Source organism: Gordonia sp. 135 (genome assembly GCF_009720185.1).
GTDB classification, from domain to species: Bacteria; Actinomycetota; Actinomycetes; order Mycobacteriales; family Mycobacteriaceae; genus Gordonia; species Gordonia alkanivorans.
In genome coordinates this window covers 1,093,774-1,209,116 of record NZ_CP046257.1, presented here as the reverse complement: position 1 = coordinate 1,209,116, position 115,343 = coordinate 1,093,774, and the positions used below count along the sequence as shown (strand labels likewise).

The window sequence follows — 115,343 nt, the reverse complement described above, 5'->3', positions numbered from 1 at the left end:
GGCGATGAACGACTGCTTCGACGACCCGGCCTCCGCCAACCGCTTGGCGAGTTCGAGGCCGAACATGAGGTTGGCCATCTTGGAGTCCCCGTAGGCCTGCCAGCGGCGATAGCGGCGCTTCTCCCAGTTGAGGTCGTCGAGCGCGATGTTCCCGATCTGGTGCACGCCCGACGACACGGTGACGACGCGGTCGGTGATCTTCGGCAGCAGCAACGCGGTGAGCGCGAAGTGGCCGAGATGGTTGGTGCCGATCTGCATCTCGAAGCCGTCGGCGGTGCGTCGCAGCGGTACGGCCATCAGTCCGGCGTTGTTGATGAGGACGTCGGCGCCGGTGAAACTCGACGCGAACGAGCGAACCGACGCGAGATCCGCGAGGTCGAGTTGGGCAACGGTCGCGTTGGGTCCCAGTTTCGACGCCACGGCGTCGGCCTTGGCGGTGTTGCGGCACGCCAGGATGACGTTGGCGCCGGCACCGACGAGCGCTTTCGCCGTCTCGGCACCGAGGCCGCTGTTCGCGCCGGTCACCACGAAGGTGCGACCCGTCTGATCCGGAATGTTCGCTGACGTCCAACCGTTCATCGCAGCCCCCAGGGATGGTGTGTCGGTCCGACGTCCTCGCCGCGACCCTGCGGCCCACGCTATTGACGACCCCGGACGGCGTCAACGATTCGTCTCGGGCAGCCGACTTCGGTGGCGCGGTCCTCAGCCGCCGAAGAACGTCGTGAGCCGCAGCGGGCTGGCGCCGACGATGCGTCGGGCCGGGCGTAGCAGTTCGGCGATCAGGTTGCGCGACGACCCGAGCCGTTCGACGAGGTCGGACGGGGCGTAGAACTCGGTCGGGGCCGACCGGCCGCGCATGATGCGGCTGCCGAGGAGTTCCCATTCGTCGGCCTCGGCGCCGGCGGAGTCGATCGCGGCGCCGCTGGCGAGGGCGGGGACGCGACCGGTCTTGGCCATGTCGGACAGTCGGGCGCATTCGTTGACCGGGTCGCCGATGACGGTGTACTCGTAGCGCCGTTCGGCGCCGATGTTGCCGGCGAAGACCTCACCGAAGGAGACGCCGATCCCCCACCGGATGTCGAGGCTCTTGGCGAGCCGGTCGGCGAGGTCGCGGGCGGCGGCGAGCGCGTGTCCGGCCGGGTCGTCGAGTTCGACGGGCGCCCCGAAGACGGCCAGCGCGGCGTCGCCCTCGAACTTGTTGACGAAGCCGGAATGCTGGTCGACGACGTCGAAGACGATGCTGAAGAACGCGTTGAGGAGTTCGGCGACGTCGTCGGGACTCCGGTCCTGGGACAGTCGCGTGGAGCCGACGATGTCGACGAACAGCACACCCACCTCGGTGTTGGTGCCGTGCATGCCGACGCCGTCGGAGAGGGCGAGGTCGGCGACGGTGTCGCCGACGTGCCGGGCGAAGATCTCACGCATGCGGTCACGTTCGGCGAGTCCTTGCACCATCACGTTGAAACCGTGTTGCAGCACACCGAGTTCCGACGAGTCATAGACGGGGACGCGGGCGTTGAAGTCGCCGTGGTCGACGCGGTGGACGGCACGACGCATCTCGGTCAGCGGATCGGTGATGGCCTGCCCGACCAGGACGATCACGCGTGCGCCGGCGGCGAGTCCGACGACGGTGAGAATGACGGTGGTCCAATCGACCGCGCCGTAGACGTCGGGCAGCATCCCGGTGAAACGACCGGCGTTCACGGTCAGCAGGCCGATCATCGGCACCGCCGAACTCACCGCCCACACCGCGAGCAGGCGGATGCGGACGCCGTTCATCACGTGGTTGGCCGGGAAGTCCTCGAGGACCACGATCGCCAGCGGGCGGGCGGCGCGTTCGACGAACAGATAGGTCAGACACGCGCTCGACAGACCGGCCAGCGTGAACGCCACCGCGACACCGGCGACGGTCGCGACGCTCAAGTCGTCGGCGACGAAGACGTAGAACAACGCCGCGCTGCACCAGGCGCCCACGGTGACGAGGAGCTCGAAGGCGGGCAGGCGTTGCACGGCACGTCGTCGGGCATGGTCGGCGGGTCGGCAGCTGACGAACCAGTCCAGCTGGGGCCGGAAGACGAGCAGGCCGAGCAGCAGATTCACCAGGATGCCGGTGACGATCGCGCCGACGACGGCCGGGAAGTTGGGGGCGCCGAGGGTCTCGGCGAAGGTGAGCTGGCCGCCGTTGAACGCGAGCTGCACGAGCAGGAAGGTCTCGACACCGACCAGCGCGTTGCTGGCGACGACAGCGGTCATCGCCGTGACGGTCGCGTGGCGGGCGATCCGGTTCCGCATGTCCGGGCCGACTCGCGCCCACGCCCTCGGGCTCGGCACCGTGGGCAGGCCCCACAGCATCCCGGCGGTGCGGCGTCTCAATCGCATCCACGGCACGACACGGCGGGTGCGACGCCTGCGTCCCATGGGCCTCTCCTGCCTGAAGGCGATACCCGCAGACTACCGAACCGGTTGTTACCGAGGACACGTCGAAAGTCCCTGTACCGGCGGCACCGCTCTCTGGATCAGGAGCGGCGTCGGAAGAACACGACCGGCGCGTGGTCCGATCGAGCGAATTCCGCCCCACAACTCCGTTTCCACACCGCCTCTGAGCTGGGCCGATGTTTCAATAGCTCGTCCGGATCGGAAGGAGCGCCCACATGCGTCGGTTCGCCGTCGTCCTCATCGCTGTCGCCTTGTCGGTGTCGGCGTGTTCGCTGTTCTCATCGCCCGACGACGACACCTCACCACGTCTCGAGTCCGGGCCGGTGACGGAACAGACCGTCGATGTCGCGCCCGACACCACGACCGAGGTCGCGGTCTCCGACAACTGGGCCATCTCGATCCCCCCGGGCGCAGCAACGCCGGGTTCGTCGTTCACCGTCCGGCCGGCCGAACAGTCGACTGCTGCCGGCAAGTCGGTGACCCCCGTCGCGGGCGCGGATCTGACGCTGTCGTCGGGGCAGCCGGTGGCCCCGCTGACCTTCCGGTACGAGTTGGACGAACCGCTGCCGGAGGGCACCGACCTGTATCTCGTCGGGAAGGAGGCCGATGCGCCGGGTTCGGCAGCTCCCGCCACCCCGATCGCTGCTGCGATCGATGGCGACCGCCGGGTCGCCACCGCCCAGGTGCCGCATCTGAGCACCTGGGAGTGGTTGGCGGTGGAGGCCAATCATTTCGTGACGTCGACGCTGGGATTGCGGGGCGGCGCACCACAATGCCCGACGCAGCCACGACCCGGATGGTTGGACGAAGCGGTGTTCCTCGACAGCAAGGAAGCGCCGATGCGCGTCTGCACAGGCGCTGATCCTGCGGACAAGAACATCGCGGTGGTGAAGATCCGTAACAACCGCGGGATCGCCATGATCGTCACCGCTCCGGTGACTCCGCGGTGGGCGCACCTCGATGTGTTCTCCGGTCAGCCGACGAATGTGGCTGCGGAGATCGAGAGCGCCACCATCTCGATGCTGGGAGTTCCGACGAGCGTTCGGTCCAGGACGTGGGTTCTGCCACCCGGCGGCGGCGTCGACATCGGTTTCACCGCGAGTTCACTACCTGTGATATCGAAGATCACCGCAACCGCGACCGTGTCCACGGTCCTCTACGGCGTCCTCTGGACTCAGCTCGGAGACCTGGTCGACGACCCGTTGACCCTGAGCGCGATGGAACTCGGCTTCATGGCCGCCTGTTTCGGCCAAGCGGTGGACTCGGGCCTCGCCGGAATGTCGGACTCGCAGGTCAGGGCCGCGGCGACCAGCATGACAGCGGTCGGCATGTGCTTGGCGCAGAAGGCGCCCGATGTGGTCGGGGAGATCGCCGGACATCTGTCGGAGCAGGCGTTCGAACAAATGCAGAACCGCAAGATCGCCGAGAAGGTGGGCCGAACCTACGCTCGCTACCTGCCGCTGCTCAACACGGTGACCACCGGACTCGTCGTCGCCGATGCGGTAGCGAGCGTCAACCTCGGTGCCGGGGCATGGGAGATCAGCCTGTTCAAGAAGATCGATCCGGAGTATTCGCTGAACGCCGCGTGCGGCCGCATCGACGATCGTCGCACAGTCGATCACCCTTCGCTGGGCACGGTCACCATCGGGTTGCGGCGCGGGGAGAACAGTCTTGCCGGAGAGGGGTGCATCGTCGCGGTGGACTCCAAGGGCAAACGGCTTCTCGTGCAGACCGTTTCGGTGTACGGCAACGCACTCGACTTCGCCGACCCCGCCACGGATACGACCGAGAACGTTTTCATCACGTACAACCCGGGCCGGTACGACGGCGTGATCACGCTTGTCCCCACTGCCACCGGGTATGCAGACATCGGTTGGGAGAAGGGCGGGTTGGCGTACCAGAGCACAACGCACGCCTACTACTTCGCCGAGGTCGTGGGTCCTGGTAGCGACGGCCGCTATGCGATAAAGACCTTCGACAACAACTGCGAACCGGACTGCGCCGGCGGCACTGTCACCACCAAGATCCTTCGCTGGAACGGCCAGCGCTACGTCTAGGAGCGCACACCAGACCGGCACCCACGCGGGGGATGCGCAGGTGCCGGTCGGTGAACCGTCCGGACTCTGGGGTGTCGAGTCCGGTCGGAGGGTATGCGGGAGATCAGGCCTGCAGAGCCTCGATCTCGAGCGTGATGGTGATCTTGTCGCCGACGACGACGCCGCCACCCTCGAGCGGCATCTCGATGTCGATGCCGAAGTCCTTGCGGTTGATGACGGTCTTCGCGTCGAATCCGGCGACCGCGCCCTGGCCCATGCCCGGGCTGGTGCCGTTGTACTCGAGCTCGAGGCTGACCGGCTTGGTGACGCCCTTGAGGGTGAAGTCGCCGTCGAGGACGTAGTCGTCACCGTTCTGGCGGACGCCGGTGGAGACGAAGGTGGCCTTGGGGAACTGCTCGGCGTCGAAGAAGTCGGCCGACTTGATGTGGCCGTCGCGCTGCTCGTTCTTGGTGTTTATGGAGGTCACGTCGATCTCGGCCTGCACGGCGGGGGTGCCGTCCTCGGTGACTGTGATGGTGCCGGAGAAGTTGTCGAAGGTGCCGCGCACCTTGCTGACCATGAGGTGCTTGACGGAGAAGCCGACGGCCGAGTGAACGGTGTCGATGGTCCAGGTGCCGGCGGGGATCGGTGCCTTGACGGTGGTGGCTGCGGTCATGATTGCGTCCTTCCAGACGAGGTCGAGGTGGTCTCGGATTCTCGTGGGTCTTCGCGACCCATCGATACTGTAAACGGACCGCGGTCCGGATTCATTCCCCGGAACAGACTTTCCCGTGTGATCCGCACCACAGACCCCGATGGGCCCTCAGTGGAGGACCCCACCCCACCGACCTGTGGAGTTCACCGGGACCGGCCTTTCGGTCAGCCTCGCCCGATGATGAGCGCGGCCACCACGAAGGCGATCACGACGAGCGAGATCGCGCAGCCCAGCAACACCTGCTTGCGCGTGGACATCGGCGCGTAAGGATCGTTGTACTCGTAGCGGTACACGATCGCAGCCGGTTCGATCGCCGGCTGCCGCGGCGTCGACGCCGGGGCCGCAGCCCGATGAGGTGAGCGACCTCCGGCCGACGAATCCGCCGCCGACTCCGACGAATTGGCATTGTTCACACCGGTAATCATGCCCAACCGGCGAGTGACCTGCCAGACAAATCAGTGTCATTTGTTCGATGGAAATCCATGTCGCAGAGCATATCTGAGAACATCGAAGTTTAGATGGGACGATCGTACAGGTCGGTCAAACGACCCGAATCGTGCCTATTTCCAGGCGAAGACGGGCTGCTCGAACTCGTCGACCCGGGTGTGGCGATCCCGCAGTACGACCTCGGCGAACTGGTAGATCACCGCCGCTGTCGGCGCATGCACCAGCGAGTCGACGATGGGCAGCTGGATCACCGGACGTTCCGACTGCGGGATCGTCAGGAACCGCGGCGCCACCGCCAGCTCCTCGAAGGTCACGAAGAACAGCTGCGACACCTCGGCCGGATTCGGGGTCGGTTCCTGAAAGTCCTCCGCCCAGCAGACGATCGGGGTGATCACGAAGCCCGACCGGGTCGGATAGTCGTCGAGCGTCCCCAGCACCGAACGGGGAGACAGTTGCACACCGAGCTCTTCGTCGAGCTCCCGCAGCCCCGCGGTGATGTGGTCCTCGCCCGGATCGAGCCGACCACCGGGAAGGGCGAATTGCGCCGCGTGGCGTCGCATGGTGGGTGGTCGTTTGCACAACCAGATGCCCTGTCGTCCGTCCTTCTCCGCCACCGCCAGCACGACGGCCGCGGCCGCCGCTCCGGGAACGTCGACCGTCCGGTGCTCGAACCGTTCGACGCGTTCGGCCGCCACTGCCCGCTCAAGGTGAGTCACACCCTCAGTTGATCATGTCTGCCGTTCGACGCCGTGACGGCCTGGCCGAGGTGGTAGCTGACCACGCTCAGCGCGAACAGCCCGATCGCGAGGTTCAGCAGGGCGCCGAAACCTTCCATCGCGAAGTCGACGAGAGCGTTGCTGAGAAGGAACACCAGCGACGCGATGCGCAGTGTCCGCAGCGGCCACAGCCCGGCGGTCCCCCGCCGGCGGGCGAGCATGGCGGGCAACGCCAGTGCCAGCGTCGCGATCGCGCTCAGGAACAGGATCCAGGTGGCGATGCGGTTGTCGGCGAGCTCGATGTAGATGTCGAGGTCGTCGAAACGGTCCTTGGTGAACACGAAGCTGAGTGCTCCGACGACGACACCGGCGGCCGAGGCCACCACGAGGAACCATCCCACGATCGGCACCCAGCGCGGGCTGCGCAGGAAGTCCGGGATGAGGCGCACGGCCCGGTCCCGCAGGATCATCAGCCGGTCGGGGGTGTCCTTGCTCGATTCCAGCAGGGCCCGCACATTCGCGATGGTGCGGGCATCGAAGCCGTCATCACCGGCGGCGACGAGGAAGTCCTCGGCCTGTCGTCGTCGACGGTCCGGCAGCCCGTGCGCCACGCCGTCGGCGGCGATCGACGCCGCGTTGGCGAGCGCTTCGGCGCCGGTCGGCGGGGTGAAGTCCCGCACGATGCGGCTGATCAGCAACACCACCACGACGAGCACGTACATGATCTCGGCGGACGGCCCGTAGAAGTAGTCGTTGTCGCGGGTGACGAACTTGCCCACCTCGTCGAGGAACAGACCGAAACCGATGCCGCCCACCACCACGGCGCTCACCCGCGCGGTGGCTCCCAGGAACAGCCAGCCGGTGACGAGCGCCAGCATCATCAGCGCACCGCCCCACAGGGCGTGGGCGATGTGGAGGGTGCCGCCACCGACCTGGGGGTAGCCGGTCAGTTGCAGGTACAGCCGGGTGATGAGGATCGTGGCGATCGCGATGATGAGGAACCACTCGACGGCCGCGGTCCCGTAGGTGCTCCGGACGATCACCGAGGTGGCGCGATTTCTCATGGGGAGAGTATTACGGGTCGACGACCCTCTACCGCGGCAATCACCGCGAGCGGCACGAAACAGACGACACCGCACCGCGATGAGCCGACTCTCTCGGGGGCTCGTCGTGGTGCGGGTCGTCGATCTCTCAGGCCTCGAACAGGTCCGGGTCGGGGTCGCGCCCGCCGGCCGGGCTGCCGATGCCCCGGACACCGACACCGGTGTCCCCAGAGGCAGTCACGACCGAGTCAGGAAGCGCCTCGTCGTCCGATACCACGTGCCCGACCCGACGATTCGGCCGACCGGATCGACTCGGGCGTCACCGGCGACGGCCGCGAATCCGCTGTGGGCGTGCCGATCTCGTCCGCCGACCGCGCACGGCGGCGCGGGTGGTCGGCAACCACAGCACGCACCGCAGTTCTCCGGGGGACTCCCCCGGCGGGAACCGCGCGCCCTCCGCATGCGTCTCAGTGTGGACAGACCGCCCACCCACGACGGGTAAGGAGGGATCCCCATCCCCGCAGACCTGACCCCCAGCCGGCCCCGATGAGCGTCACCAAGTACCGGACGGCCGCGGGAGCACCGCGCTGGCGGGTGACCTGGCGGCTGCCCGACGGGCGCAGCCGCAGCAAGGTGTTCGGCACGCTGCGCGAGGCCCGGGCCTTCGAGGCCGAGGCGATCACCGCGCGCACCCGGGGCGTGGTGTTCGACCCGCGGCGCGGCGACGCGGTCACCGTCGCGTCGGTCTATGCGTCGTGGCTGGCCACCCGCCAGGATGTGACGCCCAAATCCCGGCGCGGCTTCGAGGACAACTGGCGGCTGCACGTGCAACCGGAGTTCGGGGCGTGGCCGGTGACCAAGGTCGACCGCGAGTCCATCCAGACGTGGGTGAACGCGATGGACTGCTCGCCGCGGACCAAACGCTGGCGGCACTCGCTGCTGCGGATGATCCTGGCCCACGCCGTCGCCGACGGTCTGCTGCTGAAGAACCCGGCCGAGCGCACGGTGTTCCCGCCGCTGGATCTGGCCGAGCACCTCTACCTCACCCACGCCGAGGTCGACGAGCTGGCCAGACGCTGCGGCCCGCAGGGCGACATCGTGCGCATCCTCGCCTACACGGGGCTGCGCTGGGGTGAGCTGACCGGACTGAACGTCGCCGACGTGGACCTGGCGCGCCGGCGGATCTCGGTCCGCCGCTCGATGACCCAGGTCGGCGGCACGCTGATGACCGGAAAACCCAAGAGCCGGGCCGGGATTCGCACGGTGCCGCTCCCCCGGTCGCTGGTCGCGGTGCTGGCGGCCCGCGTCGAGGGCCGGGCCCGCACCGCGCCCGCGGTCACCTCACCCAAAGGGGCGCGGCTGAGCCGGGAGAACTGGGTGCGCGCGGTGCGGTGGCGGGAGCAGGTCACCGCGCTGGGCTATCCGACGCTGCGGGTGCACGATCTGCGTCACACCTATGCGAGTCTGGCCCGCGCCGCCGGCGCGGATCTGCGGCTGCTGCAGGTGGCGATGGGGCATGCGTCGATCACGGTGACCGCCCACACCTACGCGGACCTGTTCGACGGGGAGCTCGACGCAGTGGCCGCGGCACTCGATGCGCGCCCCACCGGGATCGACTAGACCCGGCAGAGTCGGGATCGAACCGACGACCTTCCGCTGTTCCGAGGACGCGGATCGTCCTCGCCGAACACGAAGCTGCAAACGGCGAACTATCCGCGGGCTGCCACGACCTTCTTGGCTGCCTCGAGCAGGGGCTCCGCCGCGCGGCCCATCTTCGTCAACTCCGCGGCGGTGAGGTCCTGATGTGTGTAGGCCGCTTTGTTCTTCCGGCTCAGGAGGGTGTTCAGGTGCCGTTCGGATCCGCTGTCTGCCCGCTTGAGCAGGGCGACGGCCTCGCTGTGGTTACCGGTGTTGGAGTGCACGCCGAGCCGCGCGCAGCAGATGACGTCCGAGGCTGCGATACCCGCATCCACGTAGAGGTCCCCGGCAGCGTTGGGCATCTCCCGTCCGAGATGGTCGGCGGCATCGAGAAACTCGGTCGCCTTGGACATGCGCCCGGCGGCGACCGCGGCGTCACATTTGCGCTGCCCCGCCATCACGAGCTCCTCGCCGGGCGCAGTTGCGCGGTGAACCAGGCCCGTGTCCCCGCAACGGTGAGGCCCTGGGTCGACACGTCGCCGAGCAGCGGCTCGCCGGCGGCGACCGCGGCGCGCAACTCGTCCTCGGTGTACTCGACGATCCGGCCGTCGTTGCCGGTCCACGCGGTGATCAGTCGAGCGAGTCCGGTGACCCGCTGGTCCCACGCGTCGTCCTCGGAATCGGTTGCGCGCACCAGGAACACGTCGATGTCGCTGTCGGGCCTCATCCGCCCCGTCGCCGCCGACCCGAACACCGCGGCGTACCGCAGTGCGGTCTCCCACTCGGTGAAGTGCTCTTCGAGGCGCTGCAGGAAGGTGGAGTTCAGCCGGGAGAGCGCCATGATCGGCGGGGCCGCGAGATGCTCGGTGTTGAGGCGGTAGGTGTGCGTCCGACCTACTTCATCGTGCAGCACCACGCCCTGTGCACTGAGCCGGTTGAGGACCTTGCGGATGCCTTCCCCTGATGCGCTGCCGAGGATGCGCTGGACCTGGCTGATCGTGAATGTGAGGTCGGCGGCCGCCAGCACCGCGAGCACGTCGCCGTCGAGGGTCGGTGTCACCGTCGCGAACGGCTTGTTGAGCTGCATGGCGCACCCCTCTCCAACGAAAGTTGGAGTAACACAACTATAGTTGGAGAACGGCTGGAGGACGACGCGCTCGCCCCTGCGCGGACTGCGCATCAGCAGCGCCCGCCGGTAAGACGGCGACCGACGCACCGCGGGCGGGACAGACTGATCACCGTGAACCCACGACGACGGACAGGCCCCGTCGACCGCCCTCGACGCCCGACTGCTCGAGATTGAGTCGGGCCCCTGACACCGGGCCACTGACACCAGACCCCCTCCGACCACCAAAAAAACCTCCCGGATGAACCGGGAGGTTTTCATGGTGGCCAGAGTCGGGATCGAACCGACGACCTTCCGCTTTTCAGGCGGACGCTCGTACCAACTGAGCTACCTGGCCCTAAGAGAACCGGCGCATCCGGTAGAACCGAATGCGCCGGTCATCTCTGGCGACCCTGACGGGACTCGAACCCGCGACCTCCGCCGTGACAGGGCGGCGCGCTAACCAACTGCGCCACAGGGCCTTGTTTAATTGTGCTGTCCGACCCTCGTTGCCGAGTGCCGTCCAGGCGTACCCCCTACGGGATTCGAACCCGCGCTACCGCCTTGAAAGGGCGGCGTCCTAGGCCGCTAGACGAAGGGGGCCGGTCTCGCTTCTCCGCTGGGAGCTCGCATAGCTTATGACAGGTTTCGAGCAAACCACAAATCGTGTGGTCAGAGGCCTAAAACGGCCATTTTTGATGCATCTGCGCAGGGCACGTGGAGACCCCCGTTCGGATCGTCGCGAGTAGCCGCATGAGCGACGTCCCGGGAGCTGGCTGAGAACGGAGCGCACTCACCCGCGCACACGAGTAGGCCGCCGGCGCAGAGCGGCACGTGCACGTGCGCGACACACGTGTAGGCCCCCGCTCGGGCTGCTGGGGGAAGCTGTAAACTCGTCGACGCCCCGGCGCACCGGGGTACGCCCCTATAGCTCAGTTGGTAGAGCTACGGACTTTTAATCCGCAGGTCCCAGGTTCGAGCCCTGGTGGGGGCACCTAGCAGTACGGCACCGGCAGGTTTTTGTCTTTGCGACCTCAAACATCCTTTATAGGCGCCGGCTTTCACGACGCACTACGGCGCACGGACCGTCCTCACCATTTGTCCATGGCCATGAGAAAGTCCCCACTGGTGGCCAGGTCGAGGTCCCCGCTGGTGGCCAGATAAAAGTCCCCACCCTGTGTTCGTCGTGTCGACCCGGAACTGAGGGCCCAGGCGATGACGGTGAAGGTGCCAACCGATCACCATCACCGCCTGGGAGTTCCATTGAAGTCTGCGAAGGACCGTATGGACATCATTTCTGCTTACCGAGAACTCGGAAGCTATCGCGCCGCCGCCGAGGTGTGCGGCACCACCCACAAGACCGTCAAGCGTGTGGTCGACCGGTTCGAGGCCGACGATCAACCACCAGATCGCAAGGTACGGGCCCGCAACTACGACACCGTTGCCGAGCTGGTCGCTGAGCGAGTCGAGCGGTCGCGCGGCCGGATCACCGCGAAACGTCTGCTATCAGTAGCGCGAGCGGCGGGTTATGCAGGCTCGGCCCGCAACTTCCGTCGTCTCGTCGCTCAGGAGAAAACACAGTGGCGCCGTGACCATCATCGTGGGCGTCGCCCGGCAGTGTGGGCTCCGGGTGACTACCTGGTCATCGATTGGGCCGTGATCGGCGGGCTACACATGTTCTGCGCGGTGTTGGCGTTCTCACGCTGGCGGTTCGTTCGGTTCGCCACCAACGAAACATCCACCACCACACTCGGATTCATCGCCGAGGCGTTGGAAGAGATCGGTGGAGTACCCAACAAGGTACTCGCTGATCGGATGGGCTGCCTCAAAGGTGGGGTCGTCGCCAACGTCGTCGTACCGACCCCCACGTATGTGCGGTTTGCCACCCACTACGGGTTCGCCCCGGACTTCTGTCACGGCGCCGATCCGGAATCGAAAGGGATCGTGGAAAACCTGTGCGGGTACGCGCAGTCGGATCTGGCGCAACCGTTGTGGACCGAAGCCAAGATCGCCGCTGGTCGCGACGACGTACAGCTGGATGTGCACGCAGCGAACCGGGCCGCGCGGGACTGGTGTGTCGAGGTCAACACCCGACGCCACAGCGACACACTGTGCGTGCCTGCTGAGCAACTCGATGTGGAACGAGAAGTGCTGTCGAAGTTGCCATCTCTGCGGGCCCAAGTCGGTCCACCGCCGGTCACCCGTAAGGTCGATCGCCTCTCGTGTATCCGGTACGCCTCGGCCCGCTACTCGGTACCCAACCGGCTCATCGGCACCACCGTGACCCTCATCCAGGACGGTGAGCGGCTCCTGATCGCCGAACCCGCCTCCGGTGAGATGGTTGCCGAACATCTGCTGGCCGCACCCGGAGAGGTCGTCCTCAACGACGACCACTACGGGGGGCCACGCACACCGCCCAGTCGTGCACCACGACCCAAAACTGCGGTGGAGAAACAGTTCTGCGCTCTCGGTGAGGTTGCTGAGCAGTTCCTGGTCGGTGCCGCGGCGATCGGCAACACCCGCCTGGGCGGTGAACTCGATGACATCCTCGGACTCGTCACCTCCCACGGCCATCAACAGGTGCTCACCGCTCTGACCAGGGCGGTGGCGTTCCGACGGTTCAAGGCCGCCGATGTGCGTTCGATCCTCGATGCCGGAGCCGGCACCCCCAACCCGCGACCGGCCGGCACAGCACTGCTCGGGCATCTGCCTACCGCGCCCACCCGCTCGCTGGATGCCTACAAGCTCGGCGCCGGCGACAAGGAGGTGTCATGACCACCACAACATCGACATCAGTTGCACCCCAAACAGTGCCGCCACTACCGGCCGACCTCGACCACGCGCTACGCCGATTGAAACTGGCCTCGATCCGCCGCACCGCACCCGAGGTGCTGCTCACCGCGAAAACTCAGCGGTGGACACCCGAAGAAGTACTGCGGACCCTGGTGGAAGCCGAGATCGCCGCTCGTGATGCCTCCAACATCCGCAACCGGCTCAAAGCTGCCGGGTTCCCGCTCACCAAAACCCTGGAATCGTTCGACGTGGCCGCATCGTCCATCCCGGCCAACACCTTCGAATACCTGTCCTCGCTGGAATGGGTTCGGGCCCAACACAACCTGGCCTTGATCGGCCCAGCCGGGACTGGCAAGAGTCACACCCTGATCGGGTTGGGGATCGCCGCAGTGCACGCCGGACACAAAGTGCGGTACTTCACCGCCGCCGACCTCGTGGAGACCCTGTATCGCGGGCTGGCCGACAACACCGTCGGTAAAACCATCGACACCATGCTGCGCCAAGATCTGCTCATCCTCGACGAGATCGGATTCGCCCCGCTCGACGACACCGGCACCCAACTGCTATTCAGGCTCGTCGCCGGCGCCTACGAACGCCGCTCTCTCGCGATCGCCAGTCACTGGCCCTTCGAACAATGGGGACGCTTCCTGCCCGAACACACCACCGCCGCCAGCATCCTCGACCGACTCCTGCACCACGCCACCATCGTCATCACCGACGGCGACTCCTACCGCATGACACACCGAACGGAGGTACCACCCACCTATAACATCCCGCACAGGGTGGGGACTTTTACCTGGCCACCAGCGGGGACATCAAACTGGCCGTTGACAACCATTCGACACCCCGCTCGTCGCCACCGACGGGAGACCGTCGGGGGCGGATCGTTGCGGTCGACCTTGATGACCGTGATGTTGAAGATCGGGCGCCCAGCACGCCCCTGTGTACACGAACCGTCTGCGAATTCGGCCGCAACCTTTGCCGCAGAAGCGTTGCCACCCGCGATCACAACGTATGGATGAGCCAACTGTAACGTTGGGCAAGGCCCTTAGAACCACAAAAGATCGCTAGTCAGAAGCCTGCGAATCGCTGATCCCCAGTGGCAGGTCCCCGATAACCGGTCCAGTCGGTCCTAGAGCCAGTTCTTACTTGCGGTCGGTCAGTCGATCTCGCAGCCCACGGGGTGGTGCTGGTGGGTGCATCGGGCAGCGTACTCGGCCGGGGTCTTGTAGCCCAGCGCTGAGTGGCGGTGTCGGTGGTTGTGGTCGTCTTTGAAGTCTTCGATGACCACGCGGGCCTCCAACAGGGTGGGCCAGCAGTTGCGGTTCAAACACTCGTCGCGCAACCGGTTGTTGAACGACTCGATGAACCCGTTGTTCCACGGCGTGCCAGGCGGAATGTAGGAGATCCCCACCGACCCTGCACAGAACGTCTGGAGGGCCTCAGAGATGAACTCAGGGCCGTTGTCCATGCGCAGCACCTTCGGTGGGCCACCCCAGATCGCGAAGGTCTTCTTCAACTCCTCGATCAACCGGTCGGCGGCGATCGAGCGATCCACAATGTTGAGCAGCGACATCCGGGTGTGTTCATCGACCATGGACGCGATCTTGATCTTGTGTCCGTCGACAGTGGAGTCGAACTGAAAGTCCAATGCCCACACCACTTTCGGTGCGTCCGCGGTGACAATCGGCACCGACGACTGGCCGGCCCGTTTACGCCGCGGCGCCCGGCGCACCTGCAATCCTTCTTCCTTCCACAGCCGGTGGACCTTCTTCTTGTTCACGGTGTCGCCTTTGTCGAAACGCAGCCAGGCCCACGCCCGACGGAACCCGTGGCGTGGGTTCTGACGGGCGTAGGTTCGTAGCTGCTGGCGCAGGCCAGCATCCGGGTCAGCCGGGGTGTGCGCTTGCGGCAGTTGACGATACGCTGAACGTAGCAAGCCCAACAACCTTGCACGCCTTGCGTTCTGACATGTTCATCACGTCTTTGAGCATGTCGATGGCGGCGCGTTTGGCGGTTGGGCTCAGAATTTTCCCTTGGCGATCTCCCGTAGCGCGTCCTTCTCCAACTCGGCATCGGCGAGCAGCCGCTTGAGCCGGCCGTTCTGCTCACGCAGCTCCTTGAGCTCCTTGGCCGCGTCACCGTCCATGCCGCCGTACTGGCGGCGCCAGTTGTACAACGTCGCTGCCGACACCTCGAGGTCGGCGGCGATCTCCTCGCCGGCCTTGCCCTGCGCCGCCAACTCGTCAGCCCGGCGCAACTTGCGCACAATGTCCTCTGCCGAGTGGCGCTTGCGTCCTGCCATGATCCTCATCGTCCCTTCTCTGCCCTCAACAGGGCAATCAGGACTCTAAAACAGACCGGACCGGTTCACGGGGGACACGCCACCAGGACGCCACAATTATATTCTCGTCAGCTCGACAAGACTGAATAGCGCATGACCGCCGACCCGCGAAATTATCTCGTCGCGACGGAGTCAGCGGACCACTGCTCACGTACACAACCACGCAAAACAGTAGACACTTAGCGGTCATATTAGGCGGGCACCGGTTTCAAGGGGCGAGTACAGAACCGCCGATTCGGGGTCGCAATTTCGACTCAAAACTCACAGATCAGCGGGGCCTGCGCTAGCTGTACGGGCCTGGTGCACGGATAGGTGACAGGGTTAGTCACGCGGCCTGAGGGGCCTCGTGGTTGATGATGGTCTCGAATTCAATGGGGGTCAATCTGCCGAGGCGGTCCTGTCGTCTGCGGCGGTGGTAGGTCCGTTCGATCCAGTGCACGATGGCGGCCCGGAGCTCGTCTCTGGTGGCCCAGGATCGACGGTCGAGGACGTTGTTCTGTAGCAGCGAGAAGAAGCTCTCCATCGCCGCGTTGTCACCACACGCACCGACCCTGCCCATCGACCCGAGCATGCCGTGCCGGGTGATGGCCTTCTGCATCTTCTTCGAACGAAATTGAGACCCTCTATCGCTGTGCAGAACGCAGCCGGCCACGTCCCCTCGCCTGGCGACAGCGCTGTTCAGGGCGGCCACGGCCAGGCGGGACTTCATTCTCGAGTCGATCGAGTACCCGACGATCCGGCCCGAGTAGACGTCCTTGATCGCGCACAGGTACAGCTTGCCCTCGGCCGTCCAGTGCTCGGTGATGTCGGTCAGCCACAGCTCGTTGGGGCCGGGCGCGGTGAAGTCTCTCTTGACGAGATCGTCGTGTACAGGCGGGCCGGCCTTGCGGTGCTTGCCGCGGCCTCTCTTGCTGATGGTGCTGGTCCAGCCGCCGGCGGAGCAGATCCGCCACGCCGTCCGCCGGCACATCTTCTCGCCTGCGGCTTCGGCCTCGTCGGCGAGGTAGCGGTAGCCGAACTCCGGGTCTTCGCGGTGGGCGTCGAACAGGGCGTTGGCCCGGTACGCCTCGGCGAGCTCGGCGTCGGTGATCGGGTTCTTGCGCCACCGGTAGTAGGGCTGGCGAGCGATCTTGAGTACCCGACACGCCACCGTGACGGGGATGCCGTCAGCGGCCAGCTCACTCACGAGCGGGTACCACCTTTTCCCGGCAGATTCGCTTGGGACAGGTACGCCGCCGCCCGGCGTAAGACCTCGTTCTCCTGTTCAAGCAGGCGCACACGCCGCTTGGCCTCGCGCAGCTCACGCGATTCGGCCGACGTGGTGCCGGGCTTGATCCCGGCCTCCACGTCGGCCTTGCGGATCCACTTGTTCAGGGTCATCGGGTGGATACCGAAGTCGGCAGCGATCTGTTCGAGAGTCACACCGTCTTCACGGTTCTGGGCGACGCGGACAACGTCGTCGCGGAACTCCTGGGGATAGGGCTTGGGCACAGCTGGCATCCTTCCAGGCCGCCCGGCAGGGCAAGCCAGATCAGATGTCACCTACTCGTGCACCAGCCCCTACCGACCTGAGGTTGGGTACGAGACCGGCTGGTGGGTGGCCTCAGAGGGCGGTATGACCGCGGTGGTGATTGTAGCAGCGATCGACCATCCCGGGCCGTGTTCACGGTAGCGGGAGGCCCACCGCCGGCCGCTCGTCAGGGCGACCTGAGATCGCTCAGCGACGCGGTGGATCGACCAGCCGTCGTGGACGGCACATGAGCAAGACGTAGGCGACCGAGTTCGGTCAGTGGCGTTACGGTAGGACACGAAGACCTTCGAGATGAGCGGTGCGTTTCCTAGGTAGTTCGCACTTCACTTGGAGGTCTTCTTCACGTCATCCCGCCACGCCGTACCTAACGTCCGTGGTGAGTACAACTAGCCCGGTAAGGCCCACTACATGCTCTTGGACCCGATCCAACCAGCAGAAACGGGACGGGGTGCCAGTTCCGCATCAGCGTCGATGGGCCCGGAATTCGATCGAGAACTCCCTTCTCGCTCGCCCGGCCTAGGCCGAACGGAACCACCGCAGTTAAGCACGGCAACCGAACCGGACGATCTGCAGCTGACAGCGCCGAACGACAGCGCTGTACGCCGCGTATACCCGTCACTCCCCGTTGCAGTGCTTGCGATCAATTCGCAGTGCTTGTAGACACACCGGCGGCCCGAAGTATCTCCAACAGCTGTTACCAACTTTTCTACTGCTACCAACAAGATGGGCTGCGGGTGGATGACTCCATCGTCGTCCTCGGGGCGATGACCGGAAGCGGCACAGCCGCTCATCCAGCATCAGAGGCAGCACGCGGGCGCTGATTTGGACAGTACACAAGCGAAAACAACTCGTCGCGAATTTAACGATCGTGGCGAACGATCGCGCCCTCACCAAAACAATCGCCATATCACGGTAAAGCCAGGAAAGATACGGCTTTCATTAGTACGACCTCGAACGAGGTCCTACTCCCCTAGATAGCACCTCCAACAGGTCACCTTGCCAGCAATTCCTACATGTCCAGGTCCCGTACAGCACGGCGCACCATAATCGACGAAAGGAGTCACACTGTCCGGCTCAGACCTTCGGCATCAGCGCCATACGTACCGTACGGTGTCGAAGACGCGTAATAACCCATCTGTGCAAAATCAACGCAATTCAGCACTGCGCCCAAGACCTTTGCGTTTCCGGCAGCCAACTCTGAAACCGCACTGGTCACGTCAGTGACAGTACTAACGGATGATCTAGCGACGTAAAGCACACCATCCACCCAACGCGATAGCACTACAGCGTCCGTCACAGGAAGAACGGGTGAAGTGTCAACTAGAACGTAGTCGTAAGTTTCGCGCGTGACTTGAAGTAATTGACCAAACCGATCAGAAGCCAGAAACTCTGAAGGATTCGGAGGAAGTTCACCGGTAGCGAGAACATCGACACTTCCCGTCAACGCTTGCGCAGCATCGGCAAATGGCAACTCGCCACGGAGCACACCACTCAGCCCGACTGCATTCGAGATACCAAGCGCGCCGGCGATTGATGGTTTCCGCAGATCAGCGTCGATCAGGAGAACACGCCGCCCGTCCTCCGCCAGTACGGCAGCCAGATTCATCGACGTTACAGTCTTGCCCTCGTCTGGCCGAGCGCTTGTGATCATGAATACGGTAGGCGGCTTATCCATCGAGAGAAAAGAAAGGTTTGTACGCAGCTTCCGGTAGGCCTCACCAATAGGTGACGCGCCAGCTCCAAAATCAACTACACCACCCTCGACGACTTGCGAGTCACGCGGAATCAATCCCAGCACAGGAACATTCAACGCCTCGGAGAGATCAGTTGAAGACCGGATCTTGGAGTCGAAACGCGTACGAACAGCAACTAACAAGCAACCGACGATCGATCCAGCCAACAAAGCAATCAACAGGTTTCTGGTGATACTTGGGGCGACAGGTTCGGAGTTCGGCGAAGCAGGAGTCACCACCGTCAGCTTCGCCAGGGGCATCCCGCCGTCCTCGGGAGTCTCCAACTGAGCAACGCTCCTGGTCATCGCATCGGCGACTGCATTCGCTAACGTCGTAGATTCAACAGGCGAGGTGGTCCGAGCAACGACCGACAGGATCACCGTTTGCGGTGACGTATCAGCCGACACTGCATTACGAGCCTCATCCAGCGACAGTGTCAGTCCCGAGCTCTGAAGCGCCGATGTCAAAACGGCGTCCGAGCTAACCAACCGCGCATATGACGCGACCCTCTGCTGAGATGCCAATGATCCCTGGTAGGCGTTCTGGGCTGTGTCCTCTGTAGCGGACGTCACATACAGCGTCGCGACCGACTCGTACCGCGGCTGTTGTAGCAATCCGATGCTAACAGCACAAACCCCTGCGATCGCCGCTATGCAGACTATTACATACCAACTTCTACGAAAAGCGGCAAAGAGCCGCTTTATCGATTTCACGTTCTCAGAACCAGGCGGCTCCAATTCAAACTCCATTCGAAACAATCCTCCGTCTCAGCTTGACTGTAGCGCCATCCCACGCAACAAAATGCACCTTGTCCTCCTATTCCCGCGCCTCGGGAGCACTGCCCCGCGAAAACAACCCACCGTCACGAGCAACTGCGAACAGAAACCTCGCCGTGCCGAAGGTGTAGCGGCGCCATAGTCGCTGCGGCTCCGCCGCCAGTCGATATAACCATTCAACTCCTGTTCCCCTCAAAAACGAGGGCGCTTCTTTAACAGAACCAGAAAGAAAATCGAACGCAGCACCCACGCCGGCACACGGAAGATTTACCCGACGCGACAGAACATCGGTAAAGAAGTCCTGCTTCGGCGTACCCAAAGCCACCCACACGAGCGAGGCACCTGATGACTTAATGCGCTGTTCACATTCGTCAATGAGACTTTCGCTCACCGGACCGAAAGGCGGAGAGAATGCGCCAGCCACGCGCACGCCCGGGAAATCGCGCTCAATCACCCGGAGCATTTCTTTAAGAGACTCATCCGAACTGCCAATGAAGAAATGCGATACGCAGGCGACATCAACTGAATCATGAAGTGTTTGAACGAAAGTACTCGGCCCACGGGTACAGCCGAATCCGTGTAGGCCCGACTTACGACGACCCAACCAGGCGACAGGAACCCCGTCAGCGAAATTCCATCCACTCTCTTTTAAGATCTCCATGTAGTCAGGATCCTGCGATGCGCATGCGACTGAGTAGGCATTTACGAAACGCACACTGACGGCAAGCCGCTGTGTCGACGCGTCGAGCAGGAGACGCGACGCGTCTCGGTGTCCGCCACACGGAATAATCGGGACGGATCCCACTTCGATCGGCGATTCAGTGATCACTTGCCCCCCTTACTAGTCAATGAAAGGTCAACGTTTAGAGCGCCCGAAGACGGGCCGTACCTAAGGGAACGTTCGCGCAACCACATCCGCACTGTCGACGGAGCAGCCTGGAACAGAAATACCGCAGCAGCCGTCGCGAACACGACACCAGTCGCCCCGAAAGGGCCCGCGACATAGACACCTAACAACACGGCTGACGTCGCAGCCAGGATTGCACAAACCGCCTGAAACCTCATACCCGCTAAATCGGTCAAGTACATCCCCGGAACGACCTGCGCAGATTGCGCCACGAGGAGAGCTCCTACACCTAGACCAAGACTCAAAGGGGGATCAACGGAATGGCCACTAACAACCCTAGAGACCAACGGGAGCACAAACACGAGCGCAATGCAGCCCGCGCTTCCTAGTGCGACCATGATCCCGACAAGCTTAGTGAAGCTAACCTGCGAGACCCCTCCAGTGGACGCACGGCCTCTCCGCCCAGCGAACATCGGCCATAATGCAAATCCTGCCGAGCCAAGTATCGAAACCGCCGGCAGATACAACTGCATTGCAATCGAATAAGACGCAAGCTGATAATCGTCGCACAAGTGCGAAATTATTAGGCGACCGGACTGGAAGAGGATTGCCAGGAAACAGCTAACACACAACATGTAGGCACCCAAAGAGAGAACACCTCGAGCACGCCTTCGACGGTCGATAAGATCAGCGAAACGTAGGTCAATAGAACTCCACGCTAATCGAAGCATCACGAGACTCGAAACTAGAACCCCGACTGCTGCGGCGACCGCCATAAAAGCACTAGGCAGTCCAGCGACCGATACAACTACCACAACCAAGAGAGTCACAACCGAAGTGATCGCACCCGCGAACACAACGTAATGATTTTTTCCAATACCGATCAAGATTCGCTGGCCCACCCCAAGCGGGACAGAGATTGCGAAAATGACTACAGCTAGAACTATCGCACCCTCAATGCCGGACGGAGTCGGAGGCTCTTCCGAAAAGCCAAACAAGCGAGACCACGACACGAATACCGAGACGAGAATGGCCGCGACGACTAGAAGGCTAGCGGAGAGAACAAGGAGTCTTACAGTGGAGGCTAGCAAGTCTCGGCGATCATCAGGACCGCGCCCATCCGAATATGCGTTAATTACCCCTGCGCCTAAACCTAGGTCCGCGAATGGGAGCAGAAGAGCAATTGCGAGAACGACCGATATGGCAGCATAACTATCAATGCCGCCGTAATCTATGGCCACAGCAGTCGTTGCAAGACTGCATACTCCCGAGATCGGAAGGACCAAAACTCGTGCACCTGCGCTCCGCATCAGTTCGAAAACTACGTTGGCCATAATATGACCTAGCTCGGATTCGCAAAGAACTGATGAGAGCTTGAACCCGCTCTTCGAGATGAGTCGACTTCCATCGAACGAAGAATGGATTCGAAACTACGGCGAACAGCGTCGACCGTGAACTGCTCAAAGAACCGCGATTCCCGGTTAATACTGAGGCGAGATGCAGCAATCACGCCCTCCGCGAACTCTTCAGGGGTACGTCCGTTCACTAAGAACCCCGTAATGCCGTGTGCGATAGCGTCCGAGACACCCATCGCTTGCCTACACGCCACGACAGGAATACCCCGCCGACCTGCTTCGATGAGAACATTACCGAACCCCTCAAACTCCGACGTCAACGCAAGTACTGCGGAATGTCCAACCTCTACATCCCACCAAGCATCTACCCAACCGTGCGAGCGATAGTCGATGCGAAGTTCCGCAAGAGAATCCGTAACCTCCGCAAGAAGTGGACCAGTACCAAACAGCTCAACTTGCGACAACAACCCCCGCCTCGACAGATGCGTAGCCACTTCCACAAACAAATCTGGAGATTTCTGCGGCACGAATCTCCCAGAGAAGATCAAAGAGATTCTCGGGTCTTCATCCAATACAGGTTCCGACGATCTTTGAGCTTCACCACCGCTATCCGGCTGGACGACATTCGGAACAATTACAACTTTATTAGGCGGCAACCCGAAAAGCGCTCCGGCTTCGCCGGCCACAGCGCTCGATACGGCGATTAATATATCGGCTGTTCGGTAAAGTCGCTTAGCGAGTAGAACCTGGGCCCGAAACAATGCTGAGCGACGGCGCGATAGCGGGGTCAACAGGTTATGCTCCGAGATTACCGTCCGCGGTCGCCTGCTCCGATCTATGGTCAATGCGACAAGGAGCATCAAAATGTTTGTGTACGTCAACAACGAAACGATAACATCAGGCTTCTCACGAATAAGGAGACTACGGAGAGCACGAACTCTTCCGAGGTGAGACCCCCCCTTAGTTCCGATGGATAGGCCGACAGCGCTGGACGCTTCGTGCGTGAACACAGTTTCGACTTGATACCCAGCCTGCGTAAGGGCACTGGACCACAGCGGTGCGAGCGCTTCCGCCCCGCCGCCCGAACTACCGGGGGCCAGAACGAGAATCCGTCCACTAGGATTGGCGACTTCCATCCGCTTATGGCACACGACTAAACTTCTTTCGAGTTACCTCAATCAAGCTAGGAACAGCAATGTCCGCCGAGCGTGTACGAACAGAGTCGCAACAATACTCATCGTGGACAGGATTGCTCAGAAACTCGAGAACCTTCGCGCCTATCTCTTCGCTATCCCGGCCAGAAACGCGCAGACCATTAGAACCATCGAGGATCCTGTCAGGATCGGCTTCCGAGGTTGCAATAACCGTCAAACCAGTCGCGAGCGCCTCTGCAACCACTCGCGGGGAGCCCTCGAAGTGGGACAGCAGCAACATTGTGTGAGCCCGCTGCATCTCGTGAGCAACCTCAGACCTTGGTACCGCACCTGCCAACACCACACGATCGGACAAACCCTCCTCCCGAACGCGACGTTCAACTGAGTCGCGGAGCGACCCTTCGCCAACCATGAGCAACGTCACGTCGGGACGGCGTCTCGCCACGACAGCGAACGCTGAAACTACCAACAGGGGGTCCTTCTGCGATTCGAGACGGCCTACGAACAGCAATTTGTGCCCCTCCGAGGGGGATGTTCGAATCCGTGAGGGCGTAAAGACGGTGCTGTCGTACCAGGTTACAGCGGGGATTACGTTTCCGCTGAGCGCCAGCAATCGTTGGTAGTCAGTCGCGGTGAACGCGACAACCGAACTCGCGCTGCGTAAACTGACCCGCTCTAGGGCGAAGTAGAATCGACGAAGTTTTCGCCAGACCGACTCCGACGCGTCCGAAGTCAGGCCACGAGCATCGTTGTGAACAAACTGGCAAAATGGCCTATTTCGGAATAGTACGGCGACCACAGCACCGATCTCGATGCGGTGCACTTGAGCCGGCATATTCGGTAATCGGCGCCGATATCTGGCGAGACCGAGTGCAAGTCGAAATGAGTGCGGAACCTTCAGGCTTCGCGTGCTAACCGTACGATCAATACGTGCGACGGGAAAGAAGCATATCTTTCGTCCTGCGAGGGGAAAGACATGCCAAGTTCCTAAAGCCATTGTTGTACTGCGGGTCACCCCAACGATGAGAATATTTTCATTCCCAAACTTCACCAGATCGTGTATACACGTGTCGGTTCCACCTGGGACAAGATTCTCGGGGTCGATCTGATCAATAACTAAACGGCTAGTGGTCGGATCAAGTTCTTCGATCTCCATGCCCTCGGCAGATATCATTCCGTCTCCTCGAGAGATATCTCGTCCCGAGCCCAGCCATATTGGATAGCGAGACCTTCATTCAGACTGACCGACGGTTCCCAACCCAGCACTGTCCTAGCGCGCTCACTCGAACCGCCCGTTCTAGTGACATCCCCTGTCGCGAAATCCGTATAATCAATATCAACGTTCCGCCCGCTAATCTCCGATAGAGTAGCTAGAACCTGATTAATTGAAACGCTTGACCCGCCGCTGATATTAAGAACGGTTCCGGGAGAAACATCGTTCACTAAGCTTAGTACATTCGCAGCGACGACATCACTGACGAAGGTGAAGTCTCGAACTTGGGTTCCATCCCCGTAAACCGCGATGGGCCGGCCCTGAAGATGAGCTGTACAAAATCGTGTGAATGCCATATCGGGGCGCTGCCTCGGTCCATAAACCGTGAAATAACGAAGCGAAACCGTAGGAAGTCGGAAATTTGCGGCGTACAAGGAGCACAAGTTCTCAGCCGCCAACTTTGTTACACCATACGGACTACGAGGTCGCGGAATGGTCGATTCATCAGTAGGATAGCTCTCCGCGTCACCGTATACGGATGACGACGAGGCGAAAACGAACCTCTCAAGCAGCGGAAGCGTCTTCGAAAATTCGAGCAGGCGCTGAGTAACAGCGATGTTCCGGTCGATGTGAAGCGAGAATTCAGTACCCCAGGAGCTTCTAACCCCTGGTTGACCAGCCTGATGAAATATCGCCCTCGTTGTCGACGGGATGACCGACCCAAGATCGGTAGTAAGCAGATCTGCGGCCACGAGTTGCAAATGATCGCCCTCAACCTCGTGCAGCGAACGCTGGTTGCGCCGTTTAGTAGACTCGCTGTAGTACTCGTTGTATGAGTCAACCGCGATAATCTTGTCATCCGGAAAGCGACGCAACAACTCTTCGACTAGATGGCTACCTACGAACCCAGCGGCGCCGGTTACAACAATCTCACCCATTTAATACCTCTCTATGCGCACCCATGGTTTCGACATCGTCGATCCCGGTAGCGTGGGAGCCCAATCTAACTAGTGGCGACCAGGGACTGCAACGCGAGTAATTATTGACCTCATTGTCCACAATGTGGCAATTAAGCTCGTTACCATGAAGTCAATGGTCGATGAACCAGCAACAAATCGGTTATTAGCGGCCCTCATTCGGCGGTACAAAAATTCACGTTTGAGATATGTTGTGTCCTCGTGAACCCCCCCGATCTCGAAGTCGCTGATGTACCGAACCCAAGAAGCTGGTGAACTGTGCAGATTGGCTCGAATTGCAAACTCTTGATCGCCGGCGTGGCCGAAATCCGAAGAGTAGCCACCTACCTCTTTGAACAGCTGCGCAGACACATACATCGACTGATGGGGAACAAACTGGAATCCAAGTTCAAGCTTTCGGGCATTGAACGGCATCTGCGATTCGCCGCGGATAACGACGCCATCCGCGTTCTTGTACCGAATCGAGCCGTAGCCCCATTCCCACTCTCCGCCTTGCCATTGTTGAGCAACAAACGACAAGTCGTCATCAGATGTAAATGTGTCGGCGGAGTTCATGAAGACTAAAATATCGCCCGTTGCTCGAGCAGCTCCCTTATTCATTGCGTCAAAGATTCCTGAATCGGGCTCGGATGACCAGGACACGCTGTGACGATAAGAGTAGGATTGGAGGAACTCTAGAGTTCCGTCGGAGGAATTACCATCCACTATTACGTGCTCGACCGAAGGATAGTATTCCAGCTGCCGCTCGACACTTTCTACCGTCCGTCTCAAACCTTTGAGGTCGTTTAGACAGACCGTCACTACTGAGACCTTCGGCGCCGCCCGGCGGAACGATCTGCGCTCCGAAACCTCGTTAGTCATACTTCCATCCGTCCTTGGGATACCAATCAGGCATAACCTGTCGAGAACCGCGCTCGGCGATAACTCTGGCAGGGCTACCCGCAACAGTGCTTCCTGCCGGCACGTCGCGATTCACAACCGAGTTTGCACCAATGACAGCCTCGTCACCAATCTGAATGTCGCCATAAATCACCGCCCCCGGCCCGATGTACACACGCGCGCCAATTGTGGGCGGACGCTCATACTCTCGAGCCCCAATATTCGTTGCCGAATGTAAGCGGCATAGCGCGCCGACCCGGGCTCGTGAATTCACGATTATTGAACCGTAGTGAGCGATTGACAACCCCTCTGCGAACACGCCTGGTGGTATCTGTATCCCAGTCCGGAGGGATTGCCGCCTGAGCGCTATCGAGTACGGCGACCTGGCGAGTAATGCGCTCTTGCCATCGATTGCTTGTCCTAATTCTACGAACCTCAGAAACCGCTGATAGAAGAGCGGCGGGTTATAGTAAGCTAAGGTCATCCTCCATCGCGTCTCGCCATGAGCGGCTAAATCAGCTTTGAGTGCGGTTTCCAAGGACTGCATTTGCAAAGGGGTCGCGCTGCTGAGGAGGCGATAGGCCAGCCGAATATGTTGCGGTATTTCAAGATTATCACTCACACTTCAACCTCTGTACATAGTCGGCACATGGCAATCCATCAGATTCGAGGCATTATCCAACGATTCCGGTGTCCCTCTACTGCCTTTCCGCGCAGCCTTCGCAACCAATGGGACGCTCGACGACTTTCTACTATTGAGCGCTAGTAGTACAAGGAAGAGAGCAAAACCCAACGTAAGATGCGTATTGGCGTTCATCGGCGAGAATAGCGTGTCCCACAGCGCGAGGGTGATCATATAGAACGTCAAGCCGGGCACCGGGGATCTGCGCGCGCAGACATTGGTGATGCCACCGAGTAGCTTGAATCCGGCCCACAACCAAAACGGGATAGCCAGTAATCCCGCGAACAGGATGGCGGAGAACGCCTGCGAATGGGCCTTGTACCCAAGAGTCGAGGCCTCTAATCCTCCGGTCAGATACACTACCTCGCTTCGCTCGGTGGGTCCGGTAAATGATTCTACAAACGTTAGAGCTCGACCCGACTGCTCAATATCAATCGCGCTGTACGAACCAATTCCCGTTGGAAGATTGGACCCTGCGAGATACGCAGTCATTGGCAATTCTTTTCTGATGGAAAGGAGGAAACTTGCATCATTCGCGTTGTCTCGAATCTGCTGCGCTTGCGCGCGCTCCCCTAGAGCACCAGATATTGCGACCGCCGGGTAAAAGAGGTACATCGCAGCGGTAAGTCCCGCCAATAGGAGCAGAATCCCTGAGCGACCTTGCAGTCTGGAACCGAGCAGGATAACGACAATTGCAGCCAGTATGAACAATGCCGTCTGAAAGCGATTGTCGTATATTCTCGACACGATCGCGAGCGTCGCGAAAATCGCAGCTATCGCGTACCGCGGGAGCCTCATTCGGTACCCGGCCGCAACAGCAATTATCGCGATTGGGACACATAATCCGTACTTCCATGGATTACTAGTGCTAAGCACTCCGGTTGACAGCTTTAGAAGCAGCCATCCCGTGCCAAACGCTATAGCCACCAGATCTGTCGCGATCCGCTTAATTGCAACGAGGTAAAAGAGTCCCGAGGCAGTTAGCGCTATCGTCGGACCAACGTAGACGAGAAAAGTAACGTAGTACTGCTCATGAACGAAGTTGCTGTAAGCCTGTCCAACTGACCAGATGGTGCATGTGGCCCACAGCATCAGAAATCCGGTATACCCACTCAACGCCGAAATGATGAGAGGCGCTGCAAGCGCGATCGAAATTGTTAGCGCGGAAACCGAGCCTGCGCCAGCGAGAGGCACAGCGCCTAGAATGGTCAGACCGGCCAGGTACGGCCAGTCGCTGAAAGCGCGTCCCTTAGACCTCTGTACCTTCGCTGCGCACATTTCCGAGACCATCGGCTTGGTCCTTCCTGACCGCGTTCGCCCGCCTGGCGTAGTTCCCCGGCGTCATCTTCAGGCTGTTTTGCATAAGGCTGCTACTCCGATCGCCGCTCCTACGATGTTGGTCCCCCGACGTCTCCGATTCAGGGAGCGTTGTTCGAAACCATTCGACCGTCTGCCGAATCCCGTCCTCAAGTCCGATCGTCGCTTTCCAACCGGACTGTGTAAGCCGTGAAACATCAAGTACTTTGCGTGGAGTACCATCGGGTTTAGAAGTATCCCACTGAGTTTCTCCAGTGAATCCGACGACTCTGGCCACGATTTCCGCGATCTGTTTTAGAGTCGCGTCCTCTCCGGTACCGACATTTATATGACTCGGATCATCGTACGTCTCGAGAAGATGGAGACAGGCAGACGCAAGGTCATCCACATGCATAAGTTCTCTCCGCGGTGACCCGCTCCCCCAGTTTGTAACCACCGGAAGACCCTCAGCCACCGCGTTTGCATAACGCTGAATTAGCGCCGGGAGAACATGCGAATGCGTTGGTGAGAAGTTATCTCCTGGCCCATACAGGTTGGTCGGCATTGCCGATATCCAAGGCAGCCCGTACTGTTTCCGGACGGATTGAACGTTAATTATTCCTGCAATCTTTGCGATCGCGTATGCATCATTAGTCGGTTCTAGGGGTCCTGTGAGTAGCGAGTCTTCACGAATCGGCTGTTCAGCAAACTTTGGATATATACAGGAAGATCCGAGGAAGAGTAGTCTCGGAACCTCCACGCTGGCGGCCGCGTCCAATAGATTGCTCTGAATTTGAAGATTTTGCGACAGAAAATCGACCGGATAATTGTTATTAGCCTGAATTCCGCCAACTTTAGCCGCTGCCACTACAACAACCTTCGGGCGCACTTCCTGGAAAAACCGAAATACTTGGTCGCGATTTGTCAGATCTAGTTCATTTCTATTCCTGCCATGAAGTTGGGTAAAACCCTCGGCCTCGAACAACCGCCAGATTGCAGAGCCAACGAGTCCGCGGTGTCCGGCGACGTACGTAGCGACATTCCTATCGAGCGGTCCGACTGCAAAATCTTCGCTTATCATCCACTAGTCCTTCATCTAAACCCAGTAGTTAAGAACGGGACGATCTACCCACGGCTTGCCTTCGCTCTCGAGTGCCGCGATGTCCGCGTCAACCATGATTCTGGCTAGATCCATAGCGTTGACGGTGGCTTCCCAGCCCAGCGCCCGGCGCGCTCTAGTCGCGTCACCTACGAGCGCATCGACTTCCGTGGGGCGGAGGTACCGCTCGTCGAACTTAACGTGCGCTTCCCAGTCGAGTCCGGCGTGATCGAAGGCTGTAATGAGGAAGTCCCGAACTGTGTGTCTTTCACCCGTGGCTAGAACGTAATCGTCAGGTGCGTCAGCTTGAAGCATCCGCCACATTCCTTCTACGTACTCAGGCGCATATCCCCAGTCTCGGACGGCATCCAAGTTCCCCATGTACAAATACTGTTCGACGCCTGCCTTAATTCGGGCTGCGGCGCGAGTTATCTTGCGCGTTACAAACGTTTCGCCGCGGCGTGGTGATTCGTGATTGAACAAGATTCCATTCACGGCGAACATGCCGTATGCCTCACGATAGTTTTTCGTGATCCAGTAGGAATAGACTTTTGCGGCTCCGTAAGGCGAACGTGGATAGAATACGGTTTCCTCATTCTGAGGAGGCGGTGAAGCTCCGAACATCTCCGAGCTTGACGCTTGATAGAACCTGCAATCGACCCCTGCGAGACGAACCGCCTCAAGTAGGCGGATTGAGCCCACACCGGTAGTGTCGGCCGTGTGTTCGGGTTCGTCAAAACTCACGCGAACGTGCGATTGAGCGGCAAGATTGTATACTTCGTCCGGGTTGATTGAAGCTACAAGAGTAACGAGTCTAGCTCCGTCGCTTAAGTCACCGTAGTGGAGGAACAGCCGCGCGTCCGTCTCGTGCGGGTCCACGTAAAGATGATTGATTCGAGACGTGTTAAAAGTCGATGACCGGCGGATAAGCCCGTGAACCTCGTATCCCTTCGACAGTAGAAGTTCCGCGAGGTAGGACCCGTCTTGCCCGGTAATACCAGTAATTAGAGCTTTCTTCATTTCTCTCCAGTTTTCGTCTTCTCTGGCTTTCGTACGTGCGTAGTCACGCTCTGTAGCTCCAACCAGCGGTGATCCATTCGCTTTTCGGAAGACACAGTCGACCGTCGATAACGTTTCTGTGTCTGACCACTGTTCCGAGTTGTTCCGGATCGATATCCCGGAATTCTGGCCATTCGGTAAGTACTAGGACGACGTCCGCTTTCTGGCATGCTTCCGAGGCAGAGGTTGCGTAGTCCAACGTCGGGAAGAGTAGGCGCGAGTTGTTCATCGCCTTCGGGTCGTAAACGGTTACAGACGCCCCTTGCAGTTGGATCTGACCCGCGACGTTAAGTGCGGGTGAGTCCCTGACGTCATCAGACTCAGGTTTGAAAGCAGCGCCGAGAATGGCGATCCGCCTCCCAAGAAGAGTCCCACCGCACACATCCTTGGTCAGTTCGACCATTCGGGTGCGACGTCGCATATTGACGTTGTCTACCTCGCGCAGAAAGGTAAGAGCCTCGGCAGCTCCTAGCTCGCCAGCACGTGCCATAAAAGCGCGGATGTCCTTTGGCAAGCACCCGCCGCCGAAGCCAAGTCCCGCGTTCAGAAACTTCCGCCCAATTCTCGCGTCGTATCCGATCGCGTCCGCGATTGCTGTGACGTCTGCGCCGGCGGCGTCGCACACCTCGGCGATTGCGTTGATGAACGATATCTTGGTTGCCAAGAACGCATTCGCTGAAGTCTTCACTAGTTCAGCAGTCGCAGGATCGGTGACGATCATCGGGGTCTCCGCTTCCAAAACAGAGGCATAGATTTCACGACAGAGAGCCTCTGCTTGTCCGCCTGGGAAAGCGCCGATGACGATTCGGTCAGGGTGGAGGGTGTCCTGCACCGCAAATCCCTCTCGGAGGAATTCGGGATTCCACGCGACCTCGACTTGGACGTCCTTGGCAAGTTCGTCCACACGCTCCGATAGGCGACTTGCCGTCCCCACCGGCACAGTCGACTTTCCGAGGATCAAGGCATCATTTCGCAGCATCGGAACCAGTTCCTCAACCGCTGAGTCCACGTAGCTCAGATCTGCGCTGTATTCGCCCTTCTTCTGTGGCGTTCCCACTGCGATAAAGAAGACATCGGCAAATTCGGCCGCCTCCGCGTACGAATCAGAGATCTTCAGCGCTCCAGTATCGATGTGTCGCTTCATGAGATCGGGAAGGCCGGGTTCGTAGAACGGAACTCGGCCTTCGGCCAATTGCGCTCGCTTCTCGGGTACGACCTCGATGCCGAGAACTTCGTGGCCCAATTCGGCCATGCACGCTGCATGCGTCGCGCCCAGGTAGCCCAAACCAAGAACGACCATCCGCATTAGTACGCACCATCCTTCGCAACTACCGCTTTCACGGTTCTCCACAGGATCAATGCGTCCTGCATGATCGACCAGTTTTCGACATACGACAGATCGAGCCGGACGGACTCCTCCCACGACAAGTCTGAACGTCCCGAAACTTGCCAAAGTCCAGTCATGCCAGGCTTTACGAGCATCCTGCGCGCAACCCGCCCGTCGTAGCGTTCAACCTCTTCTGGCAGAGGCGGCCTCGGACCAACCAGGCTCATAGAGCCACCTAGAACATTGAAGAGCTGAGGGAGCTCGTCGAGGCTGTATCGCCGGATAAACCTACCCACCTTCGTGACACGAGGATCTTCGCGCATCTTGAAGAGCACGCCAGACCCCTCGTTGAGTGCGCGCAAGTTGTCCTTTAAGGCGTCCGCGTCTTGGACCATCGACCGAAACTTCCACATTGAGAAAGGCGCGTTATTCAGGCCAACCCGGCTGGCGCGATAGAACACTGGGCCATCGGAGTCGAGCTTGATCGCGATCGCCACGGCCAGGAACATAGGTGCCAGGAGCGCAAGGATGGCCGCAGCACCGACTCTGTCGACCAACGCTTTGCGGAAGCGATTGGCCCCTTCGTATCTCGGCTTATCGATGTGGAGCAGGGGGAGACCAGCGACCGGTCGAACCATCACTCGAGGACCCGCAACGTCGGTAACGCCTGGAGACACCATCATGTCAACGTCAAGCCCTTCGAGATCCCAGGACAGTGCTTGCATCGCATCGTGCCCCAGAGCTTCAGCAGACGTCACAGCGACGGTGGTGGCGCCAGCCTCGAGGACCGACTCACAGACGTCATCGAACGTTCCATATACCGGAATCTGTGTGTCGCCGACGGGCACGGACGTCCGTTGGCCGGCTCGACTCGGGAGACAGAGTCCGACAACTCGAAAGCCAAGATTCGGTTGACGGTGCAGACGATCAATCAGAGGAACGGCCGAAGCTTCGCTACCGACGATCAGGACATGCTCCACGTTTTCCGACCGCAATCGCTGCCGCCCAAGTCGCTGCCGCCACAGCCAACGGGAAACCAGCAGACTCGCGGTGCCGACCGGAAGCGCGATTGCGATGAAACCCCGTGCGATGTTCAGGCGGAAGAGCAGGTCGACCATCGCAAGGACACCGAACAGTGCAAGACACGCAGTGACGACTCGGCTGTACTCCTGTGAACCTGAGCCCACGATTCTCCGGTCAAGCGTCTGGAAGGCACGCAGCGACAGAATCCAACTGATGGCCAGAACAACCGACACGAGAGTCGCCGGCGCTTGCACAGAACCGTTAGGGACAAGTGCACTCTCGGCGCCAAAACGCACAAACTGAGCGAGCAGGACCGAAGCGGCAACTATCAGTGCGTCACTCCACGCGAGCCGAACCACGTAGCCGTGGATCCAGGAACGCGAACGTTCCCGCGCCCTGCTGGCAAAGCGCAGTCGCAGGGGGGTGCGCTCCGTACTCCGTCCCAATGCTTCGTAGGCCGGACGATGGGCCACAGCCAACCTCCCAAAACAAAACTGATGAACTCGAAGGCGGCGATCGGCCCCTACGCCCAACCACCAGAGCGTCGACGACGCCCGCCCGCAATTGGCTACGCGGATGTTAGGGAGCGTATTTCAGAGTGGTCATATGTACAACTTGAACGCTTTTGTAGTCCAGCCGGACGACACTTCAGGTTACTAATTTGTAGGAACGTCCAGTTAGCAAAGACAGGCGCCCCTAGGTGCCGATCCACTGTGACTTGCTCCACACATCAGACCCGTCTCGTGGTCACTAGGGACCAAAGTCCCTAGTGAAATCTGCTGCGCGGCAGGCGTTTCAGCAGGCCAAACCATATCGCACAGATAGTGACGGATCTCATAGATTGCCGCCATCTACGGATTCCGAACGTTGTCGCAATGCACCTTCCTTCGATCACGGGCCCCAGATCGGGGGACATAACCGCACGGACTTAGTTTCTCTAAACAGTTACGGAAACTATCAAATGTCCGAATTCCGACACGCTCGAGTCTAATTTGTCTCAAATACTCGAAACTCGGAACAGAAATTGGTTTCCGTAGCGTGAACAGCCCGTTGGCTACGCGTTGCGACCGCCCCAGGTTCTCGAACCAACCCGGCGACAGCAAGAATGACTGAGTGATCGATAACGCGAGGCCGAGAGAGCAAGGTGCCAGACTCCCGCGTCGCGCGTTCTTAATGGCCACGCTAGCGACGGCGATGGCCGGGGTTACTTCGTGCAGTGTAGACGGTCACCCACAGCAGCAACCGCTTGATCACCGGCGGTCCTGGGGAGCGTTCATACCGACAGTGACTGACGCAGGTCAGCCAAGACCCAGCTCGATCGCCCGACTTGAATCTCTCGCCGGCTATAAGCCTTATTATGTGCACCTATTCGCAGCAATCCCAGATTCACTACCCGTCGCGACCCTCGATCTCATACGCGGCAGTGAGGCAACCCCCATCCTGACTCTTGAACCTTGGGACCCCAGCAAAGGAAGCGACCAGTCCTTCTTCTCACTCGCGACCATCGCTGCTGGTCAACACGATTCGGACTTGTCCCGATGGGGAGCACAGTTGGCTGCGTGGCCCTATCCAGTCCTGCTCAGGTTTGCGCAAGAGATGAACGGAACCTGGTACCCATGGTCGATAGGAACCAGCCAGAACACGTCCGACGACTACCGCGCCGCCTGGTCGCGAATGCATTCGATCATAAGAGACAAGGCACCGCACGTTCAGTTCGTTTGGGCGCCAAATGCAATCACTGAGGGCACTCGAGACTTCACCGATTGCTACCCCGGAGACGGCGTCGTGGATTACCTCGGCCTGGACGGTTACAACTGGGGTCAGTCACCAGGCCACCAATGGCAGTCCGCCCAAAAGCTCTTCTCTGAAAGTCTCGAGGCGCTGGGCAAGTTGAGCTCGAACCGTCCCACGCTTATCACTGAAGTTGGGTGCGCCGACGGCACTACCCCGAATCTCAAAGCGGAGTGGATTACAGACTTTTTCCGAGTCATCGAATCTGCACCGTCTGTCCTCGGCTTTATCTGGTTCCAGATGGATAAGGAACGTGACTGGCGGTTCAATTCGTCGCCTGCCAGCACCGAGAGCTTTCGCAGCGGACTGGCGCGTTGGATGAGTAGCAGCCCGCTGGGCTAACGGTCGCCTGGCACTGTCGGCACCACCAGGTTGCGTGAGTATCAACGGCAGGGATACTGGTGCGATGCCCGCCCAGCCCGTCGACCCATCTGTGTTCCATGCGTTGGTCCTGCTGAACCTCCTGTTCGTCACGGGCGCCTGGTGCCTGGCTCGACCTACCTACCGAGCGGCGGTCGTCATGGCGGGCGTGTCGTTCGCATGGTTTATGTGGAATGGGCCGGTCGAGGGACGAGTTTTGATCTCAATCAATCTGGATCACGGCTTCACCGAGTCGGACATCCTGTCGATCCTCGGAGTCGTAATCGCTGCAATTACCTTCGTGCGCACCCGAGAACGGCGGCGGTACGAGGAGTAGGTGGGGTCGGGGTTTTGGTTGCCGGGTCGCCAGCCCTTCGAGGCTCCTCGCTAACGCTCGTCACACCTCAGGGAGCGATGGAGGCTCCTCGCTAACGCTCGTCGCACCTCAGGGAGCGATGTGGGCTCCTCGCTAGCTGTAAGACCCGGGCAGGTTGTGTGAATCACCCTAGGTTCTGTGCCGCCTCCAATGTGGGCTGGTCCTCGGGGCCGAGGCCAGAGTAGTGGAGCGTTTCGAACTCGGTCGGGGGTATCTGGCCGATACTCGAGTGCAGCCTGCTGTTGTTGTACCAGTCGACCCAACCGGCGGTCGCGAACTCGACGTCGGAGACGGTCTTGTACGGACCGGAGTGGAAGATCGTGGTCCGGATGCACTCTGTCTTGTACAAGCCGTTCACCGACTCGGCCAGCGCGTTATCGTAGGCGTCCCCGACCGTTCCGATCGACGCGGCGATGTCTTCCAGGCGCAGACGCTCAGTCAGTGTAACCGATGTGTACTGACTACCGGCATCCGAATGATGAATCAGCTCAGCAGCTTTCACCGGATGCCCTTCCCGATTCCGCTGCCACAGTGCCATCCGAAGCGGGACCGTCACCAGCTCCACTGTCTTCGATGTCGATGCGTGCCACGCCACGATTCGGCGCGAGAACACGTCGATGATGAACACCACGTACACCCACCCAGCCCATGTCCGGCAGTACGTGAAATCGGTCACCCAGACCCGGTTGGGTTCGGCGGCACTGAACTGTCGGTTCAGCAGGTCCTCCGCGCGTACACCATCAGCGGATCTGACGGTCGTGCGGACTCCCTTGGACCTTCGAATTCCATTGTGGCCTAACACTTTCATCGCTCGATCAACGGCGCCATAGGACACCCCAGGCAGGGTTGTCCGGTGCAGATGGGCGCGCATCTTCACCCGCCCGTAGAGGCCCTCCGGAGTCATCTTCCGCCGGCCGTCGTCATCGGTGCGCCAGACGACATTGCGCACCGCCTCGACGACGTGAGCGTCGGAGACGGTCCGTGCGGCAGGTGCCCGGGTTCGCCACGCCCGGTAGGTTCGTGCGGCAACCATGCAGCCCTGCTCCCGCAAGACCCGGCAGATCGACTCGACCGCAAAACCGTTGGCGCGCATCTGATCAATGAACGCCACGATCATCGGTTGCGGGGGTCGAGTTCCCCCGCGAAGAAAGTTGTCGCCGCTTTCAGAATGGCGACGTCTTCGCGTAACTGCTTGTTCTCCGCCTTGAGTCGCTTGATCTCGGCGGACTCCTTCGAGGTGGTCCCCGCGCGGGCGCCGGCATCGACCTGTGCCTGCACTGCCCACCGACGTACCGTCTCCCCGCCGACACCGACCTGCTTGGCGATCGCTTCGGCAGCGGCAGTCAACGACGTGTACTCGCCGCCGTGCACCTCCAGCAACCGCAAGGCCCTCGAACGGACCTCCGGATCGATTTTCTTAGGCATGAGCTCATCCTTCCTGACTCAGAAGGAAGCGGCATCAAACCAGGGGTGGTTCACGAGCCGGAACAGTAGTTGGGTGCCGGTGTCGTCGAGTGGTGCGAATCCGATCTCGTCGAGGATGAGCAGATCTTGGCGTAGCAGGGTGTCGATGGTTTTGCCGACGGTGTTGTCGGCCAGTCCGCGATACAGGGTCTCCACGAGGTCGGCGGCGGTGAAGTACCGCACTTTGTGTCCGGCGTGTACTGCGGCGATCCCCAGCCCGATCAGGGTGTGACTCTTGCCAGTCCCGGCTGGGCCGATCAAGGCCAGATTGTGTTGGGCTCGAACCCATTCCAGTGAGGATAGGTATTCGAAGGTGTTGGCCGGGATGGAGGATGCGGCCACGTCGAACGATTCCAGGGTTTTGGTGACCGGGAACCCGGCAGCTTTGAGTCGGTTGCGGATGTTGGAGGCATCACGAGCGGCGATCTCGGCTTCGACCAGGGTCCGCAGCACTTCTTCGGGTGTCCATCGCTGGGTTTTCGCGGTGAGCAGTACCTCGGGTGCGGTGCGGCGGATCGAGGCGAGCTTCAATCGGCGTAGCGCTTGGTCGAGGTCGGCCGGTAGTGGCGGCACTGTTGGTGCAACTGATGTCGATGTTGTGGTGGTCATGACACCTCCTTGTCGCCGGCGCCGAGCTTGTAGGCATCCAGCGAGCGGGTGGGCGCGGTAGGCAGGTGCCCGAGCAGTGCTGTGCCGGCCGGTCGCGGGTTGGGGGTGCCGGCTCCGGCATCGAGGATCGAACGCACATCGGCGGCCTTGAACCGTCGGAATGCCACCGCCCTGGTCAGGGCGGTGAGCACCTGTTCGTGGCCGTGGGAGGTGACGAGCCCGAGGATGTCGTCGAGTTCACCGCTTAGGCGGGTGTTACCGATCGCGGCGGCACCGACCAGGAACTGCTCAGCAACCTCACCGAGAGCGCAGAACTGCTTCTCTGCTGCGGTTTTGGGTCGTGGTGCACGACTGGGCGGTGTGCGTGGCCCGCCGTAGTGGTCATCGTTGAGGACGACCTCTCCGGGTGCGGCCAGCAGATGTTCGGCGATCACCTCGCCTGAGGCGGGTTCGGCGATCAGGAGCCGTTCACCGTCCTGGATGAGGGTCACGGTGGTGCCGATGAGCCGGTTGGGTACCGAGTAGCGGGCCGAGGCGTACCGGATACATGAGAGGCGATCGACCTTTCGGGTGACCGGCGGTGGGCCGACTTGGGCCCGCAGAGATGGCAACGTCGACAGCACTTCTCGTTCCACATCGAGTTGCTCAGCAGGCACGCACAGTGTGTCGCTGTGGCGGCGGGTGTTGACCTCGACACACCAGTCCCGCGCGGCCCGGTTCGCTGCGTGCACATCCAGCTGCACGTCGTCACGACCAGCGGCGATCTTGGCTTCGGTCCACAACGGTTGCGCCAGATCTGACTGCGCGTACCCGCAGAGGTTCTCCACGATCCCTTTCGATTCCGGATCGGCGCCGTGACAGAAATCCGGGGCGAACCCGTAGTGGGTGGCAAACCGCACATACGAGGGGGTGGGTACGACGACGTTGGCGACGACTCCACCTTTGAGGCAGCCCATCCGATCAGCGAGTACCTTGTTGGGTACTCCACCGATCTCCTCAAAGGCTTCAGCGATGAATCCGAGTGTGGTGGTGGATGTTTCATTGGTGGCGAACCGAACGAACCGCCAGCGTGAGAACGCCAACACCGCGCAGAACATGTGCAGGCCGCCGATCACGGCCCAATCGATGACCAGGTAGTCACCCGGAGCCCACACTGCCGGGCGACGCCCACGATGGTGATCACGGCGCCACTGTGTTTTCTCCTGGGCGACGAGACGACGGAAGTTGCGGGCCGAGCCTGCATAGCCCGCCGCTCGCGCTACTGGTAGCAGACGTTTGGCGGTGATCCGGCCGTGTGACCGCTCGACTCGCTCGGCGACCAGCTCGGCGACGGTGTCGTAGTTGCGGGCCCGTTCCTTGCGATCGGGTGGTTGATCGTCGGCCTCGAACCGGTCGACCACACGTTTGACGGTCTTGTGGGTGGTGCCGCACACCTCGGCTGCGGCGCGATAGCTTCCGAGTTCTCGGTAAGCAGAAATGATGTCCATACGGTCCTTCGCAGACTTCAATGGAACTCCCAGGCGGTGATGGTGATCGGTTGGCACCTTCACCGTCATCGCCTGGGCCCTCAGTTCCGGGTCGACACGACGAACACAGGGTGGGGACTTTTATCTGGCCACCAGCGGGGACCTCGACCTGGCCACCAGTGGGGACTTTCTCATGGCCATGGACAGCGCGGGCGGTTTCTGAGCTGTAGAACTCGGCGTAGGCCCATTCCGAGGCCAGGGTGCGGTTGAATCGTTCGACCTTGCCGTTGGTTTGCGGGCGGTAGGGACGGGTCTTCTTGTGCTTGATCTCGGCGCCGAGGGATTCTGCGAAAACCTTTGAGCGGTAACAGGCGCCGTTGTCGGTCATCACTCGTCTCACAGTGATCCCATGTTGGCTGAAGAAGGCGTTGGCGCGGTCCCAGAACTGCGCGGCGGTCTCTTTGCGTTCGTCGGTGAGGATCTCGGAGTATGCCAGCCGGGAATGGTCATCGACGGCGTGGTGCAAGTACGCGTACCCCGGGCGGTGTTTCTTGTTGTGCCGGTTACCGATCGTGCGCCCGAGTTTGCGGTGGCCGCCGCCTTCGGGGATGCGGCCGAGTTTCTTGATGTCGATGTGGATCAGGTCGCCGGGAGCGTCGTGTTCGTAGCGTCGTGGCGGTGTCCGGCGTACCGGAAGCCCGGTGGCCTGGTCGAGGTGACGCAACAGCGGCATCCGATACCGGCGCAACACCGCCTCGACGGTCGATTTTGCTAGCCGCAGGTGCGCAGCGATTCGTGCAGCGCCCCAGCGACGCAGGAACCGCAACTTGATGATTCGACGTTCCCGGCGCACAGGGAGCTGATGGGGTGACCGGTAGGGGCGGCTGGACCGATCTGCCATGCCGGCCTCACCGGTCTGCCGGTAGCGGTCGGCCCACTTCTTGGCCGTGGCCGGTGAGCAGTTGAACCGTTCGGCGGCCCGTCGTAGAGGCCAGTTCTTATCGACGACGCACTGAGCCAGGGCCAGACGGCCACGTTCGGTGAGGAAGGCATTACGGTGGGTCATGAGGGCCTCTTGGTGATCGGCGTGTGTGTGGTAACCACATCGATACCGGAGGCCCTCACCTGTTGACCGGCACCACGCCGTTCACAACCTCCCCAAGAGTTACAGCTAGCGCTCGTCACACCTCAGGGAGCGACGGGGGCTCCTCGCTAACGCTCGTCGCACCTCAGGGAGCGATGGGTACGCTCCTCCCCCTGGCTTACCGAGCGTTGTAGTCGAACCTCTGCTTGTCCAACTGCGCGCGAAGCGCCGGCTCGAGGACCCGCGCGGCCGTAGCGGTCAGGTGCGAGTCGTCGCGGTAGAAGAGGATCTTGTTGTGCGCGGCGAAACACGAGTTGCCCTCGCACAGCAGGTCGTTGACGCTGACCGTTGTCACGTCCTGGTATTCGTCACGTGACGCGGCGTCGGTGATCGGTTCGATGCGCGGGTAGTCGTCGTAGTTGAACTCGCACTTGGTCCAGTTGTCTATCGAGCCGGAGATGCAGTCGGCCACCTGGAAACCCGGGTAGGGCGTGTCGGCGATGTAGACGAGCTTGGCGCCGGTGTTCCGCAGCTGGATCATCGTGTGCGTCCACGCGGCCTCGGAGACCACACGGTCCGGCACATACGTCGACAGCGACGAGACGAAGATGATCCGCGGGCCCACCTCGGCGATGCGCTTCAGCGTCTCCTCGCGCCACTCCTGGCAGTCCGGCTTCACGTACGGGTCCGGGATGCGGGGCTGAGGCCGCAGGTGCTGGGCCGGGCATGCGGCCTTGGTGAACTGGTGGATTCGCCAGCCGTGGTCGGCGCCGAGGTTGCGGATCGCCTGCGCCCACTGGTCGGCGTGACTGTCGCCGAAGAGCACCACCGGGATGCCGTCGGCCGGACCGAAGACGCAGTCGGTGCGGGGCGCGGTGTCCCCTACCGGGATTAGGCACTCGAACGGTTCGGGCCGGTCGTCGAACGCCTGGAACGGGTTGGGCGTCACCGCGCCGGACTGCTCACCGCTGTCGGTGCCGAACACCGACTGATACGTGAGCGACGCGTTCGCGACGGTGTCGCGGCTGGCCACCTGCACGGTGATCACGCCGGCGGTCATCGTGACCGCCAGGGCCGCGACGACGCCGGTCAGGCCCAGCGAGATCGACGCCGAGTCATTGCGTTTGAGCTCGCGGTTGCGCAGCAGCGGTTCCTCGAACAACAGCGTCGAGATGGTCGCGAGCACCAGCGATCCCGCCGACACGGCCAGCAGCACCGGCCAGCTCGATGACCCGACGACCGCCTCGTACAGCACGATCGCCGGCCAATGCCACAGGTACCAGGCATACGAGACCCGGCCGAGGAACTTCAGCGGTGGCGTCGCCAACAAGCGTCCGACGAACACCGAACCCGTCCCGACCGCACATCCAGAGGCGATGACCAGCGCGGCACCCGCGGTCGGGAGCAGCGCCGCAGTACCGGGATACGGCGTGTGGGCGTTCACGATGAACGCCGCGACCACGATGCCGGCCAGACCGGCCCAACCCAGCACGAGGACAACGAGCTTGACAGCGCGGATCCCCCCGAGACGCGCGAGGACCGGCAAACCGATGGCCACCAGGCCGCCCACTCCGAATTGCCAGGCCCGGGTGTAAGTGGCCATGTAGGCGGTCGCGGGATCGGTGGGCGTCAGCACGATCGCCCACACCAGCGATGCCACGCTGACCAGTAGCACCGCGATCCCGACCGACCAGCGAACCGACAGGTTTTCGCGCAGCCGTGTCCGCGTGGCGAGCGCACCCGCGCCGATCACCAGGAACGGCCAGATGAAGTACAACTGGGCCTCGATGGCGAGCGACCAGAAGTGCGTCGCCAGGCTGCCGTCGATCGCGCCGGCCAGATAGTCGGCGTTCTGCTCGATGAAATGCCAATTCGCCAATTGTGCTGCCGCGGCCAGCAGATCGAGGGCCTGCTTGAACACCTTGAGCAGCGGCATGAAGATCGCGGCGCCGATGATCGACACCACGATCACCAGGGCGGCCGGCGGGATGATGCGGCGGGCGCGTCGGGCGAAGAAGCCGCGCAACGAGATCCGCTCGTGGCGCTCGTACTCGCGGACCAGTAGGCCGGTGATCAGGAAGCCGGAGATCACGAAGAAGACGTCGACGCCGACAAATCCGCCGGTCAGATACGGGACGTGCGAGTGGAACAGGACCACGAGCAGCACCGCGATACCGCGCAGGCCGGCGATGTCCTCGAAGAAGGTCCGCGGCTTCACGCGCGTGTCGGCAGATTCCTGCGTCGACGAAACGGTGAGTGCGGCCATCGGTTTCGTCGGGGCGTCGTAGGTCATACCCTCGCCCGGCCGATCACTTCGTGTCCCACGGGAGCATGAGATCGAACCAACCGAGCGCCATCGCCGCGATGAACAGGATCACGCACGTGTACCCGATGACCTCCCACACCGAGATGCGGTTCCAGTTGGTCGGGGTCGGGCGTTTGGGAGTGGCTGCGGGGCGGGCGTCGTCGGGTGCGGGACCGAACGGCGTCATGAGGCGATCTCCTTCGGGTCGATCTTCCTCAACTGCACCGTCTCGGCGTCGTCGTAGTCGGTGGCGGCATCGTTCGCGTCGATGTCCTCCGGTTCGACTTCCGCGCTGCTGCTACGACGCCGCGGGATCAGGATCTTCACGAACTCGACGAACAGCGGCAACGCCAGATACGTGTAGGCCAGCACCAGCCCGACCATCATCCAGAACTGGGCGAGCCCGTACACCATCACGTCCCGCACGATGAACACCCAGAACGCCAGCAACGACGCCCCGAGCACCGTCGCACCGAGCCAGGCGATGGAACGGGCCAACGAATTCGACCTGCCGATCACACCCGTTGGCACCCAGCCGATCTCCCGGCCGATGATCTTGTGCCAGATCGCCACCGCATGCGCGTAGCTGTACGCCATCTGGATGCGCAGCACCTCGAAACGCCAGCGCGTGCGCGACACGAGCGGGAACAGCACCACGTACACCCACAGGCCCAGCAAGAACGGGACCAGCTGCACGGGCCGGACGTCCTCGGGGTAGAAGGCGGCCATGATGACGCCGGGCAGGAAGAGCAGGAAGACGTTCAGCGCAGTGGTGACGTAGTACAGGACACCGGCCCAGCGGGCGATGCGCTGGCGGAGGGTCTGCGACTGTGGGCGGTCGCCCTTCGTGACGGCACTCCGCAAGCTCCGTGCCTCCTCAGGGAGCGACCGGGTGCGGATGCGCGTCAGCGTCCCCTGGCACCAGCGGTACTGCTGGTTGAGGAAGCCGGCGAGGTCCGACGGGCACAGGCCGCGCGACAGCAACACGGGCACGTAGCGGATCGTGTAGCCGGCCTGTTGGAGGTGACGTCCCGTGTGTAGATCCTCGCTGTGCTCGATCGCGGCGAAGCCACCGACGCGCTCGATCGCGCTGCGCCGGTAGACCGCCGACGTGCCGACACAGTTGGCCGCACCGATCCGATCGCGCGAGGGCAGCACCCAGCGGTAGAAGAACTCCTGCGTCGCGCCGGCGGTGCGCTGGATCCAGCCCATCGACTCGGTGGTCGCGAAGCATTGCGGACTCTGGACAATCGCGACTTGCGGGTCGTCCAAATAGGGGACCAAATGTCCGAGAAAATCCGCGCGCGGACAGAAATCGGCGTCGAATATCACGATCAATTCACCGCGGCTGATCTTGCACGCGTTCCGGAGGTTGCCCGCTTTGCGGAGGTGTCCTCTGTCCGGACGAACGACGTAGTCGAATCCGAAAGACGCTGCGAGATCGTGAACTTCCTCGCGCGCGGCGTCGTCGAGCACAAAGACCGACAGGCGTCCGGGCCAGTTCATCGCGACGACGTGCTGGTAGGTGTTCCGCAGGATCTCTAGGCTTTCGCCGCACGTCGGGAGAAAGACATCGACGCTCGGGTAGCGGCCGTCGTGCGGATTCCAAGATGTGACGCGTTCCTGATGCGACGCCCACGTCACCCGTCGTTTGTTCATCCCGGTTAACAAAGAAAATGTGTTGCCGATCACATTCAAAACGAGGACAAAAAGGACCGGGGTCAGCCACACATGGGTGGAGGCAAATGCGACAAGTGAGACAGAGACCAGCAGAAATGCGGCGATCAGAACCAGCTGAATCCAGCGCATCTGCGGTCCGAGGTACTCGTAGACCTCGTCGTCGGTCGGCGCGGTGACGAACTGGGGATTATCCTGCAGCACAGGCGGTTCGGTGTGACGTCGACCACTGCTCGCAACCGCCGCTTCGTCGTCGATGAGCCCGGAGCGGTCAGCGGACGACGCACCTGTTGTACGGGTCCCGACAGTCAGCTCCACCCACTCAGAATCATTCAACCAATACGTCGACGCAAACCGCAGGAATGGACGGGTTACCGTTTCAAGGTGAAATCCAGGTGGGGCCGAGCGCGGTCCGTCGGCGTGTGTGTCGCCGTCGTGTCCGTTTTCGGGATGGGGATCGCCGCATGTACGTCGACATCGAACGATGATTCGACGGCGGGCGCGTCCAGTTCGACGGCGTCGTCAACGTCGGTGAAGCTGAGCGCGGAGGCCGTCGAGCAGCGCGGCGAAATCGTCCGGACGGACGACATTCCTGAGGCGTGGTCATTGCCGAACGGCACTGTCGCCAAGCGGTTGGTCTACCGGTCGACCTCCGGGGTCGACGGTTCGGCCACGAATGTGAGTGGCGCGGTGTTCGTTCCGGGGCCCACTCCCCCGGCCGGCGGATGGCCGCTGATCGCCTACGCGCACGGAACCACCGGCATCACTCCGGATTGCGCGCCGTCGGACCAGGCGGACATGTTCGGCGACCTGACCGCGGTCCGAGATTTCCTCGACGCGGGATACGCAGTGGTCACCACCGACTACCAGGGACTCGGCACCCGCACCGGACAACAAACTCCGCACCCATACCTGGAACCGGTCACCGCCGGATACAACGTCATCGACTCCGCTCGGGCGGCTCAGTCCACCGGACTCGGCATCAGCCCTCGCTGGCTGGCCGCGGGCCGGTCACAAGGTGGCGCGGCGGTCTGGTCGGCCGCCGAGGAGTTCGGCGGCTACGGGGGCGGCAGCGGTGAGCTGCTGGGTGTCGTGGCCGTCGCACCCCTGCTCGACCCGCAGTACTTCGCAACGCGAGCCCAGGAGAACACGCTCACCCGAGCCCAGCAGCACCTGTATCCGCTGGTCGTGCACGGAGTCTCGCAGGCCGATCCGGCGGTGAGGCCCGGCGACCACCTCTCCGCCCTGGACACCTCGTCCGTACCGAAGTGCAAATACGACCGCACCGCGGTGTCATTGCTGTCCGTGCCCAAGAACACCTCTCTGGGTGCCGTGACCCCGCAGGCCGCCCAGACCCTGCACGACCGGCTCGCGGCCTACGCCCTCCCCCGGACCACGACCGAGGTGCCGATCCTCGCGGTGTACGGCGCCGCCGACGACGTCGTACCAGTCGATGTGATGGAAGACACATTGAGGCGGGCGTGCGATGGCGGAGATCGGGTACTGAGTGACCGACAGGAACTGCAAGGGCATATCGTCGATCCCGGCCCCGCTATGGCGGCCTGGGTCCGCGACCGAGTTGCCGGACTGCCCGCACCGAGTAATTGTTGAAACAAACGAAGCCTGACGCCTCACGCATGGCCGATAAATGGCCGCTATGGTGACAAAGTCGCCAGACGAGAATCGTGGGTTGGGAGACTGGTTAAATGTTCAATGCCGTGAAGCGCATTGCAGGTTCTGCACCGATCTGGGCATGGATCGTCATGGTCGTGTGTGCAGTGGTCCTCGTCGTCGGTCTCATCGTGTCGAGCAACCGCACCGCGCCGACGTCGGACACGGCGGCGCAGATGACCCCCACCAGCTCGACCCCGCTCGAGCCGCCCGCCACCCTCGCCTTCGTCGAGGACGCCAAGGCCCATGCGGCTGAGCCCAGAACGATTGTGCTGCTCGGCGACTCGACCGGTGCCGCCCGCGACGGCTGGGCACCCAAGGTCGGCACCGCGATCAGCCAGACCCTTCAGCGGCCGATGGCAACCAAGTTCTGGAACACCACGACCAATGATTACGGCGCAATGGTCGGGCTCGGCGACGGCCCGAACGGACCGATCGGATTCTGGAATGCCAGCGCTTCCGGGAAAGATGCGAATTACGCGGTCGAGAATCTCGGCAAGATGATTCCTGCAGATGTCACGCCGGATTTAATCCTGCTTAATTTCGGACATACGCAGGATGCCGAGACCCCGCTCGCCGAACAGCTGCAGCCGCTCATCGCACAGCTCCGCAAGCAATACCCGAACGCCGACCTCGTCGCGATCAAGCAGAGCCCGGCGCAGGGCAAGAACACCGGTGAGCGGACCGCGGGCTTCGCGTCGGCCATGGACGCCGAGGGCATCCAGGTCATCGACGTCTACTCCGCCTTCCCCACCGACGACGCCGCGCTGGCGCCGCTGCTGAAGGACACCGTCAACCCGAGCGCCGCCGGTCAGCAGATTTGGACGACGACCGTTCTCAAGGCTTTTGAGGTTCAGGCGTAGATCTTCTCCGATCGAGCGCCGCATCAATCAGCTCCTACGCCGCACTCCCCAGGCGAAGGGACCACCGCCGCACTCGACGGCCTGCTCGAAACGCTTTCTCGTAGAACGTTCGGCCGTGATTGTCGGCCGAGGTGCATAGTCCGTGATCGACGCGCAGCTGCAGAATCCTCCGAGTGTGCGGCGACTGCTCCACTCAACGGCCGCCCGGTACGCCTTGTACACGGGTTGAGAAAAAGTCGTGGCGATGAGCCACCGGATCGGTGAACGCGTTTCGCGCCGAACCCCCTACGTCGTGATGGACCATCGCCGAGTCGCCCCGGATTCGGGCGGACGGTAGCCGCGAGCACCCACCGATGATCCGGCTGCAGCGCTACGCGCAATTCCCGTGCACGCGCCCCGTCGACCTGACTGCCGCGCACCGGTCCTGCTCGACGCGCCGCCCGCTCGGGACGATCTGCGGAGCAGGTCCTTGCCGCCAATGCGGACACCGTCGTGGCGGCGGACACGGTCGGCCTCGGCCGAGTGGAAAGCCTGCCGGCTCTGGCATGGGCCAGCGGAGGTGGCGCGACGCTCATCGATACGTATGAGCTCCGGGGCGTCGGGATGTGGGACGGCGATACAGGATCGCTGCCTCGCTACCCGCGATCCACGACCTCTCGCAGCACTGCCGCTTCACAGACTGTGCGCACGAGACCGAACCCGACCAAAGGTGATCAGTCGAGCGCTCTCCGCGCACTACCGGGATCGGCGAGTTCGGTCCTACCCCGGATTTCCTAGTTCGATGTATCGCTATTCTGTGGATTGATCGTCATTTATCCACAGATCTTGTTACTTCTGGGATTACTGTTCACTGGTGTTGCATCATTTCTTTCGCAGGCGTGAAATAGATTGCGAGCAGCGGTAACTCGCTGACAACTGTCATGGACTTTCTTCGTGCAGTCGAACATATGTTCGTGTACAAAGGATTCATGGCACCTCTCGAATCCCTCCTCGACCAACTCGCCGGAATCACTCCACGCACGGACGATCCCACTGGCCGCGCGACGTTTTCACAGCTGGAGTTCTTCCGATTGGTCCGTAACCTGGCCGATCACAAGATCGGCACGCACGCAGCACACCTCGACGATCTGCATATTGCAGAGAAGGCGGGGTCGACCCTCAAGAAGCTGCTGATCGAGATGGGGTTCGCACCCGCGGTGTCGACGCGCACCACTCGCATCGCCGGCAGTCTCGGAGTGCTGGGCAAGGTCGAGGCCTGCGCCGCCGACGGACGGTTCTCGGGCGAGATCGTCGACGCGATCGTGCGTGGTATGTCCGTCATCGAGAAACGTTCACCCACAGCACTTTCCGACGACGAGCGGGCGGTCTACGAGTCCGGCCTGCTCGCCCAAGCCCTTTACGGTGCCACACCTGCCGAGGTTCTCAAGCACGCTCAGATCATCGGCAACACCATCGCCGACGACGAGGGCGGCATCCCGACGTCCGACGACCGCGCCCTGCACATGCTGTCGCACCACGTCACCGACGACAACCGGGTGGAGATCCACGCCAACGTGACCCAGAGTGTGGGTGAGAAGTTCATCGCCATGATCGACGAACGCAGCGTCCCACGTCCCGAACCCGACGGCTCCCCCGACCGCCGCTCGGCAACCCAGATCCGCGCCGACGCCCTCGAGGTGCTGCTGGATCAAGCCGCAGCGGGTGCGACGCTGGACACCATCGGGACACCCCGCACCCACATCGTGATGACCATCCCGGCTACCGGCGACCCAGCCACACTCCCCTGGACAGGATCTGTCACCCATGCCATCGCCCGACAACTGTCCTGCGACGGCACCTTCACCGAGGTCATCATCGACGGCGAGACCGTGCCGCTACAGATGGGCCGCGAACGACGCCTGTTCCCAGCGCACCTGCGCACCTGCGCACCTGCGCAGAGCGATCATCATCCGCGACGAGACCTGCATCAAATGCGGTGCGCCACCATCGCATACGCAGGTCCACCACATCGAGCACTGGTCCGACGACGGTGAGACCGAACTCGACAACGGCTGCCTGCTCTGCCAGCGCTGCCACACCCAGGTCCACCACCACGGCTGGGACATCATGATCGGTTTCGCCCGCCACCCCTGGCTCATCCCGCCTGCCGATATCGACCCGCAACGCCGCCCGCTACCCGCCTACAACCGACGCACCATGCGCCTCGACGACGCCGCCTGACACAGACTTACGCGCAGCACCTTCCGCACCCGGCATAGCCGGGACCGCATCCGTACCTTGACAACTCCACAGTGAAACGCCGATCGGGTTCCGCGGATTCGTGGATTCAGCCACCGTCGATCCGGAAGATCCGGAACTGCGGGGTCCCGCTGGGACTCGTGACGGTCATCTCGAGCGTGGCGATCCCCGCCCCGTCGTCCCACAGCGTCGGATACCGGACGTTGATCGCGTCGAGCCGGCCCAGACCGGTGGGCCGGGGCGGCAGGATGTACTGCACACCCCGTGCCGCAGGTTGATTGAGCTTCGCGAAGAAGTCGAAGTCACTGCGGATGACGAACTGCTCCGGGCTATCGGAGAAGAGCCAGATCCGGGAGATCCCGAAGGTGTCGACCAGAACCGAACCGTCGGGCAGGTTCTGGTCGTCGAACCAGCCGGCGACATTTCGTGACACCTCGCCGAACCAGTAGAACCAGAATCCCGACGGCGGATAGCGGTCCGGCCAGAAAGCCGAGCGCAGCCCGTACTCCTCCTTCCCCAGCGACGGGTTGAGCATCGACGTGGCGGTGACCGGGATCGACGTGGCCAGCACCGCGGCCATGAGGAACGACATCGCTTTGACGTGTAGCGAACGGGAAGACCGGGACTTCCTTGTGCTGCTGCAGTTTCCGGAGACCACTAGGACGGCGACCACGACCAGCGGGGTCGCCGCCATATAGAAGCGGAACCAGCCGAAGGTCGAGCCGAGGATCACGGCCGACATCTGGAACAGCAGGACCGAACCGAACACCACGCCGACCACCGCGGCGTCGAGGCGTCGCGACCGGAGCGCGACCCAACCCACGATCGCCAGAACCGCGGGTAGGAGTGGCTGCATACCGAGCAGGTTGCCAGCGATCACCTGCGCGAGCGGTCCCGCGCCGACGTCCTCGACGGAGATGATGCCGGCCGCGGCCCCCTGAGAAGCGTTGCCGTACTGCGACGAGAACTGGGCGAACGCGCTCCCGTCGAGAAGCCAACCGCACACCGCCCACAGGACGACCGCGAACGCCACCGGCAGTGCGACGATCGTGGCGTCGTGCACCCCGAACGGCACACCCGCTCGCCATGCGGCCCGTCCGGCCCGGCTCCGACTGCGGATGCGCAGGGTCGACACCACGAACACCCCGAGTGTCACCGCCGCCGCCACCGGCAGCGCTTCGTACCGGGTCAGGTAGGCCAATCCCAATGCCACACCGGCGATCACCAGGTCGATGATCGCGAAGCGGTTGATCCAGAGCAGAATTCGACGACACGCCCACAGCAGGAAGAACAGGAACGGCGCCTCGCTCATCCCGATGCCGGCGTAGAGCACGACCATCGGGATCAACGCGAAGGCGGCGACGGCCGACCAGCGCAGCACCGCACCGCATCGGTAGTCGATCGCTATCCGCCGAACCTGCCAACCCGCACCGGCCATGAAGAACGCGCTCATCACCGCCCCCGCGAAACCGACTCCCCGCAGTTCCGGCCACCGGTTCAACGGCCAGTGCGCACTGAGCTCCACCAGGGGGATCTCGACGAGACTCGGCAACGGATTCCACACGAACCCGATGGCCCCCAGGTGCGGGTCACGACTCCAGATCGTGAACGCCGCATTGCCCACCCGACTGCTGGCGTCGGGATTGATGAACCCCACCACCAGATACAGGTAGACGCCCACCGCCAGGTATCCGGCGAGAAGCACGACGAACAGCACTGTCCCCCAACGCTGTTTCGGCGTGAATCGCGCACGGGGTCGGACTGGCATGTCGACCGTGCGGTCCGGGACCGCCGGGGCGCGTTCCGCGGTCGCGATCGTCATGGGGTGCGGTCGTCGTCACGATCGCCAAGGCCCGCGACTCGTCGCCGATACACGGTCGCGCCCGCGGTGACGAGAACGGCGACCGCGATCACCGCGATGCTCACACCCAGCCAGGTCAGCCAACCGGTCCCGACCTGTTCGATCTCGGTGCGCGGACCGTCGGCCCTGATCGACATCAGGTCGGTCTGCCCCGCGCGACCCGCGACGAGCACAACCCCGCGGAGATTGGCGAGCTCGCCTTCCTGCTCGTCGAGGAACGCGAAGATGGAGTCGACCAGGCCCCAGGACCCCGACGTGCTCACCAGCACAACGCTCCTCGAGTTCTGGGCGAAAGCCTGGATCGTGCCCAGCCCGTCGGGGATCGTGATCCGCACCTGCGCGGGGAGGTCGACGAGGGTCGCCGCGTCCTCGGTGTTGATCGGTGGGTCGAGGGCCTCGGCGTTCGCCGCATCCGCGACCACGAGGGCACCTGTACGGCTGGAGACCGCCTGCTCGATCGGCACCAGAACCGGCGACAGCGCCACCGCCGACGACCGCTGCACCGATGCGATGAGTTGTGCCGCGGCGTCGAGCTGGCCCGGGTCGGTGCCGTCGAGCGCGACCTGGACCGTCGGTTGGCAGCCCAGCGGGATCGACGAGAAGCCGCCCAACCGAACCGGTGTCGTGTCGCTCGACGCGGTCGACGACGGATCGATCTGGAAGGTCATCAGGACGCTCCGCGGGTTGCACGCCCCGGGTGCCGGTTCGTAGGAGATCCCGAACTCGAGTGGTTCGTTGGCCGCCACCTGCGCGGCCGGGATGCTGAACCGGATGTCGAGTGTGCCCGACGCGTCGAAGACGCTCGTCTGCAGCACCTCACCGCCGCTGACCGCCAGTACGCTGGCGCGCTCGTTCTGCACCACCGGCGTGTAGCGGGCGAGCAGGTGCACGTTGACCCGGCCGGGTCTCCCCAGGGACAACGCGGTCGGATCGAAACCCGGTACCAGCGTGGCGGTTCCGAGGACATCGGCCGTGAGCCGGTCGGAGAACTGCCCGAACGTCACTGTGTCCGAACCCTGGATGTTGCGGTCCGCACCGGACTCCACCACCGCACTCGACGTCTGCGTCAGGCCGGTGAGACCGGCACGGAACAGCACGACCTGATCCGGCAGCGAGGACCGATCGCCGCTGACGACGAGCGTCGCGTCCGGCCCGCCCGCACCGTCGAGCCGGATGCTTCCGGGACCGCTCTGCTCACGCACCACAACAACGCGAGTGAGCGGGTCCGTCGCACGCGGCAGCGGTCCGTCCGGGGTGTCGACGACGTCGATCGAGACCCGTTGCGGCCGGTAATGATCGGCGATCGCGGCGACCAGCCCCAGCGTGGTGTGTGCTGCCGCGGGACTCGGATTCCGTGGCGCGTAGACGGTCACACCGCTGATCACCGATCCGAAGACGTCGGCGATGGCGCCGGGCACCTGCGCGGCACCGGCGAAAGACACCGCGAGGTTCGTGAGAGCGACGTCGGGGTCGGGGCCGCAGACGGCGTCGGCGTCGTTGGTGCGCAGGGTCAACCGGAGGTCGGCGCGCCCCATGACGACCGGGACCTGCGTCAACGGTACGGAGAACGGCGTACTGAGCTGCTGCGGACCGAATTGCGGGACGTCGATGGTGCCGATGACCGTTCCGTCGCCCCGCGCCACCTGCACGAACGAGTTGCTCACGTTGGTCGCCGAGGCGACCACACCGGTCAGCCGCGTCGGCGCCATGCCCTCGGGCACCGGGACACTCACGCTCACCGGGGCATCCGTCGCGTCGATCTGCACGGACGTCCCGAGACCGAGCTGGCGCCACCCCAACGTCGTCGACGCGTCCGGCACGGCAGCCGCCGGAGCGGCGACGGCCCCGCAGGCGACGACGAGCGCCATCGCACCCCACAAGCGGAGCAGGCGAGCACTTCTACGGCTGGACATTTCCGGCCCCTTTCGACGGACGCGAGACTCCCGGCATGGCGGACAGGCCGTGCACGGTCTTCTCCCAGTAGGACGGCTTGTAGACGAGCTGCGCCATACTCTTGACCGCGGCCATCGACTGCAGGAACCAGTAGCCGGGCACGAGCAGAGCAGCAGCGAGCAGATACGGCTTGCCTCGCGTACGGGCGGAGACCACGCCGAGCAGAACGGTCGCGAGATTCCCCACCGTGAACATGAAGAGGCACAGGTAGAACACCGGGCCCGGGAAAAGTCCGCGCATGAAATCGGGTTTGCCCGCGAACCACCAGCAGCAGCGCCCAGAACGCGAGGTTGAGAGTGTTGGCGATCGGCATCCCCGCCGTCAGGTTCGCGATTCGCAGCGTCGGCACCACCCCGAGCTCACGGACCATCGCGGTGGGATGCCGGGTATGCACCAGGAAGGTCTGGAGATAGCCCTTGTACCACCGGGATCGCTGACGGACCCAGTTCACCACGTCGGCGTTCGCCTCCTCCTCGGTCAACGAGTCCAAGACCACCGTGCGATATCCGAAGCGCGCGAGGCGGATACCGAGGTCGGCGTCCTCGGTGACGTTGAAGGCATCCCAGCCGCCCACCTCCCGCAGCACCTCGGTGCGGATGTGATTGGACGTACCGCCCAGGGGGATCACACATTTCGACGCACTCAGCGCGGGCAGCATGTACGAGAACCACTGGTCGTACTCGATGGCGAACCACCGGGTGAGCAGGTCGTCCCGTTCGTTGAAGTAGCCGAGGCGGGCCTGGACGGAGGCAACGTCGGGCGCTTCGGCCGCGAACACCGCCGCGGCGCGTCGGAGCTGCAGCGGATCGGGGATGTCCTCGGCGTCGTAGATGGTGACGAGCTCGCTGCGCTCCGACGGCAGGCTCATCGCGTGATTGCAGGCCTTGGGTTTGGTGCGGGGCTCACTCGGCGGCACGAGGACCGGGGTGATGCCGGCGAGGTCGGCATCCGCGATGGCGTCGAGGGTCGCGTGATCGTCACTCTCCAGGACCAGCAGGATGTCGAGTTTGTCTGCGGGATAATCGATCTGACCGACGCCGACGACGAGATTGGCGACGATTTCCGGTTCGCCGTACACGGGGAGCAGAACCGTGTACACCGGCAGCTCGGCGTCGGGGATGGCGCGGGCCTCCTCGTCGGACACCCTGATGACGCCGCGTCCGGACATACCTCGGGTGACGAGGACGAACTTGTCGACACTGGAGATCACGAAGTAGACGGCACAGATGCTCAGGACCGCCGACAGGGCTGTGCGCCAGTCGATCACGAAGCCCCCGGCGACCATTCCGGCCACGATCAGCAGACCCACCCGCTGGACCCGGCTCAGCGGCCGACGCGCCGACATGTCGTCGGGCAGCGTCGTCGTGGCGCGACCCTGGTCGAGGTCGGTCACCGCGTGGTGCTCTCGCTGGAACGGACGATCTGCCAGGCGAGGCCGGTCAACGCTGTATCGACGGCGTCGACGGTGGAACCCTGATCGGCAGGTCGACGATCACCACCGCGGATGAGCCACCCGATGGGTTCGACAACGGTCGTCGAATAGCTCGGCGGTTGCGCTCAGATGCGCGGAATCTGTTGCGTGTGAGGTTTCTGTTCACCGGCGGTGCGGCGATCCTTCATGTGGCCGAAAGAAGCTGGCACGCGGGTTTTTTGGCCAGGCCAGAGGCTGTGGAGAAACCTGACAGTCGAACGTACGTTCGTGTACAAAGGAGTCATGTCTCGATTCGAAGAGCCCATCTACTGACGAAGAAGCCGATCGAGAATCTTGTCAGACCCCTGATGTAGAAATGAAGACAACGAAGTCGTAAGACCGAGCAGTAGTCAATGACGTTCCCACCCCACCTGATTCAGATCCTCTTGAGAGGGAAGAAGGTTGCTGTCATGACCGACTCCGATACGGCCGACGCCGCGGCGCTGCTCGAAGCTATATTCGACCAGCTCACCGAGGTCACCCCACCCGCCGACGACCCAACCGGCGCAAAGACTTTCGCCCAGATCGAGTGGATCCGACTGATCCGCAACGCAGCGGACCACCAACTCGGCTCGCACACAGCCAATCTCGATGTGCTCGGGGTGCCCGAACGACACGGCTCCACCACCAAGCGACTGTTGATCGAGATGGGTTTCCCACCCGCGGTCGCCACACGCTCGGTGCGTATCGCCGGCAGTCTCGGGGCGCTGGGCAAGGTCGAGGCGTGCGCTGCCGACGGGCGCCTCTCGGGTGAGATCGTCGATGCCGTCGTTCGGGGAATCGCCACGATCGAGAAACGGTCACCCACAAAGCTTTCCGACGACGACCGAACGGTCTACGAAACCGAACTCCTCACCCAAGCCCTGTCCGGTGCCACACCCACCGAGATACAGAAACATGCCCAGACCATCGGCAACACCATCGCCGACGACGAGGGCGGCATTCCCGCGTCCGACGACCGATCCCTGGACACCCTGTCACACAGCGTGACCGACGACAGTCGCGTCGAGATCCACGCCAACGTGACCCAGGCCGTCGGCGAGAAGTTCATCGCCATGATCGACGAACGCTCTGTACCGCGTCCCGAGCCCGACGGCGCCGACGACCGACGCTCCCCCGATCAACGACGCGTCGACGCCCTCGAGATCCTCCTCGACCAAGCAGCACAAGGTGCATCCCAGGACAGCATCGGTGCACCACGTACCCAGACCCTGTTGACCATCCCCGCCGACGGTGGTGATCCCGCCTTCCTGCCCTGGACCGGGTCGGTCACCCAGGCCACCGCGCAGAAACAGTCCTGCGACGGCACGATCACCGAGATCATCATCAACGGAGAGACCGTGCCCCTGGCGATGGGTCGCGAACGACGCCTGTTCCCAGCACATATCCGCAAAGCCATCATCATCCGCGACCGATGCTGCATCAGCTGCGGCGCACCACCCTCGCACACCCAGGTCCACCACATCCAACACTGGTCCGACGACGGCGACACCGACCTCGACAACGGCTGCCTACTCTGCCAACGGTGCCACACCCGGGTCCACCACAACGGCTGGGACATCATGATGGGCTTCGACCGCCACCCGTGGCTGATCCCGCCCGCCGACATCGACCCCCGACGCCGACCCCTACCCGCCTACAACCGACGCACCATGCGACTCGACGACGCCGCCTGACACAGACTCACGCGCAGCACCTTCCGCACCCGGTGATCAACCGGGACCGCGTTCGATCATTGACAAGTCCATAGTGAAACTGGGCCTCCCGCGTGGCGCGGCGGTCACCCCGCGGACGAACCCTCCACCGCTGCATGGGTGCTCACCGCGTCGAGGGCTTCGGTGAACGGCGGGATGAAGAACTTCGCACCGAGTACGCAGCAGGCGTGGCCACCGTCGACCTCGAAACGCTGCGACCCGGGGATGCCGTCGAGCAGCAATTGCTGGCGTTCCGGTTCGACGACGCGGTCGCGGGTGGACACGACGACAGCGGTCGGGACATCGATCTCGTGGAGCCAACTGCGGGAGTCGAACTGCCCCAGACCGTTTCCGAACTCACCGAGGTGCGACAGCGGCGTCGAGAAGAACTGCCGCAGCGCCCAGATGGATGTGTGCGACGTCGTCTTGTTGAGGCTTTTCTCGGAGACACGCGGGAGCATCCGGTACAGCGGCGCCAGGATGCGGCCGGTCCGTTCCGACGACCTCCGGTGCTTGGGGTCGTTGGTGCTGAAGAACGGGCCCGTCGAGCAGAGCACGAGTCCCGACACCCGCTCGGGGTGCCGACGCCACGTCAGCTGGGCGATGCCGCCGCCCATGGAGAAGCCGGCGGCGACGAAGCGATCGATGCCCAGGACGTCGGCGACGGCGACGACGTCGTCGGCGCAGTCCCGGAGGTCGAAGGTCTCGGACTCGATGCCGCGGCCGTGCCAGCGAGCGTCGAGGGTGATCACCCGGTAACGGTCGTTGATCGCCGGGATCGTCGGGTACCAGCACAGCAGGCCGGTGGTCAGCACCGAGTGGAGCAGGAACACCGCCGGGGCGTCGCGGGGTCCCGAATCGGTGACGAAGGCGCGTCCCCGGCCGGGCAGGTCGAGCATCTGACCTCTGGGTATGTCCGTGGCCGGGTGGGGCGAGAAGACATGGCGGACTGCTCTGGCGGTGCCGTTGAGAAACTCGGGGATCACGCATACAACGCTACGTGAGATGCTGGTCACATGATCGACATCGCCCGTCCGAAAATCGAGGGGTCGATCGCCGTGGCCGACGGTGATCGTCGCATCGGGTTCGCCGAATACGGATCAGCTACCGGACGGGCCATCATCTGGCTCCACGGGACGCCCGGCGCTCGCCGCCAGATCCCCGTCGAAGCTCGTGGATATGCCGCTGAGCGGGGGGTTCGCCTGATCGGGCTGGACCGACCGGGCGTCGGGTCGTCGACGCCGCACCGGTACGAGAACATCGCCGCCTTCGCCCCCGACCTCGAGACCGTGCTCGAAGCACTCGGTATCGACGAGTTCGCCATCATCGGCCTCTCCGGCGGCGGACCGTACACACTCGGAGTGGCGCACGCGATGCCCGACCGGGTGGTCGCCGCAGGCATCCTCGGCGGCGTCGCCCCGACCGTCGGACCCGACCGCATCCCCGGCGGGGCGATGAAGCTCGGCTCGTTCCTGGCGCCGGCGGTCGATGTCGCGGGGGCGCAGATCGGGCAGATCGTGAGCACCGCACTCCGCTTCGCACGACCGATCGCCGAACCCGCCATCACCGTCTACGGTCACTTCTCCCCTCAAGCCGACCGAGAGCTGCTGGCGCGCCCCGAGTTCCGGGCCATGTTCCTCGACGACCTGCTCCACGGCGGGCGCCGCGCGATGGAGGCACCGTTCGCCGATGTCGTCGTCTTCGCCAAGGACTGGGGATTCCGCGTCTCCGACGTCGGAGTGCCCGTGCGCTGGTGGCACGGCGACCACGACCACATCATCCCGTACGCACACGGCCAGCACATGGTGTCGTTGCTCCCCGACGCCAAGCTGTTCGAGCTGCCCGGCGAGAGCCACCTCAGCACGCTGCACATGGCCACCGACATCATCGACGAGCTGCTCGCGATCTGGGATCAGTCGCGGGCGTTGAAGTAGGGCGCGTCCGTCAGGGTGCGGTCGCCGACAATCCGGCGGCCAGACCCAGCACGGCGGCCATCAGCATCAGTTCGACGACGGCGTTCCGGATGGACGCGGTCTCGGTCTGGCGATGGCGCTCGACGGCAGGCACCCAGCGTCGTCGATGCCAGGCGGCGACTCCCACCAACGCCGCCAGCATCACGACCTTCGCCACCAGAATCCGCCCGTAACCGGTGGTGACCAGTGCCGACAGACCGTCGATCTCGGTCAGTGCGGCGACCACGCCGGTCACCGCGATCACCCCGACCGCCCACGGCGCCCGCTGCGAGAAAACCGGCAGGCTGCGCGCCCACCCGGACCGGCCGCGCACGGAGAGGACCATCGCGGCGAGCAGTCCGCACCACCAGGCGGCGGCCAGCGCATGCGCGCCGACGAGGAACGGGCCGATGGCGTTGTTGCCGGCGTGACCGGCGATCGCGGTGGCCAGCACACCGATCGCTGCGAGCGCTCCGACCACCAGAACCGGGACCTCGACGGCGGTCAACAGGTCGAGTACCGCCCACATGACGATGAGCAAGCCCGTGACCAGCGCGACCATCTCAGAGGCACCGGAGGTCAGGACCTCACCGAAGTCGGCGGCACTCACGTCGAACACGTCCTTGCCGGACCTGTCAGCGGTACGCACCCAGGCGCTGATCAGCGTCGCCACCACCCAGACACCGGCGAGCGCACCGATCCAGGTCGACGCCGGTTCGGCGTCGACCGTCGGCAGCAGCCCGAGGCCGAGTACCACGACCGAGACGCCGAGCGCGAGGGTCGCGGGCAGTGCGACCGTGTCGGGTCCGTCGGGGCGGGCGAGCAACCAGCTCACCAGCAGTCCGGCGAACAGGACCGGCACACCGGCCACGACCCTCACGCGTCAGCTCCGAGTCTTGGGACGGGTCAGCCAGAACACGATTCCAAGACCCAGCACCAGGACCACGACGGCGCCGACGATGAAGTACCACACCGGGATTCCGTCGTCGGATTGATCGGCGGAGGCGTCGGCGAGCGGGCCCGGTTCGCCGTTGCCGGCGACCGTCAGCTCGAAGCTGCGCTGCCCGCTGATGACGTGTCCGTCGGCGGAGGTCACCCGGTAGTTGATCGTGTACTTTCCGGTCGGTCCGAGTTCCCGCACGCCGACGCTCACCTTGCTGCCGTCGACGTTCGGGTCGCCGGACTGCCAGAAGTGATCGTCGGGTCCGACGACGTTGAGCACCGCATACGCGGACTGGATGCCCTCGTTGAAGGTCAGCGTGACGGTCTGCGGACCGGCGGGCAGCCTCGCACCGTCGGCGGGGTCGGAGGAGACGAGCCGCGAATGCGCCGAGGCGGCGGGCGCCGACCAGGTACCGACCAGGCCCAGGCACGCCAGCGCGGCCAAGGTCAGCAGGATGGACCGGCTCAGCGGCATCACGCGCTTACGCATTGCCGCGACCGTTGCGTCGGACCACCATCAGCGCCGCGACACCGAAGACGGTGCCCAGCGCGCCGACGACCAGTCCGATGCCGCCGAGCCAGCGGGCTGCGGAGTCGGCCTGGGCGGTCTCCGCCGTTTGCGACGCAGCCGCGTCCGTGGTCTCGGGGGCGGCGTGGTGCTGGCCGTGCCCGGCCTCGCCCACGGGGATGGTGATCATCGGTGCGGGCTTCTCGGGCTCGGTGCCGTCGGCCGGGGTCGGCTGGTTCCAGTCGGCCTTCTCACCGTCGGCGTAGGTCTGCAGCGTCGGCAGTTCGACGGTCTCCTGCTCGGGGAAGGGACCGCCGGCGAAGCTGAACTGCGCGAACTGTCCGACGGGGATGCCCGGCGAACCCGGCTCGGCGGTCCAGGTGAGTTCGGTGACCAGGTCGTCCTTCTTGGTGACGACGGTCTTCCATCCGGCCATCACCTCCGGGCGGGCCGACTTCAGACCGGGGAGGGTGACCCGGATCGACGTCGTCGGCGCCACCTCGGACTCGTTGGGGACGACCAGGTTGACCACGCCGTACCCGCCCTGGGTCACGGTCGGGGCGTTGGCGCTGACATGCGCCGATGCCGCGCCCGCGCCGGTGAGGGAGGAGACGCCGACGACGGCGGCAGCGGCGGCGGGAAGGACGAGACGGCGGGCGACCGTGGCCCGCGACGAGACAAGCTTCTTCATCTGGATTCTTTTCTCAAGAGTTCGGACATTCGATGCGTAACGCGCGCACGACAGCACCGAACCGTCGCGGGTTCGGTGTGGCGGCGCGGCGTCAGAGTCCGAGCGGAGGTCCGCGAACACCGGTGCCGCCGACGGCGGGACCGGCGACAACAGCGGGTTGAGTCCAGAAGACCGGGCGCGCACCGGGCACGCGCAGTACGGCGGGCGGGGTGAGGAACGCGAAGACCGACCCGATGACGGCCAGCAGCTGCGCACCGACGACGATCAGTACCGCGCTGAGCGGTATCGCGACGAAGTGCGTCAGCAACATCGGCAGCGCGGGGGCGTCGTGGGTGACGTGCGCGGCGTCGGCGGCGAGCGACCAGTGGCTCGCGACCTGCGCGGCAGTCAGGACGCCGACGGCCGATGCAGCAGCCGGGACCAGGCGTCGGCCCCGGGTCGCCAGCTGCAGGAGCATCGCCGCGGCCACGCCGATCGCGACGGTGAGAACCACACCGCCCGAGCTGAGCGCATGTCCGCCGGCTGCACCGTGCGCGGCGATCGCGACGGTGGGCACCACACCGGCCGCGGCGACGCGCGTGAACGCGTCGGGCGTGCGGACGGTGGGTGACATGGCCCCCATCCTAAGGAGTGGGTCCGGGTCGGACGGAGTCGCCCAACCCGGCCAACTCCCGCCGGACGCGGTGAAACAATCGAGGACATGTCGCATTCACCGGCTCCTGTCGAGGTACGCCCAGCTGGATTCGGTTCCGTCGAGGTTCGCGAGCTGTCCTCCCCCGACGAACTCGAAGAACTGATGCGGGTCTTCGACGACGTCTGGCGACCCGACCCGACGAGACGCCCGGTGGGCATCGACATGCTGCGGGCGTTGTCGCATTCGGGCAACTACGTCTCCGGCGCCTTCATCGGTGATCACCTGGCCGGTGGAAGCGTGGCGTTCCTGTCGGCACCGGCCGGTGAGGCCCTGCACAGCCACATCACCGGGGTCTCCCGACGCGGCCGCGGCCACCATGTGGGTTACCTGCTGAAGATGCATCAGCGGCAGTGGGCGCTGGCACGTGGACTCACGACGATCACGTGGACCTTCGATCCGCTGGTCGCGCGCAATGCGTATTTCAACATCACCAAGCTGGGCGCCGAGCCCATCCACTACTACGAGGACTTCTACGGCGAGCTCGGTGATGAGTTGGGCGGCGGCGTGGACTCGGATCGGGTGTTGATGTCGTGGGCGCTGCACGACGAACTGCCCAGCAGCGTGGACGGCGTCGGAAGTGTCGAGGCGCTGATCGCCGGCGGTGCGGTGCCGGTGATCGACGATTCCGATCGGTCGCGTCCGGTCGCCCATCACGAGCGGTTGGACCCCGACGCGACAGTGGTGGTGGCGTTGCCGCGGGACGTCGAAGCGATGCGGGTGAGTCATCCGCTCGACGCGGCGCGGTGGCGGATCGTGCTGCGGGATGCGATGTCGCCGTTGCTTCTCGAGGGTGATGCCCGACGGTCGGTGCGGTTTCTGCGGTCGGGTCACTACGTGTTCGGTCCGGCGGGCTCGGGGGTGCGGTGAGCGGCGAACTGACTCCCGACGAACTGACACCCGCCGACTGGGGGCGGTACCCGCACACTCTCGCCGACGTTCTGCCGGCAGCGTCGGTCGCCCTGAGCGTTTCTGACAGCGCGGATCTCGTTGTGCCTCCGGGCGATTCGGTGGTGGTTCTGCTGATCGACGGACTGGGCGCGACGCTGCTCGAGGAGTACGCGGAGTTCGCGCCGACCCTGCGGGAGCTGACCGCGACCACTCTGCGTGCGGGATTCCCGGCGACGACGGCGACCAGCATCCTGAGTCTGACGGTCGGCGCACCCTGCGGCGTGCACGGGATCATCGGCTACAGCTTCCGGCCCGACGACGACTGCCGGACACGGGGTTCCCGACGGGTGCTGAACTCGCTGCGCTGGAGTCTCGATGACGCGCAGGGACCGTCGGCGCTGGTCACCTATCCTCCTGCGCTGGTTCGTACACATCCCGGGAGCCTGGAAACGCTTGCCGACAAAGGTGTTCGGGTGACGTACGTGATGCCCGGCGAGTTCCGCGGGTCCGGCCTGACCCTGGCGGCGTTCCGCGCGCCCGGCCAGTACGTACCGGCAGTGACGCCCGACGGGGTGCGCGACGGCGTCGTGGCGGCGGTGCGGGGACACAGTCGCCATCGTCGGTTCGTCTACGCCTACTACAGCGAGTTGGACATGGCGGGACACATCCACGGCCCGGGGTCGTCGGCGTGGCTGGAGAAGCTCCGGCTCGTCGACCAGCTGGTGGCCGAGCTCGCCGCGGAGTTGCCGTCCGGCACAACACTGCTCGTCACCGGCGATCACGGCATGATCACTGCCGACCGCGCCATCGACATCGACACCGCGCCAGGGCTTCTCGAGGGTGTCGACGCCGTGGCCGGCGAGGCGCGAGCGCGGCATGTGTACGCGACGCCCGGTGCTGCCGACGACGTGCTGAAGGCATGGTCGGGGCATCTGGGCGATGCCGCACACGTCGTCTCGCGCGAGCAGACCCTCGACGAGGGCTGGTTCGGCCGCGAGGTGACCGATGCGGTGGCGAATCGGATCGGGGATGTGGTCGCGGTGGCTCGGGAATCGGTCACGTTGACGCGGTCGAAGAACGAGACGATGGAGTCGATGATGATCGGCCACCACGGCGCCTGGACGGCCGCCGAACAGCTTGTGCCACTGCTGGTTGCGCAGGGATAGTCAGTCAGTTCTCCTCGTCGGTCACCAGGTCGAGGCGCACGCCGAGGAGACGGACCGGGTGATCGATGTCGAACTTGGTGAGCAGGTCGGCGACCACCGCTTCGAGCTGGTCGAAGTCGAGACTCGGCGCAGGGAGTTTCCGGGACTTGGTGCGCGTGTAGAAGGTCGTGGTCCGGACGGTCACCGCGACGCGGAACGGTAGGCGTTCCTCGGCGATCACCTGATCGAGCAGCTCACGCAAGAGTTCGGCGGCCGCGGTACGCATCTCGGACGGGTCCGCGATGTCGGTGGCGAAGGTCCGAGACTTGGAGTGCGACCGGGCGAGCCACGGTTCGGCGGTGATCGTCGAATCCCCGCCGCCGCGGCACAGGACGTACAGCCAGTTGCCCTGGTGCGGACCGAAGGTGGCGATCAGATCGTCGCGAGGTGCGGCGATCAGGTCGTTGACGGTCTCGACGCCGGTGGCGGCGAGTTTGGCCGACGTCTTCGGTCCCACGCTCCACAGGTCGCGAGTCGGCCTCGCCCCCATCAGGTCCAGCCAGTTGCGGTCGTCGAGCAGGAACACGCGCGGCGCACCCACGCCGTCGTCGGGTGTGGCGCCGGGCGGCCGCTTGGCGAAGCCGGTGGCCATCTTGGCGCGCTGCTTGTTGTCGCTGATGCCGACGCAGCTCATCAGGCCGCACCGGTCGAGGATCTCGTGCCGGACCCGTTCGGCGAAGTCGACGATGCCGGCGTCGTCGAACTCCTCGACCTCGGCGCCCCGCACGCCGACGCCGAGGTACGCCTCGTCCCAGCCCCACACCTCGACGGGGTGGCCGGTTCCGCGCAGCACGTCCATGACGTCGGCCGATGCGGCGTCGTACGCCCCCATGTCCAGCGGGAGGTACACCGCATCGGGCAACTTCTTGTAGGCAGCACGCAGCGGCATCCCGGCCCGCACGCCGACGTCCCGCGCTTCATACGACGCGCAGGTCACGACCTTGCGGGCCTCGGTCGGGTCGCCGTTGCCGCCGACGATGACCGGGACACCGACGAGCTCCGGACTGCGCAGTCGTTCGACCGAGACCTGGAACTGGTCGAGGTCGACGTGCAACAGCCACCGGTAGCGTTGCGAAACCGACGTGGTCACCCCGTCAGGGTAACCACGGACCGGCGATCAGACGGCGCCGTCAGACAGCGATACGGACGTCGATCTCGCCGAGTCCCACGCCTCGGCACGACGAGCGCAGCGAATGCGGGTTGTAGCGCAGCACCGACAAGCCGCGCTGCGTCTCAGTCGACCAGCCGGCGAACGACGCACTGGCCTCGGCGATGAACCCGGTCAGTTCCGCGATCGACGGCTCGTCGAGCGCGGCCACCGCGTGGACGAGCACCTTCTCGAGCAGCGCACGGTCGCGGTGCAGCGGTGGCGGCACCAGATTGAGTGCGGGGGAAGCGGTTCCGCAGTTCGTCGGATCGGTCAGGGCATGCACCGCGACGACCAGGAAGGCCAGCGAGACGATCGCCCGCGAGGCGGGATCCCCGAGGCGACCCGGATATGACTGGATGATGTGGCACACCTGCACCGGCCGCGGCGGGGTGACGCCGACGGCCTCGGCCCGGCTGGGCTCGAGGAGCCCCAGCGCAGCCATCGCCTCTTGATGTGCGGACGAAATGGTTTCCGCGGCAAGCGCATCCGCATGCATCCGCCGCAGTTGGGCGACGATCGCCTGATGGCGTCGCGCCGCCTCGTCGATCTCCCGAACCCGATGTTCGGTCAGCCCGAAAGTCGACGAATAGTGGGTCAGCGCCTGATATCCGGGCAACACGATGTGTTGCTCGATGGCGATGGCTTCGGCGATTGCCGACGGTTCGAGAAATTTCCTGGTGCTGCGCTTAGACGCGCGCGCCGAGAGAGTACTGGTCAACTGAGCCCTCCACACACGTAGACCACAAATGCTCCGGCGTGGAATCTGCCCACCCCGGTGTCGACCCCCTACGCCCCGAGCACCCCCTTCGATGCCGTTAACGAAGCGCACGATCACCATAGCTGGAATTACGGAAAAGTGTGAGTCGAACGACTGATGATGCGAAGAATCGGTCATTCCGGAACACCGACGAATGCGTATTGGGCCCTATTACCCAGTCGCGGTCGGCACATCGACCCTCTACACACCACCGAAGACCCTTCCTTTCCCGGGCCCGGCGGGTTTCACTCGATTCAGAGGGCTTCGACGGGAGGACTCGAGACGATGCACGCAGTGACGCTGACCGGACATCTCGACGAACCGCTGTCGCGATGGCTCTGGCTGCTCAAATGGTTGCTGGCGATCCCGCACTTCCTGGTCCTGGTCGTGCTGGACATCGCGTTCTTCTTCGGCACGGTCGTGGCCGGCTTCGCGATCCTGTTCACCGGCCGCTATCCGCGCGGACTGTTCGACTTCAACGTGGGTGTCATCCGCTGGAACTGGCGCGTCGCCTTTTACACGCACTCCGCGTTGGCCACCGATCGGTATCCGCCGTTCGCGCTGCGCCGAACCGACTATCCCGCCGACTTCGACGTCGTCTATCCCGAGCGATTGTCGCGCGGCCTCGTGCTGGTGAAGTGGTGGTTGCTGGCGATCCCCCACTACCTGGTCCTCGCGGTGCTCGCCGGCGGATGGCTGGGCGGGCCGCTGGCCGTCGGCTACGCGGCACAAGGCGACGACGGCCGTCTGACCATCGCGCCCGTGCTGGCCTTCGTGGTGTTCTTCGCCGCAGTCGCGCTGCTCTTCACCGGCACCTACCCGCGCGGGCTGTTCGACTTCGCGATGGGCATCAATCGCTGGCAGTACCGGGTGTGGGTGTATGCGGCGCTGATGTGTGACGAGTACCCACCCTTCCGGCTCGATCAGGGCGGGGACGAACCGACCACCTCGACAGGAGTCCGCGATGTTGCGGTTCCTCGCCCGTGAACTGCACAGCTGGCGGCTGATGCACGCTTCGTCGAACCGGCTGGTCCGGCCGCTGGATCGGCTGGAAACCACTGTGCTGCTGGCTCTCTGCGTGTCGGCGCTGGCAGGTCTACTCGCCGCCCTGACCGTCGGCGGCAACACCTACGCGGCACACAAAGCCGCCGCCGAGGTCCAGGGACCGCGGCATTCGGTGAGCGCCACCGTCATCACGACTCCGAAGCAGGACGACAGCCCGACGATCGTCGCCTGGCGGCGGCCCGACGGCGCACGCCTCACCGCCGCCGTGGACTCCGAACGGCAGGACCGCGTCGGCCGGGTCCGCCTCATCTGGCTCGACGACGAGCAGCGCGTCGCGGACCCGCCGGTCACCCACACCGACGCCGTCGTCGAGGGCGTCATGGCGGGGCTCGGCGTCGTGATGCTGACCGCCATGGGCTGGTGGGGGCTGGTCTTGCTGGTCCGGGCGGCCGCCGACCGGCACCGGATGCGTCGATGGGAGGCCGAGTGGCTCGAGTTGGACATCGACAGCCACCGGTGAGATTCCGCGGAACCTCCTGCTCAGCCGTCTTCGGCGTCCTCGAGGTCCCGCGTCGACAACCATGCCTGCGAATCGTCGATGCCGACCTGTGGCGGCAGCGGAGGTACGCGGGTCCCGAACACCTCGTGCGTGAGTTTGCTCAGGGCCCGGCATTCCTCCGCCCAGGACATCCGGCCGGCCGGGGTGGTCTCGTAGGTTCGACGCCCCGGGTACCCCGCCGATGCCTCTCGGACACCGACGAGCCCGCGTCCGACGAGTTCGTTCAGAACCGACCGGAGCTCGCGCGACTGGAGGCGGTAGCCGCGGCGATGGAGTTCGTCGAGCATCCGATGGTCTGACGCGTCTTCGTTCAGGCCGATACCCAGGATGTGGACACGAATGGCGGCGCGCTCAACAGCTCTCATCTGCCATCCTCCCTTCATTCTCCGAGACCGCCGCGATGGTGGGGCAGACAAACATCCGACACCTACCGTCCGGGTGCGTCGAGGACGGCTTCGACGAGCAGTCGCTGTTCGGCGCGGGCGACGTGCAGACGGGTCGTGGCGATGGCGTCGGGATTGACCGACACGGAGGTGATCCCCATCCGCACGAGGCGCTCGGCGAAGTCCGGGTTGGTCGACGGCGCCTGCCCGCACAGCGACGAGGTGATCCCGCAGCGGCGGGCGGTGGAGATGATCGTCGCGATGGCGTCGAGGACGGCCGGGTCGCTGCCGTCGAACAGTTCGGCGCAGGATTCGGAGTCGCGGTCGACGCCGAGGATCAGCTGGGTGAGGTCGTTGCTGCCGATCGACACCCCGTCGATGCCGGCCTCGACGTATTCGGGGAGCCAGTACATCACCGACGGCACCTCGGCCATCACCCAGCGATGCAGGCCGCGTTGGCGTCCGAGCGGACTCTCGTCGATGAGTTCGAGGCAGCGTTCGAGTTCCCAGCGGGTCCGGACGAAGGGCAGCATCACGTGCAGATTGGGGTGCGTCTCCCGGGCCCGCGCGAGCGCCGCGAGTTCGAGCCGGAACACCTCGGGCTCCGAGACGTACCGATAGCAGCCGCGGAAGCCGATCATCGGGTTGCGTTCCTCGGGTTCGAACTCCTGCCCGCCCTCGAGTCCGCGGAACTCGTTGGTGCGCAGGTCGGTTGTCCGGTACACCACCGGCCGGGTGCCGAACGGACCGGCGATGCGTCCCAGGGCGTCCGCCATGGCCGAGATGGCCGCCTCGGTCTCGCCGGCGGCGATGACCGCACGCGGATGACGCCCCGACAGCGCCTCGGTCAGCATGAATTCGGCGCGGAGCAGACCCACGCCGTCGACGCCGGTCGCGCCGACCTCGGCGGCGTGCTCGGGCGACCCGAGGTTCACGTAGATCTTGGTCGCCGTCACCACCGCCGGCTGCCCCTGCGCCCCCGATGACGCCGAGACCTCGGTGACCGTGGCCCGCTGCGGTGCGACGCGACCGGACCTGACCTCACCGGAGCCACCGTCGACCGTCACCACCGATCCGGCCGTGAGAACCTTGGTGCCCGTTCGGGTTCCGACGATGCACGGGACGCCGACCTCGCGGGCGACGATCGCGGCGTGACAGGTGATCCCGCCGCGATCGGTGACCACGGCCGAGGCGCGGCGGATGGTCGGCAACCAGTCGGGGTCGGTCATCGGCGCGACGAGCACCTCGCCGTCGATGAGTTGGTGCCCGTCACGCGGGGAATGCAGGATGCGGACCTCGCCGCTGGCGATGCCCGGGGCGGCGGCGAGACCGCGGAGCAGAACCGGCTTCGACGACTCGTCCGAGGTGTCCACACCGGTGGTGATCGGCCGGGACTGGACGATCCAGATCCGGTGCTGCGGATCGATGGCCCACTCCATGTCCTGCGGGCGCGCGTAATGACGTTCGGCTCGCAGCGCCATCCGCGCGATCGTCTGGACGGTCGTCGGGTCGATGACCGGCGTGGTCCTCCCGGGCGCCACCGGCTCGCGGCGGTCGTGACCGTCGCTGCCCCGCACGATCCGGAATTCCTGGTTGCCCATGCTGGTCTCGAGAACCGAACAGTCCGCCCTCGCGACCAGGAAGGTGTCGGGGGTGACCGCACCGGACACCACCGCCTCGCCGAGTCCTTCGACGGCTTCGACGACGAGATGGTCGAGATCGCCGGTGACGGGGTCGGCGGTGAAGACGATCCCGGCGACCTCCGAGGACACCATCTTCTGCACCACCACCGCCATGAGCGGATCCGAGGACAGACCCTTCTCAGCTCGATAGGAGACGACCCGCGGGGAGAACAGCGACGCCCAGCACCGCACGATCGCACCCAGCAGCTCGTCGGCGGAGCCGACATTGGTGAAGGACGCGTTCATGCCCGCGAACGACGCATCCTTGCCGTCCTCCCCGACCGCCGACGACCGCACCGCCACGTTGGCGCCAGACCCGTTCCCGCCGGACCCGTTCGGGCCGGCATCCGAGTCGAGGCTCCGGTAGGCGGCGAGCACCTCGTCGACGATCCTCGGGGTGATGCCGACCTTGGTGACCATCTCGGCCATCCGGCGGCTCAGGTCGGCGAGCCGGGCATCGTCACCGACCGCCGACAGGGCCTCGCGATGGGTGGCGACCAGGTCCTCGTGCACCCCGCCGTCCCGCATCGACTCCGCGAACGCGTCGGCGGTCAGCGCGAAACCGTCGGGGACCGGCAGTCCGGCCGTGACGAGTTCTCCCAGGTTGGCCGCTTTGCCGCCGACCACCATCATCTGCTCGAGTCCCAGCTCCGCGAAGGTCAGTACATGCCTCATACGCTCACCATTCTCTTCTTGCGGCGCGAGCCCTAGTGACCAACGGCGACGACCGAGATGACCAAGGTCTCTTCGTCGTGGTGCGTGCGCGGCGTCGAATGGCTGTGTCGGGTCCCCGCGGAGGTGCCGACCGGAAGAACGGTGCATGAGATGTCCACCCCACAACCGCTCCCGTGGCCGCAGGCGCTGAGCGCCTTCGGACGATGCCTGGTGGACGTCGTGCGATCGCTACGGCAGCGGCGACTGCATCAGCCGTCGGCGAACCTCGGTCGCGTCATCGCCTTCGCCGATGGCACGCAGGCCACCGTCTACCGGGAGACCGTTCACGACAACGGCCCGGTCACCGAACCGGTCAGCCTCATCGTCGCCTTCCAGTTGCGCGGGGTGGGAGGCAACCGGGTCGCACATCGACTGTTCCGGCTCGAAAGCGCTTGCAACACGGTCTTGTTCGCCGGATTCGACGGATTCGTGTCGAAACTGTGGATGACGGCCGACCACAAGCACATGTACCGGGGCGTCTACGAGTGGGACGGCTACGACAGCGCGGTCGACTACGTGCGTGCCCTGTGGTGGCCGCTGATGGTCGTGAGCCGCCGGGACTCCATCCGCTTCCACGTCGTCGGCGAGAGCACGCGCGCATCACTGCTCGACGGCGCTCATGGTGATTCAGATGGGTCGTGGTGGCAACCGGTGTGATCCGCCGCGGCTCACCGGTTGTCGTCGACGATCTGCCGACACCAGTGATCGACGTCGCCCCAATCCCGGGCGTCTCCGTAATGGCCGCCCATGAGACGGAACACGATCCGGCCGACGCCCGGCCAGTCGCCCTTGGCGATGGCCCCGGCGAACTTCCGATGATCCCGCAGGGTCCCGCTCGCCTCGATTGCCGCGACCGCTCGCGGCAGCGGAGTGCGTGGCCGGAGGAAGCGCGCCACCCGCGGTGACAGGAAGGTGGAGGTCTCGCCGACCGAGGAGACCGAGAACGCCCACACGGGGCCGTCGCGTTCGTTCGCCACCATCTCGGCGAAGCGCTCCGCCGCGGAGAGCCACTGGCCGTTGTGGATCGCGCTGCCGATGACGAGATGGTCGGCACCGATGGCGGTGTGGTCCGGCGGACCGGCGGCGGTGAGATCGCACAGATGAACCGTGGCGCCGGCGGCACGCAGACCGTCGGCGACCCGGTCGGCGATCTCCTTCGTCGATCCGTTCGCGCTCGCGTAGGCGACCACGGTGCGCTTAGCCCTCACCACGACCTCCGCGTCAGGGGGGCGGTGTGGGTGACCATCACCGGGCACTGCGCGACCTGCAGGACAGCCCGGCTGGTCGATCCCAGCAGCAGACCGCGGATTCCGCCGCGGCCGCGTGTGCCCACGACGACCAGCTGAGCGGTCTCGGCGGCATCGACGAGAGCATCGGCGGGAGAACCGATCTCGACCCGGCGCTCGATCTTGACGTCCGGGTAGTCCTCCGGGTACCCGGCGAGCTGTTCGCCCAGCAGCTCCTCCGCCTCGTCCCGGAGCTGCCGGATGATCTGGTGCTGGTCGCCGTAGAACGCGGTGCCGGAGAAGCCGCCGAACGTGTGCACCGCGAGCAGCGACGTCTGCAGCAGGTCGGCCTGCCGGAAGGCGTGACCGATCGCGGCGGTGGAGGTCGGCGAACCGTCGACGCCGACCACCACGGGCCCGGCGGTCGGTGTTGGGCCGCCGACGACGATGACCGGGCATTCGGCGTGGATCGCCGCGTCATTGCTCACGGAACCGAGCAGCAATCCGCGGACGCCGCCGACGCCGCGCCTGCCCACGACCAGGCTGTGCGCCTGAGCGGACGCGTGCCGGAGCGCGAGCACCGGCGAGCCGCCGACGACCGTGCCGTCGACCGGCACATCGGGGGCCGTCTCCTTCGCCACCGCCGTCCCGGCCTCGACCGCGCGCCGGGCATCGGACTGCATCGCCTCGACGACGACATCCGACGTCATCATCGCGGTCGGCGCGTACGCCCCCGGGAAGATGCCGACCGCGGACAGCACGCGCAGCGGACGGTTTTCGCGGGATGCGGCCGCCGCAGCCCAGCGGACGGCCATCAGTGCACAGTCGGAGCCGTCGACTCCGACGACGATCGGTGCGGTCGAATCGGTCATGGTGATCTCCTTCGTAGAGCGGTCTGCACGATGACGACGACCATCGCGATCGCGGTACCGGCGATACCCACGGCGAGCACGACGCGCGCGACCGTCGACCAGGGAATCCCGGAGTCGCCGAAGTCGAATGGGAAGACCTGCGAGAGACGGACCAGCGCAATGAGCCCGAACGTGTCGATGGCGAGTTCACCGATCATCTCGACGATCGGCGGGTCGGCGATGAGGTACATGGCGTTGGCGACGATCCCGGCGACCAGCGCGGCGACGACCCAGCCGATGATGCGGCCGAAGTCGTCGGTGAGGAACGGAACCGACTCCCAACCCGGCCAACCGAGAAGGGCCACCAGCAGTACGGCGTTCACGGCGATACTCACCGAGTAGCCGACTTGCCTGCGCCGGGCGTCGACCCGATGGTCCGACAACGACTTCGAGGTGGTCACGGCTGCTCCGAGGGGTCGACGACGCCGGCACCTCTCATGGTGGTCGCGGACCCCGGCGTCGAACCTGAGTCGAAGGTCATCTCGGCCGGTCCGAAGGTCCCACTGCCGTGGCGGTTCGGTTGCCCTCAGCCGGTGACGAAGATCCAGATCAGGAACACCACCCAGGCGATCGTGCCGAGGATGTTGACGCCGAGGGCGGTCATCAGCAGGGCGTCACGACCGCCCTCCGCCCGGTTGATGCCGATCACGGTGAGCGCCATGCCGACGATCGTGCCGAGGCAGATCGGGAACCCGAGGATGCCGAGGATCAGGCCGGCGAGGGCGTAGGTGTTGATGCCCGGGGACGCCGGAACGGGGTGTGCACCAGCATGTCCCGCAGCCGGCGTGCCGGGTTGTCGCGGCGGGTACGGGGACTGGGGTTGGCGCTGCTGGGGCGGCGGATACATCGGTTGGGGTTGCGCGTACGCCGGCTGGGCGGCGGTGATCCCGGCCGGGGCACGGTGGAGCTGCGACCACTGTTCGGGCCGGAGATCGGCCGCACCGACGGCACCGAAGACGACGCCCGGTTGTGCGACGACCCCGGGACGCAGGTCGAGTCCGTGCAGGGTGCCCGCCACCGGGGCGTCGACCGTGAGCCGGCCCGACGGCGAGTCGAGCGTCGCCAGCGGCTCGCCCGCGCGCACGACCTGACCGTTGCGGGCGAGGACACCGGTGATCACGGTGCCGGGCGGGACGGTCGGGAACGCGATGCGGCGTGCGGAGGCGTCGACCGCGGTCGCCGACATCGGCGGATCGGTAGGCCGCGCCGCGTACTGCTGGGCAGCGGCAGCCCCGTGGACGTCGACGTTGGTCGATCGCAGCAGGCCGCCCTGGGCAACGACGACCTTGGGGTCGCCGATCCGGGCGACGCGACCCACCGACGACAGGGCCGACTGCAGCATCGGGATGGAGCTGGTCCCGCCGGTGACGTAGACGATGACGGGCCCCTTCGGTCCGGTGCCGGCGGCGTCGGCGCGGGCGATGGCGTCGCGGGTCAGTTCGACGGCGCGTTCGACGAACGGCGCGATCATCGACTCGAACTCGCGGCGGGTCAGCAGCAGCGTGTGCCGGGTGCCGGGCAGTTCGATGACGGCCTGCGCGGTGTCGGAGAGGGCTTCCTTGGCGGACCGGACGTGGTCGGCGAGGGCGATGGCGGCGGCCGGTGCGCGAAGGCGGGCCGGAAGTCCGGGGTCGATCTCGGCGGCTTCCTCGAGCACCCATCTCGTCATGCGGGCGTCGAGGTCGCGGCCGCCGAGGTTGTTGTCGCCGCCGGATCCGGTGACGGTGAAGCCGTCGGCTCCGGCGCGGATGAGGACGGCGACGTCGCAGGTGCCGGCACCGAAGTCGAAGACGCACATCCGCTCGTCGCCCGTGACGTCATGTCCACGGTAGACGTAATACCAAGCGGCGGACAGGGATTCGGAAGCGATGCGCAGCCGGTCGGCGGAGATACCGGCGCGCTCGGCGGCGCGTCTGAGCACCCCCTTGCGGCGTTCGCTCCACTTGTCGGGGTGGGTCAGGATGATCGAGTCGAATTCGGGAAGTCCGCTGTGGCGCAGCGCGGTCTGGTGCGCATGCCGCAGGACCGCGCCGATGAGGTCCTCGATCGGCCAGAACCGGTCGCCGAGTTCGATCTCGCCCTCGTCGATCCGCGACTTCGGGGAGTCCTCGTAGGCATCGGGGGCCTGCACGCGACGACGCACGGCGTCGTGCCCGACGACGATCCCGCCGTCGTCGGCGAACACCGCGGACGGCATCGCCGGACCGCCCGAACCCAGGGGCACGATGACCGGTTCGGCCGGCCCCACGCGGTAGGCGGCCGCGGTGTTGCTGGTTCCGAAGTCGATGCAGAGTCGCCGGCGGCTCTCCTGTGTCACCTGACCACCTCCCACCATCCGCCCTGAGGCACATGGTTACACAACTGACCGGCGTTCATCCGGTGGGCGCCCGGAGGACCCGGGCGATCGCTTTGCGGACGTTGTCGACCGCCACGATCCGGGTGCGCAGATCGGCGGCGGTCTTCTCCCGGTCGGCGGCCGACTTCTTGGCCTCGACCGCGGCGTCGTTGATGATCTTCGTCGACTCGGCGAGGAGTCGTTCCAGCAGTTCGTCGTAGGCGATCTGCAGGTCGGCGCTCGCCTCGGACTTGATCGACTGCAGTTGCGACCGCACGTCGGCCTTCATGTCGTTGACCGCCTTGGTCAGCCACTTGCGGTGGTTCTCCTTGCCGACCTTCGACGCCCGGAAGCCGACCACCACCCCGGCCCACACGGGCACGGCCACCACGTTGACCACCGGGATGATGGCCAGCGGTCCGCCGGCGGCGACGATCGACAGGAGCACCGGGTCGACCATGTTCTTCCACGGCGAGATCTTCTCCTGCTCACGCAGCTTGAGGTCGGACACATTGCCGGAGATCCGGTCGACGAGTTCGCCCGAGATGGTGGCGTCGGCGAAGAGGTTGTCCGCGATCCGCTCGATCCCGGCGACGAAGAACGCACTGACCTCGCGGGCGGCGGCCTCGAGGTCGACGGTCATCTGCCCGATCAATTCCTGTCCGGCGCGGTGCGGTTCGTAGAAGCGGAGCTTGTCGATGCGCGTCGACCATTGGCCGAGGAGTTTGTCGAAGCGGTCGCGGATCAGGTCGTCGGTCTGCAACGACGCGGCGGTGATGTCCTGGTTGAGCCGCGCGCGCCACTCGCGTCGTCGATCCTTGAGTCGCTGCAACCGATCCCGTTCGGCCTCGATGTCGGCGCGTTCGGCGGGGGTCGCAGTGGCCGCCTTCATCTCCAGGACCAGGCGTTTGCGGACGTCGTCGAGACCGGCGAAGGTCAGTTGCAGCGCATTGCGTTCCGGCGAGGCCGCACCTTCGGCGACCAGCGGCGTGAGGGCGTCGACGAGTTCGGGGATGCCCGACGCGGCGAGGGCACGTTCGCGGCGTTCGGGATCGGTGATGGCGGCGGCCTGCTCGGCGATGCGGTTGGAGATGCCGATGATCGGGATGTGCGCGAAGCGAGGCGCATTGGCACCGATGAGTTTCCGGTTCTCGGCGACGATCGTCCGCCACTGCCGCATCACCAGATCGGTCTTCGTGACCACCAGGACCACCGAGGCGACCTCCTCGCTGACGCTGCTGAGGAAGGCGAGTTCGGGGGCCGACAGCGGTGCCGTCGCGTCGCACACCATCACGAGCACCGAGGCGCCGCGGGCCGCACTGACCGCGGCTTCGACGTGTTCGGGAACCAACGATCCGACGCCGGGGGTGTCGACGATCGTGACGCCCGGGAGCAACGGCGAGTCGATCCCGACGCGCGCCGAGACCGGCGGCACGAGAACGGAATCGACTGCGGTGCCGGGCGCGAGGCGTTCGGCGGGAACCCCAGCGGCGTAGTGACCGCCGACGGTGATCCAGTCGGCGAGGTCGGCGACCGGGATGCGATGGGTGGCACCAGGGAACTCGATGAGTGCCGAATTGACCGGCAGGTCCTCGGTCGCGGGGGTGAACCGGACGTAGACCGAGGTGGTGATCTCGGTGTCGACCGGAGCCAGTCCGTTCACACCGACGAGGGTGTTGACGAGAGAGCTCTTGCCGCGGCTGACCTCGCCGATCACCACGACGGTGCCCTGCGGTGCGGGCCGGTCCGTCACGCGGAGAGCACGGTCGGCGATGGCGTCCTCGCCGTGCTTGCGCAGCATGTCCACGGCGGCTCGCAGCGTGGCGTCGGGGGTGGGGACCGCGGACTTGGCGGGCGCCTTCTCGAGACTCACTGCCCCGCTCCTCGTTTCACGACTGTTCCCCGGCTCATGTGGTCCACCGCCCACGGCGCACCAGCTGATAGGTCTGTTCGAGAACCAGCAACGCCTCCTTCTCGGCGGATGTCGCGGCGAAGGCCCGTCGCGTGCGGCAGTCGGTGGCCCGTTCCTTCGCGGCGTCGGCGATCTGCGGTGGCGCGGCATTGGGCGGCAGCGACAACAGCAGGCGCACATCGCGACTCGCGACGACGAGGGTCAGCTCGCCGATGAGGTCGCTGTCGGGTTGCCAGCGGGCGAGGGCCTCGAGCGCGGCGACCTCGCGCAACCGGTGCAGCTCGGGAGCGGTCTCGGCCTCCTCGATCGCCTCCAGGAAGGCATCGCGGCGCGTAGCGCGATATGCGGCCTCGCGGAGTTCGGCCAGTGCGGTGCGGGCCTTGAGGATGTCGCCGACCGCGAGGAAGCGTCGTCCGATCGCGAGGCGCAGTTCGTCGATGCCCGAGACTCGGTGCAGCCATTCGCAATACGCGCGCGCACCCTGGCGGGCGACGTCGGCGCCGGCATCCATCGCGTAGGTACCGACCAGTTCTTCGAGTCTGCCCAGCAGGTCGACGTCGAGTCCCGGTGGTGGCGGCGCCGCGCCGTCGAGGATGGTCAGCAACTCCCAGGATTCGAGGAGTCCGCGACGGGAGATCTGTGCGGTCTCCCGTTCGGTGACGCCGCAGACCCCGGCCTCGGCCATGAGTCCCGACACTGCGACCACTGCACCCGCGATCGCCGGGAACCGCCGCCAGACGCGTCGGGCGATCTCCTGCGCCTTGAGCATCGGGTTGTCCGCGGCGATCAGGTCGGCGTGGGAGATGACCAGGATCGTGTTCTGCGCCGACGCCCCGGCGTCGGCGAGGAACTGCACCTCGTCGGACTTGGGACCCGCCGCGTCGTCGAGGAGGAACAGGATGACGTCGGGTCGCGGCAGCCGACCCTCCCCGGAGAAGACGCGGCGGGTGGCGATCTCGGCGGTGTCGGTGAACCCGGACAGCCCGGGGGTGTCGATGACCCGGAATCGCTCGCGGAGCAGGCGGGACGGGGTGTAGACGACGGCGTGGTCGATGTCCTCGGGTCTCCGTCCGAGGTCGCCGCGTATGGTTCCGGGGCTCTCGGTGACGGTGCCGTCGAGGCCGACGACCTCGACGCGCTGCGGGTTGCCCTCGGTGTACAGGGCGGCGACCTTCGTGCACTCGGCGCGCTCGGTGGGTGCGACGCGGTCGCCGACGAGGGCGTTCAGCAGCGTCGACTTGCCGGCGCTGACGCGTCCGACGAGCGCGACGGTGAGCGGGTTCGCCAGTTGCGCGCGCAGGACACCGATCAGCGCGGGATCGGGCGCGAGGGGAGTGACCTCGTCGAGCAACTGCTCCACGCGACCCCGCACGGTCATGTGTTGCTCCACGCCATCGGTCCTCCAGTTCACGGACACTGCCTCGTGACGTTGCGCCGTTTCCGATTCTGCGCCGTGTCGGTGCCGCCGGGAACATTTCCGCGTCGTCGACACTCCAAGTCACGTGACGAGAATTGTCCATTACCGTCGACGCCCTGACAGTCGACCGGATGACGGTATCCGGGCCGACGCCGCGTGCGTCGCAGATCCGAGCAGGAGTCGAACACCATGACCGACAACACCACCAGTTGGGACGACCCGCTCGACGGGGACGACTTCGAGTCCTGGCTACGCGAGAGCGATCCGCCGAGCGAGCTGGCCGTACCGGCCACGACCTGGGATTCTGCGGTGGAGACCGCCTTTGATCCGTCCCACGAACTGACCGAGGACCTGACCGCCGCGCCCGGACCGGGCCCGCTCGACGAGGAATCGTCCGACGGCTCCCCCGATGCCGAACTCGTGGGATTCGACGACGATCTCGGTGGAGACCTGGACGCCACCCTCGACACCCCAGACGCCTTCGGCAGCGACGACGACGCCGGCGACGAGTCATTCGGGGGAACGACTTTCGACGACTCGGCCCTCGGTGACGACTTCTGAGGATGGACACTTCTGAGGTGCATTCGTTGACCGACGAATCCGATCCGGGCGCAGACCTTCTCGAGCATGCGCGCTCCGGCGACCCACAGGCCTTCACCATGCTCGTCGAACAGCACCGGGACCGGTTGTGGGCCATCTGTTTACGCATCACCGGCAACCAGCACGACGCCGAGGATGCCCTCCAGGACGCATTGGTCGCCGCGTGGCGCGCGATCGGAAGCTTCCGGGGCGACGCGCAGGTGTCGACATGGCTGTACCGGATCGGATCGAATGCGGCGCTCGCGCGCATCCGCAAACGATCCGACGCCGACGACATCGACGACCACGACCCGGTGAGCTCGCTCGACGTCGCGCAGCAGGTCGTCGTGTCCGATCGCATCCAGGAGGCGTTGTCGCAGGTCCCGGACGCCTACCGGGCCACTTTCGTGCTGCGGGTCTACGGCGAGCTGAGCTATTCGGAGATCGCCGAGGCGCAGGGTATCGGCCTGCAGACCGTGCGCAGCCGCATCTCGCGGGCACGGTCCGTCCTCGCGGACCTGCTTGCGGATCTGCGATAGCAGTCGTTGCCCTCCGCTAACGAATTACGCTCTGTCCGAGCACGTTTCAGCCACCTGAATTCTGGGTTGACCACCTGGTGCGCGATTACGCTCATCCTCGTGCTCATCGGCGGCCAGGTCATCTCATCGGATGATCGACTCCTCCCAGGGAACAAACACCGCCGAGTTCGTCTCCAAGTAACCAGAGCACGAAAATCCATCACCCACAGCATTCCCTGGAAGGAAACATCATGAGCGAGATCCCCGAAGACGCAGTACTCGTCGACACCGACGGCGACGGCACCATCGACGCCGCCCTGACCGACGTGGACGGCGACGGCGTCACCGACGCCGTCCTCGACACCGACGGCGACGGCCAGGCCGATTCCATCGCCTACGACACCGACTCCGACGGCGAGATCGACGTCATCGAGGCCGACACCGATGGAGACGGCTACACCGACCTCGCGGTCGCCGACACCGATGGCGACGGCACCTTCGACACCGCGGTCGACGACGAGGGCAACGTCGAGGTCGGCGACTTCGGCAGCATCGACGGCGGCGACGCGGTCTGACAGTCCACTCCTCGAAGGAATCCCGGTCGCGCATCGCGGCCGGGATTTCGCCCTTTCTAGACTGTCCGAGTGCGAACCGACCTGAGCAAGTTGGCCGACCCCGATCGCGGAAACATCGGATCCCTGGAGTTCGCCATACCGGTGTGGGCGACCGCGACCGCGCTGGTCCTCGTCCTGATGGTGGCCTGGCTCTTCGGGTCCGTCGCGAAGTGGCTGTTGCGTCGACGGGCACGGCTGAACACGACCACCTGCATGGTGCTCTCGATCGTCGGCACTGCCGTCGGCTTGTTCATCGCCGGCGCCGTCGACCACCGCATGGACATCTGGAGCCCGGTGACCATCGTGCTCGGACTGGTGAGTTCGATCGTCGCGGTCGGCGCCTACGCGTTGATCGCGGCTCGGCTGCAGACCCCGACCGACATCTCGGTCGCCGAGATCCTGGAGTCCGGCGAATCCGAACGGGTCGAGTTCAAGTCGACCGCCCGCATGAACCTGCGCACCAAGCAACGCGATCCCGCACTCGAGGCGGTGATCGTCAAGACGGTGGCCGCATTCCTCAACTCCGACGGCGGGAACCTGCTGATCGGCGTCGACGACGACGGCACTCCCCTGGGTCTCGACGCCGATTTCACGTTGCTCCGCCAGCCCGACGCCGACCGGTTCGAACTGTGGCTGCGGGACCTACTCACCACGATGCTCGGTCAGAGCACCGCCGCCGAGGTGGGCATCTCTTTCGAGAAGATGGCTCGTCCCTCTGGAGACGCCGACTCCGAGGGCCCTGCGGAGGCGCTGGTGTGCCGGGTGGAGTGCACCCCGTCGCCGCGCCCGGTCTATCTGCGCGGCACGAAGAACAACGCCGTGCCCGAGTTCTGGGTGCGCGCAGGCAACTCCAGCCGGCAACTGAACGTCGACCAGGCCGCCGAATACGTCATGTACCGCTGGCCGCTCGGCGTCGGACGCGCGGTGGCGGCCCAGGTCCAGGCCGCCGTGCGGTTCTCGGCCGTCTGACCACCGCCCAGACGCAACGCGCCACTTGGCGGACGAAAACTCGTCCCCCTGAGCCGTATTCAAGGGCAGATTGCCCTCCGACCACGCTCAGGGGGACGGGATTTCACGACGCCTCGGGTCCTCCTCGCGTCTGATGCGATGACGGTCGGGTCGTGTGACGGCTCTGATGTCCTCGAGAACGCTCTCCCAGTCGTAGAGAACGTCGTCATAGGTGACACGCACCGTCATCCAGCGATCGATCAGAGTCATCCGGTCACGACGACGATCGTTCCGAAATGCTTCTGCGCTCGAGTGGTATTGCCGACCATCGCATTCGATCAGCAGCGAACCCACGCGCAAGTCCGCCCGCTCGTGTCCGCCGATGGAGGGCTGGACCGCCACCTTGAACCCAGTGGCGACCAGTCGAACACGCGCGATCGATTCCGTGCCGGACTGAGATCGTGCATCGCAGCGTCCGAACAATTCCATCACTGCCTTCGTCACCCCGCCCATGTCTGCCTGGATGTCGGGGATGGTCAGCTGGGTCTGGTTCAGGATGGAATCGACGGTCGCGACCCAGTCCTCCGGTTCAAGACAGCGCGCCGCGCAACCCAGCGCGATCGGGATCGAATCGACCGCGGACACCACCGGAAGAGGCCGACCATAGCCCTGACACCACCGAAAAGGTCCGGTCGGTCGGGCTCCGGACTTCCGGTGTTTGGGCCGGCGAACGTGGGTCTCCTGGTATCCCGGAGGTACCCAGATCCCCTCGGAACCGTGTGTTCTGTGAAACCGGAGCGCAGAAATGCACGATAACGCGCCACCTGCGGCCACCGCCGAGACCGCTCGGTCGTCGGCGCCCTCCGCACTCACCCAACCGTGCGCGACAGAACTGAGCCGGCCCGCACGGCGGGCTTCGGCCACCTCCGCCCGTGACCAGCCGTTCGCCAGTAGTTCGCTGAGTGGGTAGACGCCGCAATCTGACATATGTCTTGGACGCGCCGCTTCCACTTCCGGTTGCGCGACTTCGGAAAGAGGACCGAAACCGTCCTCGATGCCTGGGACCGTGGTTTCAGAGCACACGACCACGACATCAGGAGGAACCGTGAACTGGACACTCGAAGTCGTCACCCTGCCCGTCAGGGACGTCGATCGCACCAAGGCGTTCTACGAGTCGATCGGGTTCAACCCCGATCACGATCACACCGTGAGTGAGGAGATCCGCTTCGTCCAGATGACGCCTCCCGGGTCGAACTGCTCCATCGCCTTCGGCAAAGGCCTCACCGACAAGGTCCCCGGGTCCACCGGACCGATCATCATCTGCGTCACCGACATCAACGCCGCCCGCGATCAACTGCTGGTCGCCGGCGTCGATCCCGGCGAGGTCGACGTGCAGCCGTGGGGGCACTTCGTGTACTTCGCCGACCCCGACGGCAACCAGTGGTCCGTGCAGTATCTGCCGTATCGCGACAACTGACTGCTGCACCACCGAACGCAGGACCACCGACGGTCGCGGATACGGTGGGATATGCGATCCCCCATCGACGACTATCTCCATCAGGTTCTCCAGGACTGTCGTGACGACGACGCCGGGGACGTCATGTCCGGCAATCGTGAACTCGAACGGGCGGATCCGTCGTCCTTCGGCATCGCGCTGGCCACCGTCGACGGGGCCGTCTACACCGCCGGCGACGCCGACCACGAGTTCGCCATGCAGTCCATCGCCAAGCTGCCCGCCTACGCCCTCGCGTTGCGGGACCGGGGACTCGACGGCGTCCTCGACCGCGTCGACACCGAACCGTCCGGCGATGCCTTCAACGAGATCTCCCTCGAAGCCGAGACCGGCCGCCCCCGCAACGCACTCATCAACGCCGGCGCCATCGCAGTCCACGGCATGGTCGACGGCGACAGCGCCACCGAACGGGTCGACCGCATCGCCGACCTCGTGAGCACCCTCGCCGGGCGCGAACTGTCCATCGACAACGACGTCCACTCCGCCGAACTCGCCTCCGACGATCACAACACCGCCCTCGCCTACCTGCTGCGATCCGCGGGCAAGCTCGAATACGAACCCGACGAGGTCGTCGACGGATACGCCGCACAATGCGCGATCAAGGTCAGCTGCCGCGACCTCGCGATCATGGGGTCGGTCCTCGCCAACGGCGGGCTGTCCACCACCAATGACGACGAAAGCCTCCTCGAAGGCTGGATCACCCGGCACCTGTTGTCGGTGATGGCCACCTGCGGCATGTACGACGGCAGCGGCAGCTGGATGGCCAAGGTCGGAATACCCGCGAAAAGCGGTGTGAGCGGGGCGATCTTGGGAGTTCTCCCCGGTCAGGTCGGAGTCGCGGTGTGGTCGCCACGACTCGACGAGCAGGGCAACAGCGTGCGCGGCGTCGCCGTGTTCGAAAGGCTCTCCCACGACATGGAACTGCACATGATGCACGTCGCGCCGTCAGGCATGCCGGCATTGCGCTCGGTCCACGAAGACAATGGTGCGACGGTCGTCGAACTCCAGGGCGACGTGCGCTTCGCGGGTGCCGAGATCATCGCAAGCCGTGCGTGTGAGGGCTTTTCGACCGACAAGGTGATCATCGACCTCACCCACGTCCGTGTCATGGACGACGCCGCCCGCGGACTGCTGCGCGAGGTCGCCAAGCGCCTGGGTGACGACCACGACACCCACATCGAGGACCCGAACGAACTGATGGACGAAGGCCCCGACGACCAGGACACCGACGAGAAATGATGAACCCGACACGGTTCCGCGTGCCCTGGATCGCAACCCTCGCCGCCATCGTCGTGCTCCTCGGGGTGACACCGGCATCCGTTCCGGCCGCGCCGGCCACGCGTCCCGTGGACGTGTCGTCGTCTGTGGCCACCGAATGCGCGGGCAAACCCGTGCGGGTCGACGCGCGATGGTATTTCCCCGCCGGCCGGCCCACCGCTCTCGTCTGGCTCCAACACGGCTTCTCCCGTAGCGCAGCGAATCTCGACGCCCTGGCGCGCTCCTATGCGAACTCAGGCTTCCTCGTCGTGAGCCCGACACTCGACTCGGTGAACCTCGGCGGGTGCGCCGTCGCGTACAACATCGCCGACAACGCGGCCTTCGCCCGCACCATCGGCGGGGTGTTCGGCTCGGGCCGCGACGCCGACAGCCCGCTCGGTGCCAGTCTCGTCCGGGCACGGGACGCCGCCCACCGGCCCGACGTGACGATGCCGTACCGGATGGTGTTCGCCGGGCATTCGGCCGGCGGCGAGTTCGTGGTGGTCGCGGCCGACGCACTCCGCCGAACGGACCCGGTCGCCTACCGGCGCCTGGCGGGACTCATGCTGTTCGACCCCGTCAACTCCTTCTTCGGCGACCACTTCTCCTCCGCCGCAGCATCTCTCGGTGCCGAGCGGGTCCCGATCCGGGTGATCGCCTCGCAGCCGTCGGTGTCCAACTCCTTCGAGTCCGGGGTGGCCGTCCTCGAGCGGACGACCCGGCAGGAGTTCCTCGGCTCGCGACTGGTCACCGGCATCCACATCGATGCCGAAGGCGAGTCCACCGACCTGATCGGTGAACTGTCCGAACTCGCCGTGCCGCGTCCGCGAAACGGCCGGGTCATCCGCACCCTGGCCACCGGATGGTCGTCGGACATGGTGGCCGGCACCGTGACCCCGACCTACTACCCCGGCGGACGCTACTACGACCTCCTCCTCTCGACCCGCACCGTCACCACCCTCCCCGTGCGCTGAGACACCCCGGACAGCGAAAAGCCCTCGCACTCAACGAGTGCGAGGGCTTTTCAGCTGAAGTACGGCTTACCGGTATTCGTTGGAGAAACCGTAGTCGTCCAGCGGCACCGCAGCGCCGGCCGGAGCACCGAAGGTGCCGTCCGGGCTGTAGTAGGTGTCGTCGTAGGACGGCACCGCGTAGGCCGCGGCACGTGCCTCTTCGGTGGGCTGAACCTGGATGTTGCGGTAACGGTTGATACCGGTACCGGCCGGGATCAGCTTACCGATGATCACGTTCTCCTTCAGACCGATCAGCTTGTCGCTGCGGCTGTTGATCGCCGCGTCGGTCAGGACACGCGTGGTCTCCTGGAACGACGCCGCCGACAGCCACGACTCGGTCGCGAGCGAGGCCTTGGTGATACCCATGAGCACCGGACGTCCGGCTGCGGGCTCGCCACCCTCGGTGACCACCTGACGGTTGGCCGCCTCGAACTCGGCACGCTCGACGAGCGAACCGGGCAGGAACTCGGTCGCACCGTGATCGATGATCGTCACGCGACGCAGCATCTGACGAACGATCGTCTCGATGTGCTTGTCGTGGATCGACACACCCTGGCTGCGGTAGACCTCCTGGACCTCGTTGACCAGGTGGATCTGCACCTGACGGGGACCCATGACACGCAGGACCTCGTGCGGGTTGGCCGAGCCCTCCATGAGCTGCTGGCCGACCTCGACGTGGTCACCGTCGGCGAGGAGCCGCTCGGTTCCGTCGTCGTGCTTGAACACGCGCAGACGCTGACGCTTCGAGATCTTGTCGATGACGACCTCTTCGGAACCGTCGTCCGGGATGATCGTGATCTTGTAGAAGCGGTCGTCGTCCTCGAGGCGAATCCGGCCCGAGACCTCCGCGATCGGCGCGACGCCCTTGGGGACGCGGGCCTCGAAGAGCTCCTGGACACGAGGCAGACCACCGGTGATGTCGTCACCGACGCCACCCTGGTGGAACGTACGCATCGTCAGCTGGGTACCGGGCTCACCGATCGACTGGGCCGCGATGATACCGACGGCCTCACCGATGTCGACGAGCTTGCCGGTGGCCATCGAACGGCCGTAGCAGTGCGCACACACACCGGTGCCGGTGGCACAGGTGAGGACCGACCGGACCTTGACCTGGGCGATGCCGGCCGCGAGGAGAGCCTCGATGGCCGGGTCGCCGAGATCGTGGCCGCGCTCGACGACGACGTTGCCGTCGGCGTCGACCGCGTCGGCGGCCAGGGTGCGTGCGTACGCCGAGGTCTCGACATGCGCGTCGCGGATGATCGAGCCGTCCGGCTGCTTCTCACCCAGCGGCACGTTGATGCCGCGCTCGGTGCCACAGTCGGTCTCGCGAACGATGACGTCCTGCGACACGTCGACCAGACGACGGGTCAGGTAACCCGAGTCGGCGGTACGGAGAGCCGTGTCCGCCAGACCCTTACGGGCACCGTGCGTGTTGATGAAGTACTCGGCGACGGTCAGGCCCTCGCGGAACGAGGACTTGATCGGACGCGGGATGAACTCACCCTTCGGGTTGGTCACCAGACCCTTCATGCCCGACAGGTTACGAACCTGCGTCAGGTTACCGGTGGCACCCGACTTCGGGATCATGATGATCGGGTTGTCTTCGGGGTAGTACTCCTCCATGGCCTTACCGACTTCTTCGGTGGCCTGCTTCCAGATCTCCACCAGTGCGTCGCGACGCTCGTCCGGCGTGAGGGCACCGCGCTGGAACTTGCGCTCCAGGCCGTCGGCGCGCTCCTCGTAACGGTCGAGGATCTCCGCCTTCTGCGGCGGCACGAGCACGTCGGCCATCGACACGGTGACGCCCGAACGGGTGGCCCAGTAGAAGCCGACGTCCTTGAGCTTGTCGACGGTCTGGGCGACCACGATCATCGGGTAGCGCTCGGCGAGATCGTTGATGATCGCGGCCTGACGCTTCTTCGGCATCTGCTCGTCGACGAACGGGTACTCGATCGGCAGCAGCTCGTTGAAGAGCACGCGGCCCAGCGTGGTGATGGTGGTCCACGGCTGACCGAAACGCCATCCTTCGGGGAACAGCTCGGCCTCGACCTCGGCCGGCGGACGCTGACCGGTCAGACGCACCCTGATGCGCGACTGGACGGTGAGCTGACCGCGGTCGACGGCCATGATGGCCTCGGCCGGGCTCGAGTAGACACCGCGTTCGATGTCGTCGGCGGTCGCCGGGGTGTACTCGCCTTCCGCACCCTCCTTGAGGGAGGTCAGGTAGTACAGACCGGTCACCATGTCCAGACGCGGCATGGCGAGCGGGCGGCCCGATGCCGGCGACAGGATGTTGTTCGACGACAGCATCAGGATGCGTGCCTCGGCCTGCGCCTCCGCGGACAGCGGGAGGTGCACGGCCATCTGGTCACCGTCGAAGTCGGCATTGAAGGCCTCACACACGAGCGGGTGCAGCTGGATGGCCTTGCCCTCCACCAGCTGCGGCTCGAAGGCCTGGATGCCGAGGCGGTGCAGCGTGGGTGCACGGTTCAGCAGAACCGGGTGCTCGGAGATGACCTCTTCGAGGACGTCCCACACCGCGGGGCGCTGACGCTCGACCATGCGCTTGGCCGACTTGATGTTCTGGGCCTGGTTCAGGTCGACCAGACGCTTCATCACGAACGGCTTGAACAGCTCGAGAGCCATCAGCTTCGGCAGACCACACTGGTGCAGCTTCAGCTGCGGGCCGACGACGATGACCGAACGGCCCGAGTAGTCGACGCGCTTGCCGAGGAGGTTCTGACGGAAACGACCCTGCTTGCCCTTGAGCAGATCGCTCAGGGACTTCAGCGGGCGGTTGCCCGGGCCGGTGACCGGACGGCCACGACGGCCGTTGTCGAACAGGGCGTCGACCGACTCCTGCAGCATCCGCTTCTCGTTGTTCACGATGATCTCGGGGGCACCGAGGTCGATCAGACGCTTGAGGCGGTTGTTGCGGTTGATGACGCGGCGGTACAGGTCGTTCAGGTCGGAGGTCGCGAAGCGGCCACCGTCGAGCTGAACCATCGGACGCAGCTCCGGCGGGATCACCGGCACGGCGTCGAGGACCATGCCCAGCGGCGAGTTGCCCGACTGCTGGAACGCGGCGACGACCTTCAGGCGCTTGAGAGCACGGAGCTTCTTCTGGCCCTTGCCGCTGCGGATGGTCTCGCGCAGCGACTCGGCCTCGGCGTCGATGTCGAAGGTCTCGAGGAGCTTCTTGATCGCCTCGGCACCCATCGAACCCTGGAAGTACTCGCCGTAGCGCTCTTCGAGCTGGCGGTACAGCTTCTCGTCGATGATGAGGTCGCCCGGGGCGAGCTTGACGAACTTGTCCCAGATCTCCTCGAGACCGTCGAGCTCACGCTGAGCGGAGTCGCGCATACGACGCATCTCGCGCTCGGCACCGTCGCGCACCTTGCGGCGCACGTCGGCCTTGGCACCCTCGGCCTCGAGCTCGGCGAGATCCTGCTCGAGCTTCTGCTGACGCTCGTTCAGGTCGGCGTCGCGCTGATCGGCGACGGCCTTCTTCTCGACCTCCATCTCGGCCTCGAGGGTCGAGAGCTCGTTGTGACGCAGTTCGTCGTCGACGGCGGTGATCACGTAGGCGGCGAAGTAGATGATCTTCTCGAGATCCTTCGGCGCCAGGTCGAGCAGGTAGCCCAGCCGGCTCGGCACACCCTTGAAGTACCAGATGTGCGTGACCGGTGCGGCCAGTTCGATGTGGCCCATGCGCTCACGGCGCACCTTGGCCTTGGTCACCTCGACGCCGCAGCGCTCGCAGATGATGCCCTTGAAGCGGACGCGCTTGTACTTACCGCAGTAGCACTCCCAGTCGCGGGTCGGTCCGAAGATCTTCTCGCAGAACAGGCCGTCCTTCTCGGGCTTGAGCGTGCGGTAGTTGATCGTCTCCGGCTTCTTGACCTCACCGTATGACCAGTTGTGGATGTCGTCGGCCGTGGCCAGGCCGATCTTCAGTTCGTCGAAAAAGTTGACGTCGAGCACTTGTTACCTTTCCAGAGCTCTGTTGTCAGTGGTGAGGATCAGTTGGCGAGGTCGTCGACGGTTGCCGACTCGTTGCGCGACAGGTTGATTCCGAGGTTGGCAGCAGCGCGCTCCAGGTCCTCGTCGTCGGTGTCGTGCATCTCGATGGCGGCACCGTCGGAGCTGAGCACCTCGACGTTCAGGCAGAGCGACTGAAGTTCCTTCAGAAGCACCTTGAACGACTCGGGGATACCCGGTTCCGGGATGTTCTCGCCCTTGACGATCGCCTCGTAGACCTTCACGCGGCCCACCACGTCGTCCGACTTGATGGTGAGCAGCTCCTGCAGGGTGTAGGCGGCGCCGTACGCCTGCATCGCCCAACACTCCATCTCACCGAAGCGCTGACCACCGAACTGCGCCTTACCACCCAGCGGCTGCTGGGTGATCATCGAGTACGGACCGGTCGAACGAGCGTGGATCTTGTCGTCGACCAGGTGGTGCAGCTTGATGATGTACATGTAGCCGACCGCCACGGGGTACGGGAACGGCTCGCCGGAACGACCGTCGAACAGCGTCGCCTTGCCGTCGCCGTTGACCATGACCTCGCCGTCGCGGTTGGGCAGCGTCGAGGACAGCAGTCCGGTCAGCTCCTCCTCACGCGCACCGTCGAACACCGGGGTGGCGGTGTTGGTGTCGGGCTCCGCCGAGTACATGTCCTCGGGCAGGTTCGAGGCCCACTCCGGGACGCCCTCGGCCACGTTGATGTTCCAGCCGGCCTTGGCGATCCACCCGAGGTGGGTCTCCAGGATCTGGCCGATGTTCATACGACGCGGGACACCGTGGGTGTTCAGGATGATGTCGACCGGGGTGCCGTCGGGCAGGAACGGCATGTCCTCCTGAGGGAGGATCTTGCCGATGACGCCCTTGTTGCCGTGACGACCGGCGAGCTTGTCGCCGTCCTGGATCTTGCGCTTCTGGGCCACGTAGACGCGGACCAGCTCGTTGACGCCCGGCGCGAGATCGTCGTCGTCGTCGCGGCTGAACACGCGCACGCCGATGACCTTGCCGGTCTCGCCGTGGGGCACCTTCAGCGAGGTGTCGCGAACCTCACGGGCCTTCTCACCGAAGATGGCACGCAGCAGACGCTCTTCCGGGGTCAGCTCGGTCTCGCCCTTCGGGGTGACCTTGCCGACCAGGATGTCGCCGTCGCGGACCTCGGCACCGATGCGCACGATGCCGCGCTCGTCGAGGTCGGCGAGGACCTCGTCGGAGACGTTCGGGATGTCCCGGGTGATCTCCTCGGCACCGAGCTTGGTGTCGCGGGCGTCGATCTCGTGCTCCTCGATGTGGATCGAGGTCAGGACGTCCTCTTCCACGAGGCGCTGCGACAGGATGATCGCGTCCTCGTAGTTGTGGCCCTCCCACGGCATGATCGCCACGAGCAGGTTCTTGCCGAGCGCCATCTCACCGTTCTCGGTGCAGGGGCCGTCGGCGAGGACCTGGCCGGCCTCCACGCGCTGGCCCTCGTCCACGATCGGACGCTGGTTGGCGCAGGTGCCGTGGTTCGAACGCGCGAACTTGCGCATCCGGTAGGTGTCACGGGTGCCCTCGTCGGACATGACGGTGATGTAGTCGGCCGAGACCTCTTCGACCACACCGGTCTTGGACGACACGATGACGTCACCGGCGTCGACGGCGGCACGGAGCTCCATACCGGTACCGACCAGCGGCGACTCGTTGCGCACCAGCGGCACGGCCTGACGCTGCATGTTCGCACCCATCAGGGCGCGGTTCGCGTCGTCGTGCTCGAGGAACGGGATCATCGCGGTCGCGACCGACACCATCTGGCGCGGCGAGACGTCGAGGTACTCGACATCGGTGGCGCCCACGAACTCCACCTCGGAGCCCTTCTTGCGCACCAGCACACGCTCGTCGGTGATACGGCCGCTGCCGTCGAAGTTGGTGTTGGCCTGACCGATGAGGAAGCGATCCTCCTCGTCAGCGGTCATGTACTGGATCTCGTCGGTGACGACACCGTCGACGACCTTGCGGTACGGGGTCTCGATGAAACCGAACGGGTTGACCCGTGCGTACACCGAGAGCGAACCGATCAGACCGATGTTCGGACCCTCAGGGGTCTCGATCGGGCACATACGGCCGTAGTGCGACGGGTGGACGTCGCGCACCTCGAGGCCGGCACGCTCACGACTCAGACCGCCCGGGCCCAGCGCCGACAGACGACGCTTGTGGGTCAGACCCGACAGCGGGTTGTTCTGGTCCATGAACTGCGACAGCTGGCTGGTGCCGAAGAACTCCTTGATCGCCGCCACGACGGGACGGATGTTGATCAGGGTCTGCGGGGTGATCGCCTCGACGTCCTGGGTGGTCATGCGCTCACGCACGACACGCTCCATACGCGAGAGGCCCACGCGGATCTGGTTCTGGATCAGCTCGCCGACGGTACGCAGACGACGGTTGCCGAAGTGGTCGATGTCGTCGACCTCGACGGGAACCTCCACACCACCGGGGACGGTCATGTAGGTGGTCGTGTGCGGGTCGGCCTCGTGCAGACGCACCAGGTACTCGACGGTCGCGATGATGTCCTCGCGGGTCAGGGTCGACTCGCCGGTCATCGGGTTGCCCGTCAGACCCAGCTTCTTGTTGACCTTGTAGCGGCCCACACGGGCGAGGTCGTAGCGCTTGTCCTTGAAGAACAGGTTCTCCAGGAGGTTCTCCGCGGACTCCTTGGTCGGCGGCTCACCCGGACGCAGCTTGCGGTAGACCTCGAGCAGCGCCTCGTCCTGGTTGGCGGTGTTGTCCTTCTCCAGGGTCGACATCATGATCTCGGAGAAGCCGAAGCGCTCGGTGATCTCCTCGGTGGTGAAGCCGAGGGCCTTGAGCAGCACGGTGACCGGCTGACGGCGCTTGCGGTCGATACGCACACCCACGGTGTCGCGCTTGTCGACGTCGAACTCCAGCCACGCACCGCGACCCGGGATCACCTTGACGGTGTGCAGGGTCTTCTCGGTGGCCTTGTCGATCGCGGCGTCGAAGTACACGCCGGGGCTGCGGACCAGCTGGCTCACCACGACACGCTCGGTGCCGTTGATGATGAAGCTGCCCTTGTCGGTCATGATCGGGAAGTCGCCCATGAAGACGGTCTGCGACTTGATCTCACCGGTGTTGTTGTTGATGAACTCAGCGGTGACGAACAGCGGCGCCGCGTAGGTCATGTCCTTGTCCTTGCACTCCTCGACGGAGGCCTTGACCTCGTCGAAGTGCGGCTCGGAGAACGACAGGGACATCGACCCGGAGAAGTCCTCGATAGGGGACAGCTCGTGGAGGATGTCCTCCAGCCCGCCCGTCGGGTTCTCTTCTCCGCGGGCGATCGCCTTGGCGCGCCACTCCGGGGACCCGACGAGCCATTCGAAGGAATCGAGTTGGAGGTCGAGGAGGCCGGGAACCTCCAGCGGCTCGCTGATCTTTGCAAACGACGCGCGATGCGGCGCGCCGGGGATTGTTGAGGTGGACTGGCGGTTGACTGCCAAGATGCGTCCTTCCAACACGACGTTATTCACAACCTAGATGTGCGGTGGCTTGATGGGCCGTTCGCTGGTGACACCCTGAGATCGGCGATCACCGCAGCACACACATACAAGGAGTGGCCGAAGAAGGATCGATAGATGGACAGGAGGCAGCCAGCGCAACGTCCAACTGTAGCAGAAAATAGACGTCCTTTGTCAAGTCCGTCGAGAAACGATTTCGCACGGGTGGCTGCCTGCACGTCAATCGCTGGTCACAGCCTGGCCTGACAACGCCGAAACGTCAAGCGGTACGCGCCAATTTCGCGAACTTGTCCCCGGAGTCGTCCGACCGCCTGGCGGTCACGCCCGGATCAGAAGGGCTCGACGCCCTGGATCCGCCACGTGTCGCCCTCCTTGACCATGGCGAACTGCGCACGCGGGGCACCGCTGTTGGTGGCCATGCTGTTCTGCGTCTCGCTGATGATCATGTTCGCGATCACGGTCGCGTGGGCGCCGTCGCCGCCGCCGGTCAGATCCTTGACGCCGAGGGCGTCGACCCGGCACTCGGCACCGGTCTTGGTCTGGGTGATCAGGTCCTTCTGCGCCTTGAAGGTCTTGTCGAACTCTTCCCGCGCCTGACCGGTCAACGCATCCTGGGCACGCTTCTGCCAGGCGTCGAGTTCGGTGTGCTCGTAACCGAAGATCGCGCAGATCCGTTCCTGTGCCTGCCCGGTCAACTGCGACGTGGCCTCCTGGTCGACGAAGGCTTTGTTGGGACCCACGTCGGCACCGGGATGGAAGGCGAGGACCACGGCGACGATGCCGAGGACCACCGCGGCCGCGGCGAGGATCGCCGCGAGCGGGGCCGCACGCTTCTTCCTGCCCTCGGCACTCCCCTGCCGGCCGGGCCGGCCCATCGGGCGGTTCGACGAGGTGTCCTCATCGGTTCTGCCGGCTGCGCTGGGACGCAGGGTCGAGACCCGGGAGACGGGCCTGGTCTTCGGCTTGGTGAGGTCGGGCTTCGCGGGGGCGGTGTCGGTGTCGGCGGCGTCGACGGAGCTCGAGGTGTCGTCACCGGACCCTTCGTGGCTCGTCGACTCGCTCCGCTCGCCCGGCCCGGCGGCTTTCGCTCCTTGCACCTCAGGGAGCGCGGGTGCCGACGCATCGACCTCGGGGGCATCGGGTGTCTGCCCGGGCTGCGTGGCACGGGTGTGTCCGGCGACCTTCGGCGTCGGACGACGCTTGCCTGCGGGCTTCTTCGGGTTCTGGGCCATCAGTTTCCGCCTCCCGGTGCCGGCGCGGGCGCCTGTCCGTTACCCGACTGTCCCGCGTCGGCGTAGGCGATGCCTTCCAGGCCGAGGAGGTTCTCGGCCTTCCAGGTGTCGCCGTCCTTGATCATGCTGACGTCGAATCCGCGCGTCTCGTCGACGCCGGGCTGGCCGGGCCGCTCGAGGGTCGTGATGACGTAGACGAGGACCTTCGCCTTGCCCTCGTCGGGGTTGACCTCGCTCGGCGCGCTGCGCACCAGGCGGGCGCTCAGCTTGGCGGCGTCCGGGCCGGCATTCGACAGCATGTCGAGGACGCTCCCGTCCTTGCCGCCGAGCACCTCGTTCTTGGCCTTGCCGGTCAGCGACGCCTCGGCGCGCTCCCGGAAACCGTCGAGGTCGGCGGGATCGATCGTGGTGATGTTGAGGACGGCCTGTTCGGCCGCCTGGGTCGCGTCGTCACGCGTCTGCTGCGCCGGGTACTGGTTGGCATAGACGTCGTAGGCACGCACTCCGAACACGGCCACGCACACCACCGCCGCGATCACCGCGACGATCGCCAGCGCAAGCGGCGCGACGCCTGCGAGCCGCCTCAGCGCGGGTCGGGTGCCGGTGTTCTTCTCGGTCGGACCTGCATCCGGATCGGTCGAGCCGGTCGATGCAGAACCTGTGGGTTCGGGGGTGCCAGTCATAGCAGAAGACACTGTATAGATCGCTCCTGAGCGCAGGCCAAGGCCCGAGTGTCCGCACGAAGCGGAACCGGAGCCCTGGAAGGCCTGCGTCGTCTACTTGGGCCGCACGCCGAGCAGCGCTGCGAGCTGCTGGGCCAGCGGGTTGAGGTTCAGCTTGTCGGGGTCCTTCTTCGGCGTGGAATCCCACGGCTGCGGGTACGCCGGGTTGGCGTACTTCGCACGCTCCGCACTGCGCACACCCGTCGGGTTGCCCAGCGGCACAGTGCACTTGGCCTCCGTGTTGAACGGGAAGGCGTCGTAGTGCTTGTCGAAGTTCGGGTTCTTGCGCCGCATCTCCGCCATGATCGCGTCGGTGCCGCCATAGCCCCGCGTACAGGCCGCCGGGTTGTTGGTCTCGAGGACGACGCCGAAGTGGATCTGGCCGTCGCCGGGTGCCGGTGAGTGGCTGCCCGCCGACAGAGCGGAGAGCATCGCGAAGGTCGTCGAGATGTTGTAGGTCGCCGGCTCGATGGTGCGGGACACCTCGGCGAGATCCTTCACCACCTTGGAGATGTCGTTGCCGTTCTTCTGGATCAGCTCGGAGATCTGCGTGGCCGACAGCGTGCCGGTGGTGAGCAGACGTCGGAGGTCGGGGTCGGAGCTCGCGAGGGTCGCGGTGACCAGGTCGAGGTTCCGCGACCACGTGAGGATCGCATCCGACTGGTCTGCCTGCGTGGCGAGCACGACATTGGAATCCTGGATGAGCGAGACGACCTCGGGCAGGTTGTCGACGCCCGCGCGCGACAGCTTGCCGAGCGAATCGACCAGGCGGGTGAGGTTCTCACTCTGACCGTTGAACGCCTTGCCGAGTTCGGTGATGACCGTGTGCAGGTCGTCGACCGGGATCGACGAGGTGAAGTCGATGGCCGACTTCACGACGTCCTCGAGCGGCTCGGGCAGCTGGTACTTGGTGATGACGTCGCCCGCCTTGAGGTACGGACCCGACGAGGTCGTCGGCTGCAGGTCGACGTACTGCTCACCGATCGCCGATCGCGAGGCGACGACGGCGGTCGCCGACGCCGGGATGTCCGGGCCGCCCTTGTCGATGTCGAGCTTCACGTCGACGCCGGACTTGGTCAGCGTGAGTCCGCCGACGCGCCCCACCGGCACACCCTGGTAGGTGACCTCGGCGTTGGTGAAGATGCCGCCGGAGTCGGGCAGCTGCGCGGTGACCGAGTACATGCCGACGCCGGCCAGCTTGTCGAGTCGCGCGTACTTCGCGCCCACATAGACCAGCGCCACCAGGCCGACGACGACGAACACGATCAGCTGGATCTTGACGAGCTTGCTGATCATCGTCCTGCTCCTGTCGGTGCCTCAGGGGTCTGCGACTTCGGCGCCAGACCCATCGCCGCGAGCGGGCCGTCGAGAACGCCCTGTCCGGGTTTGGCGGGTGTGGGCATCGGGCCGGCGCCGTCGGCGGACCGGGAGAACGATGCCGCCGGGTAGCGACCGCCGGACGGCGGGGTGTTCGGTCCGGGACGCCAGTTAGGGCCGGGCGGCAACAGGGTGATCGTCGGCCAGCCGTAGCGCGGTCCGTTGCCGTTGTAGTACGGGTTCCGCGGATCGACAGGCACCTTCACCCGGGCCGGGGGCGAGTACTTCGGTGTCCCCTGCCCCACGCCGAGCGCCTCGAGCTGGTTGAGGAGCCGGAGGTCCAACGTCATGAACAGGTTGGTCGAGTCGCCCTTGACACCGGGCAGCAGCCAGTCCGGGAACGGATGGGTCAGGACCAGCGGTGCGGCGGTGATCGCATCGGGCGCAGCAGCGGCGAGCTGGGTGAGCACGGGACGCAGTGCCTTGAGGTCGTTGATCAGCGCCTTGCGCGACTTGCCGAGCACGTCGGTGCCGACCTGACCGAGCTGGTCGAGCTTGGTCAGCAGGTCGACGAACTGCGGACGCTGCTCCTCCAGCACCTCGATGCCCTCGGGCAGCTGCTTGAGGATGCGGTCGATCTGATCGGTCTGCGCCGCGGTCCGTTCGGACAGGTCGGCGAGGCCGTCGATCGCGCCGATGATGTCGTCACGCTGGCGGTTGAGGCCGGCGATGAGCTTCTCGGTCTGGTCGATGAGGTCGCGGACCTTGCCGGCCCGGCCGTCGAGCGTCTTGTTCAGCTCGGTGACGATCGGCTGGATCTGGTTGATGCCGCCGCCGGTCAGCAGCAGCGCCAGCGCTCCGAGAACCTGCTCGATGTCGGTCGCGGTACGGGTTCGCGACGTGGGGATCGGCTGGGCCGGGTTCTGCCGCGGCGCGTCGGCGCTGCCGTCCGGCTCGGACAGGGACACGAACTTCTCGCCGAGCAGCGAGGTCTGCTGAACGCTCGCCTCGGCCTTGTCGGACAGGTCGACCTCGTTCTTGACCTCGACCGTGACCTGGGCGAACCACTGGTCATCAGGCACCTCGACCGCGGTCACGCGGCCGACGGGGATGCCGTCCCGCTTGACCATCGACTGGGGCACCAGGTCGAGCACGTCGTCGAACTGGATCTTGTAGGTGCGTGCGTTGTCGCCGGTGTCGACGCCGCCGGGTAGCGGCAGCGACTGGATGCCGTTGGACATACAACCCGACACCAGCACGGTCAGCGACAGGACCGCGCCGGCCAGCGTCATCCGCATGGTGCGTCGGTTCATCAGTTGCCTCCCCGAGGACGTGGGGTGGTCGACTTGGTGGTCGACGACGATGCGGGTGCGCGTGCCGCCGGCGGCGCGGGAGTCCGCGACGACGGGGTTCCGATCTCGGGATCCGGGTTACCGGGAACCGTGCCGGGCACGGGCGCCTTCTGCAGCTTGTTGTTGCTCATGATGCCGAAGGGCAGCACGGGCAGCAGCGGCTCGAGCACACCGTCGGTGATCTGCTTGCCGAGCGCCTCACACTGGCTGATCAGCGGACGCAGCGTGTTGCTGAACTGCGTGGCCTGCGGGTTGCCCGGGAGCAACTGACCGAGGTCGAGCAGGCGGCACTGCGCACCGATCAGGTCCTGCAGATCCGGGATCGTCAGGCGCATCGACAGGGTTCCCGACTCCGCGTCGTAGGCGTTGATCAGATTGCTGATGGTGATCGGCAGGACGGTGAGGACCTCTTTGAGGTTGTTCTTCTCGTCGAGCAGCGCCTGCGTCGTCGGCTGCAGGTCCTTGACGGTCTCGCCGATCTGCTCGCGGTTGTCGTCGAGGAACTCCGCCACGTCGCCGAGGGCGAACGACAGCTTGTTCAGGGCCGACGCGAGCTGGTCGCGTTCGCCGGCGAGGAACTTGTTGAACGACGCCATCTGCGTGTTGAACTGCCGCACCTGGGCATCGTTCTCGCGCAGCGCGCCGACGAAGGTGTTGAGGTTCTTGACGGTGTCGAAGAGGTTGCCCCGCGAATCGCTGAGGGTCGTGGTGGCCTTCGACAGGTTCTCGATGGCCTCGCCGAGCTTCTCGCCGTTGCCCTCGAGGTTGGCGGCACTGGTCGCGACGAGTTCGCTCACCGCGCCCTGGCGGCCGGTGCCGTCCTGCTTGTTGGCGCCGTCGGGACCGAGCGCGTCCGACAGTTCCTTGACGCTGCGATACAACTCGTCGACCTCCACCGGAACCATCGTCTGGTTCACATCGAGGGTGATGTCGCGGGAGGCCTTCGGTCCGCCGGAGTAGGCGGGGGTCAGCTGGATGTAGCGGTCGGCAACCACGGACGGGATCACCTGCACGGCACGGACGTCCTCGGGCAGCGTGATGCCGCGGTCGACGGTCATCGTCACCTTCACGGTGTCGCCCTGTGGAGTCACCGAGTCGACCTTGCCCACGGCGACGCCGAGGATGCGCACGTCGGAACCCTCGTAGATGCCGACGGAACGCTTGAATGTCGCGGTGATCTTGGTGGTCCCCATCGAAGAGAACACCCACCACAGCGCGCCGGCGACAACCAGCGCGATGATCAGCCCGAGGACGAGCGCCACGATGTGGCGCGGTGTGAACCACCGGCCGGGACCGGAGGTCTGTGTGAGGTCTGGCGCGGTCATCAGCCTGCCTCCGTTCCGCCGTTGTTCTGTTCCAGCGTCTTCTTGTTCGGCGGACGTGTGGTGTTCTGTTGCGGCAGGGCCGGCGGCAGGAGGTTCACCACGGTCGACTCGAGCCAGCGGCCGTTGCCGAGCGCGTTGGCGTAGAGCCGGTAGAACGGCGCCATGTACTTGATCGAGTCCCGGATGTTCTGGTTCTGACGCTGCAGCAGTTCATTGACGCCCTTCAGCGCGTCGAGCGCCGGCCCGATCTGCTCCTCGTTGTCGCGCACGATGCCGGTGAGCGAGTCGCCGAGGCTCGTCGTGCTCGCGAGCAGCGCGGAGATGGCCTGCTGCCGGTTGTTGAGCTCGTCGAGGAGCTGTCCCGCACCGCCGATGAGGCGCACGAACTCCTCGTTGCGGTCGGCCAGCAGCTTCGACGTGTCCTTGGTGGCGGCGAGGAGCTTCTGCACCTCCTGGTCGCGGCTGGCGATCGTGTTGGACAGACGCGCCAGCCCGTCGAGCGCCGGACCGGTGGTGCCCGCGGTGCCCGAGAAGGCGTCGGAGAGCACGCGCATCGACTCGGCCAGCTGGTCGTTGTCGAAGTCCTCGATCTGATTCGCGGCGGCCGAGAACGCCTCGATGACGTCGTACGGGGCGACCGTGTCGGTCAGCGGGACGTCGGGATCGGCGGGCTCGCTGCCGCGCGGGTTCAGCGACAGGAACTTCTGACCCAGGATCGTCTTGATCTGGATCGACGCCTGCGTCTGGTCGCCGATCCAGGTGTTCTCCACCTTGAAGGTCACGTCGACCTTGTCGCCGTTGAGCTTCACCGCGTCGACCTCACCGACCTTCACACCGGCGACGCGCACCTCGTTACCGGGCTTGAGCCCGGCGGCCTCGGAGAACTTCGCGGTGTAGCGGGCTCCGGCACCGAGCAACGGGACGTCGGTCAGGTAGAACGCGCTGAGTCCCAGCATCATCAGGATCAGGATGCCGATGGCACCGATGCTCACCGGACTGCGTCGACCACCGAACCGGCGATGGGGGTGCTTCTTCGGCGCATCCGCCCGGGCTGCGTCGTCCTGGTTGTCGTTCTGGTCTGCCATCGTGGTCACCCCCCTGGCTTCTCGTCGGTCCAGCAGCGCGTCGCGGCGCTGGTGTAGAGCACGTGATTGATGTCGGGCAACGGCACCAGCGGTTGTGTCAGCACCGTCGACTTGCCGTTGCCGGCGACGATGTCGATGCCGCACAGATAGAACTGGAACCAGGAACCGAAGGTCGCGGCCCGGCCGATCTTCTGCAGCTTGATCGGCAGGTTGGTCAGCGTCTGCTCGATGTCCTTGTCGCGCTTGTTGATCTGATCGGCGAGCGACTTCAGACCGGCGATGTCGCCCTGGATGGAGGGTCGCGTCGCACCGAGGATGTTCGCGGTCACCGAGGTCAGGTTGGACACCGACGAGATTGCCGAGCCCACCGAACCGCGCTGTGCGGCAAGGCCGGTCACCAGCTTCTCGGTGTTGTCGAGGAGGCTGGTGAACTGCGCGTCGTTGCGGTTGACCGTGTCGAGCACCTTGGTGAGGTTGCCGATCAGGTCACCGATGACCTTGTCCTTGTCGGCGATCGCATTCGTCAGGTCCGCGGTGTCGCTGACCAGGCGCGTGATCGAGCCGCCCTGACCGTCGAAGATCGCGATGATCTGCTCTGTCAGCTTGTTGACGTCTTCGGCCGACAGCTGCTGGAACAGCGGACGGAACCCGTTGAACAGTTCGGTGAGGTTCACCGGCGGATGCGTGTCGGTGCGGCCCGGCTCCAGCCCGAACGTGTGGCCCTGCGCCACGGTCTTCGTCGGGTCGCCCGCCCCCCGCTCCAGACCGAGGTACCGGAGACCGGTGAGGTTGCGGTAGCGGATGTAGAGCTGGGTGCCGTCCGGCAGCCGGTCACGGTCGACGTTGAACGAGACCATGGCCCGGTTGCGGTCGTAGACCTCGACCTTCTCCACCTGTCCCACCCGGACGCCCGCGATGCGGACGTCGTCGCCCGCATTGAGCAGCGTGGCGTCGGTGAAGACGGCCTTGAACTTCGCGTCACCGTCACCACCGGCGTTCGCGATGGTCAGCGCGAGCAGGCTGGTGGTGACCACGGTGACGACCGCGAAGACGATCAGCTTGACGAGGGGCGCGATGATCGACCTCATTTGATGTCGACCTTCGCTCCCTGGAGGGCGCCGCCGGCGAGCATCGTGACCCAGGTCGGCACCGACTCCGGCGTCTCACCGGTGGTCGCGCCGTAGATGACCTGGAGCTGCTTGCGGTAGTCCGGGTCATCGAACGGGTTGGGCTCGACCGATCCCGCGGGGATGCCGCTGAACTGCGGCTGCGGGAGCGTCTTGACGGTGCGCGGGCCTGCGTTGCGTGACGGCGGCTGGTAGCTGCCGTCGGCGAGGCCGCCACCCGGGTACTGCGGGAACGGGCGACCGTTTTTGGCGGGCTCGTAGCACACGGCGGGTGGATCGAGGTCCATGAAGCGGGGTTCGTCCTGGTTCGGTAGGTATCGGCCACGGGGATTGACGAACTGCAGGTTCACGCGCACGCCCGGGTTCTTGGTGCCCTCGCCCACGATGACTCGAGACTCGGGGATCAGACCGGCGAAATTGCGGAACGTGCACACGAACGTCGGAGACTGCTTGGCCAGCCCGACGAGCAGTTGTTCGGAATCGACGGCGAGGTCGATCAGGTCGGTTCGGTTCTGGCGGAGCCAACCGGTGAGGTCATCGGAGGCCACACCGAGCGTGGCGATCAGGGTCCGCAGATCGCCCTGCCGTCCGACGATGGTGTTCGACGTGGTGCGGAACGAGTCCAGCGCGTCGACGACGTCGGGCAGCGCCTGCGAGTAGGTCTGCGAGAAGGTGGCCAGGCCCTCGAGGGTGCCCTCGAGGTCGGGCAGGTTCTTGTTGACCTCGCCGAAGATCTGGTCGAGCTCCTCGAGCGTGGTGCCGATCTGCTCGCCGCGACCCGACAGCGCCTTCGACAGCGAGGTGAGCGTGGCGTTGAGATCCTGCGGCGGGATCGCCTCGAGCACCGGCAGCAGGTCGTCGAACAACTGCTGGACCTCGAGAGCATTGCCGCTCTTGTCGGTCTCGATGGTTGCGCCGTTCTTCAGCGTCGGACCGTTGTTGTCCTCGGGAACCTGCAACGCCACGTACCGCTCACCGAAGAGCGTCTTCGGCAGGATGCGCGCGGTGGTCTTGTCGGACAGCTCCGAGGCCTTGGTCGGATCGAGGCCGAGGATGACCTCCACCGAACCGTCGGGCGCCGGCTTGACCTCGCGGACCTCGCCGACGACCATGCCGCGCGCCTTCACGTCGGCGTTCGCGGGAAGCGCGTTGCCGGTGGAGTCGGTCAGCAGGGTGACGTCGGTGAAGTCTTGGAACGTCTTGTTGAACTTGGTGATGGTCGCGGTGAGGAACAGTGCGACCACGATGAAGAAGACCAAGCCGAGCAGTCGTCGGCGCAGGACCGCCATCTGCTAACCCCCCACTCGCACGGTCGTGGTGGTGCCCCAGATCGCGAGTCCCAGGAAGAAGTCGAGGACGGCGATGAGGACCAGCGCCGCTCGGACCGCGTGACCGACGGCCACGCCCACACCTGCGGGACCCCCGGATGCGTAGTAGCCGTAGTAGCAGTGCACCAGGATGATGACGAAGGCGAAGACCAGCACCTTGCCGAACGACCAGAGCACGTCGGCCGGCGGCAGGAACAGGTTGAAGTAATGGTCGTAGGAGCCGCCGGACTGCCCGTTGAAGACGGTCGTCACCACTCTCGAGGCGAGATACGCCGACAACAGACCCAGCACGTACAGCGGAATGACGGCGATGAAGCCGGCGATCACGCGGGTCGACACCAGGAACGGGATCGACGGCACGGCCATCGTCTCCAGGGCGTCGATCTCCTCGGAGATACGCATGGCGCCGAGCTGGGCGGTGAAGCCACAGCCGACGGTCGCGGACAGGGCGAGGCCTGCCACGAGGGGCGCCACCTCACGGGTGTTCACGTAGGCCGACAGGAAGCCGGTCAGGGCCTGCGACCCGATCTGGTCGAGTGCCGCGTAACCCTGCAAGCCGACGACGACGCCGGTGAAGCCCGACATCAGCACCATCACGCCGATGGTGCCGCCGATGACCGCGAGTCCGCCCGAACCGAAGGCCACTTCGGCGAGCAGGCGCAGGACCTCACGGGTGTAATGCACCAGCGTCTTCGGCATCCACGCCAGCGTGCGGCCGTAGAACGACATCTGCTCGCCGGCACCGTCGAGCACCTTGAGCGGTTTGCCCAGCTGTTTGCGGGCCTCGTACATGTAGTACTCAGGCCTGCTCTTGGCGATCGTCACGCCGCCGCCACCATCGGTCACGACTAGCTCCCCTTCGGTGGGACGATCTGCAGGTAGACCGCAGTGATGATCAGGTTGGCGAGGAACAGCAGCAGGAATGTGATGACGACGCTCTGGTTGACGGCGTCACCCACACCCTTCGGGCCACCCTTGGGGTTGAGCCCCTTGTAGGAGGCGACGACGCCGGCCAGCACACCGAAGATGGCCGCCTTCAGCGTCGACACGTACAGGTCGGGCAGCTGGGCGAGAGCACCGAACGACGCCAGATAGGCGCCCGGGGTGCCGCCCTGCACCACCACGTTGAAGAAGTAACCACCACCGATACCGATCACGGCGACGAGGCCGTTGAGCAGCATCGCGACCAGGACCATGGCCAGCACACGCGGGACCACGAGGCGCTGGATCGGGTTGATGCCCAGCACCTCCATGGCGTCGATCTCCTCACGGATGGTGCGCGACCCGAGGTCGGCGGCAACCGCCGATCCGGCCGCACCCGCGATGAGGAGCGAGGTCACCAGTGGCGACCCCTGCTGGATGACGACCAACACGCTGGCCGCGCCGGTGTACGACTCGGCGCCGAGCTGTTTGATCAGCGAACCCGTCTGCAAGGAGACGATTGCGCCGAACGGAATCGCGATCAGGGCGGTCGGCAGGATCGTCACACTGGCGATGAACCACGCCTGCTGGATGAACTCCCGCCACTGAAACGGGCGCACAAAGGTCTGGCGTGCAACATCGACGAAGAGCTGAACGATATTGCCGGTCTGGGCGAGAGCACCTGTTCCGGCCTGCGCGATTCGGTCGACGCCACGCGTGGTGGCATTGGTCATCCCTAGATGGTCCGCCCTTCGTTCCCGTCAGCAGCACGATGACTGGGCTTGGTCAGTGCGTCGCCGCCACCGGGCGTCTGCCACTGTTCGGTGGGCGCATCGCTGCCGCCGTAGTCGATGACGTCGGTCTTGGCGTCGGCGACGGCCACGTTCCCGGCGGGAGCGCTGGTCCACTCGTTGTCTCCGCCGTGGCGTCCGCCGCCGCCGCCCGCCATGTCCTCGGCGTGCGCGCGGCTCTCCTCGCGGATCTGGTCTTCCTGCTCCTGGCTGCGGCGGATCGCTTCCTGCGCGTTCTCCGGCAGGTCGGGCAGCATCGCGTGGACGCGCTCACGGTGACGGGCGATCGCCTTACGTTCGGGCATACCGGGATTGGGCTGCACCTGCGGGATGATCTCGGTGAAGTCCTCCTTGGTACCACCACCGGAGATACCCGCGGCCTGCATGGCCTCTTCCTGCTTCTGGACGGCCTCGTCCTTCTCCTCGGACATGCCGATCGGACCGAAACGATCACCGGAGAGGAACTGCTTGACCACCGGCTGCTCCGAGGTGAGCAACTGCTCGCGCGGACCGAACATCACCAGCTCCTTGCGGAAGAGCATGCCGATGTTGTCCGGGATCGTCCGGGCGATGTTGATGTTGTGCGTCACGATCAGGATCGTCGCGTCGATCTGCGCATTGATGTCGATCAACAGCTGCGAGATGTAGGCGGTACGCACCGGATCCAGACCCGAGTCCGGCTCGTCGCACAGGATGATCTGCGGATCCAGCACCAGCGCGCGGGCCAGACCGGCACGCTTGCGCATACCACCGGAGATCTCACCGGGGAGCTTGTCCTCGGCACCGGTCAAACCGACCAGGTCGATCTTCTCCATCACGATGTCGCGGACCTCGTTCTCCTTCTTCTTCGTGTGCTCACGAAGCGGGAACGCGATGTTGTCGAACAGGCTCATCGAACCGAACAGCGCACCGTCCTGGAACAGCACACCGAACAGCTTGCGGATCTCATAGAGTTCCTTGGCCGAACACTGCGTGATGTCGGTGCCGTCGATGATCACCGAACCCTGCTCGGGATGCAGCAGACCGATCAAGGTCTTCAGGAACACCGACTTACCGGTACCCGACGGACCGAGCAGCGCGGAGACTTCCCCCTCCGGGAGGGTCAGAGTGACATCACGCCAAATGTTCTGAGAACCGAACGACTTGGTGAGCCCCTCGACACTGACCTCTACACCCACAACTTCCTCCAGACGATCGCTGCCCCCGAAGGCGGCCACGGTGTGACCGCACACCCACCGGTGGCATTTGTGGTTGGGGTCACTGTAACCGACCAGGGACCACCAACCATGCGACCGGAGTCACTCAGCTTGCGCCCGCGAAAGCTACCAGCCGGTAACTCTCGCTGCGTCGATGACATTAGCCGATGGAACGAAGTGAGGGAAGTCGGACATCAGCGCCGGATGTGATGCCGGACGCAGAGTCCCAGGTCACTCGGGAAGTGTCCGTTTCGGCGATGGAAATTGAACCGAGAAGGCGCCTCGTGCGTCCAATCCTCATGACTTGGTTCCCGACCGATCGACACGGACTCATACGGCGCGAATCGACGCTGCGGGTCGGCATCACCGACGACACCGTCGCAGCGGCGGTGGACGGGGGCGACTTGATCCGACTGGCGCCAGGGGTCTACGTGGAAGCCACCCCCGACACTGCCGATCCCACCGCGGCCCATCGCCTGCGGTCCATCGCGGTGGCGACCTCGGCGCGCGATCGCGGCACGACGACGCTGAGTCATGATTCGGCCGCAGCCATCCTCGGCCTGGAACTCCTCCACCCCGACCGCGAAGCTGTCCATCTCACCAAGAAGTCGAACGCGGGCGGTTTCGTGCGCGGCCACCGACATGTGCACAACGGTCCGCTGACATCCGCCGAGATCAAGATCGTCGACGGGATCGAGGTGACGACACTCGAGCGCACTGCGGTCGACGTCGCGACGAACGGCGACTTCGCGCAAGCACTCGTGGCCTTCGACCGAGCGCTGGCGATGAAGGCCGATCCATCGGCCATGACAGCCATCCTCGACGCACGATCACGGCGGCCCGGGACCAGAATCGCACGACGCGCCCTGTCGTTCGCCGACTCGTCGTCGGAGAGCGTAGGTGAATCGTGGAGCCGCGCCCAGATGATCGCAGCCGGACTCCCCGTCCCACGCCTGCAGCACAGGTTCCGGACATCACAGGGCGAGGCGCGGGCGGACTTCGACTGGGACGGTCGGCTCGTCGGCGAGTTCGACGGACTCCAGAAGTACGGAATGCGCCCCGGAGAGACCCCACGAGAGGCACTGCTACGCGAGAAGCGGCGCGAGGACGCCCTGCGAGCCATGGGGATCATGGTGGTCCGCTGGACGTGGGCCGAGCTCGAACGAGGAGAGCTGGTCGGCCTCCTGAGACCCTGGCTCGTGAAGTTGGGGCTCGCGGCCGCCTGAGCGAGCCACTCTCAGACTTCATTTCGACGCTGCGACTTCGATCGAGGTCGCAACGTCGAAATGAGGTCTGGAAGTCAGGCCGCCACGAGAGTCGAGTGCCCAAACAGCAACAAGCCCGGGACAGCAATGCTGTCCCGGGCTCGTGAAGTCGAGTAAGAGAGTCTTACTTGACGGAAACCTTGGCGCCGGCCTCTTCGAGCTTGGCCTTGGCAGCCTCGGCGGCGTCCTTGTCGACCTTCTCCAGGAGAGCCTTCGGAGCACCCTCGACGAGGTCCTTGGCTTCCTTCAGGCCCAGACCCGAGACGACCTCGCGGACGACCTTGATGACCTGGATCTTCTTGTCGCCGGCACCCTCGAGGATGACGTCGAACTCGTCCTGCTCGGCAGCGGCCTCGCCACCGGCAGCAGCCGGGGCACCGGCAGCGGCAACGGCGACCGGAGCGGCCGCGGTGACCTCGAAGACCTCTTCGAACTTCTTCACGAAATCGCTGAGCTCCAGCAGGGTCAGTTCCTTGAACTGCTCGATGAGCTCGTCAGCGGTGAGCTTCGCCATGGTGGCGTCCTTCCTGTAAGTCCCCGTACGGGGTTGGTGTGCATCCCCGTACGGTCCGGGGATTGGCTTGGTGCGGCGAGTTATTCGCCGGCTTCGTTCTTCTTCTCCTGCAGGGCCGCTGCGAGACGCGCGACCTGCGATGCCGGCTGGTTGAACAGACCGGCTGCCTTAGCCAAGTTGCCCTTCATGGCGCCGGCGAGCTTGGCCAGCAAGACCTCACGGGTCTCAAGGTCGGCGATCTGCTCGATCTCGGCAACGGACAGCGCGCGGCCGTCCATGTACCCGCCCTTGATGACCAGAGCCTTGTTGTCCTTGGCGAACGTCTTGATCGCCTTCGCGGCCACAACCGGCTCACCTTCGATGAAGGCGATGGCGGTCGGACCGGTGAACAGCTCGTCGAGCCCTTCCACGCCCGCATCAGCTGCGGCACGCTTCACCAGGGTGTTCTTGGCGACGGAGTAGGTTGCACCCTCGCCGAGGGAACGTCGCAGCTGGGAGATCTGGGTGACGGTGAGTCCACGGTATTCCGTGACCACTGCCGCCGAGGAGCCCTTGAACTGCTCTGCGATCTCCGCAACAGCGGCGACCTTTTCGGACTTGGCCATACTTCGCCTCCTCTCCTCGTCACTTGAGTTGGTCGGGTTCAACTGAGCGACGGGCCGTGGAGGCGATCGAGGGCGGAAATGACAAACGCCCCGGCACGCAGGCACGGGGCGTGAAGACGCACACTGATGTGTGGGACCACATTCCTCGTTCATCCTGCGTGGGCCGGCGACTTCGTCGCGCCTTCGTTCGGGAGTTCCCGACGACCAACGGTCTCTGGTTGAACCGATACGACGCACGGTTGTGCATCACACCGACGACTAGGCTACGTCCTTGTGGGGGAACAAACCAAATCGACCGACGCGCACGACGCCAACGAGCGCGCGCAGGCCGCCATGGACGCCGTCGCGGCGCGGCATCTGCAGCGCGCCTTCTGGCTGCCGGCGACGCGGACGGCGGCGGTCGCCTGGCCGATCGGGTTCGTCGCGGCGCATCTCGGATCCTGGCACTACTGGTGGCACGCACATCTCGTCGACCTCCTCGTCGACGCCGCGATCCACAGACCCGAAGGTTCCGCACACGGAGACCGCTCCTTCGACCCCGATGTCGCCGACGACGCCAACCGGGTGTTGCGCGGGATCAAGGTGCGCAACCTCGGACGGTGGACGAACAACTACTACGACGACATGGCGTGGCTGGGACTGGCGATCGAACGCGCCGACCGTCACCTCGACCTCGACCATCGACGCGGCCTGGAGGTCCTGACCCGGCGCATGCTCGACGCCTGGGTTCCCGAGGACGGGGGCGGTATCCCCTGGCGCACCACCGACCAGTTCTTCAACGCCCCGGCGAACGGCCCCGCGGCCATCCTGGTCGCCCGTACCGGTCACGTCGAACGCGCGGTCGCGATGTGTGACTGGATGGACGCCAACCTCATCGACCCGAAGACGCACCTCGTCATCGACGGCCTGAAGAAGCAGCCCGACGGTTCGCTGAAGGCCGAGACCGGCACCTATACCTACTGTCAGGGCGTCGTCCTCGGCGCCGAACTCGAGGCCTTCCGCGCGACCGGCGGACAGCGCCATCTGGACCGTCTGGCCCGCCTCCTCGGTGCCGTCGAGAAGCACTCCTGCACCGACGGGGTGATCAAGGGCGGCGGCGGTGGCGACGGCGGCCTGTTCCACGGGGTGCTCGCCCGTTATCTCGGGCTCATCGCCACCGACCTCCCGGATGTCGACGGATCGGATGAATTGCGTGCCCGGGCAGCCCGAATCGTGGCCTCGAGTGCCGATGCGGCGTGGGCGAACCGCACCGAGGTCCGCGGCCGCGTCGTGTTCGGCAGCGACTGGCGCAGCAGGGCCGTCATCCCTACGGCCGCCGGCAAGAAAGCCCAGTTCGTGGCGGGTGCGGTGATGCCCTCGGAGGTCCCCGAACGCGATCTGTCGGTGCAGCTGTCGGCGTGGATGGTCCTCGAGGCGGCGGCCGCGATCGACCTGTCGCTACCGGAATGTGACCGGCCGTAGACCTCCGATGGCCAAACCGAGGCCACCTGGTTAGCCATCCGATACCGGCGCTGAGCTATTCTTCAGCGAACGCGTGAGGTGACCTGGAACACACTGACATCCGCCGCCAGCGGAGCGGGTCCGGCGCCCACGACCGACACGAAGGGGTGTCGGTGTCCACCCGGCCATCTCGACCAGCAGCACTCGCGGTGCGACACCTCTCACCCCAGGCAGGGTGGTGCACCATGACGTATCAGTTGGATCCCGCGGAACGCCGTGCGCGGCCGGCCCCTTCGCCTTCGCGACGTCCCACGGAAGCACCCCATTTCGGTACCCTCCCCCTCGGCGACCCCACCGGAGGAGCCGACGGCATCCGCTGGCGTGAACAGGTCGACGGCAAGCAGCTGTACCCGCGCGTCGTCATCGACCGCGACGTCTCGATCACCATGAGCGACGGGGTCGTCCTGCGTGCCACCGTGATCCGTCCGGCCAACCGGTTCGGCCAGACGGTCCTCACCCCGTACCCCGCGATCATCAACATCAACCCGTACAACCGGGCCGCCATCGACTTCGTCGACCAGGCGCTGCACGCTCCCGTCCTCGGCAAGGCGTTGCACACCGCGTCGGCGTCGATCGATGCGGCCGGTACCGCACTCGAGGGCCTCACCACCCTCACCCAGACGCTGTCGGGGGGCGTCTTCGACGTCTTCGGCATCAACCGCAACCTGGTGCGCAGCGGCTACGTACAGGTCGTCGTCGACGTCCGCGGCACCGGTGCGAGCCACGGCAAGTGGCAGATCCTCGGCCCGCGCGAGCAGGAGGACTCCGTCGAGATCATCGACTGGGTCAGCGAGCAGGACTGGTGCGACGGCACCGTCGGCCTGGCCGGCTGGTCGTATTCGGCGATCAACTCGCTACAGGCCGCGGACAAGCGCCCGCCGCAGCTGAAAGCCGTCTTCGCAGTGGAGGGTTGCGACGACATCGTCCGCGACATCTACATCACCGGCGGCATGCCTTCGGCGTTCATCCCGGTGTGGCTGTCGGCGGTGAACATGCTCAAGTGGGTGCCCAACCCCGCCAACATCATTCGGGACATCACCAGCGGTCACGCGTTGAGGTGGGCCATCGACCGGGTGAAGTCGCCGGCCACCGAGATCCCCTCGCTGCTCTGGGGTTTCCTCACCGCCCGCGACCCGCGCATCTTCGACGACCCGTATTTCGACGAACGCGACCCGATCGTCGACCGCATCGAGGCACCCACGTTCACCGTCGGCGCCTGGCATGACCTGTTCGGCCGCAGTGCAACCGGCGTCTACGAGCGGCTGAACATGGAACCGGGCCGCAAGCAGATGATCGTCGGCGACGGCTATCACCTCGACGTCGGTTCGGGATACGGCGGCAAGTTCGCGCCACCGCGTCTGGACGTCCTCGAACGCGCCTGGTTCGACCGCTGGCTCAAGGGGCACCGCAACGGCGTCGAGCACTACGGGCCGGTCACGATGCTGCAGCAGGGAGGTGCGTGGACCGCCGGACAGAACTTCCCCCGCCCGGGCGTCGAGCCGAAGCGGTTGTACCTGACGGCCGATGCCTCGTCGACCGCCGACCATGCGGTACACGACGGCTCGCTGGGTTCGACTCCCGCACAGGGTGTCTCGTCGTTGCACATCCGCCCCGACATCCGCGGTCTCCGATCGCGCGACATGACCCAGGTGACCGCCGGCGCCACGATGGTCCTCGGCGCCGATTACGCCAAGGACGCACGCTTCCAGGAGCGGGGCGCGTTGTCGTTCACCACCGGCCCGGTTCTCGAGGCCACCCCGATCAGCGGCGCGATGAACCTGCGACTCAACGTCGCAACCACCGCCCACGAGGCGATCTGGGCGGTGACCGTGAACGACGTTGCGCCCGACGGCACGTCGACGGTGCTCACCAACGGCGCCCTCTCCGCGTCGAATCGCGCACTGGACCGCAGCAAGTCGACCTACGCGGCCGACGGCAGCCTGCTCTCGGCGCACCACTACCTGTCGCACAAGCGCAAGCTGCCGGTGCCCGCCGACGAGCCGGTCCGCATCGACGTCGACCTGGTCCCGACCGACGCGGTCCTGCAGCCGGGGCACCGCCTACGCGTCGACGTCTACGCGGCGAGCCTGCCCCGCTACCTCACGGTGGTGCCCGACCTGATCAAGGCACGCGGCCGCAGGCAGCGCCTGGTCCTCGACCCCGACCATCCGAGCTACCTCACGTTGCTCGCGGGTGAGGGACTGTGCGCCGACGCACCCGAGGCGGTGCAGCTCTAGCTGCGCAGCGCCCCTACCTGCAATTTGGGACGGTTCTTTTTGTTCGTCCCATTGACACCGTCGTACCTCCGACCTACGTTTTGGGTGACAGCCGTTACCCAGAACCTCCGATCGGAGTGCACGTCCGATGACCACCGCACGGGTTGCCACCACGCCGCCGCAGGCGCCGCCGAGCACCCCCGCACCGACTATCCCGTCCCGCCACCCGGACGGACCCTGCAAGATCCCGATCGGCCTGCGGCTCGTCGGACCCCTGCTGGGTCTGCGCAAACCCGACCGCGAACTGTTCCGTCATCTCGGTGAACTCCTGACGATCGGCGACGAGCCGGCGGATCGCCTGGTCGAGTGGATGCACACCGCCGGAATGGCCCGGTCCCGTCCGCTGTTCGAGCGGGCACTCGTCAACGGCATCGACTCGATCGACGACGCCCCGGCCCCGCTGCGCGAGTTCTTCACCGAGGTGGAAACCGTACCCACCTGGGTCGACCGCGACCTGATCGAGAAGGGCGCGCGGGTCATGCGCAGCGGAGGCGCCGACGGCCTGTACGTGGCGCGTGACGTCGCCCTACTCGGCGGCTACCAGTTCGCCGGTTTCAACCAGACGCTGCTGCGCACCGGCGCCCTCGAGAAGGGCTCGAACACACGGTTCGCCGAGACCACCCAGTGGGCCACCGACGTCATCACCGAAAACGGTTTGCTGCCACAGGGAATCGGTTACCGGTCGACGCTGCGCGTCCGCCTGATCCACGCGATGGTCCGGCGCCACGTCGCGGCACTACCCGACTGGGATTCCGATACCTGGGGGCTCCCCATCAATCAGACGGACATGGCCGCGACGCTCGTCGGAGCACTCGTCTCGCCCAGCCTGGGCGTGGTCATGATGGGACTCGTCAACCGCCCCAGTGAATATGACGCCGTCGCGCACCTCACCCGGTACGCGGGATGGCTACTCGGCGTGCAGGACGAGTTCCTGCCCACGGGCTTTCGCGACGCGATCCGCGTGCTGCTCCAGACCTCGTACGTCCTCTCCACCCCCGACGAGACGACCAAACAGCTCTCGGTGCCCATGGCCGACGATCCGCTGCAGTGGAACTACTCGCGGTTCCCGAAGTTACGTCGCAAGATCGCTCGCGCACAACACCTCTCGGTCACCAGCGGCTTCCTGGGACCCGCGGCGATGCGCACACTCGGACTGCCGTTCGTCCCACCGTGGTATCCGGCGATCCGGTTCCCGGTGAACATCATCCGTTCGGTGCAGGCGCAACGCCCCGGCGGACGCGAACGTGCAGCGATCCGCGGCGCCGCCGAACAGCGCGAGTTCATGCGGATCATGACCGGCGGTGAGGCCACCGTCGGCCATGCCGCGAAGGAGATCACCGGGCACTAGGCGCCCGATCAGCCGATCCCGGAATCGGCCAGCACCACGCGGAACACGAAGGCCGCCTCGGGGCCGAGGACGAGGCCCACGAGTTCGATGAAGGTGAGCACGAAGCCGCGTCCGTGCCCCGGCCCCTTGGAGTCGTCGAGGTGATGGGCGAGCTCGTGCAGCACCACGAGCTCGCGTAGCGCCCACCGGCCCTCCGCCGACGACGGGATCGCGATCTCCGCGCTGAGCAACTTGTCACCGGAGATCGTCGTCGACCGGGCGTAGTGTGCCGAGCTCTGGCCGCGCCGCTCGCGCACCGACACCGGCTCGGCGGCGCGTGGGAACCGCGACCGTACGCTCGGCAACTCCAGCACCAGTCCCACGTAGTCGCGCACCGCGTCGATCGAGGCGAACCGGGCCTCGGCGGGCAGCGTGAGTTCGGTTCCGGCCAGCTGCACGGTGCGCGAGGAGGACGCGGTGTCGAAGAGTCGGAAGACGAGTCGCTCGGCGTCGTAGTACCGGGCACGCCCGGTGTCACGCGGACTCATGGCATCGCCAATGATGATGAGGGTCCGCCGTACCCGATGGGAGTCCTCATGCGCCGTCCCGACCTGCACGCGATCGGCGAACGTGTGCTGCGACTGCCGGGCGCGACGCTGAGCCTGCGCATCCTCACCGACATCGCGCGCGGCGACATCACCGACCGCGCGATGACCCTCGCCGCGCAGGCCTTCACCTCGATCCTGCCCATCGTCATCCTGCTGCTCACGCTCCCGGGCAGCGACGTCGTCGACGACGCCCTGAGCGGGCTCGGCATCCCGGTGAGCAAGCTCGACCACAACTCGGTGGACAACCCGCAGTCGTTCGCCACCTTCGGGATCATCGGCGCACTCATGACCATCGCCGGCGCCACCTCCCTGTCACGTGCACTCGGCCGAATGTATGTCGCGATCTGGGGCGTCACCAAACTGCCGTGGCGAGCTTTCTGGCGCTGGGTGATCGTGCTGTTCCTCATCCCGACCGCGGTCACCGCGCAGGGGCTGTCGACCGGCCTGCACGCCGAGACACTGTTCGGCCTCCACCTCGGCGGCAGCGGCCTCCTCGGCATCGTGCTGGTCTTCGGAGTGACGGTGACGATCTGGTCGGGCACCTTCACCGCCATCCCGCGCTTGCTGGTGTCCACCCAGGTCCCGCTGCGTCTTCTCGCCCTCAACGGTGTGGTCACGGGGCTGCTGATCACTGCCCTGCTGGCCGGCAGCCGGCTCGTGCTGCCCACGTTGGCGTCGGGAACGATCCGCTATTTCGGCACTCTCGGCATCGTGTTCGTCGCGATCAGCTGGCTGTTCGTGTTCGCTGCGATCCTGGTGGTCACGGCCATCGTCGCGCACGGCGTGGCCACCGACCCCGGACGTGTCGGCACCTGGGTTCGACGTTGGGCGGGAACCCCGACCCCGTTTGCTCCGACCCCGTCGGTGGCCTGGTACGACCGCGGCGCCTGACCACTCGTCAGGCCTCCAGAGCGCCTCGCGCACCGCCGAATTCACGGTCGGCGCCGATCTTGGCCCGACGCCCCGCCCGGTCCCCCGCCTTCCGGGCGGCCTCCGAATAGCCGGCCGACGCGCTCGACGCCCGCCACGTGCCGCGAGCGGTGGACTCGGTCTTGTAGAAGTCGGTGACCTCGAGTTCCTTGTTGCGCAGGGCCAGCGCCGTCGAGCGTTCCGGCTCACCCGAGCGCCGTTCGGCGGCGAGTGCTTCTTCGCGGGCGGCGTCGCGGGCCTCGGTGAGACGTTTGCCGATGCGTTCGGCGAAGGCCGACTGGAAGTTGAGTCGCGCAGTGATCGGCGACAGCGGCTTCTCCTCGATCACCCGCCGCGCTCGCCAGCCGCTGCCCTTGGTGACGACCCGCGCGAAGGTCTCGCCCTTGTACGCCCCCGACCGCAGATAGGCATCGCTCGCCGCGACCATCTGGATGATCAGCGACGTGTAGAGCGCCTCGCAGGCGTCGATGTCGGCCTCGTACCCGTAGGCGAGGACGAAGGTCGAGTTGCTCGCGACGTCGACGGTCACGTCGTTGGCCATGGTGATCGCCACGAACAATTGCACGTAGGTGCGCAGGCCACGCTTACCCGGCTCGCCGATCTTGATCTGCCGCGAGATCGGGGTGACCTGCTTACGCGCGGCCGGATCGTGCGCGCGGGCCACGGCGAGATCGATCGACGACGCCGTGGCAAGGCGTTGTGCGGCCTGCATGAACGTCTCGGCCTCATGCTCGTTGTCGGTGTTCTCCGCCTGCCGCAGGAGGGCGGAGATCCGGGTGAGCAGCTTGTCGTCGCGCATGTAGTTCAGACTATCTGCGCGCCCGATCGGTTCCATCGGACTGCAGGCGAGCAGAAAAAGCCAGGTCGGAGACCCTCACGCACAGTGTGTGACCGAAGGGTCAGTTCTGCTCGCAGGCGATGCCGTCCTTGTCGCGGTCGCTCTCGTCGTTGGCGTCGTAGAGGGCCTGGTCGACGGTGAAGTTCGTAACCGGCGTGCCGGAGGTCGAGTCGACGGCGCCGGGCTCGCCGACGCCGTGCGGGTAGTCGGCGTTGAGTGCCGCGCAGTTGGCGTAGTCGGTCGCCGCCGATGCAGGTGCCGCCACCATCAGCGGCGCGATCGCCATCGACGCCGCAGCGACAAAACCCAGAACCGTCTTCCGCGAACCACTCATCGTCGAACCTTCTCTTCCACCGATGTGACCAGGTGAAACTACCCCGGCGAGGATGCCGCACCGGCATCGAGCACCGAGATTGGTCCACCCGATGGACAGTGCCTGCCCCTACAACCCGAATCGCGCCTGCATCCGGCGTAGCGTCTCCGCCGAGGCGAGCAGACCGGCTTCCTCGTCCGGCGACAGCGGCACCTCGAGGCGCGTCTGCGCACCACCGCGGTCGACGACGGTCGGCAGGGAGAGACACACATCATCGAGCCCGGGGAATCCGGAGGCGACCGTGGACACCGGGAGCACCCGGTGTTCGTCGTTCAGAACGGCTTCGACGATACGGGTGGCGGCGAGGCCGATGGCGTAGTTGGTGGCCCCCTTGCCCTCGATGATGGCGTAGGCGGCGTGCACGACCTCGTCCCGGATACGCTCCCGTGCAACGGCATCCATCTCCCGACGCCCAGGTAGCGGCGTCCACGACGTCAGCGGCACGCCACCGATCGTCGCCGACGACCACAGCGGTATCTCGCTGTCACCGTGCTCGCCGACGACATACGAGTGCACACTCTGCACCGCTACCCCGCAGTGCTGCGCGACGAGGAACCGCAGCCGCGACGAATCCAGCACGGTTCCCGACCCGAACAGCTGATTCGGCGGCAGGCCGGTGATCTTCTGCGCCGCATGGGTGACGACGTCCACCGGGTTGGTCACCATCAGGTAGATCGCGTTCGGTGCCACCTCGAGCACATCCGGCAGGATGGCGCGCGTCAAACCGATTGTGGCCTCGGCCAATTCGAGTCGGGACTGCCCCGGCTTCTGCTTGGCTCCGGCGGTGAACACGACGACGTCGGCGTCGGCGCACACCGACACGTCGTTGGAGCCGATGATGTCGGCGCGCGGTACGAACTCCAGACCGTGGGACAGGTCGAGCACCTCGGCGGTGACCTTGGCGGCCTTGATGTCCAGCAACGCGACCGTGCGCGCGACCCCGCGGATCAGCGCCGAGTAGGCGATCGCGGTGCCGACCGCGCCCGCCCCGATGATCGCCAGTTTCGTGGGTCGTCCGTCCATCGGATCACCGTTCGCCTCGGTTCGATTCGCACCTGTCCGTTGCCTGTCAGCGCCCAGCCTAAGACCTCCGGGCATCCCTCGCCCGACGACTTGGCGACGGGTCGGTGAGAGCTCCGTGTCCGTATTGCTAACCTCACCGGTGAGAGCGGTCGCACCTGCACAGGCGGGTGCCAGGGAACCTGGTGCGAATCCAGGACTGGCGCGCAGCGGTATGGGGGACGGACCCGACATCAGGCCACTGGGGCAACCCGGGAAGGCGTCGGGTTCGGACGAACCCGAGTCCGAATACCTGCCGTTCTCGTCGAGTCCACCCGGCGTCTCGCGCACAGATGCCCAGACCAAAGGCAGTTCCACACGTGTCCCGTCCTCCCGACGGCACGACGATGATCGCCACCGCCATGTCGGTACGGCGACTCCCGTCGTTGCCCCTTGCCCTGATCCTTCTCGCGCTCACCTTGGTGAGCATCGCGATCGCCACCGCTTTCGGTGCCGAGACCATCCCGCTCGGCGATGTCTGGCGAACCGTCGCCGGGCGCCTGCGAGGCGACGAGCTCGACGCCGCCCACTCCGTGATCATCTGGGATCTCCGTTTGCCGCGTTCGGTTCTCGCGGCGATCGTCGGCGCCGGTCTGGCGCTCGCCGGCGCCGTCATGCAGGCCCTCGTCCGCAACCCGCTCGCCGAGCCGTACCTGCTGGGCGTGTCGGCCGGCGCCGCGGTGGGTGCGACGGCGGTCATCACTCTAGGATCGTTTGCCGCCCTGGGTGTCTGGGCGTTGTCCGGCGGCGCGCTGATCGGCGCCCTCGCGGCCTCGGTCACCGTGTACGCCGTCGCCCGGGCGCAGGGCGGACTGACCGCCCTACGCCTGATCCTCTCCGGAGTGGTCCTGTCGTCGGCGTTCCTGGCGCTGTCCTCACTGCTGGTCTTCACCGCGGCCGACCCGCATGCCGCCGACAACGTGATGTTCTGGATGTTGGGCAGCGTCGCCGGCGCGACCTGGGCGAAAGTGCAGATCGCCGGGGTTGTCGTCGTGGTCACGGTGCTCGCCATGCTCGCGATCCACTCCTGGCTCGACGCCTACGCAGCCGGGACCGACACCGCGACATCCCTCGGGGTTCCGGTGCGCGCCATGCGAAACGCGCTGTTCGCGGTCCAGGGAATCCTGGTCGGCGTTCTGGTCTCAGTCGCGGGTGGAATCGGATTCGTGGGCTTGATCGTCCCGCACGCGGCACGCCTGCTCGTCGGTGCGACGCACCGCGCGATGATTCCCGTAGCGGTCTGCGGCGGTGCACTGTTCCTGGTGTGGGTCGACGTCATCTCACGGGTGGCCGCGTCACCTCGCGAGATGCCGCTGGGCATCGTCACCGGACTGATCGGCGCACCGATCTTCCTGTTCCTGATGGGACGGCGCCAGTACGTGTTCGGCGGCGAAGCCTGATGGGCGCCGTGGAGCGCTCGATGTCCCTGCGCGCGAACGCCGTCGGTTGCCGTCGAAGTGGCCGCCCGATACTGCGCGAGGTGGATCTCGACGTCCCTGCCGGAACCCGACTCGCCATCGTCGGACCCAACGGAGCGGGCAAGACCACGTTGCTGCGGACACTGTGCGGTCTCGAACAACCGGCCGAGGGGCGAATCCGGTTGGGCGACGACGATCTCGATCGTCTTCCGGCTCGGCGTCGCG

General features: G+C 65.0%; 90 protein-coding genes, 4 tRNA genes, 9 pseudogenes and 1 riboswitch (2 of these 104 only partly in view). Of the genes and pseudogenes, 31 read left to right on the top strand and 72 right to left on the bottom strand.

Annotated features, from left to right (window positions below; translation table 11 throughout):
• Both GKZ92_RS05525 and GKZ92_RS05520 read right to left on the bottom strand, forming a co-directional pair.
• Positions 1–579, bottom strand: partial view of an oxidoreductase gene (locus GKZ92_RS05525; RefSeq protein ID WP_075862769.1) — the 5' portion only. The gene continues 309 nt to the left of window position 1, outside the view; only the first 579 of its 888 coding nucleotides appear in the window; its start codon is at positions 577–579; its stop codon lies off the left edge, out of view.
• A 123-nt stretch (positions 580–702) separates the two neighbouring features.
• Positions 703–2,418, bottom strand: coding sequence for an adenylate/guanylate cyclase domain-containing protein (locus GKZ92_RS05520; protein ID WP_075862770.1), 1,716 nt, complete (start codon positions 2,416–2,418; stop codon positions 703–705).
• A gap of 233 nt (positions 2,419–2,651) precedes the next feature.
• Here GKZ92_RS05520 and GKZ92_RS05515 point away from each other — a divergent pair, with 233 nt between their 5' ends.
• Positions 2,652–4,493 (top strand): hypothetical protein, encoded by a 1,842-nt coding sequence (locus GKZ92_RS05515; protein ID WP_006360609.1) that lies wholly within the window; start codon positions 2,652–2,654, stop codon positions 4,491–4,493.
• Positions 4,494–4,596: 103 nt separating this feature from the next.
• Here GKZ92_RS05515 and GKZ92_RS05510 read toward each other — a convergent pair whose 3' ends face one another.
• The 4 genes from GKZ92_RS05510 to GKZ92_RS05495 all read right to left on the bottom strand — a co-directional run bounded on the left by GKZ92_RS05510 (position 4,597) and on the right by GKZ92_RS05495 (position 7,393).
• Entirely contained in the window at positions 4,597–5,148 is a 552-nt protein-coding gene (locus tag GKZ92_RS05510) for a YceI family protein (protein WP_006360608.1), read from the bottom strand.
• Positions 5,149–5,351: 203 nt separating this feature from the next.
• Entirely contained in the window at positions 5,352–5,600 is a 249-nt protein-coding gene (locus GKZ92_RS05505; RefSeq protein ID WP_230461904.1) for a hypothetical protein, read from the bottom strand.
• Positions 5,601–5,747: 147 nt separating this feature from the next.
• On the bottom strand, positions 5,748–6,350 hold the full coding sequence (locus GKZ92_RS05500; RefSeq protein ID WP_040004372.1) for an NUDIX hydrolase: 603 nt from the start codon (positions 6,348–6,350) through the stop codon (positions 5,748–5,750).
• Positions 6,347–7,393, bottom strand: coding sequence for a hypothetical protein (locus GKZ92_RS05495; protein ID WP_155225687.1), 1,047 nt, complete (start codon positions 7,391–7,393; stop codon positions 6,347–6,349). The genes GKZ92_RS05500 and GKZ92_RS05495 overlap by 4 nt, the downstream gene beginning before the upstream one ends.
• A gap of 546 nt (positions 7,394–7,939) precedes the next feature.
• On the opposite strand from GKZ92_RS05495, the gene GKZ92_RS05485 reads away from it, so the two are divergent.
• On the top strand, positions 7,940–9,013 hold the full coding sequence (locus GKZ92_RS05485; RefSeq protein WP_075862773.1) for a tyrosine-type recombinase/integrase: 1,074 nt from the start codon (positions 7,940–7,942) through the stop codon (positions 9,011–9,013).
• A gap of 89 nt (positions 9,014–9,102) precedes the next feature.
• Here the strand turns inward: GKZ92_RS05485 and GKZ92_RS05480 are convergent, their stop codons facing one another.
• The 5 genes from GKZ92_RS05480 to GKZ92_RS05460 all read right to left on the bottom strand — a co-directional run bounded on the left by GKZ92_RS05480 (position 9,103) and on the right by GKZ92_RS05460 (position 10,739).
• On the bottom strand, positions 9,103–9,489 hold the full coding sequence (locus tag GKZ92_RS05480; protein ID WP_075862774.1) for a hypothetical protein: 387 nt from the start codon (positions 9,487–9,489) through the stop codon (positions 9,103–9,105).
• Positions 9,489–10,118, bottom strand: a complete 630-nt coding sequence (locus GKZ92_RS05475) for a nucleotidyltransferase domain-containing protein (RefSeq protein ID WP_006357356.1) — start codon at positions 10,116–10,118, stop codon at positions 9,489–9,491. The genes GKZ92_RS05480 and GKZ92_RS05475 overlap by 1 nt, the downstream gene beginning before the upstream one ends.
• A gap of 299 nt (positions 10,119–10,417) precedes the next feature.
• A tRNA-Phe gene (locus GKZ92_RS05470) sits at positions 10,418–10,494 on the bottom strand.
• 47 nt (positions 10,495–10,541) lie between these two features.
• A tRNA-Asp gene (locus tag GKZ92_RS05465) sits at positions 10,542–10,618 on the bottom strand.
• A 48-nt stretch (positions 10,619–10,666) separates the two neighbouring features.
• A tRNA-Glu gene (locus GKZ92_RS05460) sits at positions 10,667–10,739 on the bottom strand.
• Between the two features lie 318 nt (positions 10,740–11,057).
• On the opposite strand from GKZ92_RS05460, the gene GKZ92_RS05455 reads away from it, so the two are divergent.
• The 3 genes and pseudogenes from GKZ92_RS05455 to istB form a co-directional block, all read left to right on the top strand.
• Positions 11,058–11,130 (top strand) — tRNA-Lys (locus tag GKZ92_RS05455).
• A gap of 269 nt (positions 11,131–11,399) precedes the next feature.
• Positions 11,400–12,911, top strand: a complete 1,512-nt coding sequence (gene istA, locus GKZ92_RS05450) for an IS21 family transposase (RefSeq protein WP_155225077.1) — start codon at positions 11,400–11,402, stop codon at positions 12,909–12,911.
• A pseudogene (gene istB, locus GKZ92_RS05445) lies at positions 12,908–13,693 on the top strand (IS21-like element helper ATPase IstB); the annotation flags it as partial. The gene istA (GKZ92_RS05450) and the pseudogene istB, both read left to right, overlap by 4 nt.
• A 395-nt stretch (positions 13,694–14,088) precedes the next feature.
• Here istB and GKZ92_RS05440 read toward each other — a convergent pair.
• The 16 genes and pseudogenes from GKZ92_RS05440 to GKZ92_RS05370 form a co-directional block, all read right to left on the bottom strand.
• Positions 14,089–15,237: pseudogene (locus tag GKZ92_RS05440) on the bottom strand (IS3 family transposase).
• Between the two features lie 361 nt (positions 15,238–15,598).
• Positions 15,599–16,764 (bottom strand): IS3 family transposase gene (locus tag GKZ92_RS05435; RefSeq protein WP_085948641.1). Its coding sequence is split into 2 segments (ribosomal slippage): positions 15,599–16,477 and positions 16,480–16,764, totalling 1,164 coding nucleotides; the frame shifts between segments, so codons are not numbered across the junction.
• A 162-nt stretch (positions 16,765–16,926) separates the two neighbouring features.
• A pseudogene (locus tag GKZ92_RS23545) lies at positions 16,927–17,063 on the bottom strand (helix-turn-helix domain-containing protein); the annotation flags it as partial.
• A gap of 801 nt (positions 17,064–17,864) precedes the next feature.
• A complete protein-coding gene (locus GKZ92_RS05430; RefSeq protein ID WP_155225076.1) occupies positions 17,865–19,286 on the bottom strand; it encodes a polysaccharide biosynthesis tyrosine autokinase in 1,422 nt (473 codons plus the stop codon).
• A gap of 67 nt (positions 19,287–19,353) precedes the next feature.
• Positions 19,354–19,974, bottom strand: a complete 621-nt coding sequence (locus tag GKZ92_RS05425) for a WecB/TagA/CpsF family glycosyltransferase (RefSeq protein WP_155225075.1) — start codon at positions 19,972–19,974, stop codon at positions 19,354–19,356.
• A 164-nt stretch (positions 19,975–20,138) separates the two neighbouring features.
• Entirely contained in the window at positions 20,139–21,470 is a 1,332-nt protein-coding gene (locus tag GKZ92_RS23995) for a lipopolysaccharide biosynthesis protein (protein WP_442903346.1), read from the bottom strand.
• Positions 21,471–21,502: 32 nt separating this feature from the next.
• Positions 21,503–22,651 carry a glycosyltransferase family 4 protein gene (locus GKZ92_RS05415; protein ID WP_155225072.1) on the bottom strand — a complete coding sequence of 383 codons (1,149 nt, stop codon included), beginning with the start codon at positions 22,649–22,651 and terminating at the stop codon, positions 21,503–21,505.
• A 4-nt stretch (positions 22,652–22,655) separates the two neighbouring features.
• Positions 22,656–23,843 (bottom strand): glycosyltransferase, encoded by a 1,188-nt coding sequence (locus GKZ92_RS05410; protein ID WP_155225070.1) that lies wholly within the window; start codon positions 23,841–23,843, stop codon positions 22,656–22,658.
• Entirely contained in the window at positions 23,840–24,820 is a 981-nt protein-coding gene (locus GKZ92_RS05405; protein ID WP_155225069.1) for an NAD-dependent epimerase/dehydratase family protein, read from the bottom strand. Before GKZ92_RS05405 ends, GKZ92_RS05410 begins: the two co-directional genes overlap by 4 nt.
• A gap of 69 nt (positions 24,821–24,889) precedes the next feature.
• The gene (locus GKZ92_RS05400; protein WP_155225067.1) at positions 24,890–25,720 is read right to left on the bottom strand and encodes a glycosyltransferase family 2 protein; all 831 of its coding nucleotides are present in this window, start codon (positions 25,718–25,720) and stop codon (positions 24,890–24,892) included.
• The gene (locus GKZ92_RS23935) at positions 25,713–26,222 is read right to left on the bottom strand and encodes a serine O-acetyltransferase (RefSeq protein WP_329602430.1); all 510 of its coding nucleotides are present in this window, start codon (positions 26,220–26,222) and stop codon (positions 25,713–25,715) included. Before GKZ92_RS23935 ends, GKZ92_RS05400 begins: the two co-directional genes overlap by 8 nt.
• A gap of 141 nt (positions 26,223–26,363) precedes the next feature.
• The gene (locus GKZ92_RS05390) at positions 26,364–27,167 is read right to left on the bottom strand and encodes a hypothetical protein (protein ID WP_155225065.1); all 804 of its coding nucleotides are present in this window, start codon (positions 27,165–27,167) and stop codon (positions 26,364–26,366) included.
• A gap of 682 nt (positions 27,168–27,849) precedes the next feature.
• Positions 27,850–28,797 (bottom strand): annotated as a pseudogene (locus GKZ92_RS05385) (GDP-L-fucose synthase family protein); the annotation flags it as partial.
• Positions 28,798–28,812: 15 nt separating this feature from the next.
• Positions 28,813–29,835, bottom strand: a complete 1,023-nt coding sequence (gene gmd, locus GKZ92_RS05380; protein WP_155225063.1) for a GDP-mannose 4,6-dehydratase — start codon at positions 29,833–29,835, stop codon at positions 28,813–28,815.
• Between the two features lie 43 nt (positions 29,836–29,878).
• On the bottom strand, positions 29,879–31,180 hold the full coding sequence (locus GKZ92_RS05375) for a UDP-glucose dehydrogenase family protein (RefSeq protein ID WP_155225062.1): 1,302 nt from the start codon (positions 31,178–31,180) through the stop codon (positions 29,879–29,881).
• Positions 31,180–32,697: a sugar transferase gene (locus GKZ92_RS05370; RefSeq protein ID WP_155225061.1), complete on the bottom strand. Its 1,518-nt coding sequence runs from the start codon at positions 32,695–32,697 to the stop codon at positions 31,180–31,182. Before GKZ92_RS05370 ends, GKZ92_RS05375 begins: the two co-directional genes overlap by 1 nt.
• 700 nt (positions 32,698–33,397) lie before the next feature.
• Between GKZ92_RS05370 and GKZ92_RS23860 the strand changes: the two genes are divergently transcribed.
• Together GKZ92_RS23860 and GKZ92_RS05360 are read left to right on the top strand one after the other, a co-directional pair.
• Positions 33,398–34,357, top strand: a complete 960-nt coding sequence (locus GKZ92_RS23860; RefSeq protein WP_329602429.1) for a glycoside hydrolase family 26 protein — start codon at positions 33,398–33,400, stop codon at positions 34,355–34,357.
• Positions 34,358–34,421: 64 nt separating this feature from the next.
• Positions 34,422–34,712 carry a hypothetical protein gene (locus GKZ92_RS05360; RefSeq protein ID WP_155225060.1) on the top strand — a complete coding sequence of 97 codons (291 nt, stop codon included), beginning with the start codon at positions 34,422–34,424 and terminating at the stop codon, positions 34,710–34,712.
• Between the two features lie 163 nt (positions 34,713–34,875).
• Here the strand turns inward: GKZ92_RS05360 and GKZ92_RS05355 are convergent.
• The 7 genes and pseudogenes from GKZ92_RS05355 to GKZ92_RS05325 all read right to left on the bottom strand — a co-directional run bounded on the left by GKZ92_RS05355 (position 34,876) and on the right by GKZ92_RS05325 (position 43,674).
• A protein-coding gene (locus tag GKZ92_RS05355; RefSeq protein WP_155225059.1) for an IS3 family transposase occupies positions 34,876–36,176 on the bottom strand; the annotation gives its coding sequence in 2 pieces (ribosomal slippage) (positions 34,876–35,903 and positions 35,903–36,176; 1,302 coding nt in all).
• 51 nt (positions 36,177–36,227) lie between these two features.
• Positions 36,228–36,824 (bottom strand): annotated as a pseudogene (locus GKZ92_RS05350) (ATP-binding protein); the annotation flags it as partial.
• The gene (istA, locus tag GKZ92_RS05345; RefSeq protein ID WP_075863973.1) at positions 36,821–38,332 is read right to left on the bottom strand and encodes an IS21 family transposase; all 1,512 of its coding nucleotides are present in this window, start codon (positions 38,330–38,332) and stop codon (positions 36,821–36,823) included. The pseudogene GKZ92_RS05350 and the gene istA (GKZ92_RS05345), both read right to left, overlap by 4 nt.
• Before the next feature lie 163 nt (positions 38,333–38,495).
• Positions 38,496–39,356: pseudogene (locus GKZ92_RS05340) on the bottom strand (IS481 family transposase); the annotation flags it as partial.
• A 196-nt stretch (positions 39,357–39,552) separates the two neighbouring features.
• Positions 39,553–41,667, bottom strand: coding sequence for an acyltransferase family protein (locus GKZ92_RS05335; protein WP_155225058.1), 2,115 nt, complete (start codon positions 41,665–41,667; stop codon positions 39,553–39,555).
• Positions 41,668–41,683: 16 nt separating this feature from the next.
• Positions 41,684–41,866 carry a cellulose synthase (UDP-forming), glycosyl transferase family 2 gene (locus GKZ92_RS05330; protein ID WP_139319549.1) on the bottom strand — a complete coding sequence of 61 codons (183 nt, stop codon included), beginning with the start codon at positions 41,864–41,866 and terminating at the stop codon, positions 41,684–41,686.
• Positions 41,863–43,674 carry a glycosyltransferase family 2 protein gene (locus GKZ92_RS05325; protein WP_155225057.1) on the bottom strand — a complete coding sequence of 604 codons (1,812 nt, stop codon included), beginning with the start codon at positions 43,672–43,674 and terminating at the stop codon, positions 41,863–41,865. Before GKZ92_RS05325 ends, GKZ92_RS05330 begins: the two co-directional genes overlap by 4 nt.
• Before the next feature lie 66 nt (positions 43,675–43,740).
• Here GKZ92_RS05325 and GKZ92_RS05320 point away from each other — a divergent pair, with 66 nt between their 5' ends.
• From GKZ92_RS05320 to GKZ92_RS05310, 3 genes and pseudogenes are all read left to right on the top strand, one after another.
• Positions 43,741–44,967 carry an alpha/beta hydrolase gene (locus GKZ92_RS05320; RefSeq protein WP_442903326.1) on the top strand — a complete coding sequence of 409 codons (1,227 nt, stop codon included), beginning with the start codon at positions 43,741–43,743 and terminating at the stop codon, positions 44,965–44,967.
• Between the two features lie 95 nt (positions 44,968–45,062).
• Positions 45,063–45,890, top strand: a complete 828-nt coding sequence (locus tag GKZ92_RS05315; RefSeq protein ID WP_035753212.1) for an SGNH/GDSL hydrolase family protein — start codon at positions 45,063–45,065, stop codon at positions 45,888–45,890.
• A 968-nt stretch (positions 45,891–46,858) separates the two neighbouring features.
• Positions 46,859–48,110: pseudogene (locus GKZ92_RS05310) on the top strand (DUF222 domain-containing protein).
• Between the two features lie 106 nt (positions 48,111–48,216).
• On the opposite strand, the gene GKZ92_RS05305 reads toward GKZ92_RS05310, so the two are convergent.
• The 3 genes and pseudogenes from GKZ92_RS05305 to GKZ92_RS05295 form a co-directional block, all read right to left on the bottom strand.
• Positions 48,217–49,950 carry an ArnT family glycosyltransferase gene (locus GKZ92_RS05305; RefSeq protein ID WP_084813157.1) on the bottom strand — a complete coding sequence of 578 codons (1,734 nt, stop codon included), beginning with the start codon at positions 49,948–49,950 and terminating at the stop codon, positions 48,217–48,219.
• Entirely contained in the window at positions 49,947–51,902 is a 1,956-nt protein-coding gene (locus tag GKZ92_RS05300; protein ID WP_075862929.1) for a hypothetical protein, read from the bottom strand. The genes GKZ92_RS05305 and GKZ92_RS05300 overlap by 4 nt, the downstream gene beginning before the upstream one ends.
• Positions 51,889–53,287: pseudogene (locus tag GKZ92_RS05295) on the bottom strand (glycosyltransferase family 2 protein). Before GKZ92_RS05295 ends, GKZ92_RS05300 begins: the two are co-directional and overlap by 14 nt.
• A 536-nt stretch (positions 53,288–53,823) precedes the next feature.
• Between GKZ92_RS05295 and GKZ92_RS05290 the strand changes: the two are divergent.
• Positions 53,824–55,089: an HNH endonuclease gene (locus tag GKZ92_RS05290; protein ID WP_075862930.1), complete on the top strand. Its 1,266-nt coding sequence runs from the start codon at positions 53,824–53,826 to the stop codon at positions 55,087–55,089.
• A gap of 104 nt (positions 55,090–55,193) precedes the next feature.
• Here the strand turns inward: GKZ92_RS05290 and GKZ92_RS05285 are convergent, their stop codons facing one another.
• On the bottom strand, positions 55,194–56,093 hold the full coding sequence (locus tag GKZ92_RS05285; protein ID WP_196222031.1) for an alpha/beta fold hydrolase: 900 nt from the start codon (positions 56,091–56,093) through the stop codon (positions 55,194–55,196).
• 30 nt (positions 56,094–56,123) lie between these two features.
• Between GKZ92_RS05285 and GKZ92_RS05280 the strand changes: the two genes are divergently transcribed.
• Entirely contained in the window at positions 56,124–57,041 is a 918-nt protein-coding gene (locus tag GKZ92_RS05280; protein WP_127963643.1) for an alpha/beta fold hydrolase, read from the top strand.
• Positions 57,042–57,051: 10 nt separating this feature from the next.
• Here GKZ92_RS05280 and GKZ92_RS05275 read toward each other — a convergent pair whose 3' ends face one another.
• The 4 genes from GKZ92_RS05275 to GKZ92_RS05260 all read right to left on the bottom strand — a co-directional run bounded on the left by GKZ92_RS05275 (position 57,052) and on the right by GKZ92_RS05260 (position 59,813).
• Positions 57,052–57,939, bottom strand: coding sequence for a copper resistance D family protein (locus GKZ92_RS05275; protein ID WP_155225055.1), 888 nt, complete (start codon positions 57,937–57,939; stop codon positions 57,052–57,054).
• A gap of 3 nt (positions 57,940–57,942) precedes the next feature.
• Positions 57,943–58,491, bottom strand: a complete 549-nt coding sequence (locus GKZ92_RS05270) for a copper resistance CopC family protein (protein ID WP_155225054.1) — start codon at positions 58,489–58,491, stop codon at positions 57,943–57,945.
• Positions 58,484–59,200, bottom strand: a complete 717-nt coding sequence (locus GKZ92_RS05265; RefSeq protein WP_006358273.1) for a YcnI family copper-binding membrane protein — start codon at positions 59,198–59,200, stop codon at positions 58,484–58,486. The genes GKZ92_RS05270 and GKZ92_RS05265 overlap by 8 nt, the downstream gene beginning before the upstream one ends.
• A 91-nt stretch (positions 59,201–59,291) precedes the next feature.
• Positions 59,292–59,813: a hypothetical protein gene (locus GKZ92_RS05260; RefSeq protein ID WP_006358272.1), complete on the bottom strand. Its 522-nt coding sequence runs from the start codon at positions 59,811–59,813 to the stop codon at positions 59,292–59,294.
• Between the two features lie 87 nt (positions 59,814–59,900).
• Between GKZ92_RS05260 and GKZ92_RS05255 the strand changes: the two genes are divergently transcribed.
• The gene (locus GKZ92_RS05255; protein ID WP_006358271.1) at positions 59,901–60,761 is read left to right on the top strand and encodes a GNAT family N-acetyltransferase; all 861 of its coding nucleotides are present in this window, start codon (positions 59,901–59,903) and stop codon (positions 60,759–60,761) included.
• Entirely contained in the window at positions 60,758–61,948 is a 1,191-nt protein-coding gene (locus GKZ92_RS05250; protein WP_155225053.1) for an alkaline phosphatase family protein, read from the top strand. The genes GKZ92_RS05255 and GKZ92_RS05250 overlap by 4 nt, the downstream gene beginning before the upstream one ends.
• Before the next feature lie 4 nt (positions 61,949–61,952).
• Here the strand turns inward: GKZ92_RS05250 and GKZ92_RS05245 are convergent, their stop codons facing one another.
• Complete coding sequence (locus tag GKZ92_RS05245) at positions 61,953–63,077, bottom strand: DNA polymerase IV (RefSeq protein ID WP_155225052.1); 1,125 nt, start codon at positions 63,075–63,077, stop codon at positions 61,953–61,955.
• 40 nt (positions 63,078–63,117) lie between these two features.
• On the bottom strand, positions 63,118–63,855 hold the full coding sequence (locus GKZ92_RS05240) for a hypothetical protein (RefSeq protein ID WP_155225051.1): 738 nt from the start codon (positions 63,853–63,855) through the stop codon (positions 63,118–63,120).
• A 339-nt stretch (positions 63,856–64,194) separates the two neighbouring features.
• On the opposite strand from GKZ92_RS05240, the pseudogene GKZ92_RS05235 reads away from it, so the two are divergent.
• Together GKZ92_RS05235 and GKZ92_RS05230 are read left to right on the top strand one after the other, a co-directional pair.
• A pseudogene (locus GKZ92_RS05235) lies at positions 64,195–64,881 on the top strand (DUF4389 domain-containing protein); the annotation flags it as partial.
• A complete protein-coding gene (locus GKZ92_RS05230; protein ID WP_035753237.1) occupies positions 64,859–65,419 on the top strand; it encodes an Rv1733c family protein in 561 nt (186 codons plus the stop codon). The pseudogene GKZ92_RS05235 and the gene GKZ92_RS05230, both read left to right, overlap by 23 nt.
• A 20-nt stretch (positions 65,420–65,439) precedes the next feature.
• Here the strand turns inward: GKZ92_RS05230 and GKZ92_RS05225 are convergent, their stop codons facing one another.
• Together GKZ92_RS05225 and ppsA are read right to left on the bottom strand one after the other, a co-directional pair.
• Positions 65,440–65,823: a hypothetical protein gene (locus GKZ92_RS05225; protein ID WP_006358265.1), complete on the bottom strand. Its 384-nt coding sequence runs from the start codon at positions 65,821–65,823 to the stop codon at positions 65,440–65,442.
• Between the two features lie 62 nt (positions 65,824–65,885).
• Positions 65,886–68,198, bottom strand: a complete 2,313-nt coding sequence (gene ppsA, locus GKZ92_RS05220; RefSeq protein WP_155225049.1) for a phosphoenolpyruvate synthase — start codon at positions 68,196–68,198, stop codon at positions 65,886–65,888.
• Between the two features lie 150 nt (positions 68,199–68,348).
• On the opposite strand from ppsA, the gene GKZ92_RS05215 reads away from it, so the two are divergent.
• Positions 68,349–68,894 carry a hypothetical protein gene (locus GKZ92_RS05215; RefSeq protein ID WP_230461902.1) on the top strand — a complete coding sequence of 182 codons (546 nt, stop codon included), beginning with the start codon at positions 68,349–68,351 and terminating at the stop codon, positions 68,892–68,894.
• Between the two features lie 11 nt (positions 68,895–68,905).
• On the opposite strand, the gene GKZ92_RS05210 is transcribed toward GKZ92_RS05215, so the two are convergent.
• From GKZ92_RS05210 to GKZ92_RS05185, 6 genes are all read right to left on the bottom strand, one after another.
• Entirely contained in the window at positions 68,906–69,445 is a 540-nt protein-coding gene (locus GKZ92_RS05210; RefSeq protein ID WP_006358262.1) for a flavodoxin domain-containing protein, read from the bottom strand.
• Positions 69,442–70,335, bottom strand: a complete 894-nt coding sequence (locus GKZ92_RS05205) for a universal stress protein (RefSeq protein ID WP_075862945.1) — start codon at positions 70,333–70,335, stop codon at positions 69,442–69,444. Before GKZ92_RS05205 ends, GKZ92_RS05210 begins: the two co-directional genes overlap by 4 nt.
• On the bottom strand, positions 70,332–70,775 hold the full coding sequence (locus tag GKZ92_RS05200) for a hypothetical protein (protein WP_155225048.1): 444 nt from the start codon (positions 70,773–70,775) through the stop codon (positions 70,332–70,334). Before GKZ92_RS05200 ends, GKZ92_RS05205 begins: the two co-directional genes overlap by 4 nt.
• Positions 70,776–70,900: 125 nt before the next feature.
• Positions 70,901–72,691: an Hsp70 family protein gene (locus tag GKZ92_RS05195; RefSeq protein ID WP_155225047.1), complete on the bottom strand. Its 1,791-nt coding sequence runs from the start codon at positions 72,689–72,691 to the stop codon at positions 70,901–70,903.
• Between the two features lie 55 nt (positions 72,692–72,746).
• Entirely contained in the window at positions 72,747–74,582 is a 1,836-nt protein-coding gene (locus tag GKZ92_RS05190; protein WP_155225046.1) for a dynamin family protein, read from the bottom strand.
• A gap of 34 nt (positions 74,583–74,616) precedes the next feature.
• Positions 74,617–75,999, bottom strand: coding sequence for a dynamin family protein (locus tag GKZ92_RS05185; protein ID WP_230461901.1), 1,383 nt, complete (start codon positions 75,997–75,999; stop codon positions 74,617–74,619).
• Between the two features lie 228 nt (positions 76,000–76,227).
• On the opposite strand from GKZ92_RS05185, the gene GKZ92_RS05180 reads away from it, so the two are divergent.
• The 4 genes from GKZ92_RS05180 to GKZ92_RS05165 all read left to right on the top strand — a co-directional run bounded on the left by GKZ92_RS05180 (position 76,228) and on the right by GKZ92_RS05165 (position 78,718).
• On the top strand, positions 76,228–76,599 hold the full coding sequence (locus tag GKZ92_RS05180) for a hypothetical protein (protein WP_006358256.1): 372 nt from the start codon (positions 76,228–76,230) through the stop codon (positions 76,597–76,599).
• 2 nt (positions 76,600–76,601) lie between these two features.
• Complete coding sequence (locus GKZ92_RS05175; protein ID WP_075862948.1) at positions 76,602–77,156, top strand: RNA polymerase sigma factor; 555 nt, start codon at positions 76,602–76,604, stop codon at positions 77,154–77,156.
• A 230-nt stretch (positions 77,157–77,386) separates the two neighbouring features.
• Positions 77,387–77,710: a hypothetical protein gene (locus GKZ92_RS05170; protein WP_006358254.1), complete on the top strand. Its 324-nt coding sequence runs from the start codon at positions 77,387–77,389 to the stop codon at positions 77,708–77,710.
• Positions 77,711–77,779: 69 nt separating this feature from the next.
• Positions 77,780–78,718: an AlbA family DNA-binding domain-containing protein gene (locus tag GKZ92_RS05165; RefSeq protein WP_075862949.1), complete on the top strand. Its 939-nt coding sequence runs from the start codon at positions 77,780–77,782 to the stop codon at positions 78,716–78,718.
• An 87-nt stretch (positions 78,719–78,805) separates the two neighbouring features.
• Here the strand turns inward: GKZ92_RS05165 and GKZ92_RS05160 are convergent, their stop codons facing one another.
• Entirely contained in the window at positions 78,806–79,684 is an 879-nt protein-coding gene (locus GKZ92_RS05160; RefSeq protein WP_075862950.1) for an endonuclease domain-containing protein, read from the bottom strand.
• Between the two features lie 118 nt (positions 79,685–79,802).
• On the opposite strand from GKZ92_RS05160, the gene GKZ92_RS05155 reads away from it, so the two are divergent.
• From GKZ92_RS05155 to GKZ92_RS05145, 3 genes are read left to right on the top strand one after another with little or no spacing between them, the layout of a single operon-like run.
• A complete protein-coding gene (locus GKZ92_RS05155) occupies positions 79,803–80,174 on the top strand; it encodes a VOC family protein (protein ID WP_155225045.1) in 372 nt (123 codons plus the stop codon).
• Positions 80,175–80,225: 51 nt separating this feature from the next.
• Positions 80,226–81,449 carry a glutaminase A gene (glsA, locus tag GKZ92_RS05150; RefSeq protein WP_035753253.1) on the top strand — a complete coding sequence of 408 codons (1,224 nt, stop codon included), beginning with the start codon at positions 80,226–80,228 and terminating at the stop codon, positions 81,447–81,449.
• Positions 81,449–82,441, top strand: coding sequence for an alpha/beta hydrolase (locus GKZ92_RS05145; RefSeq protein ID WP_042375546.1), 993 nt, complete (start codon positions 81,449–81,451; stop codon positions 82,439–82,441). Before glsA ends, GKZ92_RS05145 begins: the two co-directional genes overlap by 1 nt.
• A gap of 66 nt (positions 82,442–82,507) precedes the next feature.
• Here GKZ92_RS05145 and GKZ92_RS05140 read toward each other — a convergent pair whose 3' ends face one another.
• The 13 genes from GKZ92_RS05140 to GKZ92_RS05080 all read right to left on the bottom strand — a co-directional run bounded on the left by GKZ92_RS05140 (position 82,508) and on the right by GKZ92_RS05080 (position 102,387).
• Positions 82,508–86,464: a DNA-directed RNA polymerase subunit beta' gene (locus tag GKZ92_RS05140; protein ID WP_042375435.1), complete on the bottom strand. Its 3,957-nt coding sequence runs from the start codon at positions 86,462–86,464 to the stop codon at positions 82,508–82,510.
• Positions 86,465–86,502: 38 nt separating this feature from the next.
• Positions 86,503–89,991, bottom strand: coding sequence for a DNA-directed RNA polymerase subunit beta (rpoB, locus tag GKZ92_RS05135; protein ID WP_042375549.1), 3,489 nt, complete (start codon positions 89,989–89,991; stop codon positions 86,503–86,505).
• 347 nt (positions 89,992–90,338) lie between these two features.
• Positions 90,339–91,241, bottom strand: a complete 903-nt coding sequence (locus GKZ92_RS05130; protein ID WP_035753262.1) for a hypothetical protein — start codon at positions 91,239–91,241, stop codon at positions 90,339–90,341.
• Positions 91,241–91,924 carry a hypothetical protein gene (locus GKZ92_RS05125; RefSeq protein ID WP_006358245.1) on the bottom strand — a complete coding sequence of 228 codons (684 nt, stop codon included), beginning with the start codon at positions 91,922–91,924 and terminating at the stop codon, positions 91,241–91,243. The genes GKZ92_RS05130 and GKZ92_RS05125 overlap by 1 nt, the downstream gene beginning before the upstream one ends.
• A gap of 93 nt (positions 91,925–92,017) precedes the next feature.
• Entirely contained in the window at positions 92,018–93,259 is a 1,242-nt protein-coding gene (locus GKZ92_RS05120; RefSeq protein ID WP_006358244.1) for an MCE family protein, read from the bottom strand.
• The gene (locus GKZ92_RS05115) at positions 93,256–94,593 is read right to left on the bottom strand and encodes an MCE family protein (RefSeq protein WP_006358243.1); all 1,338 of its coding nucleotides are present in this window, start codon (positions 94,591–94,593) and stop codon (positions 93,256–93,258) included. Before GKZ92_RS05115 ends, GKZ92_RS05120 begins: the two co-directional genes overlap by 4 nt.
• The gene (locus tag GKZ92_RS05110) at positions 94,593–95,957 is read right to left on the bottom strand and encodes an MCE family protein (protein WP_006358242.1); all 1,365 of its coding nucleotides are present in this window, start codon (positions 95,955–95,957) and stop codon (positions 94,593–94,595) included. The genes GKZ92_RS05115 and GKZ92_RS05110 overlap by 1 nt, the downstream gene beginning before the upstream one ends.
• The gene (locus tag GKZ92_RS05105) at positions 95,957–97,042 is read right to left on the bottom strand and encodes an MCE family protein (RefSeq protein ID WP_006358241.1); all 1,086 of its coding nucleotides are present in this window, start codon (positions 97,040–97,042) and stop codon (positions 95,957–95,959) included. Before GKZ92_RS05105 ends, GKZ92_RS05110 begins: the two co-directional genes overlap by 1 nt.
• A gap of 5 nt (positions 97,043–97,047) precedes the next feature.
• Positions 97,048–98,130 carry an MCE family protein gene (locus tag GKZ92_RS05100; protein ID WP_006358240.1) on the bottom strand — a complete coding sequence of 361 codons (1,083 nt, stop codon included), beginning with the start codon at positions 98,128–98,130 and terminating at the stop codon, positions 97,048–97,050.
• Entirely contained in the window at positions 98,127–99,458 is a 1,332-nt protein-coding gene (locus GKZ92_RS05095; RefSeq protein WP_006358239.1) for an MCE family protein, read from the bottom strand. Before GKZ92_RS05095 ends, GKZ92_RS05100 begins: the two co-directional genes overlap by 4 nt.
• 3 nt (positions 99,459–99,461) lie before the next feature.
• Positions 99,462–100,343, bottom strand: a complete 882-nt coding sequence (locus GKZ92_RS05090) for an MlaE family ABC transporter permease (protein WP_006358238.1) — start codon at positions 100,341–100,343, stop codon at positions 99,462–99,464.
• Between the two features lie 2 nt (positions 100,344–100,345).
• On the bottom strand, positions 100,346–101,152 hold the full coding sequence (locus tag GKZ92_RS05085; RefSeq protein ID WP_006358237.1) for an MlaE family ABC transporter permease: 807 nt from the start codon (positions 101,150–101,152) through the stop codon (positions 100,346–100,348).
• Between the two features lie 2 nt (positions 101,153–101,154).
• Positions 101,155–102,387, bottom strand: a complete 1,233-nt coding sequence (locus tag GKZ92_RS05080) for an ABC transporter ATP-binding protein (RefSeq protein ID WP_042375440.1) — start codon at positions 102,385–102,387, stop codon at positions 101,155–101,157.
• A gap of 317 nt (positions 102,388–102,704) precedes the next feature.
• Here GKZ92_RS05080 and GKZ92_RS05075 point away from each other — a divergent pair, with 317 nt between their 5' ends.
• The gene (locus GKZ92_RS05075; protein WP_035753266.1) at positions 102,705–103,631 is read left to right on the top strand and encodes a hypothetical protein; all 927 of its coding nucleotides are present in this window, start codon (positions 102,705–102,707) and stop codon (positions 103,629–103,631) included.
• Positions 103,632–103,794: 163 nt separating this feature from the next.
• On the opposite strand, the gene rplL is transcribed toward GKZ92_RS05075, so the two are convergent.
• Both rplL and rplJ read right to left on the bottom strand, forming a co-directional pair.
• The gene (gene rplL, locus GKZ92_RS05070) at positions 103,795–104,184 is read right to left on the bottom strand and encodes a 50S ribosomal protein L7/L12 (protein WP_006358234.1); all 390 of its coding nucleotides are present in this window, start codon (positions 104,182–104,184) and stop codon (positions 103,795–103,797) included.
• A gap of 80 nt (positions 104,185–104,264) precedes the next feature.
• On the bottom strand, positions 104,265–104,789 hold the full coding sequence (gene rplJ / locus GKZ92_RS05065; protein ID WP_006358233.1) for a 50S ribosomal protein L10: 525 nt from the start codon (positions 104,787–104,789) through the stop codon (positions 104,265–104,267).
• Between the two features lie 273 nt (positions 104,790–105,062).
• On the opposite strand from rplJ, the gene GKZ92_RS05060 reads away from it, so the two are divergent.
• From GKZ92_RS05060 to GKZ92_RS05050, 3 genes are all read left to right on the top strand, one after another.
• Positions 105,063–106,250 carry a glycoside hydrolase family 76 protein gene (locus GKZ92_RS05060; RefSeq protein WP_006358232.1) on the top strand — a complete coding sequence of 396 codons (1,188 nt, stop codon included), beginning with the start codon at positions 105,063–105,065 and terminating at the stop codon, positions 106,248–106,250.
• A 224-nt stretch (positions 106,251–106,474) separates the two neighbouring features.
• Positions 106,475–108,526 (top strand): CocE/NonD family hydrolase, encoded by a 2,052-nt coding sequence (locus GKZ92_RS05055; protein WP_006358231.1) that lies wholly within the window; start codon positions 106,475–106,477, stop codon positions 108,524–108,526.
• A gap of 127 nt (positions 108,527–108,653) precedes the next feature.
• Positions 108,654–109,913, top strand: coding sequence for an oxygenase MpaB family protein (locus tag GKZ92_RS05050; protein ID WP_006358230.1), 1,260 nt, complete (start codon positions 108,654–108,656; stop codon positions 109,911–109,913).
• Between the two features lie 8 nt (positions 109,914–109,921).
• On the opposite strand, the gene GKZ92_RS05045 is transcribed toward GKZ92_RS05050, so the two are convergent.
• On the bottom strand, positions 109,922–110,440 hold the full coding sequence (locus GKZ92_RS05045) for a TIGR04338 family metallohydrolase (protein WP_006358229.1): 519 nt from the start codon (positions 110,438–110,440) through the stop codon (positions 109,922–109,924).
• Positions 110,441–110,488: 48 nt separating this feature from the next.
• Between GKZ92_RS05045 and GKZ92_RS05040 the strand changes: the two genes are divergently transcribed.
• Positions 110,489–111,391, top strand: a complete 903-nt coding sequence (locus GKZ92_RS05040; protein WP_006358228.1) for a YhjD/YihY/BrkB family envelope integrity protein — start codon at positions 110,489–110,491, stop codon at positions 111,389–111,391.
• Between the two features lie 7 nt (positions 111,392–111,398).
• Here the strand turns inward: GKZ92_RS05040 and GKZ92_RS05035 are convergent, their stop codons facing one another.
• From GKZ92_RS05035 to GKZ92_RS05025, 3 genes are all read right to left on the bottom strand, one after another.
• Positions 111,399–112,229: a DUF2786 domain-containing protein gene (locus GKZ92_RS05035; RefSeq protein ID WP_035753412.1), complete on the bottom strand. Its 831-nt coding sequence runs from the start codon at positions 112,227–112,229 to the stop codon at positions 111,399–111,401.
• 100 nt (positions 112,230–112,329) lie between these two features.
• Positions 112,330–112,602, bottom strand: coding sequence for an excalibur calcium-binding domain-containing protein (locus tag GKZ92_RS05030; RefSeq protein ID WP_006358226.1), 273 nt, complete (start codon positions 112,600–112,602; stop codon positions 112,330–112,332).
• A gap of 108 nt (positions 112,603–112,710) precedes the next feature.
• Positions 112,711–113,664: an L-lactate dehydrogenase gene (locus GKZ92_RS05025; protein WP_035753267.1), complete on the bottom strand. Its 954-nt coding sequence runs from the start codon at positions 113,662–113,664 to the stop codon at positions 112,711–112,713.
• Positions 113,665–113,793: 129 nt separating this feature from the next.
• Positions 113,794–113,975: riboswitch (cobalamin riboswitch) on the top strand.
• Between the two features lie 72 nt (positions 113,976–114,047).
• Between GKZ92_RS05025 and GKZ92_RS05020 the strand changes: the two genes are divergently transcribed.
• On the top strand, positions 114,048–115,100 hold the full coding sequence (locus tag GKZ92_RS05020; protein ID WP_042375449.1) for a FecCD family ABC transporter permease: 1,053 nt from the start codon (positions 114,048–114,050) through the stop codon (positions 115,098–115,100).
• Positions 115,100–115,343, top strand: the 5' end (the start) of a protein-coding gene (locus tag GKZ92_RS05015; protein WP_006358223.1) for an ABC transporter ATP-binding protein. 584 nt of this gene lie beyond the right edge of the window; 244 of the gene's 828 nt are visible here — the first part of the coding sequence; the start codon lies at positions 115,100–115,102; the stop codon falls past the right edge of the window. The genes GKZ92_RS05020 and GKZ92_RS05015 overlap by 1 nt, the downstream gene beginning before the upstream one ends.

Coding starts and splice junctions, on each gene's coding strand:
- GKZ92_RS05085 (WP_006358237.1), bottom strand. CDS start 101,152: ATGACCAATGCCACCACGCGTGGCGTCGACCGAATCGCGCAGGCCGGA.
- GKZ92_RS05215 (WP_230461902.1), top strand. CDS start 68,349: ATGTCCACCCCACAACCGCTCCCGTGGCCGCAGGCGCTGAGCGCCTTC.
- GKZ92_RS05375 (WP_155225062.1), bottom strand. CDS start 31,180: ATGCGGATGGTCGTTCTTGGTTTGGGCTACCTGGGCGCGACGCATGCA.
- GKZ92_RS05180 (WP_006358256.1), top strand. CDS start 76,228: ATGACCGACAACACCACCAGTTGGGACGACCCGCTCGACGGGGACGAC.
- GKZ92_RS05360 (WP_155225060.1), top strand. CDS start 34,422: ATGCCCGCCCAGCCCGTCGACCCATCTGTGTTCCATGCGTTGGTCCTG.
- GKZ92_RS23935 (WP_329602430.1), bottom strand. CDS start 26,222: ATGACCTTAGCTTACTATAACCCGCCGCTCTTCTATCAGCGGTTTCTG.
- GKZ92_RS05170 (WP_006358254.1), top strand. CDS start 77,387: ATGAGCGAGATCCCCGAAGACGCAGTACTCGTCGACACCGACGGCGAC.
- GKZ92_RS05335 (WP_155225058.1), bottom strand. CDS start 41,667: ATGACCTACGACGCCCCGACGAAACCGATGGCCGCACTCACCGTTTCG.
- GKZ92_RS23860 (WP_329602429.1), top strand. CDS start 33,398: ATGGCCACGCTAGCGACGGCGATGGCCGGGGTTACTTCGTGCAGTGTA.
- GKZ92_RS05290 (WP_075862930.1), top strand. CDS start 53,824: ATGACCGACTCCGATACGGCCGACGCCGCGGCGCTGCTCGAAGCTATA.
- GKZ92_RS05125 (WP_006358245.1), bottom strand. CDS start 91,924: ATGACTGGCACCCCCGAACCCACAGGTTCTGCATCGACCGGCTCGACC.
- GKZ92_RS05205 (WP_075862945.1), bottom strand. CDS start 70,335: ATGACCGATTCGACCGCACCGATCGTCGTCGGAGTCGACGGCTCCGAC.
- GKZ92_RS05030 (WP_006358226.1), bottom strand. CDS start 112,602: ATGAGTGGTTCGCGGAAGACGGTTCTGGGTTTTGTCGCTGCGGCGTCG.
- GKZ92_RS05480 (WP_075862774.1), bottom strand. CDS start 9,489: ATGGCGGGGCAGCGCAAATGTGACGCCGCGGTCGCCGCCGGGCGCATG.
- GKZ92_RS05280 (WP_127963643.1), top strand. CDS start 56,124: ATGATCGACATCGCCCGTCCGAAAATCGAGGGGTCGATCGCCGTGGCC.
- GKZ92_RS05270 (WP_155225054.1), bottom strand. CDS start 58,491: ATGCGTAAGCGCGTGATGCCGCTGAGCCGGTCCATCCTGCTGACCTTG.
- GKZ92_RS05425 (WP_155225075.1), bottom strand. CDS start 19,974: ATGGAGATCTTAAAAGAGAGTGGATGGAATTTCGCTGACGGGGTTCCT.
- ppsA (WP_155225049.1), bottom strand. CDS start 68,198: ATGAGGCATGTACTGACCTTCGCGGAGCTGGGACTCGAGCAGATGATG.
- GKZ92_RS05045 (WP_006358229.1), bottom strand. CDS start 110,440: ATGAGTCCGCGTGACACCGGGCGTGCCCGGTACTACGACGCCGAGCGA.
- GKZ92_RS05105 (WP_006358241.1), bottom strand. CDS start 97,042: ATGGCAGACCAGAACGACAACCAGGACGACGCAGCCCGGGCGGATGCG.
- GKZ92_RS05040 (WP_006358228.1), top strand. CDS start 110,489: ATGCGCCGTCCCGACCTGCACGCGATCGGCGAACGTGTGCTGCGACTG.
- GKZ92_RS05400 (WP_155225067.1), bottom strand. CDS start 25,720: ATGACTAACGAGGTTTCGGAGCGCAGATCGTTCCGCCGGGCGGCGCCG.
- GKZ92_RS05265 (WP_006358273.1), bottom strand. CDS start 59,200: ATGAAGAAGCTTGTCTCGTCGCGGGCCACGGTCGCCCGCCGTCTCGTC.
- GKZ92_RS05300 (WP_075862929.1), bottom strand. CDS start 51,902: ATGTCCAGCCGTAGAAGTGCTCGCCTGCTCCGCTTGTGGGGTGCGATG.
- rplJ (WP_006358233.1), bottom strand. CDS start 104,789: ATGGCCAAGTCCGAAAAGGTCGCCGCTGTTGCGGAGATCGCAGAGCAG.
- rplL (WP_006358234.1), bottom strand. CDS start 104,184: ATGGCGAAGCTCACCGCTGACGAGCTCATCGAGCAGTTCAAGGAACTG.
- GKZ92_RS05110 (WP_006358242.1), bottom strand. CDS start 95,957: ATGACCGCGCCAGACCTCACACAGACCTCCGGTCCCGGCCGGTGGTTC.
- GKZ92_RS23995 (WP_442903346.1), bottom strand. CDS start 21,470: ATGCGGAGCGCAGGTGCACGAGTTTTGGTCCTTCCGATCTCGGGAGTA.
- GKZ92_RS05185 (WP_230461901.1), bottom strand. CDS start 75,999: ATGACCGTGCGGGGTCGCGTGGAGCAGTTGCTCGACGAGGTCACTCCC.
- GKZ92_RS05120 (WP_006358244.1), bottom strand. CDS start 93,259: ATGATCAGCAAGCTCGTCAAGATCCAGCTGATCGTGTTCGTCGTCGTC.
- glsA (WP_035753253.1), top strand. CDS start 80,226: ATGCGATCCCCCATCGACGACTATCTCCATCAGGTTCTCCAGGACTGT.
- GKZ92_RS05055 (WP_006358231.1), top strand. CDS start 106,475: ATGACGTATCAGTTGGATCCCGCGGAACGCCGTGCGCGGCCGGCCCCT.
- GKZ92_RS05175 (WP_075862948.1), top strand. CDS start 76,602: ATGGACACTTCTGAGGTGCATTCGTTGACCGACGAATCCGATCCGGGC.
- GKZ92_RS05050 (WP_006358230.1), top strand. CDS start 108,654: ATGACCACCGCACGGGTTGCCACCACGCCGCCGCAGGCGCCGCCGAGC.
- GKZ92_RS05025 (WP_035753267.1), bottom strand. CDS start 113,664: ATGGACGGACGACCCACGAAACTGGCGATCATCGGGGCGGGCGCGGTC.
- GKZ92_RS05515 (WP_006360609.1), top strand. CDS start 2,652: ATGCGTCGGTTCGCCGTCGTCCTCATCGCTGTCGCCTTGTCGGTGTCG.
- GKZ92_RS05305 (WP_084813157.1), bottom strand. CDS start 49,950: ATGACGATCGCGACCGCGGAACGCGCCCCGGCGGTCCCGGACCGCACG.
- GKZ92_RS05230 (WP_035753237.1), top strand. CDS start 64,859: ATGTTGCGGTTCCTCGCCCGTGAACTGCACAGCTGGCGGCTGATGCAC.
- GKZ92_RS05130 (WP_035753262.1), bottom strand. CDS start 91,241: ATGGCCCAGAACCCGAAGAAGCCCGCAGGCAAGCGTCGTCCGACGCCG.
- GKZ92_RS05260 (WP_006358272.1), bottom strand. CDS start 59,813: ATGTCACCCACCGTCCGCACGCCCGACGCGTTCACGCGCGTCGCCGCG.
- GKZ92_RS05020 (WP_042375449.1), top strand. CDS start 114,048: ATGATCGCCACCGCCATGTCGGTACGGCGACTCCCGTCGTTGCCCCTT.
- GKZ92_RS05100 (WP_006358240.1), bottom strand. CDS start 98,130: ATGAGGTCGATCATCGCGCCCCTCGTCAAGCTGATCGTCTTCGCGGTC.
- GKZ92_RS05145 (WP_042375546.1), top strand. CDS start 81,449: ATGAACCCGACACGGTTCCGCGTGCCCTGGATCGCAACCCTCGCCGCC.
- GKZ92_RS05035 (WP_035753412.1), bottom strand. CDS start 112,229: ATGCGCGACGACAAGCTGCTCACCCGGATCTCCGCCCTCCTGCGGCAG.
- GKZ92_RS05095 (WP_006358239.1), bottom strand. CDS start 99,458: ATGGCGGTCCTGCGCCGACGACTGCTCGGCTTGGTCTTCTTCATCGTG.
- GKZ92_RS05410 (WP_155225070.1), bottom strand. CDS start 23,843: ATGATATCTGCCGAGGGCATGGAGATCGAAGAACTTGATCCGACCACT.
- GKZ92_RS05415 (WP_155225072.1), bottom strand. CDS start 22,651: ATGGAAGTCGCCAATCCTAGTGGACGGATTCTCGTTCTGGCCCCCGGT.
- GKZ92_RS05225 (WP_006358265.1), bottom strand. CDS start 65,823: ATGAGAGCTGTTGAGCGCGCCGCCATTCGTGTCCACATCCTGGGTATC.
- GKZ92_RS05475 (WP_006357356.1), bottom strand. CDS start 10,118: ATGCAGCTCAACAAGCCGTTCGCGACGGTGACACCGACCCTCGACGGC.
- GKZ92_RS05485 (WP_075862773.1), top strand. CDS start 7,940: ATGAGCGTCACCAAGTACCGGACGGCCGCGGGAGCACCGCGCTGGCGG.
- gmd (WP_155225063.1), bottom strand. CDS start 29,835: ATGAAGAAAGCTCTAATTACTGGTATTACCGGGCAAGACGGGTCCTAC.
- GKZ92_RS05075 (WP_035753266.1), top strand. CDS start 102,705: ATGACTTGGTTCCCGACCGATCGACACGGACTCATACGGCGCGAATCG.
- GKZ92_RS05405 (WP_155225069.1), bottom strand. CDS start 24,820: ATGGGTGAGATTGTTGTAACCGGCGCCGCTGGGTTCGTAGGTAGCCAT.
- GKZ92_RS05160 (WP_075862950.1), bottom strand. CDS start 79,684: ATGTCAGATTGCGGCGTCTACCCACTCAGCGAACTACTGGCGAACGGC.
- GKZ92_RS05330 (WP_139319549.1), bottom strand. CDS start 41,866: ATGACGCCGTTCGGTCCCGCACCCGACGACGCCCGCCCCGCAGCCACT.
- GKZ92_RS05255 (WP_006358271.1), top strand. CDS start 59,901: ATGTCGCATTCACCGGCTCCTGTCGAGGTACGCCCAGCTGGATTCGGT.
- GKZ92_RS05430 (WP_155225076.1), bottom strand. CDS start 19,286: ATGGAGTTTGAATTGGAGCCGCCTGGTTCTGAGAACGTGAAATCGATA.
- GKZ92_RS05315 (WP_035753212.1), top strand. CDS start 45,063: ATGTTCAATGCCGTGAAGCGCATTGCAGGTTCTGCACCGATCTGGGCA.
- GKZ92_RS05510 (WP_006360608.1), bottom strand. CDS start 5,148: ATGACCGCAGCCACCACCGTCAAGGCACCGATCCCCGCCGGCACCTGG.
- GKZ92_RS05115 (WP_006358243.1), bottom strand. CDS start 94,593: ATGAACCGACGCACCATGCGGATGACGCTGGCCGGCGCGGTCCTGTCG.
- GKZ92_RS05520 (WP_075862770.1), bottom strand. CDS start 2,418: ATGGGACGCAGGCGTCGCACCCGCCGTGTCGTGCCGTGGATGCGATTG.